Source organism: Metabacillus indicus LMG 22858, from assembly GCF_000708755.2.
GTDB classification, from domain to species: Bacteria; Bacillota; Bacilli; order Bacillales; family Bacillaceae; genus Bacillus_P; species Bacillus_P indicus.
In genome coordinates, this window is sequence record NZ_JGVU02000007.1 from 173,015 (window position 1) to 288,357 (window position 115,343).

113 protein-coding genes (1 of these 113 cut by a window edge) are annotated in these 115,343 nt (G+C 43.9%); 21 read left to right on the plus strand and 92 right to left on the minus strand.

Going from position 1 to position 115,343, the window contains the following annotated elements; genetic code table 11:
* From AZ46_RS18220 to AZ46_RS18230, 3 genes are all read left to right on the plus strand, one after another.
* On the plus strand, positions 1-1,173 hold the 3' portion of the coding sequence (locus AZ46_RS18220) for a sensor histidine kinase (RefSeq protein ID WP_029285708.1). The gene continues 573 nt to the left of window position 1, outside the view; only the last 1,173 of its 1,746 coding nucleotides appear in the window; its start codon lies off the left edge, out of view; it ends in the stop codon at positions 1,171-1,173.
* A complete protein-coding gene (locus tag AZ46_RS18225) occupies positions 1,166-1,897 on the plus strand; it encodes a LytR/AlgR family response regulator transcription factor (RefSeq protein WP_029285706.1) in 732 nt (243 codons plus the stop codon). The genes AZ46_RS18220 and AZ46_RS18225 overlap by 8 nt, the downstream gene beginning before the upstream one ends.
* 155 nt (positions 1,898-2,052) lie before the next feature.
* On the plus strand, positions 2,053-3,504 hold the full coding sequence (locus AZ46_RS18230; protein ID WP_029285705.1) for a carbon starvation CstA family protein: 1,452 nt from the start codon (positions 2,053-2,055) through the stop codon (positions 3,502-3,504).
* 54 nt (positions 3,505-3,558) lie between these two features.
* Here AZ46_RS18230 and AZ46_RS18235 read toward each other — a convergent pair whose 3' ends face one another.
* The 26 genes from AZ46_RS18235 to AZ46_RS18360 all read right to left on the minus strand — a co-directional run bounded on the left by AZ46_RS18235 (position 3,559) and on the right by AZ46_RS18360 (position 23,546).
* A complete protein-coding gene (locus AZ46_RS18235) occupies positions 3,559-4,572 on the minus strand; it encodes a toxic anion resistance protein (RefSeq protein ID WP_051865734.1) in 1,014 nt (337 codons plus the stop codon).
* Positions 4,572-5,228 carry a 5-bromo-4-chloroindolyl phosphate hydrolysis family protein gene (locus AZ46_RS18240; protein ID WP_235728247.1) on the minus strand — a complete coding sequence of 219 codons (657 nt, stop codon included), beginning with the start codon at positions 5,226-5,228 and terminating at the stop codon, positions 4,572-4,574. Before AZ46_RS18240 ends, AZ46_RS18235 begins: the two co-directional genes overlap by 1 nt.
* A gap of 321 nt (positions 5,229-5,549) precedes the next feature.
* Positions 5,550-5,963, minus strand: a complete 414-nt coding sequence (gene gvpU, locus AZ46_RS18245; protein ID WP_029285699.1) for a gas vesicle accessory protein GvpU — start codon at positions 5,961-5,963, stop codon at positions 5,550-5,552.
* A gap of 27 nt (positions 5,964-5,990) precedes the next feature.
* Positions 5,991-6,749 (minus strand): GvpT/GvpP family gas vesicle accessory protein, encoded by a 759-nt coding sequence (gvpT, locus tag AZ46_RS18250; RefSeq protein ID WP_029285697.1) that lies wholly within the window; start codon positions 6,747-6,749, stop codon positions 5,991-5,993.
* A 15-nt stretch (positions 6,750-6,764) separates the two neighbouring features.
* Entirely contained in the window at positions 6,765-7,097 is a 333-nt protein-coding gene (locus tag AZ46_RS18255) for a gas vesicle protein (protein ID WP_029285694.1), read from the minus strand.
* Between the two features lie 21 nt (positions 7,098-7,118).
* Positions 7,119-7,403, minus strand: a complete 285-nt coding sequence (locus tag AZ46_RS18260) for a gas vesicle protein K (protein WP_029285693.1) — start codon at positions 7,401-7,403, stop codon at positions 7,119-7,121.
* Positions 7,375-7,644 carry a gas vesicle protein gene (locus tag AZ46_RS18265; protein WP_029285691.1) on the minus strand — a complete coding sequence of 90 codons (270 nt, stop codon included), beginning with the start codon at positions 7,642-7,644 and terminating at the stop codon, positions 7,375-7,377. The genes AZ46_RS18260 and AZ46_RS18265 overlap by 29 nt, the downstream gene beginning before the upstream one ends.
* A gap of 21 nt (positions 7,645-7,665) precedes the next feature.
* The gene (locus tag AZ46_RS18270) at positions 7,666-8,469 is read right to left on the minus strand and encodes a GvpL/GvpF family gas vesicle protein (protein ID WP_029285689.1); all 804 of its coding nucleotides are present in this window, start codon (positions 8,467-8,469) and stop codon (positions 7,666-7,668) included.
* A gap of 3 nt (positions 8,470-8,472) precedes the next feature.
* Positions 8,473-8,736, minus strand: coding sequence for a gas vesicle protein GvpG (locus tag AZ46_RS18275; protein ID WP_029285687.1), 264 nt, complete (start codon positions 8,734-8,736; stop codon positions 8,473-8,475).
* Between the two features lies 1 nt (position 8,737).
* The gene (locus AZ46_RS18280) at positions 8,738-9,505 is read right to left on the minus strand and encodes a GvpL/GvpF family gas vesicle protein (protein WP_029285685.1); all 768 of its coding nucleotides are present in this window, start codon (positions 9,503-9,505) and stop codon (positions 8,738-8,740) included.
* A gap of 19 nt (positions 9,506-9,524) precedes the next feature.
* Entirely contained in the window at positions 9,525-10,436 is a 912-nt protein-coding gene (gvpN, locus tag AZ46_RS18285) for a gas vesicle protein GvpN (protein ID WP_029285683.1), read from the minus strand.
* 22 nt (positions 10,437-10,458) lie between these two features.
* Positions 10,459-10,722 (minus strand): gas vesicle protein GvpO, encoded by a 264-nt coding sequence (gvpO, locus tag AZ46_RS18290; RefSeq protein WP_029285681.1) that lies wholly within the window; start codon positions 10,720-10,722, stop codon positions 10,459-10,461.
* A 76-nt stretch (positions 10,723-10,798) separates the two neighbouring features.
* Positions 10,799-11,059: a gas vesicle protein GvpJ gene (gene gvpJ, locus AZ46_RS18295; protein WP_029285679.1), complete on the minus strand. Its 261-nt coding sequence runs from the start codon at positions 11,057-11,059 to the stop codon at positions 10,799-10,801.
* A gap of 3 nt (positions 11,060-11,062) precedes the next feature.
* The gene (gene gvpQ, locus AZ46_RS18300; protein WP_029285677.1) at positions 11,063-11,551 is read right to left on the minus strand and encodes a gas vesicle protein GvpQ; all 489 of its coding nucleotides are present in this window, start codon (positions 11,549-11,551) and stop codon (positions 11,063-11,065) included.
* A 25-nt stretch (positions 11,552-11,576) separates the two neighbouring features.
* Entirely contained in the window at positions 11,577-12,068 is a 492-nt protein-coding gene (gvpT, locus tag AZ46_RS18305; protein WP_235728248.1) for a GvpT/GvpP family gas vesicle accessory protein, read from the minus strand.
* Positions 12,069-12,109: 41 nt separating this feature from the next.
* Positions 12,110-12,376 carry a gas vesicle structural protein GvpA gene (gene gvpA / locus AZ46_RS18310; RefSeq protein WP_029285673.1) on the minus strand — a complete coding sequence of 89 codons (267 nt, stop codon included), beginning with the start codon at positions 12,374-12,376 and terminating at the stop codon, positions 12,110-12,112.
* Between the two features lie 436 nt (positions 12,377-12,812).
* A complete protein-coding gene (locus AZ46_RS18320; RefSeq protein ID WP_051865737.1) occupies positions 12,813-13,385 on the minus strand; it encodes a DUF5381 family protein in 573 nt (190 codons plus the stop codon).
* A gap of 24 nt (positions 13,386-13,409) precedes the next feature.
* The gene (locus tag AZ46_RS18325; RefSeq protein ID WP_029285667.1) at positions 13,410-13,958 is read right to left on the minus strand and encodes a DUF5381 family protein; all 549 of its coding nucleotides are present in this window, start codon (positions 13,956-13,958) and stop codon (positions 13,410-13,412) included.
* Positions 13,959-14,014: 56 nt separating this feature from the next.
* Positions 14,015-14,575: a DUF5381 family protein gene (locus tag AZ46_RS18330; RefSeq protein WP_029285666.1), complete on the minus strand. Its 561-nt coding sequence runs from the start codon at positions 14,573-14,575 to the stop codon at positions 14,015-14,017.
* 14 nt (positions 14,576-14,589) lie between these two features.
* Positions 14,590-15,357, minus strand: coding sequence for a hypothetical protein (locus AZ46_RS18335; RefSeq protein ID WP_051865739.1), 768 nt, complete (start codon positions 15,355-15,357; stop codon positions 14,590-14,592).
* Positions 15,358-15,378: 21 nt separating this feature from the next.
* Complete coding sequence (locus tag AZ46_RS18340) at positions 15,379-16,608, minus strand: hypothetical protein (RefSeq protein WP_029285662.1); 1,230 nt, start codon at positions 16,606-16,608, stop codon at positions 15,379-15,381.
* Between the two features lie 372 nt (positions 16,609-16,980).
* Positions 16,981-17,148 (minus strand): hypothetical protein, encoded by a 168-nt coding sequence (locus AZ46_RS22030; RefSeq protein ID WP_161781225.1) that lies wholly within the window; start codon positions 17,146-17,148, stop codon positions 16,981-16,983.
* A gap of 17 nt (positions 17,149-17,165) precedes the next feature.
* A complete protein-coding gene (locus AZ46_RS18345; protein WP_029285660.1) occupies positions 17,166-17,486 on the minus strand; it encodes a WXG100 family type VII secretion target in 321 nt (106 codons plus the stop codon).
* Positions 17,487-17,852: 366 nt separating this feature from the next.
* Positions 17,853-20,255 (minus strand): carbohydrate binding domain-containing protein, encoded by a 2,403-nt coding sequence (locus AZ46_RS18350; protein ID WP_235728249.1) that lies wholly within the window; start codon positions 20,253-20,255, stop codon positions 17,853-17,855.
* A 137-nt stretch (positions 20,256-20,392) separates the two neighbouring features.
* Entirely contained in the window at positions 20,393-21,640 is a 1,248-nt protein-coding gene (locus AZ46_RS18355) for a helix-turn-helix domain-containing protein (protein ID WP_029285656.1), read from the minus strand.
* Between the two features lie 193 nt (positions 21,641-21,833).
* On the minus strand, positions 21,834-23,546 hold the full coding sequence (locus AZ46_RS18360) for a M4 family metallopeptidase (protein ID WP_029285654.1): 1,713 nt from the start codon (positions 23,544-23,546) through the stop codon (positions 21,834-21,836).
* Between the two features lie 234 nt (positions 23,547-23,780).
* Between AZ46_RS18360 and AZ46_RS18365 the strand changes: the two genes are divergently transcribed.
* The 3 genes from AZ46_RS18365 (at position 23,781) to AZ46_RS18375 (ending at position 25,554) form a co-directional block, all read left to right on the plus strand.
* Positions 23,781-24,353, plus strand: a complete 573-nt coding sequence (locus AZ46_RS18365) for a DUF4047 domain-containing protein (protein WP_029285652.1) — start codon at positions 23,781-23,783, stop codon at positions 24,351-24,353.
* A complete protein-coding gene (gene sipW, locus AZ46_RS18370) occupies positions 24,322-24,867 on the plus strand; it encodes a signal peptidase I SipW (RefSeq protein WP_029285650.1) in 546 nt (181 codons plus the stop codon). Before AZ46_RS18365 ends, sipW begins: the two co-directional genes overlap by 32 nt.
* Positions 24,868-24,939: 72 nt before the next feature.
* Complete coding sequence (locus AZ46_RS18375; RefSeq protein WP_029285648.1) at positions 24,940-25,554, plus strand: TasA family protein; 615 nt, start codon at positions 24,940-24,942, stop codon at positions 25,552-25,554.
* 219 nt (positions 25,555-25,773) lie between these two features.
* On the opposite strand, the gene AZ46_RS18380 is transcribed toward AZ46_RS18375, so the two are convergent.
* The 5 genes from AZ46_RS18380 to AZ46_RS18400 all read right to left on the minus strand — a co-directional run bounded on the left by AZ46_RS18380 (position 25,774) and on the right by AZ46_RS18400 (position 31,206).
* Entirely contained in the window at positions 25,774-27,039 is a 1,266-nt protein-coding gene (locus AZ46_RS18380; protein WP_029285646.1) for a glutamate-5-semialdehyde dehydrogenase, read from the minus strand.
* A gap of 19 nt (positions 27,040-27,058) precedes the next feature.
* Complete coding sequence (gene proB, locus AZ46_RS18385; protein WP_029285644.1) at positions 27,059-28,180, minus strand: glutamate 5-kinase; 1,122 nt, start codon at positions 28,178-28,180, stop codon at positions 27,059-27,061.
* Positions 28,181-28,209: 29 nt separating this feature from the next.
* Positions 28,210-29,052 (minus strand): pyrroline-5-carboxylate reductase, encoded by an 843-nt coding sequence (gene proC, locus AZ46_RS18390; protein ID WP_029285642.1) that lies wholly within the window; start codon positions 29,050-29,052, stop codon positions 28,210-28,212.
* Positions 29,053-29,309: 257 nt separating this feature from the next.
* Positions 29,310-30,467: an ABC transporter permease gene (locus AZ46_RS18395; protein ID WP_029285640.1), complete on the minus strand. Its 1,158-nt coding sequence runs from the start codon at positions 30,465-30,467 to the stop codon at positions 29,310-29,312.
* Complete coding sequence (locus AZ46_RS18400) at positions 30,457-31,206, minus strand: ABC transporter ATP-binding protein (RefSeq protein WP_029285638.1); 750 nt, start codon at positions 31,204-31,206, stop codon at positions 30,457-30,459. Before AZ46_RS18400 ends, AZ46_RS18395 begins: the two co-directional genes overlap by 11 nt.
* 188 nt (positions 31,207-31,394) lie before the next feature.
* On the opposite strand from AZ46_RS18400, the gene AZ46_RS18405 reads away from it, so the two are divergent.
* Both AZ46_RS18405 and AZ46_RS18410 read left to right on the plus strand, forming a co-directional pair.
* Positions 31,395-32,093, plus strand: a complete 699-nt coding sequence (locus AZ46_RS18405) for a LytR/AlgR family response regulator transcription factor (RefSeq protein WP_029285636.1) — start codon at positions 31,395-31,397, stop codon at positions 32,091-32,093.
* Positions 32,094-32,105: 12 nt separating this feature from the next.
* Positions 32,106-33,095: a sensor histidine kinase gene (locus AZ46_RS18410; protein ID WP_051865742.1), complete on the plus strand. Its 990-nt coding sequence runs from the start codon at positions 32,106-32,108 to the stop codon at positions 33,093-33,095.
* A gap of 14 nt (positions 33,096-33,109) precedes the next feature.
* Here the strand turns inward: AZ46_RS18410 and AZ46_RS18415 are convergent, their stop codons facing one another.
* The 16 genes from AZ46_RS18415 to AZ46_RS18485 form a co-directional block, all read right to left on the minus strand.
* A complete protein-coding gene (locus tag AZ46_RS18415) occupies positions 33,110-33,949 on the minus strand; it encodes an NAD(P)H-hydrate dehydratase (protein WP_029285632.1) in 840 nt (279 codons plus the stop codon).
* Positions 33,950-33,959: 10 nt separating this feature from the next.
* Complete coding sequence (locus AZ46_RS18420) at positions 33,960-34,748, minus strand: cytochrome c oxidase assembly protein (RefSeq protein WP_029285630.1); 789 nt, start codon at positions 34,746-34,748, stop codon at positions 33,960-33,962.
* A 2-nt stretch (positions 34,749-34,750) separates the two neighbouring features.
* A complete protein-coding gene (locus AZ46_RS18425; RefSeq protein WP_029285628.1) occupies positions 34,751-35,191 on the minus strand; it encodes a DUF2243 domain-containing protein in 441 nt (146 codons plus the stop codon).
* 137 nt (positions 35,192-35,328) lie between these two features.
* Positions 35,329-36,147 carry an SDR family NAD(P)-dependent oxidoreductase gene (locus AZ46_RS18430; protein WP_029285626.1) on the minus strand — a complete coding sequence of 273 codons (819 nt, stop codon included), beginning with the start codon at positions 36,145-36,147 and terminating at the stop codon, positions 35,329-35,331.
* A gap of 192 nt (positions 36,148-36,339) precedes the next feature.
* Complete coding sequence (lepB, locus tag AZ46_RS18435; RefSeq protein ID WP_029285624.1) at positions 36,340-36,882, minus strand: signal peptidase I; 543 nt, start codon at positions 36,880-36,882, stop codon at positions 36,340-36,342.
* A 55-nt stretch (positions 36,883-36,937) separates the two neighbouring features.
* Positions 36,938-37,084 carry a hypothetical protein gene (locus AZ46_RS22220; protein ID WP_168713777.1) on the minus strand — a complete coding sequence of 49 codons (147 nt, stop codon included), beginning with the start codon at positions 37,082-37,084 and terminating at the stop codon, positions 36,938-36,940.
* A 234-nt stretch (positions 37,085-37,318) separates the two neighbouring features.
* A complete protein-coding gene (locus tag AZ46_RS18440) occupies positions 37,319-37,744 on the minus strand; it encodes a DUF1801 domain-containing protein (protein WP_029285622.1) in 426 nt (141 codons plus the stop codon).
* A 15-nt stretch (positions 37,745-37,759) separates the two neighbouring features.
* Positions 37,760-38,182 (minus strand): GNAT family N-acetyltransferase, encoded by a 423-nt coding sequence (locus tag AZ46_RS18445; RefSeq protein WP_029285620.1) that lies wholly within the window; start codon positions 38,180-38,182, stop codon positions 37,760-37,762.
* 162 nt (positions 38,183-38,344) lie between these two features.
* The gene (locus AZ46_RS18450) at positions 38,345-39,406 is read right to left on the minus strand and encodes a cyanophycinase (protein WP_029285618.1); all 1,062 of its coding nucleotides are present in this window, start codon (positions 39,404-39,406) and stop codon (positions 38,345-38,347) included.
* A gap of 234 nt (positions 39,407-39,640) precedes the next feature.
* Complete coding sequence (locus AZ46_RS18455; RefSeq protein ID WP_029285616.1) at positions 39,641-40,729, minus strand: ABC transporter permease; 1,089 nt, start codon at positions 40,727-40,729, stop codon at positions 39,641-39,643.
* Positions 40,726-41,655, minus strand: a complete 930-nt coding sequence (locus AZ46_RS18460; protein ID WP_029285614.1) for an ABC transporter ATP-binding protein — start codon at positions 41,653-41,655, stop codon at positions 40,726-40,728. The genes AZ46_RS18455 and AZ46_RS18460 overlap by 4 nt, the downstream gene beginning before the upstream one ends.
* A 142-nt stretch (positions 41,656-41,797) precedes the next feature.
* Positions 41,798-44,116 (minus strand): glycoside hydrolase family 2 TIM barrel-domain containing protein, encoded by a 2,319-nt coding sequence (locus tag AZ46_RS18465; protein ID WP_235728250.1) that lies wholly within the window; start codon positions 44,114-44,116, stop codon positions 41,798-41,800.
* Between the two features lie 76 nt (positions 44,117-44,192).
* Positions 44,193-45,836: a type 2 periplasmic-binding domain-containing protein gene (locus tag AZ46_RS18470; RefSeq protein WP_174434987.1), complete on the minus strand. Its 1,644-nt coding sequence runs from the start codon at positions 45,834-45,836 to the stop codon at positions 44,193-44,195.
* A gap of 88 nt (positions 45,837-45,924) precedes the next feature.
* Complete coding sequence (locus AZ46_RS18475) at positions 45,925-46,743, minus strand: carbohydrate ABC transporter permease (protein WP_235728252.1); 819 nt, start codon at positions 46,741-46,743, stop codon at positions 45,925-45,927.
* 114 nt (positions 46,744-46,857) lie between these two features.
* On the minus strand, positions 46,858-47,793 hold the full coding sequence (locus AZ46_RS18480; RefSeq protein WP_152554780.1) for an ABC transporter permease: 936 nt from the start codon (positions 47,791-47,793) through the stop codon (positions 46,858-46,860).
* A gap of 84 nt (positions 47,794-47,877) precedes the next feature.
* Positions 47,878-48,894 carry a LacI family DNA-binding transcriptional regulator gene (locus AZ46_RS18485; protein ID WP_029285603.1) on the minus strand — a complete coding sequence of 339 codons (1,017 nt, stop codon included), beginning with the start codon at positions 48,892-48,894 and terminating at the stop codon, positions 47,878-47,880.
* A gap of 210 nt (positions 48,895-49,104) precedes the next feature.
* Here AZ46_RS18485 and AZ46_RS18490 point away from each other — a divergent pair, with 210 nt between their 5' ends.
* Entirely contained in the window at positions 49,105-49,767 is a 663-nt protein-coding gene (locus tag AZ46_RS18490) for a YesL family protein (RefSeq protein ID WP_029285601.1), read from the plus strand.
* 75 nt (positions 49,768-49,842) lie between these two features.
* On the opposite strand, the gene AZ46_RS18495 is transcribed toward AZ46_RS18490, so the two are convergent.
* The 6 genes from AZ46_RS18495 to AZ46_RS18515 all read right to left on the minus strand — a co-directional run bounded on the left by AZ46_RS18495 (position 49,843) and on the right by AZ46_RS18515 (position 54,102).
* Positions 49,843-50,430: a DUF2441 domain-containing protein gene (locus tag AZ46_RS18495; RefSeq protein WP_029285599.1), complete on the minus strand. Its 588-nt coding sequence runs from the start codon at positions 50,428-50,430 to the stop codon at positions 49,843-49,845.
* Between the two features lie 30 nt (positions 50,431-50,460).
* Positions 50,461-50,637 carry an amino acid transporter gene (locus tag AZ46_RS22100; RefSeq protein ID WP_152554781.1) on the minus strand — a complete coding sequence of 59 codons (177 nt, stop codon included), beginning with the start codon at positions 50,635-50,637 and terminating at the stop codon, positions 50,461-50,463.
* 29 nt (positions 50,638-50,666) lie between these two features.
* Positions 50,667-51,089, minus strand: coding sequence for a GNAT family N-acetyltransferase (locus AZ46_RS18500; RefSeq protein ID WP_029285597.1), 423 nt, complete (start codon positions 51,087-51,089; stop codon positions 50,667-50,669).
* 431 nt (positions 51,090-51,520) lie between these two features.
* Positions 51,521-52,201 carry a CPBP family intramembrane glutamic endopeptidase gene (locus tag AZ46_RS18505; RefSeq protein ID WP_029285595.1) on the minus strand — a complete coding sequence of 227 codons (681 nt, stop codon included), beginning with the start codon at positions 52,199-52,201 and terminating at the stop codon, positions 51,521-51,523.
* A gap of 12 nt (positions 52,202-52,213) precedes the next feature.
* Complete coding sequence (locus tag AZ46_RS18510) at positions 52,214-52,651, minus strand: hypothetical protein (protein ID WP_029285593.1); 438 nt, start codon at positions 52,649-52,651, stop codon at positions 52,214-52,216.
* 14 nt (positions 52,652-52,665) lie between these two features.
* A complete protein-coding gene (locus AZ46_RS18515) occupies positions 52,666-54,102 on the minus strand; it encodes an alpha/beta hydrolase family protein (RefSeq protein WP_029285591.1) in 1,437 nt (478 codons plus the stop codon).
* Positions 54,103-54,153: 51 nt separating this feature from the next.
* Here AZ46_RS18515 and AZ46_RS18520 point away from each other — a divergent pair, with 51 nt between their 5' ends.
* The 5 genes from AZ46_RS18520 (at position 54,154) to AZ46_RS18540 (ending at position 57,162) form a co-directional block, all read left to right on the plus strand.
* Positions 54,154-54,477, plus strand: a complete 324-nt coding sequence (locus AZ46_RS18520; protein WP_161781226.1) for a DUF1433 domain-containing protein — start codon at positions 54,154-54,156, stop codon at positions 54,475-54,477.
* Between the two features lie 199 nt (positions 54,478-54,676).
* Positions 54,677-54,988, plus strand: coding sequence for a DUF1433 domain-containing protein (locus tag AZ46_RS18525; RefSeq protein WP_051865746.1), 312 nt, complete (start codon positions 54,677-54,679; stop codon positions 54,986-54,988).
* A 242-nt stretch (positions 54,989-55,230) separates the two neighbouring features.
* Positions 55,231-55,533 carry a DUF1433 domain-containing protein gene (locus AZ46_RS18530; RefSeq protein ID WP_235728253.1) on the plus strand — a complete coding sequence of 101 codons (303 nt, stop codon included), beginning with the start codon at positions 55,231-55,233 and terminating at the stop codon, positions 55,531-55,533.
* Positions 55,534-55,820: 287 nt separating this feature from the next.
* A complete protein-coding gene (locus tag AZ46_RS18535) occupies positions 55,821-56,135 on the plus strand; it encodes a DUF1433 domain-containing protein (RefSeq protein ID WP_081870240.1) in 315 nt (104 codons plus the stop codon).
* A gap of 145 nt (positions 56,136-56,280) precedes the next feature.
* Positions 56,281-57,162 carry an endonuclease/exonuclease/phosphatase family protein gene (locus tag AZ46_RS18540; protein ID WP_051865754.1) on the plus strand — a complete coding sequence of 294 codons (882 nt, stop codon included), beginning with the start codon at positions 56,281-56,283 and terminating at the stop codon, positions 57,160-57,162.
* Between the two features lie 57 nt (positions 57,163-57,219).
* Here the strand turns inward: AZ46_RS18540 and AZ46_RS18545 are convergent, their stop codons facing one another.
* Positions 57,220-57,822, minus strand: a complete 603-nt coding sequence (locus tag AZ46_RS18545; RefSeq protein ID WP_029285578.1) for a vWA domain-containing protein — start codon at positions 57,820-57,822, stop codon at positions 57,220-57,222.
* Between the two features lie 92 nt (positions 57,823-57,914).
* Here AZ46_RS18545 and AZ46_RS18550 point away from each other — a divergent pair, with 92 nt between their 5' ends.
* Positions 57,915-58,436: a hypothetical protein gene (locus AZ46_RS18550; RefSeq protein WP_051865755.1), complete on the plus strand. Its 522-nt coding sequence runs from the start codon at positions 57,915-57,917 to the stop codon at positions 58,434-58,436.
* Between the two features lie 144 nt (positions 58,437-58,580).
* Here the strand turns inward: AZ46_RS18550 and AZ46_RS18555 are convergent, their stop codons facing one another.
* Genes AZ46_RS18555 through AZ46_RS22225 form a run of 3 tightly spaced genes read right to left on the minus strand, consistent with a single transcriptional unit; the run spans position 58,581 to position 60,168 of the window.
* Complete coding sequence (locus tag AZ46_RS18555; RefSeq protein ID WP_029285574.1) at positions 58,581-59,237, minus strand: GAP family protein; 657 nt, start codon at positions 59,235-59,237, stop codon at positions 58,581-58,583.
* Positions 59,230-59,994 carry a MerR family transcriptional regulator gene (locus tag AZ46_RS18560; protein ID WP_029285571.1) on the minus strand — a complete coding sequence of 255 codons (765 nt, stop codon included), beginning with the start codon at positions 59,992-59,994 and terminating at the stop codon, positions 59,230-59,232. Before AZ46_RS18560 ends, AZ46_RS18555 begins: the two co-directional genes overlap by 8 nt.
* Positions 59,995-60,024: 30 nt before the next feature.
* Complete coding sequence (locus tag AZ46_RS22225) at positions 60,025-60,168, minus strand: hypothetical protein (protein ID WP_029285569.1); 144 nt, start codon at positions 60,166-60,168, stop codon at positions 60,025-60,027.
* A gap of 241 nt (positions 60,169-60,409) precedes the next feature.
* Here AZ46_RS22225 and AZ46_RS18570 point away from each other — a divergent pair, with 241 nt between their 5' ends.
* Positions 60,410-61,378 carry a M20/M25/M40 family metallo-hydrolase gene (locus AZ46_RS18570; protein ID WP_029285567.1) on the plus strand — a complete coding sequence of 323 codons (969 nt, stop codon included), beginning with the start codon at positions 60,410-60,412 and terminating at the stop codon, positions 61,376-61,378.
* A 53-nt stretch (positions 61,379-61,431) separates the two neighbouring features.
* On the opposite strand, the gene AZ46_RS18575 is transcribed toward AZ46_RS18570, so the two are convergent.
* Positions 61,432-61,884 carry an SRPBCC family protein gene (locus AZ46_RS18575; RefSeq protein WP_029285565.1) on the minus strand — a complete coding sequence of 151 codons (453 nt, stop codon included), beginning with the start codon at positions 61,882-61,884 and terminating at the stop codon, positions 61,432-61,434.
* Between the two features lie 135 nt (positions 61,885-62,019).
* On the opposite strand from AZ46_RS18575, the gene AZ46_RS18580 reads away from it, so the two are divergent.
* Entirely contained in the window at positions 62,020-62,985 is a 966-nt protein-coding gene (locus tag AZ46_RS18580) for a quinone oxidoreductase family protein (RefSeq protein ID WP_029285563.1), read from the plus strand.
* A gap of 123 nt (positions 62,986-63,108) precedes the next feature.
* Here AZ46_RS18580 and AZ46_RS18585 read toward each other — a convergent pair whose 3' ends face one another.
* The 3 genes from AZ46_RS18585 to abc-f form a co-directional block, all read right to left on the minus strand.
* The gene (locus tag AZ46_RS18585) at positions 63,109-63,816 is read right to left on the minus strand and encodes a M48 family metallopeptidase (RefSeq protein WP_029285561.1); all 708 of its coding nucleotides are present in this window, start codon (positions 63,814-63,816) and stop codon (positions 63,109-63,111) included.
* Positions 63,817-63,818: 2 nt separating this feature from the next.
* Positions 63,819-64,295 (minus strand): YehS family protein, encoded by a 477-nt coding sequence (locus AZ46_RS18590; protein ID WP_029285559.1) that lies wholly within the window; start codon positions 64,293-64,295, stop codon positions 63,819-63,821.
* Positions 64,296-64,416: 121 nt separating this feature from the next.
* Complete coding sequence (gene abc-f / locus AZ46_RS18595; RefSeq protein WP_029285557.1) at positions 64,417-66,309, minus strand: ribosomal protection-like ABC-F family protein; 1,893 nt, start codon at positions 66,307-66,309, stop codon at positions 64,417-64,419.
* Between the two features lie 742 nt (positions 66,310-67,051).
* Here abc-f and helD point away from each other — a divergent pair.
* Positions 67,052-69,385: an RNA polymerase recycling motor HelD gene (gene helD / locus AZ46_RS18600; protein ID WP_029285555.1), complete on the plus strand. Its 2,334-nt coding sequence runs from the start codon at positions 67,052-67,054 to the stop codon at positions 69,383-69,385.
* Positions 69,386-69,436: 51 nt separating this feature from the next.
* On the opposite strand, the gene AZ46_RS18605 is transcribed toward helD, so the two are convergent.
* The 23 genes from AZ46_RS18605 to AZ46_RS18715 form a co-directional block, all read right to left on the minus strand.
* On the minus strand, positions 69,437-69,832 hold the full coding sequence (locus AZ46_RS18605; RefSeq protein ID WP_029285553.1) for a VOC family protein: 396 nt from the start codon (positions 69,830-69,832) through the stop codon (positions 69,437-69,439).
* 114 nt (positions 69,833-69,946) lie between these two features.
* On the minus strand, positions 69,947-70,945 hold the full coding sequence (locus tag AZ46_RS18610) for a tRNA dihydrouridine synthase (protein WP_051865775.1): 999 nt from the start codon (positions 70,943-70,945) through the stop codon (positions 69,947-69,949).
* Positions 70,946-72,699: 1,754 nt separating this feature from the next.
* Positions 72,700-74,529, minus strand: a complete 1,830-nt coding sequence (locus AZ46_RS18615) for an ATP-dependent nuclease (RefSeq protein ID WP_051865759.1) — start codon at positions 74,527-74,529, stop codon at positions 72,700-72,702.
* A gap of 516 nt (positions 74,530-75,045) precedes the next feature.
* Positions 75,046-76,380 carry a hypothetical protein gene (locus AZ46_RS18620; RefSeq protein WP_029285547.1) on the minus strand — a complete coding sequence of 445 codons (1,335 nt, stop codon included), beginning with the start codon at positions 76,378-76,380 and terminating at the stop codon, positions 75,046-75,048.
* The gene (locus tag AZ46_RS18625) at positions 76,380-78,368 is read right to left on the minus strand and encodes an ATP-binding protein (protein ID WP_029285545.1); all 1,989 of its coding nucleotides are present in this window, start codon (positions 78,366-78,368) and stop codon (positions 76,380-76,382) included. Before AZ46_RS18625 ends, AZ46_RS18620 begins: the two co-directional genes overlap by 1 nt.
* Positions 78,369-78,384: 16 nt before the next feature.
* Positions 78,385-79,197 (minus strand): DNA adenine methylase, encoded by an 813-nt coding sequence (locus AZ46_RS18630; protein ID WP_029285543.1) that lies wholly within the window; start codon positions 79,195-79,197, stop codon positions 78,385-78,387.
* Positions 79,198-79,445: 248 nt separating this feature from the next.
* Positions 79,446-80,831: a 23S rRNA (uracil(1939)-C(5))-methyltransferase RlmD gene (gene rlmD / locus AZ46_RS18635; protein ID WP_029285541.1), complete on the minus strand. Its 1,386-nt coding sequence runs from the start codon at positions 80,829-80,831 to the stop codon at positions 79,446-79,448.
* An 82-nt stretch (positions 80,832-80,913) separates the two neighbouring features.
* Positions 80,914-81,825: a diacylglycerol kinase gene (locus tag AZ46_RS18640; RefSeq protein WP_029285539.1), complete on the minus strand. Its 912-nt coding sequence runs from the start codon at positions 81,823-81,825 to the stop codon at positions 80,914-80,916.
* A 171-nt stretch (positions 81,826-81,996) separates the two neighbouring features.
* The gene (gene gatB / locus AZ46_RS18645) at positions 81,997-83,427 is read right to left on the minus strand and encodes an Asp-tRNA(Asn)/Glu-tRNA(Gln) amidotransferase subunit GatB (RefSeq protein ID WP_029285538.1); all 1,431 of its coding nucleotides are present in this window, start codon (positions 83,425-83,427) and stop codon (positions 81,997-81,999) included.
* Positions 83,428-83,439: 12 nt separating this feature from the next.
* Positions 83,440-84,897, minus strand: coding sequence for an Asp-tRNA(Asn)/Glu-tRNA(Gln) amidotransferase subunit GatA (gatA, locus tag AZ46_RS18650; RefSeq protein ID WP_029285536.1), 1,458 nt, complete (start codon positions 84,895-84,897; stop codon positions 83,440-83,442).
* Positions 84,898-84,913: 16 nt separating this feature from the next.
* Positions 84,914-85,204 carry an Asp-tRNA(Asn)/Glu-tRNA(Gln) amidotransferase subunit GatC gene (gene gatC / locus AZ46_RS18655; RefSeq protein WP_029285534.1) on the minus strand — a complete coding sequence of 97 codons (291 nt, stop codon included), beginning with the start codon at positions 85,202-85,204 and terminating at the stop codon, positions 84,914-84,916.
* A 97-nt stretch (positions 85,205-85,301) separates the two neighbouring features.
* Positions 85,302-86,225 (minus strand): glycerophosphodiester phosphodiesterase, encoded by a 924-nt coding sequence (locus AZ46_RS18660; protein ID WP_051865761.1) that lies wholly within the window; start codon positions 86,223-86,225, stop codon positions 85,302-85,304.
* Between the two features lie 344 nt (positions 86,226-86,569).
* On the minus strand, positions 86,570-87,562 hold the full coding sequence (locus tag AZ46_RS18665) for a LacI family DNA-binding transcriptional regulator (RefSeq protein WP_029285530.1): 993 nt from the start codon (positions 87,560-87,562) through the stop codon (positions 86,570-86,572).
* Positions 87,563-87,598: 36 nt separating this feature from the next.
* A complete protein-coding gene (galT, locus tag AZ46_RS22530; RefSeq protein WP_081870242.1) occupies positions 87,599-90,139 on the minus strand; it encodes a UDP-glucose--hexose-1-phosphate uridylyltransferase in 2,541 nt (846 codons plus the stop codon).
* Positions 90,136-91,134 carry a UDP-glucose 4-epimerase GalE gene (galE, locus tag AZ46_RS18675; protein ID WP_029285526.1) on the minus strand — a complete coding sequence of 333 codons (999 nt, stop codon included), beginning with the start codon at positions 91,132-91,134 and terminating at the stop codon, positions 90,136-90,138. Before galE ends, galT begins: the two co-directional genes overlap by 4 nt.
* The gene (locus AZ46_RS18680; protein WP_029285524.1) at positions 91,131-92,312 is read right to left on the minus strand and encodes a galactokinase; all 1,182 of its coding nucleotides are present in this window, start codon (positions 92,310-92,312) and stop codon (positions 91,131-91,133) included. Before AZ46_RS18680 ends, galE begins: the two co-directional genes overlap by 4 nt.
* Complete coding sequence (locus tag AZ46_RS18685) at positions 92,309-94,261, minus strand: beta-galactosidase (RefSeq protein WP_029285522.1); 1,953 nt, start codon at positions 94,259-94,261, stop codon at positions 92,309-92,311. Before AZ46_RS18685 ends, AZ46_RS18680 begins: the two co-directional genes overlap by 4 nt.
* A gap of 3 nt (positions 94,262-94,264) precedes the next feature.
* Positions 94,265-96,490, minus strand: coding sequence for an alpha-galactosidase (locus AZ46_RS18690; protein WP_029285520.1), 2,226 nt, complete (start codon positions 96,488-96,490; stop codon positions 94,265-94,267).
* A gap of 14 nt (positions 96,491-96,504) precedes the next feature.
* A complete protein-coding gene (locus tag AZ46_RS18695; RefSeq protein ID WP_029285518.1) occupies positions 96,505-98,229 on the minus strand; it encodes a glycoside hydrolase family 35 protein in 1,725 nt (574 codons plus the stop codon).
* Between the two features lie 12 nt (positions 98,230-98,241).
* A complete protein-coding gene (locus AZ46_RS18700) occupies positions 98,242-99,033 on the minus strand; it encodes a carbohydrate ABC transporter permease (RefSeq protein WP_029285516.1) in 792 nt (263 codons plus the stop codon).
* An 89-nt stretch (positions 99,034-99,122) separates the two neighbouring features.
* Positions 99,123-99,974 (minus strand): carbohydrate ABC transporter permease, encoded by an 852-nt coding sequence (locus tag AZ46_RS18705; RefSeq protein ID WP_029285514.1) that lies wholly within the window; start codon positions 99,972-99,974, stop codon positions 99,123-99,125.
* A 70-nt stretch (positions 99,975-100,044) separates the two neighbouring features.
* Positions 100,045-101,316, minus strand: a complete 1,272-nt coding sequence (locus AZ46_RS18710; protein ID WP_029285512.1) for an ABC transporter substrate-binding protein — start codon at positions 101,314-101,316, stop codon at positions 100,045-100,047.
* Between the two features lie 274 nt (positions 101,317-101,590).
* On the minus strand, positions 101,591-101,950 hold the full coding sequence (locus tag AZ46_RS18715; protein ID WP_029285510.1) for an Hsp20/alpha crystallin family protein: 360 nt from the start codon (positions 101,948-101,950) through the stop codon (positions 101,591-101,593).
* A gap of 350 nt (positions 101,951-102,300) precedes the next feature.
* Here AZ46_RS18715 and putP point away from each other — a divergent pair, with 350 nt between their 5' ends.
* Entirely contained in the window at positions 102,301-103,782 is a 1,482-nt protein-coding gene (gene putP / locus AZ46_RS18720) for a sodium/proline symporter PutP (RefSeq protein WP_029285508.1), read from the plus strand.
* 27 nt (positions 103,783-103,809) lie between these two features.
* On the opposite strand, the gene AZ46_RS18725 is transcribed toward putP, so the two are convergent.
* The 5 genes from AZ46_RS18725 to pcrB all read right to left on the minus strand — a co-directional run bounded on the left by AZ46_RS18725 (position 103,810) and on the right by pcrB (position 110,523).
* Positions 103,810-103,995: a hypothetical protein gene (locus AZ46_RS18725; RefSeq protein ID WP_029285506.1), complete on the minus strand. Its 186-nt coding sequence runs from the start codon at positions 103,993-103,995 to the stop codon at positions 103,810-103,812.
* Positions 103,996-104,310: 315 nt separating this feature from the next.
* Positions 104,311-105,474: a CamS family sex pheromone protein gene (locus AZ46_RS18730; protein ID WP_234703394.1), complete on the minus strand. Its 1,164-nt coding sequence runs from the start codon at positions 105,472-105,474 to the stop codon at positions 104,311-104,313.
* 52 nt (positions 105,475-105,526) lie between these two features.
* Positions 105,527-107,536, minus strand: coding sequence for an NAD-dependent DNA ligase LigA (ligA, locus tag AZ46_RS18735; protein ID WP_029285502.1), 2,010 nt, complete (start codon positions 107,534-107,536; stop codon positions 105,527-105,529).
* A gap of 20 nt (positions 107,537-107,556) precedes the next feature.
* Positions 107,557-109,728: a DNA helicase PcrA gene (gene pcrA, locus AZ46_RS18740; protein WP_411335056.1), complete on the minus strand. Its 2,172-nt coding sequence runs from the start codon at positions 109,726-109,728 to the stop codon at positions 107,557-107,559.
* A 108-nt stretch (positions 109,729-109,836) separates the two neighbouring features.
* A complete protein-coding gene (gene pcrB, locus AZ46_RS18745) occupies positions 109,837-110,523 on the minus strand; it encodes a heptaprenylglyceryl phosphate synthase (protein WP_029285498.1) in 687 nt (228 codons plus the stop codon).
* Between the two features lie 167 nt (positions 110,524-110,690).
* Here pcrB and AZ46_RS18750 point away from each other — a divergent pair, with 167 nt between their 5' ends.
* Positions 110,691-111,665: a DUF3231 family protein gene (locus tag AZ46_RS18750; protein ID WP_029285496.1), complete on the plus strand. Its 975-nt coding sequence runs from the start codon at positions 110,691-110,693 to the stop codon at positions 111,663-111,665.
* Positions 111,666-111,730: 65 nt separating this feature from the next.
* On the opposite strand, the gene AZ46_RS18755 is transcribed toward AZ46_RS18750, so the two are convergent.
* Genes AZ46_RS18755 through AZ46_RS18765 form a run of 3 tightly spaced genes read right to left on the minus strand, consistent with a single transcriptional unit; the run spans position 111,731 to position 114,855 of the window.
* Positions 111,731-112,039 (minus strand): YerC/YecD family TrpR-related protein, encoded by a 309-nt coding sequence (locus AZ46_RS18755; RefSeq protein WP_029285494.1) that lies wholly within the window; start codon positions 112,037-112,039, stop codon positions 111,731-111,733.
* A gap of 23 nt (positions 112,040-112,062) precedes the next feature.
* Positions 112,063-113,088, minus strand: coding sequence for a DUF3048 domain-containing protein (locus tag AZ46_RS18760; RefSeq protein WP_235728251.1), 1,026 nt, complete (start codon positions 113,086-113,088; stop codon positions 112,063-112,065).
* 33 nt (positions 113,089-113,121) lie between these two features.
* Positions 113,122-114,855 (minus strand): adenine deaminase C-terminal domain-containing protein, encoded by a 1,734-nt coding sequence (locus AZ46_RS18765; protein WP_029285490.1) that lies wholly within the window; start codon positions 114,853-114,855, stop codon positions 113,122-113,124.
* Between the two features lie 91 nt (positions 114,856-114,946).
* On the opposite strand from AZ46_RS18765, the gene AZ46_RS18770 reads away from it, so the two are divergent.
* Positions 114,947-115,189, plus strand: a complete 243-nt coding sequence (locus AZ46_RS18770; RefSeq protein ID WP_029285488.1) for a YgaP family membrane protein — start codon at positions 114,947-114,949, stop codon at positions 115,187-115,189.
* Positions 115,190-115,343 lie beyond the last annotated feature (154 nt).

Below are 115,343 nucleotides of genomic sequence, written 5' to 3' on the forward strand. Positions count from 1 at the left end.
GGTCTTGGATCTGCGCTCTTTCTCCTGATCATTAAAAATGTCGTGAACGAAGAAGAAAAAGCAGGTGCTCTGCAGGCTCAAAAAACTCTCAGGATTGCTAACCAGACTCTATCTCACCTGAGAAGTGGCATGAATACCACATCTGCCCGCGAAGTATGTGAAATCCTGCATAGAGAAATTAAGACGAGTGCTGTCGCCATGACCAACAAAACTGAAATCCTTGCTCACACAGGGCTCGGAAATGATCATCACACAGCAAACAGTCCCATTCAGACTCAAATGACGAAGGACGTCATCCAACAAGGAAAACTCGTTGTGGCGGAAGAAAGAGCCATTCACTGCATTCATAAAGATTGTCCTCTCGGCGCTGCTGTCATTGCCCCGCTGAAACAAAGAGGAGAAACAATCGGCACCCTTAAATTTTATTTTCAGTCAAAAAAAGAAATTACCGACGTGAACATGGAACTGATATCGGGTCTGAGCAGCCTGCTCGAAAACCAGCTGGAACTGGCTGAAGCGGAGAAGGCATATCAGTTAGCCAAGGAAGCAGAAATTAAGGCTTTGCAGGCACAGATCAGTCCTCATTTTTTGTTCAATTCCCTTAACACCATTGTTTCTCTTATTCGGATTGACCCTTCTAAAGCAAGGAAGCTTCTCATCTCCCTTTCTCACTTTCTGCGGTCAAACCTTAATGCGACGACCGTAACGATGACGACGCTCGAACAGGAGCTTGAGCATATTAAGGCTTATCTTGCAATTGAAGAAACGCGGTTCGTTGATAAATTGACTGTTCTTTATGAGATAGACGAAGCAGCCCTTATGGTCAGGCTTCCTCCATTGAGCCTGCAGCCAATCGTAGAAAATGCAGTGAAACACGGCATTAAAGAGAAAGAAAAAGATTGCCTGATTAAGCTGTCTATTCAAAGGGAGCAGGATGGAACCCACGTCAGTGTGATAGACAATGGCAACGGGATAGCGTCAAATCGCTTAGGAAAGCTTGGAAAAGAAGCCTTGCATTCTGAAAGCGGAACCGGACTTGGCCTTTACAATGTAAACCGCAGGCTGTCGATGGTCTTTGGACAAGGCTCTGCCCTAAATGTAAAGAGCTCTCCCGGTGCAGGAACAGAAATTCAATTTTTCATCCCTGATTCGGAGGAAAACAAACGTGGATAAAATTAAAATCATACTTGCAGATGATGAAAGGTACAGCAGGGAGGAACTTAGGCATCTTCTCAGTGAGTACACGTGTATAGAAATTGCAGACGAGGCGGATAACGGTGAAGCTGCAGTCATGAAAGCTCTTAAACATCAGCCGCACGCCGTTTTTTTAGATGTAGAAATGCCGAAGATGAACGGAATGGAAGCAGCCAAGTCACTGATGGAACTAAAAAAGCCTCCGCTGATCATTTTCGCCACGGCCTATCCTCAATTTGCTGCCGAAGCTTTTAGATATGAAGCGATTGATTACTTGCTGAAACCATATGATGAAGAACAGCTGAAGCGGACCGTGCAGAGAATCCAAAGGCTTGTTCAGCCCGCCGGTTCAGATATCGGTTCAGCTCTTCCTGCCAAGCTTGCGATTGAAACAGAGGGTGAGATTTTTTATCTGGATCCAAAAGACATTCTGTACATATACCGTGATGAAAAAGCGACAAAAGTGGTAACAAAAAACGAAAGCTACTATACGAAGACACTGCTCAAAGACCTGGAAGCAAAGCTTGCTCCTTTCCGTTTTTTCAGAATTCATAAGAGTTATCTCGTCAACCTGGAGTATGCGGCAAAGCTTACCCCCTGGTTCAATGGCGCTTACCAGCTTGAGCTTACAGGCACAACAGAAGTCCTTGGAGTCAGCAGAAACTATGTGAAAGCATTAAGAGAACGGCTTGAAATCCATTAACAGCACCTGGCATTCCCAGGTGTTTTTCCTTTTGCAGGTCACAGCCCTGTATCTGCATCTTATCCCCGGATTCCTGCATCTTGTTTGTAAAACCTCCACGATCCCCTGTAGTGCTTTATACTTATGTAAACGCATACAAAATAAGGAGGGTTATCATGTATACTTTTTTAGCCGGGGTTGTCCTTTTAATTGTTGGTTACTTTACGTACGGAAAATTTGTTGAAAAAGTGTTCGGTGTGAATGAAGGCAGAACAACGCCTGCATACACGCATCAGGATGGTGTCGATTATCTCCCGATGAACACGAAGAAAAACTCGCTGATCCAGCTTCTCAATATTGCTGGAGTCGGCCCGATTTTTGGTCCGATCATGGGAGCCCTTTACGGACCTGTCGCATTCCTCTGGATTGTACTCGGATGTATCTTCGCAGGTGCTGTCCATGACTATTTAACAGGAATGATTTCAATCCGAAACCGCGGTGCGCATTTGCCTGAGCTTGCGGGTAAATTCCTCGGTAAATTTATGAAGCATGTCGTAAACGCATTTGCGATTCTTCTGCTGCTTTTAGTTGGAACTGTTTTCGTCACGGCTCCGGCAGGTCTTCTCTACAGCCTGATGAATGGCTGGGCTACAATTGGACTTATTTTAGGCGCCATCTTTATTTACTATATTCTTGCAACTCTTCTTCCTATTGATAAAATCATCGGAAGATTCTATCCGATTTTCGGTGCGCTTTTGCTGATCAGCGCGATTGGTGTCGGCGGCGGTCTTGTTATAACAGGCGCTCCTATTCCTGAACTGACGCTTTCAAATCTTCATCCTGACAATGTGCCGATCTTTCCGTTATTGTTCTTGACGATTTCGTGCGGAGCACTGTCCGGATTCCATGCGACTCAAACACCGATTATTTCAAGAACGACTCAAAATGAAAAACAGGGCCGTAAAATTTTCTACGGCATGATGATCGCAGAAGGTGTTATTGCTATGATCTGGGCTGCAGCAGCAATGAGCCTGTTTGATGGAGGCACTGGACTGAATGCCCTTCTTGCTGAAGGCGGACCCGGCGCTGTAGTAAGCGAAGCTTCCACTCTTATGCTTGGTGCAATCGGCGGAACACTTGCTGTTCTTGGGGTTATCATTCTTCCTATTACATCCGGAGATACTGCATTCCGAAGCGCGCGCATGATCATTGCCGACTACTTCAACATTTCACAAAAAAAGGTTGCAAGCCGCCTTTGGATTGCTCTTCCATTGTTCGTTATCTCCTTTGCCCTGACAAAAATCGATTTTACGATTCTATGGAGATACTTCTCATGGGCAAACCAATCCACAGCCGTAATTGCCCTGTGGGTTGGAGCGATGTACTTGTTCATCGCGAAGAAAAATTACTGGATTGCCATGGTGCCTGGCATTTTTATGACCATGGTAACGACAACGTATATTCTTAATGCACCTATAGGATTTGGGTTATCCATGACCGTCTCCTATATTGGAGCAGCCATTGCAACAATCGCTGTTATTGTCATCTTCTATGCAGCTGCGAAAAAAGCCAGAGAAAACAACCTTCCTCTCGAAGATGATGTTTCAGGCTGGAAACAGGTTTCATAAGAACAACAGCACTAAGCTAAAAAAACAGGAATCGGACCATCCGATTCCTGTTTTTTATGCCTGGAGTTTTTTCTGTTCTATGTCGAGTAATGCTGCTTCGGTTTCTTCCCGGGTATGTTTCCCGTCCTTGTGAATGGTAAGCGTTTCTTTGATTGCCATTTGCAGATTTTCCTGTATTTCTTTCAATGTCTGCAGATCAAACTGGTTTCTCCCAAGCGTGGAGGCCTGTTTTTGGTAAAGATCATTCGCAGAACTGGTCAATGTTTTGCCCGCATCAGCAGCATGTTTTTGCCTCAGCAGTGTAAGGGCTATAGTCACTTGGTTTTTCCACAGAGGAATGGCGGTCATAAGGGATGCCTGAATTTTTTCTGCGAGCTTCTGGTTTGTTTTTTGAATCATGCGGATTTGCGGTGCACTTTGAATGGTAAGCTCCCTGCTGACTTTCAGGTCGTAAAGTCTTTGATCCAGCTGGTCTGCAAATTGCAGCAGGTCCTCTTCCTCCTGCCGCTTCATCGGATCGCTTGAGCATTCATTTACTTTTTTCAGGGCGGGTATTGTCTCGTTGTGCAATTCGTGAAGCTTTAACTCTGCTGCTTCGATGTAAGTATTTAACGAATGAAAATACTCTCTATTTGTCTCATAAAGCCTGTCAAGCATGACGATATCCGAAAGAAGAACGTTTTTGCTGCGTTCAAGTCTGACACTGATTCGGTCAATCTGTACCCCTGCTTTATGAAATCTTGACAGCACTTCCTGCACAGACCGTTTTTTTCTGCCGAACAGCCTGCAGAAAAAAGAGGTCTCATCCTGCATGAGATCCTCCGGGTTTACATCACTAAGGCTTTTAATGAACTCATCCAGAGTGTCTCCGATCTGTCCGATATCTTTCCGCTGCACCTGATCAAGCATGGTGTTTGAAAAAGCAAGGAGCTTGGATTGAGCAGGAAGACCGTATGATACGAGCATGGCGTGGTTCTTTGGGCTGAGCTGATTGACAAGGTGAAGAACCTTCTCTTTTTCTTCAGCCTGGAGAAGGTTTTCACCCTCTTTAAAAAGGTCGCGGTTCATTACATTTTCCACTTTTCATCAAGAGATTTTTTATCCTTGTTTGCTTGAATCGAGTGCCTGGCAACATCAATCTCAAGATTCAGATCATCCAGGTCATCCTGAACCATATTGAAGAGATCCTGTTCAATCAGCCGTTTTAAATCTGACAGCGTTCTGCGGGTCTCATTCAGCGATTTCTCAAGCTCGAAATTTCTTTTTGGCTGTGATGATAAAAAGGCATACTTCTCACTGAGCTGGACGGCCGAATCTAGATGGGAAAAATAAAACTTCTCCGCCTGATAAAAACGGCGCGGTTCTCTTTTTGTCAGGGCAACTATTCTTCTCGCTACACGGACAAGATCTGCACGCTCTTTTAAAGATGGAAGATGCCTGATCGTAAGAAGCGTTTTCTGGAGGCGCGCCATCTTGGGCGCTGCTTCTTCGAGCTGCTTTTTAATGTATTTATAGTCTTTGCGGGTAAGAGTATTTTTCTTTAAAAAACGTGACTTCATCGTCACAGAAGCAATTGAATAGGCGGAAGCTCCGCCTGCAACTGAATAGGCGGCGGCCGCTATTAAAGGCTGATCAAATCCGATCAGGCTGATTGTTCCCGCTGTCCCTGCAGCAGGTAGCGCAGCCATCATCCGGACACTGAATGCCACAAACGGATTCATCATCAATCGACTCCTAACATAAAAATTCTGCCTGTTTATACGTATGTAGCACATGCGGGGTTTCAGTCCTGTGCCAGTAAACTGGAAAAAAAGGCCTTTCTTTTTACTATACAGCATCCCCGCCTATTTTTCTATTGGCCGGTGAATGTACAGGAGATAAGACTTGAGGCTTAGATGGAGTATGTTAAAAAAGGGAAGCGCTGTTTTCTGGTTTAGCAGGATTTGTTCCATTAAACTTTATCCAAGCATGCTGAAATCAGCCCGCTTGGGGAAGTAGACAGCAGAAAAAACCGGAAGACTCTCTTCCGGTTTTCAAGTGTTGTGTTATTCCGTTTTTTTAGCTGCCGGCTTTGCATCTGATATTTTCCCGAGGAAGAATCCATTTACTTCGCTCAGCTTGCCGCGCCAGATAATCTGGCCTTTTGAAGGGGTGGATTTGCTGTCACCGATGTACACTTTCGTGTTTTTCAGGTGAATGAAATGAGCTTCCCCTCTTCCGTTTTCTTCAATGGATTCACTTGCCCGGGATAACTGTTCGCTCAAATTTTGTGCGACTTCGCTGCCATCTTCAAACGTTTCACTCAGCGTGTCAAAGTACTCTTTCGCTGAGATCATCGTGCCTGAAATAACAGCGCCGTTCATATTGAGCGTAATATCAAGCGCAAAACCGTGCTTGTTTGAGGCCTGTACAAAAAATTCAAGAACACTGTCTTTGGATGAGGCTGTTGCCGTACTCATTTCCACATCTCCTCCTCTTCACACCGTTTATGATGAAGTGTCGTCGTCACTGCTTAGAGAAGTATCTTCTGACTCTTCATCTTCCTCTTCTTTTTCATCTTTCGCTTTTGAAGCTTTTGCCGTTTTTGCTTTCTTGCGTGCAGGCTTTCTCGGCTTTTTCACTTCATTTTTGCCGTCGTCCATCATTTCCTCTTCTTCTTCGTCTTCTTCGATTTCATCGTCGTCTTCAGAATCATCTTCTGATGCCGCTTTTGATTTGCCCGATTTATTCTTGCTTTGATTTTCCTCTTGTTCATCTTCTTCCTCATCATCATCTTCTGCATCATCAGAGCTTGTCTGAGTCAGCTGATTCATTTTTTCTTCAAGCTGCTGAAGACGTTCCTGAAGCGTCTGGTTTTCCTGCTTTAATGCTTCATAATCTTCAGTCGTTGATTCGGCTGATGGTGATTCATCCTGTTCTGTATCATCTGTTTGATTTTGATCCTTTTTGAAAAACTTGCCAGCAGACGTTTTTAAGCTTGAAGCGCCTTTGAATGACTTTTCCTTCGCAGCCTTACCGAAATCGGCTGCCTTGCTCTTCCAGTCGTCAGTATCAATTTGAGATAAGATCTTTTTCCCGTTTTCAGGTGTTGCCAGGTAGCCTACTGTCGCACCAAGGAGTCCTCCTGCAACCGTGCGTTTGATCGGCATGCTTCGTCTTGATGATTTTTCCTGTGTATTCTTTTCTGATTGTTTATTTTCCTTTGTGCTTTCTGCCTGCGTATTGTCTAATTTTTGTTCTGCCATTGTGAATCCCTCCGATTATTTTAGTTGGTTTGAAGTATTTAAACGATTTGAGCCAAGCTGATTTTCAAGCAGCTCTAATCGTTCATTCAATTTGCGGTTTTCTTCTTCTAGCGCTTTAGTGTTGCTGTTCTCCGCTTTGGAACTGAGATAAGGATCGTTCTCCCACCAGTCCATGCCGATTTCTTTCGCTTTATCGACAGAAGCGACGATCAGTCTGATTTTGATGGTAAGCAGTTCGACATCGGCAATTCCTACGGTAATATCACCTGCGATGACGACTCCTTTGTCTAATATCTTCTCAAGCACATCGACAATTGAGCTCGATTGCCCAGTCGTTTGGACTGCCATAGCTTGTCCCTCCAGTGGCCGTTAAAGCAAGCTGCCTAACGGGCCGAGATCTATATTCAAATCTTCGGCATCAAGGCCGAAGACCTCTTTCAGTTCTTCCATCTTTTCCTCAAGGTTCATAAGGGCTACTCCAAGATTTTCGATTTGCTCGTCCGTCAGCGTTCCACCCTCCACCCGCCTCATCGCATGACGTTCGACAATTTGCCTGAGAAGCTCAATCACCGTCATGACCAGCTGTGCCAGTCCGTGCTCGGCATTGTCAGGATCAAGCTGGATTCTACCATTTGTTTGGCTGGCCTGTTGCATCGATTAATTCCTCCCTTTGTCTGTCAAATTGTTCGCTTGTGACAGGTTTTCGGTTTCCCGCTTTTGATTGAACAAGGGTTTCAACAGATGCAATCAGAACCCTCAGATCCAGATACACCAAATCCACGCCTGCTATCGAGATGATTAAGTCTCCCTTGATAGCAACACCCTTGTCCAAAATGACATCCAATATATCAATAAGGGCAATATCTTTGTTTTCAACTGACTCTCTAAGAGACATCCGGAAAATCCCTCATTTCATTTAAAAACTGGAAAAATGATAAGCTGGCCACGGGCCGGTTGCTTCAATTCTCCATCCGGTTCCCCCGAGCTTTTCATCCGCCTGCTTCATCTCTTCAAGGAACGTTTCCACCTTCTCCGACTGAAGGAGGAAAACACTGTTCCAGGCCATGTTCTCTTTCAAGCCTGTAACATCTTTGTTCCAGTTCTTTTTAATAGCTGCATGAAGGGCAAATTGCTTCAGCTGTTCATGCAGCTGTTCACAAACTCGATTCTTCTCATTTTCCAGCTCATCCTCAATCAGCTTGTCAATCTTCTTCTTTTCAAAAAACTGCCTGCCTTTAGGCAGCACGCTGATTTCCTGCAATTTTTCTTCTACTGCAGGATGGGTTTCGCCAACCTTCTTTTTCAGCACCGGGTCATCACTGTAAATCTTTACATTCCATTCCTCATTGCCTTTAAGCGACTGCAGGGTTTCGCTGATTTTAGGCCCGCTTGCCTCAATCGTCTGCTTAAGGCTTTCTTCGCTCTTGTAAATGGTGCAGAACTTAAGTGGAATGATTGTAAAAGATTTATAAAGTGCCGTAACCGTTTCATGATGATGGAACGCTTTTTCCTGCAGCCATTCCATATCATTATCGATTTTGTCTTTTATGGCTTCTTCTGAAAACTGCTCAGAATCCAGTCTGCAAACAACTGCGGTGACATCGCCAGCTGGGATGGTATAAATGTTTTTCTCACCATCAAAGCCCTTAAAAGATGGAAACGATTGATGGTCTGCTTCGTCTGAAGGAATCAGTCCGTATAAATAAATCAAATCGTCCATCTGCTATCCCTCATTTCCCCGTTTGGTCAATTTCTCCCACTCTTCCATCTCTCTTCGTTTGGCGATTTCATACCGCATTAAAAGCTCATCTTCCTTTTCCTGATACGCTTTTTCCGGTATTTCGCCAAGCTCAAACATCATTTGAAGCTGAATGAGTTTCTGCTGGATTGTCGGGAGATCGTACAATTCTTTTTCTGCTTCTTCCTGAACCTTCTGCCCGATTTTAATCACAAGGTTAATTGGCGCTGCCACCAATTTGTGAAGCATATCAGCTCTCCTCCACTTTTAACCTGATATTAACGAAGTTATAAGCCGGCCACGGACCGCTGTAATGGAAATTCACTTTATCCTTCCATTTCTCATGTGCTTCGTTCACTTTCTCATCGAATTGCTGCTCTTTGTCGCGGTCGATGAGAAACGCCGCATTGAGGAGCATCGTTTCACCTGTCGGCTCATTCGCTTTCGCGGCTTCTGATGCTTCTTGAAGAGGTGTGAAGACTTCCGCCTTAAGTTCATTCTGAAGATCTTCAAACACCTTCTGGGCAATGCCGCCAAGCTTGATGCGCTCGTAGTAGCCTGCTGCTTCAGATTTGCCCTTCACAGAAGAAGACATTTTTCCAACCTGCGGATTTTCGTTCACTCTTTCCTCGAGCCACTCTTTACTGCCGATGACTTTTAACCCGACCTCAATCTTGCCTTTAATGGCCGGAAAGAGCTTTTCAAACTGCGGGTATAGGTTTTCAAGAAGGACCTTTACATCGTCTTCTGTTTTAAACACATTCCCGAAGCTTATTGGAATAACCGTGTCGTTTTTTTCCATAACCTTTGAAACCGTCTGCTGATGCATCATCAGATTCTGCCTGTTTGGATGAAAGATTTTCATCGGCACTTCAGCTGCTACCATCGCTGCATCTTTGTACCGGATTGTAAAGAGGTCTGTTTCTTCCCCTTCAATCTCTGCTTTCCCGTAATCTTCCTCTTCTGTTAATTGGATACCGCAAAAAAGATAAATACCCATTTCCTGTTCACTCATCATCAAACACTCCCTCTGCACACTACAGTTTGCTGCATTCATCTATAATCAGGCTGGTTGCATCTTCCTGTTTGTTATCCGAATCAAGACACCTGCTGATCGGATGGCACAGGACATCGATGCATAAGCTTTGAAAATCTGAATCTTCCCCGTCAATCGGAATGTCCTGCTCTGATGCAAGCTTTGCAATCATGATTGAAGCTCTTAAGCTTGGACCATTGTTTTTCTGATTCGAGCACGCATCCCGCAAATTCGTAACAAGAGTTGTTATTATTCTTGCTTCATCTTCATCCACATCTGTTTTCTCTGCGACAATTTTCGTTTCCCTCTCAACATCCTTGTAATCGATAAAAATCGTGATGAGACGGTCAAGAAGAGCATCCTGAGTATCATAAACACCTGCATACTCAGCCGGATTGCTTGTGAAAATGACGGCAAAATCAGGGTGGACTTTTATAAAAGGGTCGGTCAATTTAGAACCGTATAAGGGCAGTACACCTTCTTCTAAGATTGATAGAAAAATATTATTCGTAGTAGGCTTGGATCTCGTAAACTCATCATAAACCAACGTATATCCGTGTTTAACTGCTTCCAGAAGCCTTCCATCCCGCCACATCTCGCTTACACTTTCGTCCTTTTTATAAACGGACCTAACATAATTATCCACCACTTTTTTACTTGTATAGCCCGTAAAATCACCAATTAAGTCTTTGTTGTTTAATTCATGATTCCCGTGCATAAGCATGACCGGCCGTTTTCTCTTTTTGGCAAGAGCCAGGGCAAGCGAGGTTTTTCCTGCACCGGAGGGTCCCGTAAAATGAACGGAATAGCCCGATTTCAAGTAATGAAGGGACCTCTTGAGAATCTGTTTCGTCTCATCATCCTGTATGAGGGTTCTGGCATCTTTTTTCATTTTCTCTTTTAGGACCGTCATCTTCTCTTCCCTCCAAGCAGCCTCACTGTTCGGTTCCTATTGCACTTCTGTACCTGATATCAAGCCTTTTAAAAGAAACAACCTCTTTCTCTTTATCAAGCTGGCAATCATAGGTTCCAAGCATTTCATCCTTTGCGTACCGTTTCATGTACTCTTTTTCCTCTATCACTTCAACTGTCACCCGCCACCCCTCGTCCATTGCTTCAACAGAGGTAATCTTATGGGGCGGTGCGACATGCTCACTGAAGAAATCATTCACATTTTTCATAATCTCTTTTATAGACACCTAAAGTCGCCTCCGATTGTTCCGCCGTTGCTTTGAAATAAGCAGGAGCCATCAGGCTCCATGCTGACGATCATGATTAAACGCTGAATTGTGCGCCTCGCTCATTCGATTGGGACGGAAGACCTTTTTCTTCCACCTCATCACGCAGCAGGCCGACAGCTTCTGCATAGCGAAGCCAAGTGTCCACACTCGCGATGACAACGCGCGCTTCAACAGTCAGAATTTCAATTCCTACGACAGAAACTCTGACAAACGCATCAATGACAATCCCCTTGTCGAGAATCCGGTCAATAACCTCTGCCAGACTTGAACTGTCTGTACTTTTTTGAATAGCCATTCTTCATTCTCCTTTCGGCCCTGAACCCATTGTCCTGACGCCCGAAGACGATTTAATATCATTGGAACTCTTGATTTTCACCGAGCTTTTAATGTCAGTCGAGCTCTTTATTTTACGGGCGCTCTTGATATCGTTATACCCTTTAACCTTTTTCTTTTCAGATGATGATGAAGAAGACATCTTTTTCTGAAACTCATCACCGGCTTCTTTCACATTGCCGAGCTTATCTTTCACAGACAGAAGAACATCCTGAACTTTTTCCTTTGCTTCCTCCGCTTTGCCGTGAACTTTATCAGCATTTTCGTCTTTGGCTTGGCCAAGCTTTTCAGAAGCTTCATTCATTTTTCCCTGCAGTTTTTCTTCTGTAGCCTCGACAAATTTTTCTTTCGCCTTTTCCTTTACCTTTTCTTCCATCTTCTCTTTTACAGGTTCGGGACTCTTGTCGAAGATTTTCTTGCCTGCCTTAAAAAGCGCTTTTTTCATGTCATCCATGCCATCACCCTCTCAGGGCAAACTGCTATTTCTTTGCTTCTATCAGCTGATTCAGCATCTCTTCAATCCGCTGCAGCTGGTCGTTCATATTCTTGTTCTCTTCTTTCAGCTCATTATATTGAGAAGAATTCAATTCATTCTCGCCGCTTGAATCCTTTTCTGAATTTGATTCTTTGTCTCTCTTCTTCTTAGGGGCCAAAAGGCTCGTAATATTGCCTTTGTCCAAATATCCCGTTGCCGTCTGGCGCAGCGCTGCCATCGCCTGCTCGGCAATAATCTCTTGCGCTGTTCTTCTAAGCTCCTTACCTGCCGATCGTACAATCTCAGACTGGCCTAGGCTTCCGAATACTTTCTTGCTCGTTTCAGGACTTGAAAGCAGCCCAATTCCCGCTCCAACAACACCGCCGAGAATCGCCATATTAATTTGATTCTGCTGCCTGTCATCCTGCTCTTCGCTTTGATTCTGCTGTTCCGTTTCTTCCTGGTTTTCCATTTTCTCTTTTGTCTCTTTAGCCATGTTTCATCCTCATTTCTCCATAGATTTATAGTTGGTTTCTATTAAAATGTAAAAGCTGACTGGCTGCCGCGCTCATTCTTTTGGCTCTTAAGACCCTCTTCCTCCACTTCGTCCCGAAGAAGACCAACTGCTTCTGCATAGCGAAGCCATGTATCGACACTCGCGATGACAACCCTCGCTTCTACTGTTAAAATCTCGATTCCCACAAGCGACACTCTGACAAATGCATCAATGACGATCCCTTTATCAAGAATCCGGTCAATGACTTCTGCTAAACTGGAACTGTCCGTACTTTTTTGAATACTCACTGACTAACAAGCTCCTTTCATTGACGATAGAGGCGTGCCCTTATCGCTTTGTTACTTGGGATATACCTTCAAAAACGCCCCTTAAAACATGACTTGGATAATAGTAGAAATAAGATGCCTTGATTTTCCAGTATTTCCGCTTCAAATTTCGAAAACGTCTTCAAAAAAGCCTGAAACGAATGGATTTTCAGAAGATTTTAAAGAGTTATATGACAATTAAAACAGTTTTGTTACAAGATGGTGACATAGTGATCCAGGAGAAGATTTATTTCGTTTTGGACGTGAAAAAGCCCCGCATGTTGGATGCGGGGCTGGTGATTTTACAAATTTTCAGTTATGAAACTCTGTGGACACTATCTGGTTTTGGGCAACAGCTCATGATGCTATTTTTTCTTTGATACTGAAAATCTTTTAATAACTGATTGCTGCTGATTTACTAGGGGAGTTCTGTCTCCAATTGCTTTAGTGGATTACTTTCAGCTTTTCTTTCATACCCAACATCGTCATACAATTTCTTCAAGTTCACTTGTCCGTCCCACCTTGCTTTTGCCTCCACATTCATATAGGGATAAATGTTCTGATCTACCAGTATAGAAAAGTCAGTATCATCAATAAGATCGTATGTGGGAATCCGGAACGTTCTCCCTTCAATACTTTCAACGTATATACTATTTACTAACGTTAGGCCATTCCGTCTCAATTCTATGTGTTTAACAGCTGCAAACGATATGTCCCCTTTTTTCGATGTGACAGAACCTCCAGGGCCCTGAACAATCGAAAAAAGGCTTCTTCCCGGTATGAGGCCAGGAAGAAACCAGCAAAACAAATAGAGGAAAACCGGAAAGAAAATAAGTCCGCCAAATAGCCATATGAATGAGTAACCAGAGTTGAATTTAAACACTTCAATTAGTAAATAACCTGTGCCCAGCAAGCCTCCGATAATGAAAGCGGACAAGATTGAATAATAAAAACGGCTGCCTTTAATATCAATGGTATTTGATGTTTTCATTATGGGAGAACTCCTCTGTAAAGGTTATTCTGCTTTCCTTTCATACTTTGCATCTTCGAACAGCTGATCCAGATTAACATGCCGGTCCCACACTGTTTTAGCATCCTGATTCATATGCGGGTAAATATACTGGTCAACTAAAACAGCAAAGTCAGTATCATCAAGCTGATTGTATGTTCTGATTCTAGCGACTTTACCATCATATGTTTCAATAACAATATCATTAATCAAATTAAGGGGATTCCTTACAAACCTGATATTTTTTATGCTTGTAAAAGGTATGTTCTTGCTTTTACTTTTCACACTGCCATTCGGACCCTCAGTTAAACTCAGAAGAACCTTCCCCGGAACAAAGCCCGGAAGCGACCATAATGTCAGATAGAGAAAAACAGGAGACAGCAAAATGCCTCCGCCAAGGTAGAAAAATGAATACTTTGAATCAAATTTCAAACCATTTGCGATAAGGAAAACACATGCTGCGAGACCGCCGAACGTTGCCAGCAGCATCCAGACGTACATGAATTTGGAGCCTTTGATGTGGACTATGTTGTGATTTGTTGTAAGATTAAGCAAGTTGAAATCACCCTATTTTTTAAGCGACGCCTTGGAGAACATCACTAAAATGATTATCAATCTATATCATGATTTCTTCTTTCATACTCCATGCTTTTTAGAAGTTGATCGTTTGTAATTTTCCGGTCCCAGACCTTTTTTGCGTTTTCCTCCAAATGCGGGTATACATGTTCGTCAAAAATATCATAAAAGTTGACTTCGTGAAGAAGATTATATGTTATAAATTTAATTCTTTTGTTGTCAAAGGTTTCTATATGAATCTCGTTAAACAAATTTATAGGATTTCTTTTATAATCTATATTTTTGATATTGCTAAATTGCACTTCTCTTTTTTTTGAAACGATTTTACCCTTTTCTCCTGGAATAATAGTAAACAAGACTTTACCAGGAGCAAGACTTGGCAGTGCCCAAATTGCTTCGTACAAGAAAAAAGGGAAGAATAGCAACCCTCCACCTAAATAAATCAGAGCGTAATTTGATTCAAACTTTAATCCATTTTGTATTAAGACAACACATGCTATTAAACCACCAAAAATAAACAGAAACATCCATATATACATAACAAAATTTCCTTTTATTTTGATGGCATCTTTATCTGATGATGTTAGAGAAGACAACCAATACAGCTCCTTTAGAGTAAAGAATATTCATTTTTATTAATAAAATGATTTAATATATCTTGATTATAATTTTCTACTTTATAACCATCTTTCTTTGTCCTGGTTATTAACCAAGATCTCTTCATACCTGGAATTATAAAACACACGTCCAATAAATCAGGAGTGTTTTCTTGATCATATTCTAAATAGACTAAGCTATTCATTTTCCCCTCTCTTCTAGTTAAATCTTCAATGAACTCGCTACCTACAACAGATTTTATACTAGAACCGATTTCTGTTTTCTTATCGCTGACTGATTCTAACAAACTCTCAAATTCTTCTCTTTCAATTTCGAACACCTGTTTATCAGAAGCGATGTCAATAAGTTCAAAAAAGTTCTGTATATTTTCTGAAACATTTTCTAGGGAAGATTTACTAACTTGGTGCACTTGATTATCATACAAGAGTTTATGCGAATAAATATAATCACCTCTAAAATGATAAGAGATTGTTTCTTCACTCATTGTATCGGTAAATTTAGAAGCTTTAACTGTCTTATCAGCATATATAAGAATTTCTACAAATTCTTTGTATTCTTCTTTCAAAATATACCTGTTTTTTTCCTCAGTAACCATATCCTTTGCAAGTAGAGACCTAGCTGAAGATTCTAACTGCTGTCTTAATTCTGCTTCTGTCATATCAGGGAAATACATATCTTTAATTGACATACCCTGTTCATAGTAACCTTCACTGTAAAAAGCAAAAATCAGCTCTTCAACGCTTAATTTAATCGTAGTCATAAATCCTCCTTTTAAAATTTATTAACCAAAAATACTTTTAGCCCCTTTTAATAAAGAACTCGCTGTATCTTTAGCTTTTGAAAGACCTTCACCAATTTCTTTAACTTTTTCAATTGGATTATTTAAGGTCTCTTTTATTTGTTCGTTCGCTTTGTCTTTCAATTTATTAAAGCCTTCAACTGCCTGACCAGCTGCTTCAATTCCACTTTTCCCAAAATCCAAAGTAGCTTGAATTGGTGTTTCAAAAACAATGGCTGCTTTCTCAGCAAATCCTGCTGTCATTTTAGCTACTTGTTCACCAGCAAGTCCTCCAACAAAAGAACCTACTGAAGCTCCAACTACAGTACCAACCGGCCCTGCTAAGCTTCCAATGGCACCACCAACTACTGCCCCACCAATTGCTCCTCCAGAAACAAATACAGTTTTATTTACTGCATTTCCAACCGCTTTAGCATTTTCTCTTTTCAATACATCAGGCATATTTCCATACTTGGCGTAGTTTTCAGAGATTTTCAATCCCATTCCTACAGTTTCAGTAGCTCCTGTTATCACTAAAGTGCTTACTACATTTGTTTTTCCGAATTTCACGAGATCATCACCAAAATTTTTCAATACCGATGATTTAACCTGACCTCTAGATAAATCTCCCCATAAAGCTTTTGAGCTGTTGCTATAATTAACAACATCACCTGGCAAATATTTTGCATATTTTTTATGAACTAAATCAGCGAAAGGCGTGTCTTTGTATTTATTAAAAATGAAAGTAGGACTAAGCAATCCTTTTGCAAAACGCTTGTATTTAGAAGCGTCTACTACGTCAGACAACTTGCCAAGTGTACTTAAATGCCTGAAAGAATATGCTCCATCCACGTTTTTTGCAAATTGAGTTACTCCCAGCCCATAATATGCAAGCTGTCTTGAAACTAACCCTCCCATTGCAACCATTGTTCCATATTTGTTATGGATGTTGTACATTCTGCCAAGCAAGTCATCTTTTTCTGCAAATTTATTCGCAGTCATTCTTACATCTTGTTCAATTTCACTTAATCTATCAGAAAGAGCCTGGCCTGTATGCCATGGGTCTCCAACTGAATAAAAACAGTGAGCATATTCTGGAGGAGCGCTCAATATTAAACTAGCCAGCGACCTATGAAGCTGTTTTGATTCTTCATCAATATCTGTCAACTTAAAGACCAGTTCATTTGAAAGTTCATCTAGTTTATTAGGATCCACTGAAATTTTGCTGCTCATAAGAATAAAACCTCATTTCCATTTTTAAATATTGCGCTCAAATCATCTGAAAGAATTGATATCCTAAGATTGTGATTTGAATAGGCAGAATAAAAAAGTCTACGCAGCCTGGAAGTACACACCCTCCTCTTGCAGCATCATTAGGATCTTGGTTGTTTTTTTTCTTGTTTGTCAAAATACACACCTCATCGTTCAAATTAAATTCAGCAGTTGATAACCTAATACACCAAGCTGGAGAGGAATAATGAAAAAATCCAAACAGCTCGGCATACAGCCATCGTCTCCTGGAATATCCTTTTTCTTCTTTTTGCGATTGTAGTTTGGATCATGGTCATATCTGTGATCATTTCTCATATTACACCTCAGAGTTTCTCACACAATCTGCATCAACTGATAAGCAACAATGCCTATCTGCAATGGGATGATAAAGAAATCAACACAGCCGGGAACGCAGCCATCATTCATTCCCTGCTTCCCGTCAACTTCTTTCTTCTTTTTCTTCCGGTTATAGTTTGGATCGTGGTCATAACGATGGCTCATATCAAATTCCCGCTTTCTTACTGCACATCCAGCTTCTTAAGCCTCAATATGCGCTCCATTCTCTCTAATTCTTCCTGTCTTTCAATCTCTTCGCGCACGCGGTCGACGGAGTCTGCTGCTGCTTCTAGTTCGCGGCTGATGTCATACAGGTTGTCTGAGTGGCGCTGGAAGAGGATCTTGGCTTCGTCCATGGCGGAATCGAATTTGTCGCGGGCCTTGCCGCTCCATGTTGCTGCTTTTTCGTTTGTTTCCTGCATAAGCTTTGATTCCTGGTCTTTGACGGAATCAGATGCCTGCTGAAAAACTTTTGCAAGGGCTCTGACTTGTTCAGAATTCATTTTTTTCACCTCTGGCTTTTTGACATTTTCTATGTACTTTCGTCTTTTTTCATCAAGATTTACACGTTTTGAACATATAAGAAAATATTACTAGAATGCACTTCTAATTTCCATAAGTCCCCAGTAACAAATTCTGATTCTGTTTGTTCAGCTTTTCATATGGTAAAAGTCATGTTTTTACCACACATTGAAAGAATAGTGTTATTTAACAGGACTATCAGATGGTTAAACAAAAGAAAATTATCCCATTTATCTGATACCACATACCCACGTACTTTCAAACCTAATTCTGTAAAAATTTCCAATTGAAATAACCCGGAGAAGTCTCCGGGCTTTCATTTCGTTCTTTCAGTTTCATGATCAGCACTATTGTTTTACTTTAAGAATCACATCATCAATCACTATTTCATGCTCTCCAACCGGTGATATGGCTACTTTTCCCATCAGGAATTTTAAAGCAGCTGTCTCCTCTGCAGGCATGAGGAATTCATACTTATATGTCTGCATTTCTTCTGTAAGGGCAAGTTTTTCGCTGAGGAAGCGGGTATACGCGGCATTTTCAATCGTCAGCTCCATTTCTCTCGACTTGCTTGATTTTGCTTTGAAAGATACCTCGTAAGTTGCGTTCCCGGACAGCTTCATATTACCCTGCTCGAGAAGGACACTCCAAGGTTCATTTCCTTCGTTTATTACCTTGATCTTCGCTTCACCGTTTTCAACTGCTATGCCTGCATTTGCATCGTAATGGATGTAATTGGTCCACGGGGCTAAACCCGTACTGAAGTCTCCGTTCTTCAAAGGATTTTGATCCACGTTGCCGTCTTTCGTTTTTAAAAGAACGACATCATCGAGGTACACATCTTCTTTTGATCCTCCAGCGTTCAGAAGAAGCTGGGCTTCCATGTCACTTTCTTCAGTCATCGTGAAGACGATTGTTTTTTCTTCCATAGAAGGTGTCAGATCAATTGTTTGCGGCTTTGAATAACTGATGCTTCCATCCTGATTAGTCACGTTCAGTTCAATGGTTCTTGGTTTTGCAGCTCTTGCCTTAAAGGTCAGGGTATATTCATTTCCTTTTACAAGCTGAAGGCCTTTTTGGGAAAACTGGATGGCACCCGGTGTTTTTCCGCCGTTTTTAATGTCCAATCGTGCTTCTCTGGTGTCCTCTTTGACGCTTGCATTTGCTTTTGCACCTTCTGTATGAAGGTTCCAGTAAGTCAGCCTGTCTATGTTTCCCTGGTCAAACGTGCCGTTGTACACATGATTTCCATTTGAAAGTACTGGTTTTGAAGCATTTTCATCAAGCGGCTCTCCTGTTATATCCTCCACGCGCACATTTCCAATCCAAACTGGACTTGTGCCGTTTCCGCCAAGATTAAATTCCAGCCTGGACAGGATGTCTGTTTCATTGCCCATTGTAAAAGTATAGGAGTAGGATTTCAGCTCTTCCGTAAGAGCGAAAACTTCTTCATTCGAGTACTTTACCCAGCCTCTTTCAGCGCCGGCACCCGTTTTCACCATGATATTTCTGGCTGAATCAGACTTTGCATCAAAGCTCACTTTGTATGTGCCGGCCTCGGCGAGAGAAAGATTCTGAATCAGCTGCAGCGAATAGAGCTGACTTCCCGGGTTTGCGACCGTTATCTTCGCTAAATTCTGATCCACTGAAATTGCGCCATGTCCGCCAAAATCAGGGAGATGGACAAAATTCCAATAATCGTGGCTGAAAACATCGTCTCCAGAATCCACATCGGTAATAGGCTGCTCAAATGCTGCATCGTAAATATAATTGCCGTCGCTTAAAGGCTGTTTCGCATCAGCTGGAAGAACGGCAGGTTCATCAGCAGGCTCTGTCGGTGTCTTATATTTGCCGTTTTTCAAATCAAAGACGCGCACATAATCAATTTCCATTTGCTTAGGGAAGACAGTTGATGCATCCGGGTCCCCGTCAAACCATCCTCCTACGGCCAGGTTCATGATTAAGTAAAAGTTCTGGTCAAAAGGTGCAGGGTAGCTGAAATTTGCAGCGTTTCCGGTTCCTTTTGAGTACCATTTGTTCTGTGTTTGATAATGCTCACCGTCTACGTACCAGCGAAGCTCACCGGGTTCCCATTCAAGCGCATACGTATGCCAGTCTTCCGTTGTCGAGCCATCCTTAAATTCATAATCTTTGCCTGTATATTTGTTGTTCGGCCATCCTTCCCCGTAGTGAATCGTACCGGCTACAAGGTTTGGTTTGCTTCCCCATGATTCCATGATGTCGATTTCCCCGGAAGCTGCCCATGTACCATATTTATCTTCTTCAGGAAGCATCCAGAGAGCAGGCCATATTCCCTTACCCGAAGGAAGCTTTGCCTTAATTTCATAGCGTCCGTATTTATGGCTGAAGAGTCCTTTTGTTTTCACTTTGGCAGACGTATAATCGTACGTGCCGAACTGATCAGTCGTTTGCTCCTTTTTTGCTTTTAAAATGAGCTTACCGTCTTTTATGTAAGCGTTCTCTTTAGAGTCCGTATAATACTCTTTTTCATTATTTCCCCAGCCTGGCGATATTGGGTTTCCATTTCCATCCACAATCCAGTTGCCGATATCAAAGTTCCATTTGCTTCTGTCAATCTCGGTTCCGCTGAATTCATCTGACCAAACAAGTGACCACTGCTTTTTCTTCATCGCTTCTCCTTTTTTCTCTTCCGTTTCTCCTGCCTGAGCATAAATACTGCCTGAAAGCATGAGCAGGCCACACATCATGATCGCCATTCCTTTTTTCAAATTCGTTTCCCTCCTCTTAAAAATGATGAACATACACCTAGTTTAGCGTGACTTTTCTTCATTCTTCAGACTTTAAATTATGTATAAGGGCGCAAAATTTTAGAAATAAAAAAAGGAGCTGCGCGGGCTCCTCAATTTTACTGCTGCTGAATAAAGCCATCCGCAATCCGGACTGCTTTTTCATACTGTTCTGTTTCTGTGTAATGGGTATAAAGTTGTTTTCCGAATTTATCAATCATTGTTTTTTGATTGTTCGTTTGAAAAAAAGGCAGACCGCTCTCTTCAATATATAAATAATACTCCTTAAAGGCATTCTTTATCTTGTAGCAAAGGAGGGTAAAGAGAATTTTATACAGCGTGCTGTTCATTTTCTTCGCTGAGTCAAGCCCGTCTTCAGCCATTTTAAGCAAAGATTTTTGAGGAATGAGCTTGCCCTCCATACAGTTGTCTGCATAATTGTAGAGCCGGTTCAGATAAATAACCTTGTTTTTATCCGCCATTTTAAGAGCCCTTTTGTAAAATGGATGCGCAGAAGCATATTCTTTTCTTTTAAAGCATTCAAGTCCGGCATTGTGGAGCAGCATCGCTTTGATTTCATCAGCTGAAATCGCATCGCAATCCTCAATCAATTGATGATAACGCGCTATTTTAAGGTCTAATTCAGCTTTGGTCGCACTTTCTTTTTGCAATAGCATAACAGCTTCAGATTGAATCGCACGGAAAAAATTATTTGTTTCTTTAAAAAAATGCAGGGCTTTTTCAGCATGCAGGTAGGCCATCGTTTTAGATTCAACCCAGTGATACGCGACAGCCAAATGATAATGGTATTCTCTGTTCGGGTAGTCATCCGGCTGAATGCCTTTCATCGCTTCGATTGCTTTATTCCGGTTTTCACTGCTAAAATTGTTGTACTTTTCCAGATAGCACAATCCGATCACGTGCTGAAGAAGATTTCTCTCGTAGGGTGAAGACTGGGGATTTTCCTTTTGAATATTCTGAACGATTGTAAATGCTTTTTCCCCTTCTTTGTTCAAAATGTAATATCTTGCAAGCAGCAATTGATAGAAGACGCCATGATTTGAGGAGCTGATAAAGGGCAGCCGTTCGAGTTCTGTTTTGATTTTGTCCGCTTCTTTCTTTCTCAGCATGATGATGGAAGCATGCCATTGGTGGAGCTTTTTCTCTATGTTTTGGAGGTTTTCGATTTCTTTTTTAATATCAATATGTAAGCGGGCAGAAAATAAATCAATGATTTCCTCTGAATATTGGGTATGCCCCCTCTCGATTTTACTTACGTGTGTAGCAGTGCAGATATCTTTACCTAATTGTTCTTGTGTGAGTCCTGCTCTTTTTCGGTAAAATTTGATAATTTCTCCTTCCAGCATGAACATCTCTCCCTATCCCCGTCTGTAAAAAATATCTATATAAATGTAACAATTTTACGACGTTTTTCACACTTGAGGGATGAGGATTTAGACACATCTTTGAAAACTTCTGAACATGACCATCACACTAACGAATTTCCATAATTTACACAAATAAAAACCATAGACAGAAGTCCATGGTTTTTTCAAAAAATTATTCAGCTGGAACTCCAACAGAATCATATGCTGCTATGACAGCTTTTGTTTCAGCAGATGGCTGGCCATTGCGGTCTGGATAAAGATCTCTTGCTGACTGAATTGCAGCCTGGCGCATTTCTTTGAAGCCTGATGATGGAGTGAGATATTTCGTTAAAGCACGGTAGTAGATTTTTTCTGTTTTTTGGCGAGTGATGCCTGTTACAGTAATTCCATAGTGCTCGCCGCCTTCAGAGATCAGGTAGGCTGCTTTGTTATTGATGCTGCTGTTAATATGGACTCCGCCTTTATCTAAAGTGCCTAAGTAGCGGTCATTGTAATGATCAGGATAATGGCCTGAAGGCAGATAGGCTGTGCTCAGCTTTGTTTTCGTCGGATCGCTTAGTGAGCGCAGGCCACCGTCTCCAGGTATATTGGGTGTGAAGATGTCCTCACCCATCTCCCATTCAGGTGCGCTTGCGGAACCACTTGCATGCATCTCTGCCAATGCCCCGAAAATATCTGCAATAGATTCATTGATGGCTCCGGATTCATCCTGATACGTCATGTTTGCTGTTTTAGATATCACACCATGTGTCATTTCATGCCCTGCCACATCAAGTCCTCCTGCAAGCGAGCTGAACTGAACGCCGTCACCGTCTCCGTACAGCATTTGCTTTCCGTTCCAAGCAGCATTGTTCCATTTCTCCCCAATATGAACAGTGCTGACAAGCTTCATGCCATTGCCATCCAAGCTGTTGCGCTTATGCATGGTTTGATAGTAATTATTTACTTTAATCGAGTTGACATGTGCAGATACAGCGGCTGGATCTGCAAAGAAGCTGGTCTTTGTTGTGACCTCTTGGCCTGTATATCCAAAAAGAGCAGAGAGTAGTAGAAACGGAGTTTCCCCCAATCTCTTCGCGCTGAAAGTGTGAACGTCAACCACATTCCCTCCAGAAGCAATAGCCCCGTACAAGTAGCTTGTACCACTTGCCATATCCTTCACAGCAGGGAATGAATGCATCGTACCAGTAACATCCAGGCCTCTTGAATTCACCGGAGAAACAGACGGCAGATCCGCTTCATGAACAGCATTAAAACTCTCCACTACATCTCCTGTTAAAGCATCGACGAAGTAATGGAAATAACCAGGAGCAGGAATGGAAGTAGAAGCTTTGACCAAGTAAGTTAAGTAGTATTTTCCTTCTTGCTTGTAGATCGTTAATTCAGAATCAATGCCGTCATAACCCTTAACTTCCCCTATTTCCGATTCCACGCCTTCTTTTGCAATCTCCACTGCTTCCTCTTTTGATAAGACAGGCTCAGTCGGAATGATTGCACGGGCTAATTTTTGCGTAACATCTCCAAACGAAGCAAACACGTTGTTTTCTGCATCAAGGGCAACACTTTGGCCAGATCCATAGATAGGAATGCCATTGTATTGCTCAACCGTACGCACGTGATATGTATTTGTCGCCGGATCTGCCTGTTCGCTGATAATCTTGAATTGCTCGCCGGTTGTCGCTGCTGAACGAGCCCCGGAATCCGCTACTTTAGACTGAAGAAATGCTTTGACAACCGCATGTTTACTTAACCCTTCTGCTTCAAACAGAACCGTTGTTTCAGCGGCGTGTGCATTTGCTGTCGGCAGTGCGATCCCGCCCAGCACAACGGATAAAGCTAATACTGCTGGTATCACGGCTTTTTTCCCTTTGTTTTTCCTTTTCAAATCCTTCACCCCTTATTCGAATTGAGCTGCTGTAACAATTTGAATTATTGGGAATATTCTCATTTAAGTCAATTGGGTTATTTTTTTGCCTTGTTTTTGCGCTATTTCCCAAGAAATGATGAAAAACGACAAAATCCTATGTTCTTTTCCTGTAAAAATAACCCCATAACAATTTTCGGATCATTCAGTAATAATTAAGGCAGATGCAAAACGCTTGTCCTGGAGGTTTCGGAAATGAAAGGAATACTGCCCAAACTACTATCGCTGCCATGCATGTGCTGTATCGGATTTTATGCTGGCACACAGCTCATTGGCGAAACAGAAGCTGCTTTCACCAGCCAGACTGCACCAGCTCCGCTAACCATTTCGGCAGCCGTCATTTTTCCTGAGGGTGTTCAGCTAATGGAAACACAAGCCCGGCAAATCGGAGAGAAGATGATTCAATCATACAATCGCGTCCCTAAACAGTCAGAAGGCGGCACTCTCGAAGAATTACATGGAACGCTTACCGAGCTTGAAGCCATTGAAAAAGAACTGGGTGCCGGACAGGAAGAACTGGACAACCTCTATATAGAATTGCTCTCCTATCAGCAGCAGTCCGCTTCAGAAAACGGCAAACCGATTGACTACGCGGCAAAAGGGGTGAAAGCCGTCGGCAAAATTATAAAAGAAACAGAAAAGTTCATTGATTATCAGCGGATAAAAGATTTTCAAACTTCTCTTGTTAAACAGATAAAAGAGATGGAAAATCAGCCATTCGTCCAAAAGGAGGCAGCTGAAAGTGATAACGAAACTAGTGAAAAATAGTTTGAGCGGGTTATTCATCCTGATCATCTGCTCTTTGGCGTTCATCGTTCTTTCTTCCCGCTTGACCGGCGGAGAGCCCGCAGTTATGGGCAATCAATTGAAAGCTGTCTTATCAGGATCGATGGAGCCTGTGTTCCAAACAGGGTCTGTCATCTCCATTAAACTTGGAAAAGATCCTTTTACTTATAAAAAAGGCGATATTATTACCTTTCGAATGGGCGAGAAGCTGATTACACACAGAGTCATCGACGTTATGGATCAATATGGACAAGCTGCGTATCAAACAAAGGGTGATAATAATAACGGCCCTGATATGTGGACTGTGCAGCCTGGACAAATCATTGGAGAATACAGCAGATTTACAATTCCTTATGCAGGATACGCCATGAATTTTGCAAACACAAAAGCGGGATCAGCTCTTCTATTAATCGTTCCTGGCGCCCTGCTGTTACTCTCTGCCATGCGCACGATTTACACTGCTGTAAAGGAAATGGAACTGACAAAAGCCGGTTAGATCTCCTATGTATCACAATACATATGAGTTTAATAAATTTTGCTTACATAACAATTTAAAGGGGATGAAGAAATGAGTTTTGTTAAGAAGATAAGCAGCGGGGTTATGACGGCAGCACTTGGACTATCTTTAGTCAGCGGAGGAACCTTTGCGTACTTCAGTGACACAGTAGAAACGAAAAATACTTTTGCTGCAGGAACATTGGATCTTGGGGTTAACCCGAACCTTGTCGTCAACGTAAACAATATTAAACCAGGAGATGAAGTGTACCGTGAGTTCACTCTTGAAAACAACGGGACATTAGACATCCATAAAGTCCTATTAAATACTCAGTATGCTGTAGAAGACTGGAAAGGCGACAACACAGATGATCTCGCCAAACACATTAAAGTTACGATTATGTACAACACGAGCAGCGCAACAAATGCAGTCGTGGAAACAACTCTTGCCGATCTTAAAAACCAGACACCAGACTTAACTCAAATTGATTCGTTCGTCGGAAGCACAACAAAACCTGACGGCATACCTGCTGGCGGCAAAGAAAAAATCTTCGTTCTGTTTGAGTTTGTAGACAACGGACAGGATCAAAATCAATTCCAGGGCGACAAGCTTCAAGTTAACTGGAACTTCAATGCACAGCAAGGCGCAGGAACTTATTATGATGATACAGATGAGAGCAATAACTAATTAAAGGTAAAAACCTTAGAGGTAAATTCAAAGCGAAAATGAAAAAGGATACCAAATTGCATATGGTATCCTTTTTGTTATTCTAACATTTTTTAAGTTACTCAAAGCTCGCAGGTGATCATAACGGTTATATAAATGCTCAAAAACCTGGAAGAGACCGGTTAGCGGCAAGTAAAAACGCCCAATTATAAATCGGGCGTTTTTAGTGCTATTCGATATTTACCTTACTTGTCCATTTCCCGTCATCATATATTTTATCGTTGTCAGCGCCGGCAATCCCATCGGTCCGCGTGCATGGAGCTTTTGGGTGGAGATGCCGATTTCTGCGCCGAATCCAAGCGCGCTGCCATCTGTAAACCTTGTTGAAGCATTATGATAAAGGGCTGCTGCATCGACTAAGTGCATGAAGCGCTTAGCGGTTTCCGCGTTTTCTGTGATGATTGCTTCTGAATGCTTTGTTCCGTATTGATCAATGTGATCAATGGCTTCTTCCAAATTACCGACCGTTTTCACAGCAAGATCAAGGCTCAAGTATTCGTTTGCCCAGTCTTCTTCACCGGCTGGAACAACATTCGGAAGAGCATCTGCAGCCATTTTATCTCCGTGAAGAGTGATACCGTGATCCTTTATAGCTTTTGCAAGCTGGTCACTGTTTTCTTTCAGCCAGTCTTTATGAACAATAAGGGTTTCGGCTGCATTGCATACTGCAGGGCGGTCTGTTTTTGCATTGATGATAATGTTCAGCGCTTTTTCCACATCTGCCTTGCGGTCTACATAAATGTGGCAGTTTCCAACTCCTGTTTCAAGCACCGGCACAGTTGCATTTTCAACCACTGCATTGATTAAAGAAGCACCGCCCCTCGGAATCAGCACGTCGATGTGTTCTTTCATGGTAAAGAGCTGCTGGGTTGCAGCGCGGTCTGTCGACGCAATAAACTGAACGGCTTCTTTAGGGATTTTTGTTTTTTCAAGTGCACGGTGCATGACTTCTACAATCTTTCTATTAGAAGAAAGAGCGGAAGAACCGCCTTTAAGCACAATCGCGTTGCCCGATTTCAGCGCAAGCCCCGCAGCATCTGCCGTCACATTTGGACGCGCTTCGTAAATCATGCCGATGACACCAAGCGGCACACGGACTTCCTGCACGTTCAGCCCGTTTTCAAGCGTCCATTCAGATAAGACATCTCCTGTTGGATCGGGAAGGTCTGCAACCTGGCGCAGCCCCTCTGCAAAGTCCCCGATGCGCTCCTGTGTAAGCGCAAGGCGATCCATATATGCTTTGTCGTATCCTTTTTCTTTTCCTTTTGAGAGGTCTTCTTCATTTGCTTTTAAAATTTCTTCATAAGAACGCTCAAGCTCGTTTGCCGTGATTCTAAGGGCCTCGTTCTTTTCTTCCGTTGTTAACATGCTTAATGTTTTCGCTGCTTTTTTCGCTGTGATTGCCTGTTCTTCCACCGTCATCGGTTTAAGAGCTGCAATACTCATCAAAACGCCTCCTGTTTAATTAGCTCGGCACCTTCATCGAGAAATCCAGAGAGCAGACAAACGTCTCTTGATCAATCGCTGCTGCCGATTCATTGTTTTTCTTCACATCTTTAAGCTGTTCTGAAGAAAAATTGATGCGGCCAAGGCCGAATTCTTCTTCGTCTTCATCTAAAATCGTGACAACTGCCCCGCCGTTAAAGCGTCCTATCACTTCCTGAATATCAAGCGCGTCAATATTTCTCCGTTTATCTATAATCGCTGCTTTTGCATCATTCGAGATCATGACTTTGCCTTCAGGACCTGAGTGAAATGCAATCCATTGTTTCTTGCGGTCAAGGTTAAAGGCATTGGCTTTCGGTTCAAAATACGTCCCTTTCGCCTTTCCGTTTACAGCATCCATTAAAATATCTCTTGTGCTGGATTTACCAAGGAATGACTGAATGCCTGAAGCCATGGCAATCTTAAATGCGGCAATTTTGGATTTCATGCCGCCCGTACCGACCGCACTTCCCGAACCGCCGGCTGCTGCTTCAATTTCCGGTGTGATAGCATCCACTTTTTCAAGCAGATTGGCGTTTGGATTGCTGTTCGGATTATCATCATAGAGTCCGTCGATGTCGGATAAAATAATCAGCAGATCAGCTCCGATCAGAGCGGCAACTTTAGCTGAAAGGGTATCATTGTCTCCGAATTTCAGACGGTCGACTGTAATCGTGTCATTTTCATTTACGATTGGGATGATTCCGCGCTGAAGCAGAACCTCCATCGTATTCTTCATATTTCCGTAGCGTGTTTCATCTGAAAAGTCGCCTCTTGTGATTAAGAGCTGGGAAGCGACATATCCGTGAGATAAAAAGAGCTCTGAATAAGATTCCATCAGCAGGCCCTGCCCGATAGATGCAGCTGCCTGTTTTTCCGGAAGATCTGATGGGCGGTTAATGCAGCCAAGCTTTCTGTAGCCTGCTGCAACAGCGCCTGACGACACAACGACGGTTTCATAGCCAGCATCTTTCAGCTCAACAATCTGGTCTGCCAGCTTTTCAAGCTTTCTGCGGCTGACTTCGCCGTGCATGCTTGTCAGTGAACTGCTTCCAATCTTAATAACAACTCTTTTTATCTGTTTCTCTTCTTCGTTTACCATCTTATCCCTCCTGATTTTTTTAAGACGGGCTAAGACGTCACCAACGCTCCGGCCATTTCTTCGTTCAGCTCCTTCGAACGTTTTGCAGCATGATAGACTGCTTCGGAAATGGCTTTTCCTCCATTGTTTTTGCGCAATGCTTCAAGCCCTGATGCCGTCGTTCCATTTGGAGACGTTACTTTTTCTCTCAAGCTTGACGGTGCTTCATCATTTGAAAGAATCATTTTGGCTGCACCGAGAATTGTCTGGGCAACAATTTCGCGCACCATGTTTTCGTCCATGCCCTTCTCGACGCCTGCCTTCTCCATGTGCTCCATTAAATAGTAGAAATAGGCGGGTCCGCTTCCTGCAAGACCTGTGAAAATATCCATCTGGCTTTCTTCAATTAAAAATACTTTTCCCATGCAGCTCAGCAGTTCTTTTACATGCAGAACGCTGTCCATGTCTGTATGCCTGCCCGGACTTAAAGCCGTCGCAGATTCCTGGATCATGCTCGATGTATTAGGCATGACGCGAATCGTCTGCTGTCCGTCCTTCAGGTGATCTTCCATGAATTCAGTCGAAATTCCCGCTAAAACAGAGATCACAACTTGATCCGGCCTTATTTTGTCTTTCAATTCACCTAGAGCATCTGCTGCACCCTGTGGTTTCATCGCGAGAATAAATAAATCAATTTCGCCATATGGCAGTGCTTCTTTATTCAGCGTCTGAATACCATACGTTGCGTTAAGCTCCTGAAGCCTCATTTGATTGCTTCTGTTTGTCACATACAGCTGATCAGCAGGAATAATTTCTTTCTGTACTATTCCAGCGATCATCGATTCTGCCATCGATCCCGCACCTAAAAACGCTACTCTTTTTTCTCTAAGCATAATGTGCCCCCTCTGTGTTCGCTGTGTTTCCGTTCGTTTTTTCAACGGTTACTATCGTAACATGCTGAGAAGCAGATTCAAGGGATAACAAGACATTCGTGAGGATACGGCCGAGATAGTGAAAGGAAGCGCTATCATTATGCGGTTTGCCTTCAGCAAATCCGTTTAATCATGATTAATTCGGTTTTAAGCGGAAATATGGCGATATTTGCAGATGCGAAAAAACTGCCGGCAATGTGATTGCCCGCAGCTTTATCCTAATTCATCACCCATTTGTCTTTTAAAAACAGGATTCTTCCAACGATTAATGCAATGACCATAACGGCCAGGTTGCTTCCAAGGACAAGGAGAATATGATCATACTGGACGACTCCAAACAGGAGCTCCTTTAAAATTGTAAACAAATTCAGTACCGGAATCGCAAAGTGGTGGAGCTCAAATTCATTGATTCCGATGCTTGTCGTTGTTAATGCAGGGATGGTTCCAATCATTAAAACCGGAGAACTGTAGCTTTGGGATTCTTTTACTGTCTTGCCGATGATGCTTGTCAGCATCAGAACAGATGCCATAAACATCGCATAAATGACAGAGATAAGAAGAGCCATGCCGATGATGATCGGTGCATCGCTTCCGAATGAAACAGCTTTTCGAAGGTTTTCTGTTAAAAAGGCAACTTCAAGCGAGACGACACCAAGTGTAATCAGCCCTGTAATAGCTCCAAGAGAAGAAATGGCCAGCCACTTTGAGAAAAGCAGAGTCGTTCTGCTGACAGGTGTCATAAGAAGTGCTTCCATCGTTTTCTTCTCTTTTTCTCCAGCAAAAAGATCGGATGCTGCCGGACTGGCGCCAATCCCGATGGCAAGTGCTAGAATCATCGGCACTAATAAAGCCACGAGATTAATGGTCGGATCTTCCTGGGTCATTTCCTTCTGCTCAATGACAAGCGGCTGGATCAGGGACGGATCTGTACCATTCTCAGCCAGGCGCTCCCCTACAACCGTTTTTTCATAGGCAGTCAAAGCTCCCGATACAAGTGTCATCAGCGTCGATGAATTCTGGCTGAAGGAGTCCCCGATCATGGTAATGGAAGCTGTTTTTCCATCCTCAATTTTCGCAGTAAAATCACTATCAAGAATCACAGCGGCCTGCGCATCGCCCTCTTTGACAGCCTCTTCAGGATTTCCGGTTTTGACCAGCTCCACATTTTTAAGAGGGGTGAACAATTCCGCTTCAGCCTGATTTATCGTTTCTTCAACGGCAAGCGTATACGTATCTTCTTCCCCGCCTGAAACCATACGTTCATAAAACAGTGTCAGTCCCGTCATAAGAATGATTGGCAAAAGGACGGTCAGGATCAGTGTCCGGCTGTCGCGGAAACAATCCTTCATTTCTTTTAAATAACAATTAAGAAGCATATTCATCTCTCCTCACAAGCTTACTCATGAAAATGTAATTTAGATCACGGCTGCCTTCTTCTTTATAAAGTCCTTCAAGATCTCCCTGATACACAAGTTCCCCTTTATGCATCATTGCGACAGAGTCACACAGCATCGAGACTTCTTCCATAATGTGGCTTGAAAACACAATCGTTTTTCCCTCACGCTTCAGCTGGTGGACAAGCTGCCGGAATACATTGGACGAAGTGATGTCAAGGCCCGTAGTCGGTTCATCGAACAGAATAATCTGCGGATTGTGAATGATAGCTCTCGCTATGGCCACCTTTTGCCGCATGCCCTTTGAAAACCCGCCGACTTTTCTATCCAGATAGTCTCTCATACCGAACATTTTCGCCAGCTCATCAATCCTTACTTTTGTTTCATGCTTGCTCAGACCGTAGAGGCGGGCAAAATATTCAAGGTTCTCCCTCGCAGTCAGCCTGTCGTAAAGGCCTGTTTCTCCTCCAAACAGGACGCCGATTTGTTTTTTGATTGCGGCCGGTTCTCTGACCGTATCAAAACCTGATACCGTCACACTTCCTTCAGAAGGTGTGAGCAGCGTTGCGATCATCCTGAGAAGCGTCGTTTTTCCAGCGCCGTTTTCACCGAGAAGTCCGGTCACTTCGCCTTCTTTCATAGAAAAGGATACATGCTTAAGGGCAGTGACAAATGTTTTCTTATCTTTAAATGTTTTAGTTACAGCCTGAACATCAATCATTTCCTTCACCTCATATGCGTTCGATTTGATGTCTTTATCATACAAAGCTTTTAAAAGAGAATCTGCACTTATGTCGTGAATTGTCCGTTTCATGTCGTGAAAATGCCAAAAAAGCTTTTAAATGGTAAAATAAAGTGATTATTCCTCCATTATGAAATTCAGCAATCCATTGAAGAGGAGACCTATTTATGAAAGTTGGTTTAGTGGATGACCGTTTCATTGATCTCGACAAACTGAACGGCATCATCTCAGGCATTCCGGATGTAGAGATTGTCTTTTCTACCCAATCCGCCGAAGAAGCCTATGAATACATAAAAAAAGAAGTGGTGGATGTCCTGATAGCCGATATCGAAATGCCTGACCTTTCAGGCTATGAGCTTGCGGATGTCATTCACTCTCATGCACTCAATATATCTGTCATCTTTGTTACAGGAAACAGCGGCTACGCCGTTCATGCCTTTGAGCTTAATGTCCATGATTACATCATGAAGCCTTATCCGAAAGAAAGGCTCATAAAATCAGTTGAGCGGCTTATGGAAAAAACACAATCAGCGGATATTGCCGGGAGGCTTTACCTCAAGCAGAAAAACGACATTCACATCCTTCAGAAAAAGGATATTATCTTCATTGAACGTTCCGGCCGGTCGACGACCATCTACACGAAGAGCGGCGCCGTTAAAACATACCTGACACTAAATGAACTTGAAGGCGAACTTAGAGAGCGGGACTTTATCCGTTCACACCGGTCCTTTATCATCAACATTCACTACGTAAAAAACTTCTCTCTGTACGCCAAGAATTCTTATATTGTCACTTTCGAAGGATTGGACGGCCAGGCGATGATTACAAAAGAAAAAGTGGATTTTCTGCAGAAGCATTATTTTTAAGGCGGGGAAACAATGATCAATGAAAAAACATACTGGGTTCTGGCATCCTTAATTGGAGCGGTTCCTCTTTACATGGCTCTTGAGAAATTGTCCATTTCCTTTTCAGCTTATGCAACAGGGTTGATTGCAGTAGGAGCGGGACTTATTCTGAGCCGTAAAACCGTCTTTCATATGAATGGGCTGAGCGGAAAATGGCATCTGTTTTTAACGGTTCTTCAGATGGCTGTTGTTTCATTGTCATTCACCGATCTGCCGGTTCTTTTGCACGCAGTGGTCCTTTTCCTTTTTACGGGGACAGAAGCAATCAGGCTGACCGCTGCAAACAGGTTTTTTGCTCTCACTAAAGAGCTTGAACAGGCTGAAAAGCAGCAAGCGCACCTGAACGAAACCTTTAAAGCGGTGCGGAGTGAACGGCATGACTTTTTAAAACATGTAGCTGCCCTGCACTTTTTGCTGGAGCATGAAAAGCAGGAGGAGGCTAAAACCTATTTGGATGATCTTGTCGGAGAATATGAGCAGACGAACATTTCGATAAAAGGAGAGCGCGGCATTGTGGCCGGGATGCTTCATCAGCAGTACACACGCGCCAAAACAGCAGGAATAGCGCTTGTTTATGACCTTGACCTCCCTGTATCAGCCCTTCCTTTACCTGACAGGCACGTTGTAGCCCTTGCCGGAAACCTGCTCTCAAACAGCATAGATGCGGCGGAAGAATGGCAAGCAGCAAGAGGCAAACAGGCTGAAGTGTCCATGCAGCTTTATAAAAAGAGCGGGCTTTATCTTCTTACCATAAAAAACGTAACCCTGCCGCTCCCCTTAAATATCGTTGATCGGCTGTTTGAAGTTGACGGACTTACAACAAAAGGCGGAGAACATGTTGGCCTTGGGACAAAAATCGCAAAAGATATTGTCCATAAACACGCGGGATATCTCGACTTTATCCATAAAGATGAACAATTTACAGTGAAAATCAAAATACCTGCGGTTACAGGAGACATATAAAAAGAGCAGAAGGACTAATCCCTCTGCTCTTTTTCTTTCCATACTTCAGGAAGCAAATCCGTCAATTCATGCGCGAGCATTGTATGAGCCGATCTGGTCTCTGTCCACCTGTCCGCACAGGCTCCGTGAAGATAAACGGCGTTCAGGACAGCGTCCTTCCAATCTTCATGGCAGCAGAGCATGCCGAGCATCATCCCGGTAAGCGTATCGCCGGTCCCGCCTTTTGCAAGGGCGCTGTTTCCGGTCGGATTGGTCCAGGCACTGCCATCCGGAAATGCCGTTACTGTGCCATTTCCTTTCAATACGATTGCAGCTCCGAGTTTTTTTGCCCAGTGCGAGGCAAGATGAAGTCTGTTTTCCTGCAGCTCAGCCACCTCTATACCTGTCAAGCGGGCAAATTCCCCGGGATGCGGAGTTAGAATAACAGGAGATTTCCTCATTTGAAAAGTACGCTCTGACAGCGCGCCGGCGTCCAGGATAACGGGACATTCCCCCTGAAGAAGGTGCTGTACCGCCTTTTCGGTCTCCTCGTTTGGCTCAAGACCCGGGCCCGCAGCAATCGCTTTATACTCTGCTGTATTCACTTCTCCGCCCGCCGCCTTTTTGAGGCCGTTCCGCAAATACGTCGACTCAGGAAGTACCGGCACAACATAGGGAATGACCTCTTCCTCAGTCCCGATTACAAGCTTGCCGATGCCGCTGCGCATGGCTCCAAGCCCTGAAAGCAAAGCAGCTCCCGGCATATCTTTGCTTCCTGCCAGAAGAAGACCGGTTCCATATGTGCCTTTATGTCCAGAATTCGTTCTTGCCGGGAGTGTTTCTTTTACATGACCTTCTGTCCATTCCTCCATCATTTTTCTCCTCTCAGTAAGTGTTAACGCTCTTGGGTTTGAATCCCGGTTTTGAAGATCGGTACCATTTCAAGCAAAGAATACAGATAATCAGTGCATCAATCACATCCCCGCCGTAATACATCAACATGCTTCCCTGCTCTGCCTGACTGAGCGGCACTCCTTCAGGAGGGTACGCATACAAGTACTTGGACAGGATGCCATGGGCGGCAAACGCTCCGAGCAAGACGGCCGACCTGTATAAATAGCTTACTCTGTGAAAAACAGGATCTATGTAGAGCAGAGCCGCCGTAAAGAAATATCCTGCAAGGAACACATGAAAATGAACGGCTGCATGCCAAAAAGCCGACTGGTGCATCATGTGATACAAATCAGATGTATATAGCAGCCAAAGCCCTCCGACATTTAAGACCGCTGCCGTGACTGGATGCGACAGGATAAAAAAAGCCCTGCTTTTCAGAATTCCCGTTACACGCCTAGCCCGGTCAGTATCAAGGGTTCTAAGCAAAAGCTTTACAGGTGAAGCAAGGACCATTAAAAGCGGCGCAAGCATACCGAGCAGCAAGTGACTGGCCATATGAAAAACAAAATGGCCGTGCGCTTTCTCAGCAAGCGGACCAAAAACAACAGCGGCTGCACACAAATTTCCCGCAAGCCAGAATGCCGTCCGGTAAACAGGCCATTTACGGTACATTCTGTTTGAATAAATCACGGCTGCGGCGTATAAAACGGCAGCCAAACCAAATGGCGCAGCCATAATATATTGAATGCCTGCACTTAATGTGTGATGAGCATGGTGCATCTTCAGCCCGCCTGCTTTCTTTTTTCACGAAGAATAAAATACATTCCTGATAAGAGCATCAGGACAGCTGTGATATTCCAAATCCAGTCATAAATATAAACATTTTCGACATACCTTATCTGGTGCAGCCCCATAAGCTTATGCTGAATGGTGCCATCGTAAAGCTGAAAAGCCCCTGCCCCTGCGAGAACGCCTCCCGTCCATCTCATCACAATAAGTGACTGCCGCCTTCTCAAATCGGCAAACATAAATAATCCGCCGATTGTCGCAAACCAGCTGAATGCATGGAACAGCCCATCTGATACAAGCCCGATATCCGTTGTTGACTTATCATAAAAATGATGCCAGTGAAGCAGCTGATGAAAGATGGTTTCATCTATAAAAGCGACAAGCCCAAGACCGAAAAGAATGCCTGACAAAAGGTTCTTCCTGCGCGCTCCCATATGTATCTCCTCTCCATAAAGTGTCTGTTAATCAAATTTCCCTTCCGCACCTGGATGTAAACGAAGCGGGGGCAGGGCTTTGGGATGATTTTTGTATATACGACAATAAAGAAAAAACCGCCGTAATGGCGGTTCTCTCATTCAATCCTTGCTTCTCGGCTGACTCTGCATACAAGCCTCATTAATGCCCGGTGCGCGGCAGGAACCAGGAGAAAAAAGCCATCCATCGTTTTTCTGAGGGGCATTGGACAAATAACAGGCTTATTCCGGTGAACGCCGTCAATGGCAAGTTTCGCAATTTTTTCCGGTGACATCATTTTTTGTTTTTTCATCTGGGTGCTCATTTTATCTTTGTCGATATTGATGGCAGTAGCTTTAGTAAAAATGGGAGTATCCACGAAGGCGGGACAGAGGGCTGTTACTTTTACCCCGTATTCCTCCGCTTCGTAATGCAGGGATGTCGTGAGGCCGACAACTGCGTGCTTAGTGGCAGCGTAGGCGGCGGAGACAGGTGCAGGACCGAGCCCTGCTGCAGATGCTGTGTTGACAATATGTCCAAAACCCTGTTTTTTCATAAGAGGATAAGCAGCCTGAGTACCGTTCACTGCGCCCCAGACGTTGACATCCATGATTGTTTTCCAGTGGTCTATAGACATGTCGTACAGCTCGCCGTACATGGCAATGCCGGCATTATTAAACATATAGTCAAGACGGCCGAATTCCCTGAATGTTTCAGAAATGAGCTGTTCAACAGCGTTGTATTCGCTTACATTTACATGCATATATCTTGATACAATCTCTTTTTCATTAAATGCTGCTTCTGCTGTCTTTCCTTCCTTTTCATCCACATCCGCGATCATGACGAATACCTTATTTTTGATAAGCTCGCGGCATATCGCTTTGCCGATTCCTGAAGCCCCGCCTGTCACAATCGCAACCTTTTTGACCTCATCCATGCACATTCCTCCAATTGGAATATTTACCCACGAATCTATTATATAGAAAGATTTAACATATGAGACAAAATACCTGGATTGTTCCTGAAACCGTCACAAATAAATGCAAGCGTCCGATTAACTTCGGTAACAAATAATGGTTTGAAAGTGGCTGAAACACAAAAACCCCCACAACAATGGAGGTTTTTCATATTATTCAGGAATTCCGGCCTTATCAAACGGGAAAAAGCGAAGCTTCACTTCCCCAATCACTTCATCTTTTGCTATGGAGCCAATTTCACGGCTGTCCCTGCTCTGGCGGCGGTTGTCTCCCATGACAAAATAGGAATTGTCAGGCACTGTGACCTGAAAATCCTCTGTTAGCTGTTCCCCATAGCCCAGCATATTTTTATTCGCTGCCAAGTAAGGTTCCTCAAACTGCTTTCCGTTGATGTACAGAACATCCTGTTTCATTTCAATCTGATCGCCGGGCAGACCAATCACCCGTTTGATGTAATCCCGGCCTGGCTCAGGTGAATGAAAGACTATCATATCAAATCTCTCAATGCCGCTTGTTTTTGAGATAATCAGCCGGTTTTGATCCTCGAACGTCGGCTGCATTGATTTTCCTTCCACCACTACAGGAGCAAATAAAAACTCTCTGCAAATGACTGCAATGGCCAATGCAAAAAGGATGGATTTAATCCAGCTCCATATTTCTTTTCTAGTACTGCTCTTTTTTTCATGTTCTGTCATTGCGGTCCCTCCAATGATTCAGCCTGTATTGTGATAAATAACCTTCTGCAGTAGGTTATGGTTTTTTCCCTGAACTGAATATGATTGCAAAAGCGACGCCAAGAGCGATTCCTATCGAAATATTATCAATCGCGATTCCAAGTCCTGCTCCTGCAGCCATACCAAAAACCCAGCCTGCACCTGCCATCTTTTTTGTGCTCATGTCCTCATCTCCTCACTTATTCTACGAAGGAGATGGCTTTAAAGTTTCACGTTTGGCATGAGTACAGCAGAAAAGATCATTTCCTCATGTAGGTTTGTCCGAATGCTGCTGCACTTCTTATTATATGTTTCTCAGCTGAAAAAAGAAATTGACAGCATGTGCTGAAACCTTTTTTATGAGAAAAAAGCTTTAATCCTAAAGAAGAAGCGGCGCCTTAATGGCACCGCTTCTTCTTTAGGATTTTGGATATGTTTTATTCAAAAAGTTCACTGACTGGTTAATAAGCTGTCTCAGCACGTCTTCATCGACGTCAGCCAGCTTGTTTATATAAACACACGCCTTGCCCGTTGTATGTTTTCCAAAGTCCTTTAAGAGTTTTTCCCGTTCAGAATCACCTGTTGCAAAATAAAGGCTGATTTTCGCTTTGCGCGGTGAAAAGCCAACAAGCGGCGCGTCTCCTTCATGGCCTGTAGGATACTTGTAATGGTACGAGCCGAACCCAATGATGCTCGGACCCCACATTTTCGCTTCAAATCCCGTTGTTTCTGTAAAAAGGTCCAGAAGCCGGTAAGCGTCCTCCCGCTTTTTGGGAGATTCAACTCCTTCAATAAACTCCACAACGCTGTGATCCGTTTCCTTCGTTTTCAGTTCATAGGCCATCTGCTTCGCTCCTTTTTACAGGTCTTTTTTCAAGTAATGGTGCTTGAAATCGCGTCCGACACCATCAAGCGTGCCGTACACCTCATACCCGTGCTTTTTATAAAAATCAACCGCCTGGAAGCTCAATGTATCCACTTTGACAAAATCACAATCTCTCTCTGCGGCAATCTTCTCCGCTTCGGCAAGAAGCTGTGAGCCATACCCTGAGTGGCGCAGATCCTCATCAATCATCAGCGTATGTATCTCAAGCCAGTTCCAGCAAATTTCGCACAGGATACCGCCGCGAACTAAACCGCTTTCATCTTTGAGGTACACATTTACTTCCTCATACCGTCCGTTGAGATCCTCAGGAAAATGCATCGCGTTGTACTCATAAAGATTTTGATTCACAAAGTTTTTGTACGTTTGGTTGTTTTCTTTTGAAATGATAAATCCCATATGCTGTCTCCCCATTTACTTAATGTCTTAACTACTTTCGTTTTAATCATATAATTTCCTTCATTTTACCACAAAAAAGAGGGTCAGTCCCCTGTCACTTTAACGTGTTGGGGGACTGACCCTCTTTTCATTACAGCATTAAAGCAAAAGGGGGATTCCCCATTAATTTCCGTATACTTTCCCAGTTGACGAGCTGATTGTTCCGCTATTAACGTTCAGCGTGTAGGATAGCCCGCCAGAACCGGTCCAAGTTGATAAATTAAAGGTGTTTCCATCTTTGAGTTTATAAATGGAGATATTGTTGTATGTAAGCGAACTTCCGCTCACACATCGGGTTGGCGCCTGGTTTGATTTAGCCATGTAGACAGCTGCATTCACAGCTCCTGGCTGGGTTACAACTTTTGCTGTTCCGTCTTTTTCAACAAGCAGTGCCGACTGCTCATTCAGGCCGATGCCTTTGGCAGATGTACCTGTTTCTTCCCCGTCCTGAATGTTGCGCGCCATAAAGGTCAGCAGTCGTCCCATCCGGTCGCGCTGCTCGAAATGTGTGTCAGTCTGAATGTTATTATTGTGAGGGGTCTGGATCAGATAATCCGTGAAAGAAATGAGAGAACTGTAAGGGTTTTTCAGAGCAGTTAAAGAGTCCAGTGTTTGTGAACCCGCGGATATGGCATCATAGATGTGGTCTCCCTGAATCATGGCACCTGCGCTTGTGCCGCCAAACGGCACATTCTGAATACGGCTGTTCAGAGCCGTTAATGCCGGAGATCCCTCAAGAAACTCCACATAGTCTGCCTGGTTCCCGCCGGCGAAGAAAATGGCCTCTGCTTTATTAATGCGGTCAATCAGCGAAGAATCGGAGCCTGCCTGGGTTAGATTTGTTACTAAGACGGTATTGACTGAGTTCAGCGGTTTGCCGATGGATTGTGCCAGATCGTAGAGATACTGATTATAGCCGTTGGAACCTGTTGCCCTGATAATAAGGAAATCTCCCCCATTGGCCTTTTGAATCATCCATTCCATCGCTTTATCTACATCTGTGCTTCCGCCCATATAAACCTGGCCAAACGATGCGGTTGTGACTTTATCTGTGGTGCTTCCTGTCGTATACAGTGTATACGAGGACGCTGCTTCAACATCATTTACTCCTGAAAACGACACAAGACCACCGACTAAAGCTGCACATACCATTACCTTTTTTCCTGCTGCTTTTAACCTCTTCATAAAAAGCCTCCTTTTTATTTGAAAATTCAAATAAATAAATGCAAGTTGTGTGCCAACTTATCGGATGCCCGTCCTTTCAAGGGTTGCAGCTCACCACACCCACTAATTGGGCGATTTAGGCTGTTAGAAAAACCTAAAATAAACCCAAATCGACCAATAAGTTTCCATTTTCTAACAAAAGGGGTCAGCCCGCTGCACGTTAAAGCACAGCGGGACTGACCCCTTTTTTACTTTTCATTCCCACTTAAACGTAAAGCTGGCTACAATAAATGCTCCCACTGCCCAGCAAGCCAGGATCAGCATTTCTGTACCGAGTGTCGTGACTGCGGCCCCGACATTCATGACTTCTCTTAGCGCATGGCTCAGATGGGAAATCGGAAGCGCATAGACGACCGGCTGAAGAAAATCAGGCATGTTGCTGATCGGGAAAAACACGCCTCCCAGAAACAGCATCGGGAAGGATAAAAATCCGGCAATCGGAGCGGCACTTTCAGGCGTCTTTGCAATGCCGGCAATGATAAAGCCTATAGCCATAAACGCGAGAGTGCCGAGCACCACAAACGCGATCAGCGTAAGCCATGATCCGCGCACATCGACTCCGAAGATCAACTGGGCAATAATAAGCACAAGCAAAGCCTGCAGCCCGTTCAGCATCAGCCGGGCCGTAATTTGTGCAGCAATAAACGTCGAAGCTTTAAGCGTGGTTCCCTGCATTCTTCTCAGGATTCCCCGCTCTCTCCATGCTGCAATCTGTCCCGCTACCCCGTTCATATTGTTGCTCATAATCATCATCGCAACGATGCCCGGAACAAGAAAATCGATATACTGCAGATTGAGGGTTTCAATCCCTTTTGCCTCTGTCACGACAGCGGGCTTGTAGCCGACTTTTTCTTTGCTGATCTGATCGACCGCCCCATTTACGAGCTGAAGGCCGATTTGAGAAACCGCTGCATTTGTTTCATCGTAGTAAATCGGAAGTGAGGCTGGATTTTCGTCTCCAGTGTTCTCCCCGTACCCTTCAGGAATCACAATTGCAAGTTGAAGATCTCCTTTTTTCACTTTCCCGAGTGCACGGTCTTCCTTAGTTTCTTCTTGAACCTTCATTGCCTGGTTTTTCTTAAGTGCTGTCACCAAGATCTTGGATTCATCTGATTGATCCTGATCCACCACACCGACGGTCACAGACATAGTGTTTCCGCCGCCAAGAAACGAGCCAAGCATCACCATGAGAAAAATCGGAAAGAGCAGAGTCCAGAACAACACCTGCCGGTTCCGCATGAAAATGCGAAGCTGGGTTAACGTCAGCTGCCAATAAGCTTTCATGCTTCCCTCAGCCTCCTTCCCGTCATGTGAATAAAGACATCTTCAAGAGTGGCCGTGCGTATTTGCAGATCAGCAAGCTTCAGCCCCTGTTCTGCCGATGTCTCAATCAGGCTCGTCAGCGTTGCCTGCAGATCATCTGTATAAAGAATAACCGCATCGTTCTGGCTTCCAACCTGCTTAACTCCTTCAATCCGGCTGAAGTCAACCTCAGCCGCCTCTTCTTCAAAACGGAACTCCACCGCATTTTCAGAGTGGAGATTTCGGACCAGCTGAGCCGGTGTATCAAGGGCAATCAGTTTTCCCTGATCCATGATGGCAATTCTATCGCATAATACGTGTGCTTCATCCATATAGTGGGTTGTTAAAACAACAGTCACGCCACGTTCCTTCAACTTAAAAATAATATCCCACAGTGTTCTCCGCGCCTGCGGATCAAGTCCCGTCGTCGGTTCATCCAGAAAAATAATCCACGGGTCGTGCACAAGAGCAAGAGCAATCGCGAGCCGCTGCTTCTGTCCGCCAGACAGACTCTTAATTCTGCTCTTCGTTTTATCCGTCAGCAGCATATCCTCAATAAGCGGATGGATAGGGACATGCTTCTTGTAGAAACTGGCATACAGCTGCAGAATCTCCTCCACTGTCAAAAGTTCAAAAAGAGTCGTAGACTGCAGCTGGACGCCAATAACCTCTTTGACCTTCTTTAAATCCCTGACAACATCAAAGCCTCCAATATCAGCCGACCCTCCGTCAGGCTTCCGCAAGCCGACAAGCATTTCAAGTGTCGTCGTTTTTCCCGCTCCATTCGGGCCGAGCACGCCAAACACTTCGCCTTTGAAAACTTCAAACGTTATGCCGGCCACTGCCGTAAAGTCCCCATACGTCTTGATTAACCCGTTCACGCTGATCATCTGATTTTGTTCAGACATTTTTCACACTCCAAAAGGAGGCAGGTTGGTGCTGCCTCCGGTTTGATAACGATATGTATTTATTCTCTTTTTGCAGTGAATATTCCTTTAAAGGGGTCAGTCCCTCATCACAGTAAAGTGATGAGGGACTGACCCCTATTCATTATTTCCCGAACATGCCGCTCATCATTTCAATGATCTCGAGTTTTCGGCCGCCTGTATGGGTGATTTTTATTTTTGATGCTGTTTTAAGGACATCTTTTTTCAGTTTCCAAAGCGGGACATGAACAGGGAATGCTTCCTTTGTTTTGATGCCGTATGTTTGATAGGAATCTGAAATGCCGGAAGCGTTTGTAATTGAAACACTCATGCCATCTTCGCTCACTGAATCAAGGACACTAACAATCAAGTAATTGTCTTCACTTAAATCCATTACCTCTTCAATGAAGAACTCTCCTGTATCCTTTTCTATCGTCCCCTTTAATTTGCTCAGGTATTGTTTGTATGAAAATTCACCGATTCCATTCGTTTCTCCCATCAGCCTGCGGTGGTCTTCAATGAAATGGTCATAGAGCGGTTTTGTTGTCTTTCTGTCCATATGGTACATGCCCATTGTCTGATAGAATTCATTATGGTTTACATACCAGTCAAAGACCGTCCAATAGTCAATAGCCGCAACGTATCCATTTTCATTGGCAATTCCCTGCGGGGAGACAGTCGCTTTTTCAATCAGGGCAAGCTGGACGTCTTCATAAATCTCAACCTGCTTTTCAATAAAGCTCTTGTCTGCATTGCTCCAGATTCCGTATTCTGTGTTAATGATCGGTTTGTCCGGCCACCTTGCATGAGCTTTTTCGATAAAATCACGTGTACCTTCATAAGGCGTGCTGCCGTGGAAAATGCCGAAATACATCGTCCAGCCCGCTACATCCAGCGGCTCCATCGAAGCATCATCATAACCGGGCTGATCTGCTGCAGCACTCTGAGTCGTCAGCCGGCCATCATTGTAGGATGACCGCAGTTCCGCTGCGAGCCGTTCATTATAGGCTTTCCGCAGCAAAACATCCTTTGATTCATTTTGCGTGCTCCACATGATGATTGACGGGCGGTTGTAATTGGAATATATCATTTCCCGCCACATCTGATAGGAAATGCCCCGCTGCTCCTGTGCTTCATAGTGGTGTGTTTCAAACTGCCAAAGCGGAATCTCGCTCATCGCGGTAAGCCCCAGGCGGTCGAGCATAATGAAGGTGTAGATATGATTTGGGTAATGAGCGGTCCGAACCATATTTACAGACAAATCAGCAATCTGAAGGAAATCGCTTTTAATGCGTTCCCAAGATGCGGTTCTTCCATACTCCGGCCATTCCTCATGCCTGGCAACGCCTGCGAAAAAAACAGATTTGCCGTTCAGCTTAATTTGAGCCTTCTCCTTCGCCAGTGTCCGAATGCCAAACTGCGAATAAAATGCATCCAGCTGTTCCTCGCTGTTAGAAACCTGTACCTCTATAACATATAAATTTGGTTCCCTTATGCTCCACAGCTTAGGAGCAGCAATTTTCACCTGACAAGAAATGACCTTCGTTTCTCCTGCCGCCAGAAAAACAGATCTTTCTTCCATCCCGCTGAACTCCGCTGTCCCTGCACAAATGCTTTTTGCATCAGGTTCTGTTAAGAAAACGGGCGATAACATGTCAGTTTCATGTACGAGGCCTGTAAGAAAAAGATTCTGCTCGCTGTCTGTTCTATTTTCAAGCACGACTGAAACCTCGAGCTCACCTTCCGTATTCTTCGGCACTACATCTGCCCTAACGACCTGCACCGCACTTGCGGCTTCCAAATAAAGGTCGTGAATGATTCCTGTATAATTAAAAAAGTCATTGTTAACAGCAGGGACCGTATCAATGCGCATCGTCCATGGGGGATTATCAATCCTTACCGCAATCGTATTTTCTCCAGTGGTGACCAAATTTGTAGCGTCAAAAGCAAATGGTGTATACCCGCCCTCATGACAGCCTGCATATGTCCCGTTGATCCAAAAATCACCGACATATGAAACACCAAGACATTTAAGAGTAATCACTTTTTCACTCCAGGTATCATCGAGAAGAAACGTCCTTCTGTACCACACCCCGTTTTCATAGGTTTCCGCTGCGTTCACTTCTTCTTTTCCAGTCAGTCTGTTTTCAGGAAGCGGAAGACTGCGGGAATCCCAGCTGCTGTCATCAAATGTAAGCGAATGGTACCCTTCTCTCTCCGTTTGGCGGATCCACTCATCATTTCTCTCACTCATCGACAAATCATGATCTGCTTCAAAGCGCTGCTTTTTCCATTCACCAGCAAGATTCAGAATCTTTCTTTGCTGCGGCTCAAACGATGGATACGGGATATCATTTTGAAAAGGCACGGCCCTCCCGTCGATTGTTTTCAGCTGCATCGTCGCTTTTAAGCTCCCAATCACTTCATATGTATTAGATGTCACGCTGCTGCACCAGCCTCTCTTTTAATATAGTAAAAAGAAGAGAATCAAAGCGATATGCTCTGATTCTCTTTTTGTGTTATTCCGAACCAAGCTTTTTGGCGTTTTCTTTCATTTTTTCATTTCTGATTTTAACAATAGAATCGAAGTTGTTTGCCTCAAGGAACTTTTCATAGTCCGCTTTCAGCTTGTCAAATTCTTTATCGTTCTTGGACCGCAGCATATTGGCAAGCGTCGTAGCCCAGTAAGAATTGATATTTGTTAAGCTCCGTGCTTCTCCAGTCCCCTGATCAGGGTCTGTATTTTCAAGAATGAACTGAGGCTTCAGCTTTCCTTTTGCCCAGTCTGTAATCTGAGAGGTAGCTTCTACAGGTTCATTTTGTCCTTTTTCAAGCGCAAATGTATCGTGCCCGAAGAACCAGAATTCGCCGAGGCGGTACTTCTTTTTGAACTCATCCGGGTTTGAATCACGAAGCTGTACAACCTCCGGCTTCAGGACAGCTTTTCCTTCAGCATTCAGGTCATACGTTTCTCCCTCAACTCCATATGTGGTCAAATACTGTCCTTCATCGCTAAGCAAATAAGTAAACAGCTGAATCGCTTTTTGAGGATCTTTTACATTTTTCGTCACATACGTTACAGACCAGCCGGAAATACCTGTTTGACTCAGCGTCGGCTCATTTCCTTTTGTACTCTTCGGTCCATCAATGGCAATGTATTTTTGCTCAGGGTTAGAAGCAATGTTTTTCTGAAGGGCGCCTCCAAGCTGAATGGCTCCGCTAATAAACATTGTTGCATAATCCCCGCGCGCCACTTTTTCCTCAAATTTTACGTTGTCATCAGAAAAGTTATCATCACTGATGTAGCCTTCTTTGTAGGCCTTATTAAATGTACTGATCCAGCTGAGATAGTCTTCATCCAAATTCCGGTTATACCACTTTCCGTCTTCTGTTGTGATCGGGACTCCCAGGTGATTTTGCAGAAAGTGAGAAAGTGATCCTGTATCACCTGCTGCCGAGAATCCGCGGAATCCGAATGGCACTGTTTCCGGGAATTGTGATTTAATCTTTTCCATAGCGGCCAGAAATTCTTCGGGTGTAGACATACTTGGTTTCCCAATCGCTTCATAGATATCCTTTCTGACGACAAAAGCGTCCATACCGGGAATCATATTGGCTTCATAATGCTTTTCTGTATTTGAAAAACTAGGATACCCGTAAGTATTGCCGTCCTTCAGCTGATACCAGTCAAGAGTCTGCTTTTCTGCTACTTTATAAAAATATGGATCATATTTATCGGCAAGTTCATTTAGAGGCAGCGCCCACGTTGCTGCTTTTTGGGCAGTCGGCGAATTCCCTCCAAAGATCGTTATGATATCAGGCAGCTCGCCGCTTGCAAAATACGTATTCAGCTTTGTATCGTCACCCGTCAAAAATTTGATGTCCAAATTCAGGTCTTCCTTCAGTTTCTTTGTAATCGTATCGTTGCCGTATTCCTTGTTGAACCAGTCTGCATTAACATACCAAGTCAGTTCTGTACTTTCTTTTTTATCGGCCTTCCAAGCAGGTGTATTTTCGTCCACCTCATAGCGCGCTTTCTCCTTCGTTCCTGATCCTTGCTTGCTTGAAGCACTCTCAGAATTGAAGCACCCTGTCAAAAGCATCGTGAGTGCCAGCACCAGAATAATCCCCTTTGAAAACAATGATTTCAACATTCTCCCCATCTCATTTCCCCCAATAAATTAAAATAGAGTCATTTCCCCGCGCGCAGTGTTAACGCTTACAAATAAGCTCCTGCGCATGAAGGAAAGTCTACTCTTTCACCGCTCCGATCATCATTCCGGAAATAAAATACTTCTGCAGGAACGGGTACACAAGAACAATCGGCACAGTGGCAATGACAATCGTCGCAAGCTGGATGGATTCAGATGATGTCGGGATCCCAACTGAGCCCACCGTCTGCATCGTTTGTGCCTGCTGCTGAACAATAATTTCATACAGCTTCATTTGAATCGGATACAGCGCTTCATTGCTTATGTAGAGCTTGGTTGTAATATAGTCATTCCATTGATACACACCGTTGAAAAGAGCAATAGTCGCAAGCACTGGCATAGAGAGAGGGATAATAATTTTCATAAAAATCGTCCATACCCCGGCTCCGTCCATCTTCGCTGATTCTTCAAGCGAACTAGGGATCTCCCTGAAAAAATTCATGATGATAATCATATCGTAATAGCTGAAAAGTGCCGGAATAATGTACACCCAGAAACTGTCGAGCAGACCGAGTGACTTCATCAGGAGGTAGGTCGGAATCATTCCTCCTGAGAAAAACATCGTTCCGATTCCCATTGCCGTATATACATTCCGTCCCAAAAGATCCTTTTTGCTCATCGCATAGGCAACCATGGCTGTGAAAAACACATGAGTGACAACTCCGATGACCGTTTTTAAAATAGAAATCATAAAAGCATTCCAAATACTTGGATCATTGAATACCAGTTTGTAGTTTTCCAGCGAGAACTCTTCCGGCCAGATCCTGAGCCTTGAACTTCTAAGCGTGTCTGGACTGCTGAATGAAGCGACGACAATATCCCAGATCGGAAAGATGATCACAAGTGCAAACAGCGACATAAAGATAATATTCACAATGTTAAACAGCTTGTTTTCCTTCACTTTCGTGCTTCGTTTAGGACTTTTAACGGCAATTTGTATACCTTCTGTATTGGCTACCTTCATAACACCCTCCTAAAACACCGAACGATCACTAAATTTCTTAGTGAGGCGGTTTGTAATAAGCACCAGGATCAGCGAGATGATTGAAATTCCAAGACCGACAGCAGTCGCATACGAGAAATCCCCCTGGGCAAGCCCGATCTTATAAACGTACGAATTGATTACCTCTGCATGAGATGCATTCAGCGGATTCATGAGTACAAGCGTCTGGTCAAGATTGGATCCAAGAATGCCTCCAACTGCAAGAATAAACATCAGCGAGATGATAAATTTCATCAGCGGCAGCGTAATGTGCCAGATTTGCTGAAGCTTGGTGGCACCATCCATTTTCGCCGCTTCATAATAGGTAGGATCTATTCCTGCCATTGTCGCAAGGTAAATAATCGTTCCCCAGCCCACACCCTTCCATACGTCTGAAAGGACAGCAATCATCCAGTAGCTTTCTGGTTCCACAAGGAAGTTTCTAGGACTGTCCAGTACACCAATTCCGACTAAAATTGTATTGAGCATGCCGGTTGTCGACAGCCAGCTGATCAGCATTCCACCAACAACAATCCATGACAGAAAATGCGGCAGATAGGAAATGGTCTGAACCCACTTCTTAAACCATCCATCCTTTAATTCAAAAATCATGATCGCAAGGATAATCGGTGCTGTAAATCCGATCAGCAGTTTCAGAAAGCTAATCGCAAGCGTATTGACAACCGAATCCCAGAAAAACTTGTCTCCAAATGCCACTTTGAAATTCTCCCACCCCACCCAGGGTGCCGAGGCAATCGTGTCTGTAACCGAGAAGCTCTTAAAAGCGATAGTTAATCCGTAAATTGGCACATAACAGAAAATAATCATAAAAATAATGCCGGGAAGCACCATGACCTGAAGCGGCCACTGCTCCTTAAGCTTTTTCAAGAAAGGCTTTTTACTTACTTGCACTCCTTCTATTGCCATTTCCCTTCTCCCTTCGCTGTTGCATAAAAACGTTTTTATTTTAAAGTAAATATAAAAGCACTTAGTTTGTAAGCGCTTTTATAGTTAGTCATTCATAAAAACCATTTTATTTACCGAGCATGAATTTCTTACAACCAGTGTTCCTTCAAGCTTGTCCAGCCTGCCTGTATCCTTTTTCTGGATCATGGCGAGCAGCCGGTTCACTGCCAGAAGCCCCTGTCTTGCAATCGGATTGTTCACAGTCGTAATTGGGGGATTAAAAAAGCCGCTGATGTCGATGTCATCAAACCCAATAACGCTTATATCATCCGGCACTACTAACCCTTCTGATTTCAATGCTTTTATTGCTCCAATCGCGCTGAGATCATTTGCTGCAAAAAACGCATCGGGAAGCCGTTTTCCATTCCTGACGTAGGATTTCACAGCCGAATAGCTCGCTTCTTCTTCGAAGTACCCGACCAGCCGGTGATCTTCATGAAATTCAAGACCCGCTTCCATAATGGCATCCCTGAATCCGCGGAACCGTTCGATGTCGTCGTATAGATTCGAGTATCCCTGTATGTATCCAAGGCGTTTATGACCCAAATTCATTAGATAACGGGCAACAACCTGCCCGCCCTTGTAGGAATCAAATACAACACTGGACATCGCCCCGCTTACTTGCTCCCTGTCGAGAAACACAACCGGCGCCTTTGCCTGTTCGAGCTGCTCAACATTTTTGTCCGTAATATAATCGTTCAAAATAATTGCTCCGTCTACGCGTTTGCCCAGAATACTGCTGAGTGCGCTCCGGTCATTTTTCGTCACAAACACATTCAGTTCATAACCATTGCGCTCACATTCCTTGTAGACAGCATCGGTCAGAATCCCGTAGTACGGTCCCTGCATGCTTGTAATAAATAACCCAAGAACCTTCGTCGCGCTTGTTTTCAAATTCCGGCCGTTTACATTGGGAATGTAATTCAGCCTGTTGGCGACATTCAGAACATGCTCACGTGTTGCTGCATTGAGCACATCCACGCCGTTCAGAGCATTGGATACGGTTGAAATGGAAACTCCCGCTTCTCTTGCAACGTCTTTAATGGTGATTTTTGTCGTAATTGTACTCTCCTGCCTTCAATAAAAACGTTTTTATTTATGAATCTAGCATACTCCCTAAAATATCCCTGCGCAACGTTTTTTTGACAAAAGAAGATGAATTTTTTTAATAGACTGATAATTAACCTTTGAAATTCGGATTTATATTCAAAAAAGCCCATCCTTTATGCTATGATAAAAATAAAAACGTTTTCAAACATCAGGGGGAGTGCCATGAACACAGGAGGATTGGTGCAGCAGCTCTATACCGCAACCGAATGGATCACACGAATCTTTACAGCCAACATCGTCTGGCTGTTCTTCAGTCTGCCAATTGTCTACTTATCCTTCAATCTATTTGCCGTCAAAGATCCGGCCGGCTTACTAGTAAATGGGCTGACAATCGCTATTTTTACACCTTTCATCCTTTTCCCTGCGACTGCCGCCCTTTTCGGGCTCACGCGGAAATGGGTGACTGCAGACAGTCAGGTTCGGCTGCTCCGCACCTATTGGAAGCTCTACAAAGAAAACTACACCCGCAGCATGACGGGCGGACTTCTCATTACCCCAATATGGATCATCCTGATTATCGATTACTTTTATTTTGCAAAATCAGGCTCGCCGCTGTATTATCTATTTCTGGCAATCGGAGTCTTCATGTTCGTGTTCACGATGCATTTCTTTTCAAACACCGTGCACTTTCATCTGACTTTGTTCCAGTCCCTTAAAAACTCTATGCTGCTTTCAATCGGAAAGCCTGTACATACAATCGGAATTGCAGCAGGCGTCGGTGCACTTTTTTATGTCAGCACCAGCGTTTTTCCACTGCTTATTTTGCTTGGTTTAGGGAGCTTGACGGCGTGGGTGGCGTTTTATTTATTTTTGAGGGCTGTTTAATTTGCGCTTTAGTGCACGTAAAAAAACTCGTCATTTTGTATGGCGAGTTTTTTTAGTATTTGTTGCTGCAAGATTTCATTCAAATTCATCTATTATCTCAACCACTTCTATTTTCCCATTGACCAAAAGCTCCGGCAGTTTATTTTCTTCGCGGTTTTCCCAATAATCCTTTGCCTGCTTCATCTTATCTGAAAACGGAATACAGTCTTCCTTTGGCAGCAGGCTGCCGTTGCCTTCAAAGCAGCTGCCTTCTACTTTGAGTTTCACAATCTGCAAGACTCCCCGATTATAAGAGTCAAAGATTTTTTTCCATCTCAAAATATCCTCATACGTTTTCGCTGCATATAAACATGAAAGCCGTGAAGGGTATTCAGGGTAATCTCGTAATCTGACCATTTCAACGACTGCTTCTCTGACAGCTCTCATTGTTTTGTCCATATACTTCATTGTTGTTTCTGCATCATCTTTATTCAATTTCAAACCATCATCACATATTCCATTCTGAAGAATCCGGTCAACTGTTTCACCTTTGGAATTTATAATATGGGGTTCAAAAAAGAAGCGGAACAGAGAATTATGCTCATAATTGTCAAAGACAATGATCTGACCGGGACTCATTTTTTTCTTTGTGACTAGATGGTAGACGTAAAAAGGGTTGTTCATAGGTTCCTCCTGCTGACTGCTATTGAAAGATTATGTGATTAGAACGCCAATCACAATAAAAAGAAGGGAAACAGCAAAAAAGACAAGAAAAAAGTATCCGAAGTACCGGATTGGTTTGGGGAGTTTTTCCATATCAGTCTGCGCAGGCAGTCCCTCAATTGTTTTCATGTGATCCACAGCATCATTGAATGGTTTTTGATCGGACATCTTGGAAACTCCTCTATTTGGTTTAATTTTTACACCTTGCTTTTATTAAATTTTGCGAACGCTACCAAATATCCCTTATCACAAGACGAAAATCCGTTCTTTTCATAAAATGACCTAACTTCCTCTGACTCATCAGTCAGTAATACATTTTGCCTGACGTCTTTGTACTGTTCCAAGACCAGCTTCAAGAGCTCTGAGCCAACACCTCTGTTCCGGCAGGATTCAAGCACCAGTAAATCCTGAATATAAATAATGGTCAGCCCATCTCCGACCACTCTGACTAATCCAATTAACTGCCCATGCTCCCATGCAGTTATGACCTTGAGAGAAGATTTGATTGCGCTCATCAGCTTTGGCATATCTTCTGTATAGGAAGTCCAATTTGCATCCTGATACAAATGCCCGACTTGTTTCTCATCGAGTAAGTTCGTTTCTTTATAGGTAATTTTCATCTATGTGCCTCCTCTTATTTATAGTATCAAGGAGACTTCTTATCGTCGCTTAATCATATCTTCACCTTCTCTAACACAACTCATCTTCATTATATTATTCTACCATAAACTGTTAAAACCTCTTATATTCAAAAAAGTTCTCCACCCGTTCAAAGAAATTAAGCAGGTGGATGGTGGTATTAGTTACGTTAAAAAGGACTGATCACTGTGACCAGTCCTTTCGTTCCTTGTTAGGTTATGTTATCTAATATATTGCGTTTAATAACTTATTAGACAACCTGCAGATAAAGATCTGATGAAAATTAGGATGACTTTCACCTAGAATGACCAGGAGAAATATTAGGGAACATTTAGTTTGAATGGGGTCCTTATTTATCTATATGTATTATAGAAAGATAGGAAACTCTAAAAGAAATCTCCTTAAAAAGTTCTTACAAAGCCAAAAACACATTCCAAACCATATGAGCTCCTATAACCAGCCACAGAGAGCCAGTCAGCCCGTAACCAATCCCAAAAGCAAACCCTTTAACAATTCCGCCGACCGGATCAGGGTGCATGATTCCGAACAGGACAGAGGTGAAAATGAGGCCTACAAGAAAATGATACCGTTCTGTGAGATATCTCTGCAGGATTCCTCTAAATACCAGTTCCTCTGTAACCGGGACAAGTAATCCAATAACCAGAAGATGAAGCAGGATTTCAGGCACACTGTATCCAAAAAATGCGGTGCCGTCCAGTACAGATAGGAAACTTTCAAAAGGTGCCGTGCTGTCTTTAACAAGCCATTCATAGAGAACAGGAAGGCCGAGGGCTGCTGCAAATCCTGCGAGAAGCTTCCATAAAGATGTTCTTCCTTTGATTAGACTCTCTTTTCCGTAAGCCCATACAGATGGAAATATCTTAAAAAGCAGGGTTATCAGCAAAACAGCCGTCCCCATTGCAGCGGCGCCGTTAATTGTAACGATGTAATCTCTCGTATAAACAGGGCCGAGAAAAATAAACACGCCCATAATCACCGAATAGAATACAATATTCAGAGTTAAAAAAAGAGCTAAGAGCCCGCCCCTTGGCCGTTTTGATGCTGTTTCCCGCAATACAGGCTCAGTGCTCACCTTCATTCCTCCTCAATATAAGCCTTTTACATTTCTAACCACCCAGTTTGCCATCGCAATGCTTTCTTTTAACGATTGAAATTCCTCTTCCGCCTTTACAGCAGTTTCATGGTTCTCGACAGCTTTTTCATGAAGGGCCTGAATGGCTTCCCCGTCTAGCTCTGATACAAGCCTTCCCTGAATTTGAACTAAGAAGTTTTTATACGAGTCGTATGAATCAATTGCCGACAGCCCAGATTTAAGTTCACTAAGCTCGCTTTCAACCTTTGCCTCCATCTGCCTCTTCAGACTTTCCCTCTGACGGATCCGTTCAATTTCTCGGTTGATTGTTTTTTGAACACTCTCGATCTGCTCCATGATGGCATCCTGCGCATCGCCTATCTGTTCGGCGGCTTCTTTTTGGAGCTGTCTAAGCTCTGCGGTCGCATCCTCAAGCACATTTCCAAACATCCTGATTCCCTCCCTTACTGTGAGAGCCAGCTGGCTAGCAGCCGGTCTCTATCCTCAAACTGAACTGCCATGCTTTCAAACAGTGATTGTATGCTTTCGAGATCTCTCATGGTTTTCTGCAGACTTGAAAGCGCACGGTCCAGATTCGCATCCTCATAGAACATCGGAAGCCCTCCACTTTGGGACAGTGACAAGTCACGGATCGCTTCCCTCACGTCCGCCTGTGACAGGAGATGAAACTCTCCCGAAAGCTTTGCGTCAAAGTGGCTGATGACATCCTGGACAGCTTCATTATGTACCTGTTCAAACTGAACCACTTTCATCTCAAACGCCTTCATCTCTTCCACCTTCTGCCCGATCATGTCTGCCATATCCCTGACAGATGACAGATCAAGCTTGATTGATCCGCTGCCGTCTGATGAAAGGGGTGTCCCATAGACAAACTCCTCTTTATTCCGGTTATAGAGATACGGCGTATTTTGCGAAGGATCTGTATTAATGGCGTTTCCGTTTTCATCAAATTTAAAGTTTTGTTCGTTTAGGCCGTGTGTCCCGTCTTCCATAACAGCTGTATCCGTTAAATAGCCAATTGTGCCTCCCAAAAAACCCGGCAAGCCAAACTTCCATGCAAAATTGCCATTATCCGTACGAAGCTGCCGGTCAAGCATTGGATTATGCGTATAATAGGTTGTTCCACCATGACGCTCATATTCAGTAGACCACCCCGCACCTACAGCATCGTATGGATCAACGAGGTTAATAGCCGTTTTTTCAAATTCTCCGCTGTAGATTCTTTCTTTCATTTCGTCCGTATATAGATTCATAATCGACGGACCGTTAAATCCGTACGAAAAGACTCCGTTATGAATCCCGGCATATTCAGCTTCGGCTTCTCCAAGGGAATGACCAGTAGCAGATATAGTGGAATCTTTATACTCTGCCTTCACCTCTGCAACAAGCTTATTGGACTGCTCGAACGCTGTATCCTTTTTTACCAGCTCATACTGGCCGTTCATCAGCAGGGCTTCCTGACCGGGGCTTCCCGTATACTTAACCAGAGTTTCAGTTCCTTTTTCCTTCAAATACAAGGTAGGAACCTTCGGATCCGCGCCCATTACCACATGTTTCCCATCAGATGTAAGCACATCGGTCGCTACCTGGCTCGTATCCGTCCCGGCAAAGCCGACTACAACATTTTCAGGAGTTTCACTCTTGATCCACTCTCCATTTACTTTTTCTCCCTGCGAAAAAACAAATGCATCAAGACCTGTGTGCGGATCTCTTTCTACTCGTTCTACAAACCAATACTCATCCGTATGAGCGTTTACCTTAATCTTTATAGGAACTTCAAGTTCATGGGCTTTCTCCAAACGCTCATAATTGTAAGTATTTGAAGAAATGGAATAATAGGTTTGTTCGGTAAGATTTGGAATATTTATTTCCTGTTTCATATACAACACCTTCTTATTTTTGTAAAATAAATAACAGAGAGGAGAATGAATGTGAAAAACAACAAATTCATCACCTTTAGTTTGATTACTTTAATCGTGTTAGGAGCTGTTCTGATGGGCTGCAACAATAGTACAAATGAACAATCGGAAAAAGAAGCAGAATTAGAAGAGGCAAAAAAAATTACAGAGAAACATATTAAAGAGAATTATAAAGACATTGACACCGTTACTTTTACAGAAAACAAAACCAATCCAATGGGCATTTTAGTTTTAGAAGGCTACATAAATAATGATAAAGAAAAAACTTTTTCACTTGACTACGACTACGGACAAAAAGACGTAATCGGAGGACTCGTTCTTGCAGATATAAAATAGAAATGGATCAAACTTCATTACTATATAATGAAGTTTTTTCTGTTACCTAAGACTCACAAGATAGTCCTATAAGGTCTTTTTCCCAAAATCCACAAGATAAAACCACTTATTTCCATATAAATTAAATGATCGTGGTTTTTATATGGTTTATAAAAGATCAACAGTCTTTAATATCTAAATCATTTATCAGAGGTGAAAAATGGGAAAAACCTTTATCATCAGCTTTACGCTTATGTTATTGTTAGCCTCGATTTCAATGAGCTGTAACACTCAAAAAATAAATAATGATGATCCTAAAATTAAAGAAGCTGAGCTTGCTGTACAAAAACACCTCAAAAAGAACTACAAGGATGTTGAATCAATTTCTTTTACAAATCATGAGAAAAACCCTATGGGAGTTCTAATGGTCAGAGGTTATCTAAATGATGATCAATCCAAGAAATTCTCTGTACACTACGACTTTAATCAGAAAGATATTGTTGTAGGAATAGTTAATGCTGATCCTAAATAATACATGTTTTTGAAATCTTATTTAAAGACAGATTTTCTAATACCCCAATAGCTTATCTAGTTCTTTTCTAATAGTCTAAAGATGAAGAATACGTCTGTTTCTATGTTAAATTAAGGAAACATAGAATTAAACCCTGCAAATATCACTTTCTGTTTTTTAGGTTAAAGCTCCTATAGAATACCTGATTTTACTTTGTTTAATGTACTGGCTAATACTGAAAAAGGAGGTCCACACATGTGAAAATGAACAGATACGCCATCTTCTGCTTCATTTCATTATTATTAGTCGGCACAGCACTGACCGGCTGCACGTTGCGGGAGACAGACAGCAGGATAGAAGAGGCTGAAAGTAACACCATCATATACCTCAAAGAAAACTACTATGATATCAGTGAAGTCACCGTTACAAATACAGAAAAAAATCCTATGGGATTATTAGTTCTCTCAGGCTACTTAAATAATGACAAAGGGAAAGAGTTCTCCGTAAACTATGATTTTAATCAGAAAGATGTCATCAGCGGCGGAGTTGACGCTGAATTAAAATAATGTTCATGCTGATGACCAAAGGAGAATGAATATAGATGAAGAGAGTCATTTTTTTCTTAGCCGTTGTCTTATCAGTCTCTCTTATCTTTTTCAGAGGGAATACTACTGAATAAAATAAAGTAAAGAAGCAAACGACGAACGAAGTGATCCGGATACTGAAAACAAACTATGAAGACTATGAAGAAATTTTGTAAAAAGAAACATGTACGTTATGGAAAAACCGAAGAAGATCATTGTTAATACACTCAGCATATCAGATTCTCCAACTGAAATTGCGAGGTGAAAAAATGAAATCCACCATCAAAAAATTAACTGTTTTTTTACTACTCTCTTCTGTTTTAATCAGCTGCAGCACTAGAGGAAACGAATCCGAAATGAAAGAAGCACAGAGTGCTGTTAAAACGTATTTAGAAAGCAATTATCAAGATATCGAATCCGTACACTTTACAAAGACTGAAGATAATCCGCTGGGAGACCTTATGGTATTCGGTTATCTGAATGGAGATAAGGATAAATTTTTTTCTTTTCACTATGACTTTGACCGCAAAGAAGTTACGGTTGGCGGTGCAAATGCTGAGGAAAAGATGAATACCGATGATTAATGTGTCTTCATTTTTATTAAGTTTTTTAATTTCCTATTCTCTTCATTAATTCATATGCAGCCATCCTTACACAGCTCCATACATACTCCCCTCACAAACACCACAACCTAAAGGTAAGGCTTTAAAAGACGGAGGTCTACGTTTAGTGAAAAAAACAGCAATCCTGCTACTCCTTTCTCTTGCTTTCATGCTATTGCCAAGTGCAATCCCCATTTCAGCAGCGCCACCCGAAACAGCGATGAGGGTGATGACCTACAACGTCCGGTATCTGAACAGCTCCGATCCTTCTCCTCATACATGGGCAGAGAGGCTTCCTGCCATCGTGAAGCTGATTCAAAAGGAGAATCCGGATATTATCGGTACGCAGGAAGCTGTGTATCAGCAAATTCAGGACCTTGATGCATCTCTGCTTGAGTACAAATGGGTTGGGATTGGAAGGGAAGGCGGAAGCAGCGGGGAATATACAGCCATCTTCTACAGAACTGACCGTTATGAACTGCTTGAGTACAATTTCTTCTGGCTGTCGGACACTCCTGAGACGGTTGGATCTAAAAATTGGGGCAATGTCATTTCGCGGATGGCGACGTGGGCGAAATTCTCAGACCGAAAAACAAATCAGTCCTTCTACGTTGTAAATACTCATTTCGACCATGTCTCGGCAGAAGCCAGGGAAAAAAGCGCCGCATTGATTCTGGAGAAGATCAAAAACTTCGACCCCGCTCTTCCCGTTCTGCTGACCGGAGATTTCAATGCTGCACCTGGAAGTCCTCCTTATCAGATTCTGACACAGGATGGTGCATTCAAGGATTTATGGAAAACGGCAGCTGTGCGCATCAATGAAAACCTCGGCACCTTAAACCGTTTTAAAGATCCAACAGGTGAGGGTCCAAAGCGCCGCATTGACTGGATCTTGACCAAGGGGAATGTTCTTGCTGACACTGTGAAAATTGTGAATGATTATGAGAATGGACAGTTTCCAAGCGATCATTTTCCGGTTATGGCGGATTTGCGGATTGTAGGAAGATAAGACAAGGCAGAAAAAACGAATGTTTTTTCTGCCTTTTTTACTGCTAACTGCGATTTTTTATTCCCTTTCAATTGGAAGCTCTATCCTGATCTGATTCACAGATTGACAAACTACATCATACATTTCCTTCATTCCGACCTCTGATGCTTCAAAAGAATATGCATTGGCGCTTCTAATCCCAATATACTCAGCTTCTTTTGCAACATCTATGTTCGCTCCCATAAAGATGAATTCCCAGCTGTATTTTTCCTGCTGATGCTTGATGAGTTCATGGACTTTATCATATGAAAATTCTTTACTGGCATTTTCCTGTCCGTCCGTTGTAATGACAAAAATCACTTTGCAGGGACGCTGTTCTTTCGGAGTTTTTGAAAGTCTTCGGCCCACATCGGTAATTGTTTTCCCAATGGCATCTAAAAGGGCCGTCAGCCCTCTGACATAGTAGTCTTCTACAGTCAGTTTGACGGATTTTGCATCTTCGCCCTTCCAAAGCACTTCATATTCATCATCGAATAATACAGTGGTCAGCACTGTATCTCCTTCAAGCCTGCACTGATTTTCAATAAAAGAATTGAACCCTCCAATAACATCCTGTTCAAGTCCGCCCATTGATCCGCTGCGGTCCAGCAGAAAGACAATTTCATTTAACTTATGATTCATGTTCATCAGCCTCCATACATATTCATGGTATAATCTTAACAATAAATATCCATATTATGGTCGCTTTGAAAGCGACATTTGGAGGCGGTCATTTGCTTAATCAAACCTTTTTAGATGAACTGAAAGACTACATAGACAACGCACTATTTTCCTCAGATTTTTTTTGCTATTCACCGGCATCAGAAGATATTCTGGTGTATTCACCCGAGATCATTTCTCAGGATATCGAAGATTACATAGACAATAACCGCCAGCCTGTTCTAAACCAGGTACTTTTTGACCTGATTGATAAGCGGGGCCTTACTGATGCACAAGTATACAATAAGGCCGGATTAGACAGAAAACTGTTTTCAAAAATAAGAACAAACCCTGCCTATAAGCCTAAGAAACATACGCTCGTATCCATTGCATTCGCATTGAAATTAAGTGAGGATGAGTTTGACAGCTTTTTGGAAACCGCTGGTTATTCACTCTCGTACAGCGACACACAAGATCTTATCATTAAGTTCTTTCTTAAGGAAAAAAGATATGATGCCGATGAACTAAACGAAGCATTTGACAGGTTCATCCCTAAAAAGCAACAAGGTGAACGTCCGCGGGTAAACAATAATTAATAAGCTTGGTATTACTACAATCAAACACGATATTGAGCACGTAAAATCGGACATTGCTTATTTACCCCGGTAAGTTCACCTGAAATAAACTAAAAAACATCTACTTACCAGCCTCAAGGGCTTTCTAATGTTTACTTGTATGCCTCACAAGTAATCAAGACTAGTAAAGATAAGAATGATACCCACTATGCAGATTATCCAAGAAAGAGCCGATCCAGATTGAGCAGCTATCTTCAAGTGCAGCCGTTCAAGACTTTTTTGCATGCTGCGCCCAAGAAGAAAAGATAACATATACAGCAAAAGAGAAGGCATCACCATAATAAAATTGTAACCGGCTAAAACAGGAGACCATTCCGTCCACGGCAGATTAGAAGCGGTCATAATGCCGATTGCAGTAAAATAAGGGAATGCGGTGCCTGCTTCTGCGATTGAGGCAGTGAGTCCCAGGGCTGCAGCCGATCGGACACCAGCGGATACTGAATAGGACGGGACTGAATGTTTTCTTGCCGGCACATAAAAACTTGCGATGAACAGACAGACTCCAGTTAGAAAGACTGTCCAGCTAACAAAGCGAATTTGAAAAAAACCAGAGATAATGTCAGCCAGAAAACCTAACCCCAGCATCAGAAAGACTCCAACAGTAAAATAAAACCCGGCAACTGTCAGCAAAAAAACCATTAGCCGTTTGGCAAGCCCCTCTTTGTTTCCAAGTAGCATATACACGGTTATCCCCAATGTAGCAGGACTTAATGTATCCAAAAGGGCAAGACCGCCAATGGCAAGAAGCATTTCACTATTCATCGCTCTGTCTTGACGAAGAGGCATTCTCATTTCGTACATAAATTTCATGTGCCCGTGTCATAAACTCGAGCAAATCGTCTTCAATCGGATACAGCCCCATCTTCTCTGACTGCTCTTGAGATATTCTTATTTTCCAAAGCTTATCTAAAAATTCGTTCTCGCCATCAAATTCTTCTATACGCTTTTCATCCATCCTTCTTATTATCGTTTGAACTTCAGGTGTACCTGGACCATCCTTCATGCAGCGCTTCAACTGACCAATCAGATTCATCCATTCCAGCGAATCCCCTTTTGCCATATTGGGAACCTTATTCAATAATTGGATTTCTTTCTCCCTGAATACAGATTCACGGTACTTCCTTTGTATCTTTTTGTCTCTGCTTGATACGTGCATAAGCTTTTGAACCGCAATCCATTCTTCCTCTCCTTCAACAGCTATTCCATGGATGAGCTCCCGCAGGGACTGTTCAACCTTCTTCAGGTTTTCGATTTCTTCTAATATAAAAGATAACTGGCTCTTTAAGTGAACCGACCAATTCCACTCATTTGAAGCGAGCATCTCCCGAATCTCATTTAATTGAAACCCTGCCTTTTTTAAAAATTGAATCTGCTGCAGTTTTTTGATTTCAGTGTTTGAATATAATCGATGACCTCCTTCCGTTTTGGACGCAGGCCTCAACAAACCGATCTTATCGTAGTGACGCAGCGTTCTGACTGTAACACCTGTTTTCTCCGCCACTTTGTTAATGTGCATCAAGCTGTATCCCCCCGATTCGTTTTAGGTAAGCTATTCTTCTTTACGAAAATACATTTTTAATAAAAACCCTGCACCCAGGCCAATCAGCGCTCCCGGAAACGCATTGTCCAGGATCAGCCCGATTCCAGCTCCTATAATGACACATCCATAAATGACAATATCCTCCTGTTTCATAAAAAAACCTCCCCGCTTCAAGCAGCATTGTTTTAAAGGGTGCATCACCAGCTGTTTATCAGTATATAAGATGACGCAGCGTCAACTTCAAGTTCCATTTGCAGAAAAAGCCTGACACGTTACCTTGGCCAGTCTTATTACTTTTTGCCTATTGGAGCTGAGCTTAAAATAGAGGTTGAAAATCTATTAATCTATATTTATAATTATGCATGTAAATGAATTTTAATAAAAGGAGACACTCATGAAAAAACAGATTTTTACTATACTCACTATTCTATTTCTGCTAATCTCATCTGCAGGCGCAGCTTCGGCTGTCACATATTCCCCGTCATTGGTACATAAAAAAGGCGCAATGGCTTATCAGCATACGAAATACCTGTCTGAAAAAATCGGCCAGCGAGTAATGGGCACTCCAGGTGAAACGGCAGCGAAAACGTATGTCCAGAAGCAATTCAAGCGCATGGGCTACAAGCCTGCTGAACAGTCTTTCACTTTCACAAGAAAAGGAAAAGACTTCTCATCTGCAAATGTTCTGGCTTATAAGCAAGGCAAATCAAGCAAGCAAATCATCGTCGGCGCGCACTATGATTCTGTTGCAACCGGCAAAGGAGCTGACGATAATGCATCCGGCGTCGGAGTCATGCTTGAAGTGGCAGAAGTTCTTAAAAAGAAAAAAACGCCATATTCCATTGTATTCGTTGCCTTCGGCGCTGAAGAAGGCGGATTAAACGGATCAAACCATTACGCGAAACAAATGACTGCAAAAGAAATAGAGAACACAATTGGCATGATCAACCTGGACAGCCTTGCTGCAGGCGACAAAATGTACGTCCACGGAAGCGCAGGCGAAGATGGGTTCATTCGTGACCAGGCAGTAAACATCTCTAAAAAGAAAAAACTCAACATTGGCATCAACACAGGATTAAATCCTGACTACCCTGCAGGCACAACAGGAGACTGGAGCGACCATGCACCATTCGATAAACTCGGCATTCCTTTCGCATACTTTGAATCTACCAACTGGGAAATCGGTGACCTTGACGGGTATGAGCAAACGGAAGAATACGGCGGGATCTGGCATACAGAAAACGACACTCTTGCCTTCATTGAAGAAGCATTTCCAGGCAGAACGGAAGAACGTCTATCCTCTTACAGCCAGGTGCTGACTGAGCTTTTGAAGCATATAGATAACCCAAGTTTATCAAACTAATAGAACTAAAAAAGAAAGGCCAATGCCTTTCTTTTTGTTTTGCCCGTATAACATTACATCTTCTCAGCAATCCTTTTAAGCTCCACTGCACGAGCAGCAATAAACTTCCTCATATACCTTTCCATAAATAACAGATCTGCTATCTTTCCAAGAATACCAAAAGGAGATTCATAGGAAAAGGTATCCTTCATGATTGTCCCTGTGCCGCTTTCTTGGAATTCGTGCGTATGCGTGAATGAACGAAAAGCTCCCTTAACCATAACATCTGTAAATCGATAGGGCACTTCCATCTCAATAATCTTAGCTGTTAATCTCTGTCTCACTCCAAGATGAACAGCTTCCCAAGTGACTGAATCGCCGCGTTCCATCAAGCCGGTGGTAACACCGTCAACCGCTCTTTCCTGAGTTCTTCCTGTCGTTTCCATATGGACATCTACACTGCGTGCAAGGTCGAAACAAACTTCAATGGGCGCCCGGATATAAACTTTGTGCTTAATTGTTGGCATAGCAGGTACCTCTCATCTATCGGATACACCAATTGTAAGCAACGGCTGACTAGTAGACAAGAAAGGCGATCTCAATTTTACATTTTATGCTAAAATGAATTGTATTTAATAGAAGTATACGGGGAGATGCAGAGAATGAAAGCAGTGGTACAATATGAGTTTGGAGATTCCAGTGTCCTTACATATTCAAATATTGAGGTACCCGAAATAGGAAAAAACGAAGTATTAATTAAAGCAGCTTATACAAGCGTTAATTATGCAGATATTAAAAAGCGGTTAGGAAATAAAGGAAGAGGGAGTTTTCCTCTGACACTTGGATTGGATGTTGCCGGTACAATTGAAGAGGCATCCGCTGACTCATCTTTTTCCAAAGGAGATCGTGTAATAGCTTTTCCTAAAAACGGTTCGTATGCAGAGTTTGTTGCGGCAAATGAACAATTAGTTTTTAAAATTCCAGATAACCTATCATTCGAACAGGCTGCTGCAATGCCTACCGTATCTATTTTAAGCTTTATACTCTTATACGAAATTGGACAAGTACGCAAGACAGATGCCATTGTTATACACAGTGCAGCCGGCGGCGTAGGCTCTATGCTCGTACAACTTGCAAAGCTTGAGGGTGTTCAGAAGATTATCGGGACGGTTGGCAGTTTAGATAAAGAGAACTACGTAAAGAATTTGGGTGCAGATTTCGTGCACACCTACGAAACTTTTTCAGAGGAAGTGCTGGAACAGACAAATAATCTTGGTGCTAATGTTATCTTTGACTCCATTGCCGGCGAAGTCACCAGCCAAAGCTTGAAGTGTTTGGCATTATACGGCACTCTCGTGCAATTCGGCAACAGCAGCGGAAAACCTGGCAGCTTCAAAACAAGTGATGTTCACAGCAGCTGCAGAAACATTAAAGGATTCAGCCTGGGCACAACCAGAAAACACAATCCAGAAAGACTAGCGCCTGTGGCAGAAAGAGCTTTAAAATTATTTGCCTCAGGAAAAATAACCCTTCCTATCGCCGAAGTGTTTGATTTAAGTGAAGCGGCACGGGCTCATAGGTTAATTGAAAGCCGCAATTATGAAGGTAAAATATTAATCAAGATATAAGATGGTTGAGATGCTAGTTGCATAGGCATAGTTGAGGAAATGTAAGGGAAGGGAATTAGAGATAAAACGACCAGATTTTGATCTGGTCGTTTTTTTCCTTCCTAGGTTTTTTTTTTACAAACCCTAAACCGTCATCCTCCAACTAGACACAGCAAGCCACGCCTCCCGCTCTTTATAATCAGGCATAATCTTCCCGACCAATCTCCAGAACGACCGGTCGTGATTCAGGTGCACCATGTGGCACATTTCGTGCACGACCACATAGTCGATCACCTCCTGGGGCGCCATCGAAAGCTTCCAGTTGAAGGTCAGCTCCAGGTTTCCGTTGCACGTTCCCCAGTTCTTTTTGCTGTCGACAATTTTGACAGAGCGGGGCTTCATTTTGAAATGGGATTGGTGAGACTTGATGCTCTTTTCCACGATGGCTTTGCACTGCTGGTAATAGTAGCGTTTGAGTGCCTGTCTGATTCTGGCATCTTCCTGCTGCTTTACTTGAATGTGCAGGGTTTTCCCGTCAAATACTAAATGGTCCTTATCAATGGTTTCATCGTGCGTAATACTGATGGGGTACGCCTTTCCCAAATACAGAAAGGTCTCCCCGTATTCATAGGTTTTCTTCAGCGCGCCCTGCATCCTGGCCTGCATGTCTTTCAGCTTTTCCTGAATCAGTGCCCAGTTTGCCTCAAGCACCTTATGCACTTGCTCTTCGCTCGTGCCTTTCGGAGCCAGGACCTCCACGATCCCGTACTGGTCCATGCGCAGCCCGATGGAGGTGCGGTTTTTATGCGTCACCTCATACCGGATTGTTTCTCCTGCATATGTGTGGTTCATCTTTACGCGCCCCGGTATTTAACAGCCAGTCCCTTTAAAAAGTTCCGGGCAAACTTATCTCCGCACGCTTTGTAATTTTTATGGCCTTCTTTTCTGAGGAGAGCACCGAGTTCTCCTTTAGTCACCTGCAAACCTGCCCGGTCAAAAATCTCAATCATTTCCTCAGTTGTGAGCGCAAGAGCAATCTTCACTTTTTTCAAAAGATGATTGTTTACATTTGTGCTTCTGCCAAGCGTCAGTTCCGGAGTCTCTGCTCCAGGCTTCGGACCGCGTTTAAAGGTGATTAATCCATTTAAAAACGACTCGAACATCACATTGTCGCACGTGATGTTTTCTTCTTCTGAGTCAGACTTTGTCAAGATGAGCGGCAGATCCAGGGGACTTACTTCGATCCCGCCAAGCTTAAAAATCTCGACCATCTCTGCATTTTTCAAATCCAGTGCATATCGTAAGCGTATTAAAATATCGTTATTATCCATTATATGACCTCCTGTCCGTCAGTTAACAGGTAACCGGCGGGTGTTTGCATGATTGCTTTGTTCATTATAAAGGGTAGACGGACAATAATAAAGCCTGCCCCCGAAAGGACAGGCTCACGCGTTATTCTTTCATCCATTCTTCCATTGCTTCATCAAGTTCTGCCGTGGTTTTCATCTTCCGTTCGTGCAGCCCGCTCAGCTTGTCATAGTCCAGTTCATCCCCCATTAAGGAATCGAGATGAACGAGTTCCTTTTCAAGCCGCTCAACCTTCGCCAGAGTAGTTTCGGCCGCTTCCATTTGCTTCGCAGTTTCCACTCGTTTTTTCTCTTTAACAATTGTCTGCGCAGGAATCTGCTTTGACTTCTGCCGCTTGTACTCATCATAGTTTCCAAAGTAGCTTTTAAACGCAAAGTCCTCAAGCGCAACGATCCGCTGGCTGATCTTATTGATAAAATAACGGTCGTGCGAGATAAAGAAAATGGTTCCGGTGAACTCTTCAAGTGCTTCTTCAAGGGTTTCAATTGAATCAATATCCAGGTGATTCGTCGGTTCATCCAGGATCAGCAAGTTCACATCCTGATACAGCAGCATCCCAAGCTTCAGCCTGATCCGTTCTCCTCCAGACAGCTGATTCACTTTTTTGAAGACCGTATTTTTATAAAACATAAATTTAGCCAAATACTCCCGAGCCTTGCCCTCAGGTATCGAGATATTCTCCCTGAAGCATTCGAGAACGGTGTGCTGTTCGTTATTAAAAGTGATGATCTGCGGCAAATAGGCAGCCATCACATTTGCACCAGCTTCTACCACCCCTGCATCCGGCTTCACTTCTCCAAGCAGCATTTTCAAAAAAGTCGTTTTTCCGCTGCCGTTTCCTCCGATCAGACCCACACGCTCCCCGTATCGGATCATCAAGTCTGCGTTTTTCAGCAGCACCTTATCTCCGTAGCTTTTCGAAAGACCGGCCGCCTTGATCGTTTCATTCCCAGACCGTTCCGCCTGTTTGACGTTCAGTCTCATATTCCGCCTTTCAAAAACCGGCCTATCAATGCGCTCCATCTTCGCGAGCTTTTTCTGGATGCTCGCTGCCCGTTTGAAGAATTTGGTGTTGTCGGCACGCATCGCCCAGTCCCTGAGATCTTTTACGGTGGTTTCCATCGAAGTGATTTTCTTTTGCTGCTCCCGGAAATGCTCAAACTGTATCCGCATGTTTTCTTCCTTTTGGCTCACAAAAGAGGAATAGTTCCCCTTATACGTAATGGATTCCATGTCTTCAATTTCCACGATTTTGGTCACAACTTGATCCAGAAAATAACGGTCGTGGGAGACGATGAGGACGATCCCCTTATAGCTTTTCAAATAGCCCTCCAGCCATTCCAGAGCATCCATGTCCAAATGATTTGTCGGCTCATCCAGCAGAAGAATGTCAGGATCATGCACCAATAGCTTTCCAAGCATGACCGTCCTCTTCTCCCCGCCGCTCAGCAAATCAAAGTCCTGATTCAAAAAAGCATCGCTGAATTTCAGACCCGTGCACACCTTCCCAAGCTTCTCCTGAATCTCATAGCCGCCTTTGCCTTCATACAACTGGACAAGCTCGCTGTATTTCATCAGGGCCTTCTCAAGAACAGCATCCGTAAGCGTCTGCATCTGCTCCTCTAAATCGCGCATCTGTTTCTCAATCTTATGAACATCCTCAAACGCCATGTTCAGCACATCTATTACCTTCAGACCTTCAGGAAAAGACGGCATCTGTTCCAAATACGCAATGGTCGCACCACTCGGCCGGTGGATCAGCCCCTCATCATACCCCGGGCTCGACGTCTGGGGATAACCCGGATAGTAATGCATCTTCAAAATCCCGGCAATCAGCTTTAAAACCGTACTCTTGCCGCTTCCGTTGGCTCCCACAATCCCAACCTTATCTCCGGCGTACACCTCGAAACTGATATTTCTCAGCACAAGGGTCGCCTCCATATATTTCTTCACACCCTGCAGCGTCAACTCAAACACAAAATCCCCTTCTTTCATCATTGTGTGAGTTATGCCGTCTATGGACAGGGCAAAGAAGTCGGTTACTATTCTTTTTTACATGCAAAAAGGCCGCAAGAAGAGATCTCTTCCTACAGCCTAAAATCGTTCGAGATTATGATTGGGGTAAGCTTAAATAAGCAGGCGTCTGCATAAGTGCACAGAACATTCCTGTATCAGCATAACTGTTAAAAAAACAGCCGACCTTCATCATCTCAGGTTTTAGAAAAGTAAGCGATCCTCTGTATTGCCAATATTCCATAAAGAGCATAACCAAATAAACCTGTATATCAGGCAATTTTTATACTCGTTATAAAATTCGTATGAATTTTATCTGGAAATGAATTAGCAATAAGATGGCATCATATGGTTACTTTCCTCCTAAGATTTGTTTTATTGTCTCATTTTTAGGTAAATATGTAAATAATCAATTCAGAATTCAATCGTGTTCTTTGCTATCAATAAACAAAATTCCATAAAGGATTTAAGGCCATAACAAAACGGCCAGAGATTTTCTCTGCCCGCTTTGTTTAACATATATTAAAAAACAAATAGTATTTATATCTTAAAAAGTCATTGATAAATAAATACCGCCATGATATATTACTTTAGAAACACAAAACTCATTAATTAAACACCATATATTTATCCCTATCTTAATCTTACATCAAAACCCCTCTCTCAGTCAACACATTTTACAATTTTTTTTAAAGGAGTGCTTTGAATGAAAAATGACCTTCGGCAGGAGCAGGAACGACTGGATCTGGTGACCGGGACTATTACGGAGCAGATGAGCAAGCTTGCGGATGAAGCCGGCCGGCGCCGGAGTGAAGTGACCCATATTCAAAAGCACTTTTGGGATGAAGTCAAGGTCAATACTGATACGTTTGACGACTATCTTGAGACAATCATCGGCTTAAGGCAGCAGGCGCAGGCCCTGACCGTCAGCCAGAGCACACACAGGCATGCCAAAAGCAGGCTTTCTGTCCTTGAGCGCATTCAAAAATCGCCTTATTTTGGACGGATTGATTTCACCGAGGAAGGCACAGAAGAACCCGAAAAAGTCTATATTGGCATCTCAACTCTCACGGATTCAAGCGGTGAGGATTTTCTGGTTTATGATTGGCGCGCTCCAGTTTCGAGCGTTTATTATGACTATCCCCCCGGCCCTGCTGACTATACAACTCCAGGAGGCGTTATCAAAGGCAATCTGGAGACAAAGTGGCAATATATTATCCGCGAAGGCGTTGTCGAGTCGATGTTCGATACGAGCCTTACCATTGGAGACGAGATTTTAAAGGAAGTGCTCGGCAAAGGGACAGACAAACATATGCACAGCATTGTAGCGACGATTCAGCAGGAGCAAAACCGGATTATCCGGCATGTGAACGGCAAACTTCTCATTGTCCAAGGAGCTGCAGGCAGCGGTAAGACTTCGGCAGCTATGCAGAGGATCGCTTACCTCCTCTATAAGTACCGTGATCGTCTGAAGGCTGACCAAATTATTCTTTTTTCTCCTAACTCCATGTTTAACAGCTACGTATCCAACGTCCTGCCAGAGCTTGGCGAAGAGAACATGCAGCAGGTGACGTTCCAGGAATATATGTACCACAGATTGAGCGGCTCCTTTAAAGTAGAGGACCCTTATGAGCAGCTGGAATATGTGCTGACTGCAGAAGATGAACCTGCCCGCCGTACAAGAACGGCGAGTATCAAATTCAAGGCGTCAACTTCCTTTTTCGAGACGGTAAAAGCTTACAGCCAGTCTCTTGAAGAATCCGGCATGATATTTAAAGGGATAAAATTCAGAGGAAAACCTTTCGTCTCCGCCAAACGAATCGAAGAAAGATTTTACGGCACGGATACCTCTATCCGTTTTTCCAACAGAATTGAGAAGCTTCAGGAATGGCTGAATGCAAAGATTGATGAAACGGAGAAAGCCGAGCTGAACAAGCCGTGGGTTCAGGAGGAAATCGAGCTCTTAAGCAAAGATGAGTATCAGAAGGCATTTGCCTATTTAGAGAAAAGAAAGGGCTCCGAAGAAGATCTTGATGATTACGAACAAGAAATCAAGGTGCTGGGCCGGATGGTCGTCCGGAGGAAGCTGAAGCCGCTCAGAAAATGGGTGGAGGGACTCCGCTTCGTTGATTTTACCGCTTTGTACAGGCAGCTTTTTTCAGATTCGACGCACATAAGCAAATGGATGACAGGGAATCCGCCGGAAGAGTGGGCTAATATTTGCAGAATGACAATGAACATGCTTGATGAAGGAAGGCTGAATTATGAAGATGCTCCGCCGTTTTTATTTTTGAAAGAGCAGGTTCAGGGCTTTCAGACTAACACTTCGATTAAACACGTTCTTGTAGACGAGGCACAGGATTATTCTCCTTTTCAATTTGAATTTTTGAAACGGCTGTTTCCTTTGGCAAAGATGACCGTGCTCGGGGATTTTAACCAGGCCATCTTTGTTCACGCAAGCGGCCTGTCCGATTTTCACCCGCTTATGAGCTTATATGGACCCGATGAAACAGAGGCGATTCTCTTAAATCGAAGCTACAGATCCACTAAACCGATAACTGATTTTACTCGGAAACTCGTTCCTAATGGTGATCAGATTGCCTCTTTTGAGCGCGGCGGCGAAATGCCTGTTCTGACTACAGTATCAGACCGCGCAGAACTGCACCGGCGCATCACAGCCAAAGTTGCTGATTTTCAAAAGCTGGGGCACCAGTCCATTGCCATCATCTGCAAATCCGCTGCCGAAAGCAGCGAAGCTTTTAACGCGCTTGGAAACATCCCAGACATTAAACTTGTAAAAAGCGGATCGGCTGAATACGAGCAGGGCATCGTTGTGATCCCTGCCTATCTGGCCAAAGGCATTGAATTCGACGCCGTGATCATCTATGACGCATCCGCTCAAGCTTATGGAGAAGAGAGCCTGCGCAGATTGTTTTATACTGCCTGCACCCGGGCGCTTCATCTCTTGCAGATTTACAGTGAAGGTGAGCCGTGTGCGTTTTTGCAGGAGGTCCCGCGGGAGAGTTTGATTTGGAGTTAATCTCAGACAAAAAAAGGAAGGAAAGGCTGACGTTCTGCCTCTCCTTCCTTTTTATTTTGCATTCGCGTCAGGCTGGTGAATTCCGAAGATGTTGCCTTCCGTATCAAGGTAGTACCCTTGCCATGCCATTCCGGGAAGCGCATATTTCGGCAATGCGACCTTGCCGCCGCACTCAAGAATTTTCACTTCCGCTGCATCATAGTTTTCAACGCCCATCGTACAGGAGAACCCGTTTAACGGCTGGTTTTGCTCAGGCGAAGGACCCTGTCTCTGCATCAAAGCCCCGTTGACTCCCGGTTCATTCTCGTCCCCTGTCACTGCACCGAAATAAGGCAGTCCTGCATATTCGCTCCAATCCTGGAATGTCCATCCGAATACCTCTCCGTAAAACGTCTTTGCGCGCTCCATGTCGTTTACGTGAATTTCAAAGTGAACTAATCTGCCCATTTCGGCCTCCTATTTGCATATGTATTTTTACTATTTTTTCTAAACTGGCACAGAAATGTATTTCTGTTTCAGCTGCCTTAAAACCTCTTTCAAAAGTGAAAAAAGCAGGAACCTCTATAAGGTCTCCTGCTTTTCACTCAACTGTTCTGTCATTTGTTTTTCCTCAAACCGCTCAAGCATTGCTCTCACTTCATCCGTCGATTTCGTGTTCATCAATTGACTCCGCAGCTCTGCAGCTCCAGGGAATCCTTTGACATAGATTTTGAAAAAGCGGTGAAGTCCTGTGACAGAGCGCGGCACTTCTTCTGCATATTGATCCTGGAGGTCAAGCTGCAGTCTCAGCAGGTCGAGGTATTCTTTGCTGCTGTGTTCTTTCGGCTCTTTTTCAAAGGCAAACGGGTTTTTAAAGATCCCGCGGCCGATCATGATGCCGTCAATGCCATATTGTTCTGCAAGCTGAAGGCCTACTTGCCGGTCAGGGATGTCGCCGTTGATGGTCAGCATCGTGTCCGGCGCAATGCGGTCACGCAGTTTTTTGATTTCAGGGATGAGCTCCCAATGCGCATCGACCTGGCTCATTTCGTCTCGTGTGCGCAAGTGAATGGAAAGGTTCGCAATATCCTGTTTCAGGATGTGCCCAAGCCAGTCCTCCCACTCGTCTACCTTTTTAAAACCAAGTCTTGTTTTCACGCTGACAGGCAGTCCGCCTGCTTTTGCAGCCTGAATGAGTTCTGCCGCGACGTCCGGACGGAGAATAAGGCCGCTGCCTTTTCCTCTTGATGCCACGTTCGGGACCGGGCAGCCCATGTTGATATCGATCCCTTTAAAGCCCATTTCTGCCATGCCGATGCTCATTTGACGGAAATAGTCGGGATTGTCTCCCCATATATGTGCAACCATCGGGTGTTCATCTTCTGTAAACGTCAATCGGCCGCGCACACTTTTCAGACCCTCAGGATGACAGTAGCTGTCCGAGTTAGTAAACTCTGTGAAAAACACATCCGGACGGCCGGCTGCACTGACTACGTGACGGAACACAACATCTGTCACGTCCTCCATTGGGGCAAGTACGAAAAATGGCTTCGGCAGATCACGCCAAAAATTGTTGGTCATGCCAAACTCAAATCCTCTCAATGTCAAACTTCCGTAAAAATTATTCTTTTACACTTATAACATGTTTAATAACTAATAATCAAACATTGGACATTTATAATTTATGGAAAAACTATGTTATAAACTCAATGTTTAATTTAACGGAAATAGGTCCCAAACGGTATATTTTTAAAAACTTCGTCTAAGGGATTCGATCTAAAGGAAAAAAAAAGACAAAGCTGTTACAACTTATTCAAGAATATTGTGGCGCTGGTTAGATTTAAATATGAGTTTAGCCGGGAATCCTAAATCATTTTTCTTAACGAACCTACCACAGGTTTAGATCCAAAAACTAGAAATACCTGAATAGATTATAGTTATTTCGGTGCACGGCAAAACAATCTTCTTACGATCCAATATTTAGAAGAAGAAGAATCTTCACCTGAACAGATAGTCTTTTATGAAAGGAATATGGTTGTCTGTGGAACCTCGGAGTGTTGCTGAAGCAGATAAATTGTTCCTCATATTTAATAGGAGGCGAGACGAAGAGAAAGCTTTTCATTTAGACCTGTATTTTTCTGTATAAAAATGTTTTTAAAATCCCTATTGATTTAACAGAGGATATAACGACTAATTTAAATGGATTAAATGTTCTAGCAGCTGAAAAAATTTATCTTTAGACTTCCAAAAGATTCGCCCTAACCTTTGATGATGTATTATTACGCTTACAAAAGGAAAAAAATGAGGAATATTTAGAACATCTAGAAGATACATTTGAACTTACCAGCACAACCGGAGCATTGAAACTCTTAATACAGTTATTGCAACGCCTGTTATAATTTTATTAGGAATGATTTGTAATTCAAGGAACAATTCAGATTCAGGGAGTTTCTCAAGAGAATTATATAAATTATGTGCTTCCTGACATCTTAATAATAACAATTCCTACCGGATCTGCAATAGTTCGTTACGGATAAACTTATATAAAACATCAGGTACGCTCGATAGATTTATGTTAATGTTTATACCAAAATCATCCGTATTAAGCGGGTAGGTTTGCTTCTATTCCAATAATAGTTATTTTGTTAGTAGGGTTTTAGCTGAATTTAGAAGTAATGCGACATTTTCTGAACGACTTTTTGGGCTGCTACTTAATTTCTTTTCAGTCAAAGCAACAGTATACCTATTGGATTGGATGGCAGAAGCATTGATGTATCTAGTTTCTTCTCTAATATCTTGTCGATAATGCTTTTTGTCAATTCCACATTTGTAAGATGCTATGACAAAACCCACCTCTAAAATAAAATAAGCCGGTGACAATTTACGACGAGTAAAACGTCACCGGCTCTTATTACTTTTTAAATTAAAATAAGAACCACTTCAGATAAGATAAAGTTAACACACAAAATTTCATCAGGAAGAAGAGTCCATATTTTTTAAAATTTTATTATGAATCTATTAGTTTTACCCTTAGATTTAGAACTGCGTTGCATGTTCTCCACTTAGTTGAAAGCATTCCTTATGAAGAGAGGTTTCGGATGAGAAATCAGGTTCCATCTATTGAAAACGCAAAATTCATGTGAAAACAGTTTCTGGATTCTTGAAGTTAAATTTCCGTGTCGTTTGATTTTCTGCCCGAGTAAAATCAAAGGTAAAAACGAAATGGACCTCGCGTTAATGGCAGTGAGTATAGAAAATTCACTGCAAATCACTAGGGTCTTAGAATGCCTTCCTTCATAATTAGAAAAAGAGATATGATCTTGATAAAATCAAATCTATTTTATATAGTTTTTTGAATTAAGTATATTTTCAAGAAAATTTCTGACTTGAGGGTATTTTTTATCTTCTGCTAAAAGCAATTGAGAAATATTACGATTTCCTTTAATTTTAAAGAATCCAGAAAGACCGCTCTTAACTTGTTCAGATGCACTACTTGAGCTTACAAAATTAAGTACCTGTCCGGAATCAGGATTGGTATCATTTTTTTCATTTTCAACCATATGTAATATACCTCTATCTTTATGAGCTGGCTTCTCAATTTTTTTAGATATCTCTTCAACATTTATTAACTTTAAGCCTTTCTTCTTTAGTAATTCATTTACTAAAAAACAAAAAACCCGCGGGTATAGAAAATCTTCAATTTGCAAATCAGAATTAATCTTCTCTACATTTTCATCCATAGGACGTTCTCCCAAGAAATTCGGAATGAACTGAACCTCAAGGTTTAAAAACCTGTACTTTCCCTTCTTTTTTATACTTATCAGTTTTTTAAACACTTCTCTTCCTTTATTATCGTTATCCAATAAAATTACGATTGTAGGAACTTTAATTTTCTGATCTATATTTTGATAAAATGAATTATAGAAATCTAAATACTTTTCAATATTATCCGCGCCATTAGCAGAAATTATCTTAGGTATATTTAATTTAAAAAAGGATGCTAATTCTTCCAAATATTTTTTATCTGTTTCGCCTTCTACAATAAGATTATAATTTTCTAATAATTCATAATCTTCTTCCGTTATACCTAAATATTCTTTTATCTTTTTGGCTCCATCTTCTTTATCTAAATTTACTAACTTAGTCTCAAGTACATTGAAATGTTGTTTTTTTCTATCAAAATATCTTAAATTTATGTCTAGATCTAATAAGAATACATTTTTCAAGGTATACGTATCAATAAATACTTGTGAATGTGATGTTACAAATGTTTGGGCCTTATTAGTTAATTTTTGAAGATCATCATAAAGTTTTTTTTGCAGTCCTTGATGCAAGTATACATCCGGTTCATCTATCAAAAGGATAATAGATTTATTACTTATTTTTTCAATAATTCTAAAGTGCAGAAGAATATATGCTAATCTTTGTAAACCCGCCCCTTTAGCATCTATTCGTTTATTTGATTGATCATTTATATAGAATAAAACATCATCTGTTATAAGATCTCTAAATTTTGTAATATCAGATGTAAGATCAAAGCCTACTCCCCAGTCCTCTTTATATTGTTTAAAGACGGGATTTATTTCATTTGCCAGCTTATTTAATATTTCTAATAATCCCTTAATATAATTATCAAATGAGTCTTTCAATTCTTTTTTTAAGCCTCTGAATTGACTTTTCTCATATTCTAAATCATAAATCTCATCTATCATACCGTTAATAAGCTTTGGTAATGAAATATTAATAGATTCTACAAAGAAGAATTGAATTTTCTTTAAGAAAGCGACAACTTCTTTTTCCTGCATTTTATGTTTTTTATCTCTGAGACCGGCAACTTTCAGTTTTTCCCCACTTGTTTTATTAAGCCCATCATTATTAAATTCTCTCTTGATTTTTATTCTATCTTTTCCGTCTACAAGGAATTCAATTGTTATTTCAGGAAATACAGCTCCTCCTCTTGAACCGTGATATTTATGATTGGGAGAATCTTTTTCAGCCACATATTTTTCGGGGTTAAAAAATAGATCTACCGCTCTTAAAGAATTGGTTTTACCCGCATTATTTTCCCCACAAATTGTAATATAATTGTTATCCTCATCTACATTTATTATTAATTCCATTATTGATCTGTATCTCTTTATAGTAAAACTCTTAATTTTTATCATTTTTTCTCCTCTTTGCTAATCATCTAGATATGCTTCTTTAATTCCGTAATTATTCTAACAAAATACATATTATTACTAATAAAGAAAAGTTCGTATTAAATAGTGAGTCAAAACCCCATTTTTTTCAAGACACAGTAATTTTGATGCAGACTAAAAAACCCTAAAACCATCTTATGTCACTATATTGTTTTAAAAATTAGGATAGCAACAATTAAAATTTCTGCTGTTCATTATTGTATTGCGAGTCCTAGGAATTGAGAATTACTATGTAAAGTAACGGTTAAGAGAGACTTTCCACGGTTAATATTTTATTCTTTAAAAGTTGATGGGATGGTGATTATCATTATTGTCAAGGCTATTTTTTAACTGAAGCAAAAATAGTCTTCAAACTCGCTATTACATATTAAAAATGACACCGGTGAATTCCCGGAGTCATTCTTTGGCTAATTATTATTATCGGCTTGCATATAAAATGTTTAAAGTTCAGTAAGAAGTTACTTGTATATTATTTTCACTTTACGAACTAGCCTCTAAAAATCTTTGTAGTATTTTCGAAGAAGGATAACTAGACATAGACGCTATACCATTAGCTAATTCGATTGGAAAGAGAGCTCCTGTGTACCTGTGACTTATTAATTCAGGTAAAGTAGCAAGTATTCTTGGAAGACCTATTAAATCAGATTTTTGAGGATAATTATTTATGTCTTGGTATTGTCCAGTTGGTACATTAATAACAAGGTAAGAGTTTGGGTCAACTTTCACATACATCTTTTCTCCCCAGTTAGTTCTTTTACCGTAAGCATTCATTAAACCAGGAGTTCTATAAACTTCTTTTCGTATATACTCATGAGTTAAAACTGAAAAATGCATTGGCTGTTTCCTATCTTGAGGCTCTAATTCTCTAGATAGTTTTGAAAGATGATCAGTAAATACTCCTGATTTCTCCTGACCAATAATATGGATGGGTCGCTGCACTAGTTTGGCATATTCTAAAAACGATCTTAATTTAGGCACTAGTTTCGAATATTGACTACGTAAAGTTAAAGGTCCGTCTTTTATAAATAATGTGTCTGTTACTAAATTTTTATCATTATGGGCCCATAGCAGACGGATAATGGTAAACAACATTAAATGTTCCATTATTAACATATATGCCGAACTAACACTATCTGGAGCACTTTCTTCATTCATATCTAAATGAAAACCGAGCATATCTGATAAAAAAACTTCTTTTCCACAGAATTCGCAATTCTTCTGATCTTTATCAGGATATAACCCATTAATCTCTTTATCACAATGTGGACACTGGAAGTCAGGGGAAGATGTTAAATTTACTGTCCACTTTTCATAAACCAACCATTTTAAAGTCTCATAAAACATCCCTTTTTGATCAATTTTTAAAGAATCTCTTATAATATATCTAACAGCATCATAATTCGATCCCATAGCAGTTTTAATATTTTTTAAAGGCAACACTGTCGCATGTTGTACTGCACTATTAGTCATTATATCCTGTAATTGCAGAGGGTGAGGCTCGTCTTTATCAATATTTTCAAGTTTGGACTTATCAATTGAAATTAATGCAGTTTTTACAAAAGATACCTCTTTTGGTGGTTTTGTTTCTGAATTAATCGATACATAAGATCCATCAACTGCCCAATAATACTTTAAACTTGAAATTCCATCTAACTCTGCTTTTTGCCAACCTTGTTTTTCCGAATTCGAGATTTCGTAATTATTGGATTCAAATTCTTTAACAAGAGACTGAACCCACTCACTTTCAATAACGTTTATATGTCCCAGTTTTGAAGCGGTTTCAAATGGTGAAATAGAACTACTATTGTATGCCATTATTCTTCACCAACACTTACTTCGAACTTATTTGTTTGTACTGGAATTACAAATCTATGAGACATAGTTAACATTCTCATATAACCAGGGGTTTTTGCTTTTTGTATATCATCTTCAATTCCATTAAAAGCTACTTGTACTTTAGATAAAGCCCTAGTCTCGTCAGAAGATGAGAGGTGCCCTACAAAAAAGTTTTCTGTTTGCGCCAGTAGTTCTTTACTTATGGTAGAAGGAGATTGCGTTGAGTAAACCATCCCTATATGGAATTTCGCCCCCTCTTTAGCAAACCTTGAATAAATACCTGTGTGATCATTGGTATTAGGAGGAAATAAGTTATGAGCTTCTTCAAAATATAATTGTACAAAGTTATTATTTAATGCATTGTTTACAAATTTTCCCTCTTGATGTCTGAAAACCGACTGAGAAATAAGATCTGAGAAATATCGCCTAATGTTATCTGTTGCATTCCCTAAATCTAAAATAACAGTTTTCCCGTTATCTACAAAATCTAGAATCTCTTTTGTGAAGTTACTAGCATCTTTTGAATGGTATTGTAAATAACCACGTAGAATAGATGGTCCACTTCCTGACTTAGGATCAAAAAAACCTAATAACGCAAGATCATCTGCATCGAAAAGAGGCTTTTTTGAAGATGATTTAAGTTCATTATCACTGTTCTCATTTATATATGTTGTTAGTAATGATAATTCTTCCACCAATTCATCAAGGGTAGTAGGCTTATGCTTTAATTCTTCTTTTTTGTTAGTATTGTAGATTTTCATTCGAACAGCTTCTGAAAACCCTGGATCAAATCCACTTATATTACGAGTTCTTAAACCGATTTTTTTGAGGTTCGATTCATTACAAGGAAAGCCTGCTTTCTTCAGTATAGCCCAGTAAAACTGAATTTTTCTTATCATTCTAACCTTGTCATTTTCTTCTGACTTTTTCACATATTCTATTGATGGCAAAACAACACTTATAAAGCTTTTAACATAATTGGCACCTTGCTTATCTTGGTCTAGAAGCGTTGAAAGTACACTTTTACACGAATCTGGCTGTTCGTAAAAATTTAAGCGGAGGTCTTTTGATTCAGTTCCCGGTCTCTTAGTTAAAGCGTATACCACACATTCTTCTTTAAAAGCAGACCTTAGTGATCTATTCCCATCTTGCGGGTTATCATTTGCATATTCTCCATTTATATCAAAGATTATTTGACCGACATTATGTGCTTCCTTAGAAGCTTTAATGATAGACTGAGCTATTAGCTTTACAACATTAGATTTTCCTAATCTAGTTTTACCAAACATTGCTGTTCTTGTGCCTTTGAAGTCATCTACTGATATCTTAACCTCTGTTGGTTGCATTCGAGAAGTAGTAAGCTGGCATTCAGTAGCCCGTAAATAACCAAGCTCATAAGTGCTCTTGCCTTTCACAAGTCCATTTATAATTAAATTTAGTATCTCATAATTTGGTGAATACACTAAATATCGATGTGCACTTACCACATTATTGACATCTCCTGAAAAAGAAATTTTATCCGACTGTGTAGCATTTTGATAAAACATACCTAAAACATCACAATCTAATGCACCCCATTGGAGCTCACTTTGCGTCCATACATCTAACTCAGGCATGGATTTTTTGTGTAATTCAAAATATGTTTGCTGCACATGGTTGCTTAGCGGTGTAGGGGATACTCCCCCAACTCTTAATAGAGTAAAATGAATAGGAACTCCTCGAAAGTCAACTGGAACCAAAATAAGGAAAGAGCCTCTAGGAATTCCTCCAACTGCAATTTTGTATGGATCAGAAGTGATTATTTTGGCAGTATCATAGTTTAATTCAAGAACATATCCCACAAACTTCATCTGATTAATAATTCTAGCTTCTTCTAAATTTTTTTGTTGCTCTAAAAAGCTAGATAAAACCCTAAGGGGATTTCCACTAAGAGAGGAGCTTTGTATTAGATCTTCTAATTGATTCATGAATTAATTCTCCTTTTTATAAATTTGCCATAACAATTAATTCCTCAAAATTACTACGGTTAACAGCAGTTGCTGATATTGAACTATATCTTGAAGTCTCTAAAAAATTAAAATCATATGGTTTGTAAAGCTCTCTTATTGATTCATGAGAAGCGTTAGTAAGAATTATTTTAACACCTCTATCTTTTGCTCTTGCTAAACTTTTAGATAGCCTAAGTTGATCTTCCCAGGTAAATAAAATTTCATTGTATTTAATAAATCCATTTTTATTGTGTCTTACAGTGTAAGGAGGGTCTACAAATAAAAAATCATCTTTAACTGCCATTTCGATAATATCTTCAAAGTCCTTATTGAAGATTCTAGTCTTCTTGAGCGCTAAAGATTGTGCTCTAAAATTATCTGTATCTAACAAAACTCTAGTCTTAGAGCCGATTGGTACATTGAACTTCCCTTTTTTATTAACCCTATAGATTCCATTAAAGCAGGTCCTATTTAGATATATAAATTGTGCACTTCTCTCTTCCAAGGATGTATAAGTACTTGAACGAATATCATAGTAATACTCTTTACTATGTAATAGACTATGCTCACTCAGACAGTGGTATACTTTACGCCATCTAGTTTTCACTCCCCTATAAGTATCAATTAAGTCTTTATTAATATCGTTTAGTATGGCTTCATCAGGTTTAAGAGTAAAAAAAACAGCTCCACTTCCTAAAAAGGGCTCTAGATATCTATTATATTGAGTAGGCAATAGATCATAATGTTTTTCTATAAACCATCTTTTACCACCCGGCCACTTTAAAAAAGGTGTGATTATTTGATTCATATTTATAACCTTCCAACATTAAAAATTAATATTATAACTATTGTACCTTTATTTCTTCACTCCAATCTTTTCAGTCTGAGGAAATAATTAAAAATAACTATATATATTTTACCAAACACTCCGAAAAGATTGTTATTTTTTTGAAAAAATCCGAAAAACAGGAAAAACGAACCTTACTCTTATTCACTAACAAGTTGTAATTTAGGTATGTAAAAAGCCTAATTCTAAATGAATTTAGGCTTTTTTATTCAACTTGATTTAATTAATATTTCTGCCACGCACTCCACGTGCGTCGTATGCGGGAACATATCAACCGGCTGGACTTCCACTGTTGCATATCCGCCGTCCTCAAGCACCCTCAAATCACGTGCAAGGGTGGCCGGGTTGCAGCTTACATAGACAACCTTCTTCGGTTTCATATCAAGGATTGTCCGCAGCAGGGCTTCATCGCACCCTTTGCGCGGCGGGTCGACCACGATGACGTCGGCTGCATTACCTTCTTCATACCATTTCGGAATGACAACTTCAGCTTCACCTACTGCAAAGTCTGCATTTTCAATTCCGTTCAGTTCGGCATTGCGCTTTGCATCTTCAATGGCTTCAGGGACAATTTCAACGCCGAACACGTTCTTAGCTTTTTGAGCCAGGAACAGGGAGATGGTTCCGATGCCGCAGTATGCATCAATAACAGATTCCTCTCCGTTCAGATCGGCATACTCCAGCGCTTTTTCATAAAGAACTTTTGTCTGTTCAGGATTAACCTGAAAGAAAGATCGCGCTGAGATGGCAAATTTGATATCACCGATGTAATCGTAGATGTATTCTTCTCCCCATAGCACAGTTGTTTTATCGCCAAAGATGACATTTGTGCGTTTAGGGTTAACGTTTTGAACGATGGACTTGATGGCCGGGAATTGGGCCGTGGTGTCTTCAATGATGGCTTTTTTGTTCGGAAAGTCCGGCGTCCGGGTGATGAAGACGACCATCATTTCATTTGTCACGGTGCCGCGGCGGACCATGATGTGGCGCAGCCAGCCTTTGTTTTTCTGTTCATCGTAGGCGCGGATGCCATGGCGGTTTGCGATTGCCTTGACGGCTGCGACGACTTCATCGTTTTCGCTTTGCTGAATCAGACACTGTTCCATATCGATGATTTCATGGGAGCGCTGCTGATAGAAGCCGGCGATGAGGCCGCCTTCGCGTTCTCCGACTGGGACCTGTGCTTTGTTTCGGTAGTTCCACGGATCATTCATGCCGAGTGTCGGGTGGACCGTGACGTTGTCAAGATTCAGCTTGCCGATTCGCGCGAGCACTTCTTTGACCTGCTTGTGCTTAAAGTCAAGCTGACCCTGGTAGCTTAAGTGCTGCAGCTGGCAGCCGCCGCATTGTTTATAGATCGGGCACGGTGCATCGGTGCGCTGCGGGCTTTCCTCATGCAGCTCGACAAGGCGTCCGAATGCGTAGCCTTTATTTATTTTCGTGATTTTGATCTGGCCTTTTTCGTTTGGCAGGGCGTTAGGAACGAAGATTGGGTATCCTTCGATTTTTGCAACGCCTGATCCATCATGCGTCAGGTCTTCAAAGGTCACGTCGTAGTATTCATTTTTTTGTACAGGCGCAATTGCCTTTGTCATGACTTCTCTTCCTTTACTTGTACTGATTAACCCATTTTATCATAGTCCGCACATAAGAAAAACTTGGCCCTAGGCCAAGTTTCTATTCGTCCATTTGCTGGGCTTTTGCAAGCGGCACGAGGACTTCAATATGACGGTACAGGTTGACGAATTCGCCCGGCAGATCGCCGCCGTATTCGCCGTCTAAGTTCAGCTGCATTTTTTGAGCAGATGTGACCTTGACTCTGTTGGCCGTTGTGTAGATGATGTTGCTGTCGCTGATGTGCTCGCCGCGGAGCGCAAGGCTTGCGACCCGGATAAAGTCAGCAAGGTTTGCTTTTTTCAGGATCAGCAGATCGAACATGCCGTCATTCAGCTTGCTGTCAGGAGCAAGCTTCTCAAAGCCTCCGACCGAGTTTGTCAGAGAGACGAGAAACAGCATGATTTCGCCCTTGAAGAGCTTGCCGTCGTATTCAATCTCGACTTCTGCGGGACGGATGGAGGGCAGCATTTCAATGCCCTTTAAGTAATAGGCAAGCTGGCCAAGGACGGTTTTCAGCTTGCTTGGGACTTCATATGTGAGTTCGGTGAGACGTCCGCCGCCTGCGATGTTGACGAAGTAGTGGCCGTTTACGCGTCCGATGTCGATGGCTCTGGCTTCACCTGCAAGGATGGCATCAACTGCAGTCAGAATGTTGTCGCGCGGAATGCTGATGGCGCGGGCAAAGTCGTTTGTTGTGCCGACCGGAACGACTGCAAGCTGCGGGCGCTCCTCAAGTTCAGCAAGGCCGTTCACGACCTCATTGACTGTGCCGTCTCCGCCTGCTGCAACAACAAGATCAAAGCCGCGGATGCCTGCTGCGCGGGCAGCCTGAACAGCATCCCCTTCGCATGTCGTGGCGTGGCAGGATGTCTCGTAACCGGCAAGTTCAAATTTCTCCAGAACCTCTGGAAGTTGTTTTTTAAAGGCTTCTCGGCCTGATGTTGGATTATAGATTATTCTTGCTCTTTTCATTTTCCCCATCATCCTATGTCAGAATGTATTTCCATGATTTGTTGTATCTTACAAGCCAAGGATTAGTCTACACCTTTTTTGTCCGATACGCAAACCATAGAACCAGTATAGCCAAAGCACGGTAAAAACAACGGCGCCATTTCTGAAATCAGTCGCGGCGCCGTCTGTGTATTAACGTTTTTGCAGTTCTTCCTGAAGCAGTTTGTTGACCAGCTGCGGATTTGCCTGGCCTTTTGTTGCTTTCATGATTTGGCCGACAAGGAAGCCGATTGCTTTTTGCTTGCCGCTCTTGAAGTCTTCAACAGACTGAGGGTTTGCATCGATTGCTTCATTGACAGCGGTGCGGAGCGTGCCTTCGTCAGAGATTTGGACAAGTCCTTTTTCTTTGACGATTGTCTCGGCATCACCGCCGTTTTCAATCAATTCTTTAAATACTTTCTTCGCAATTTTAGAAGAGATCGTGCCGTTCTCAATCAGTTTGATCATGCCGGCAATTCCGTCCGGAGTAAGGGCGACATCCTTCAGCTCTTTGCTTTCAGCATTCAGATAGCCGCTTACCTCACCCATGAGCCAGTTGGACGCCTGCTTCGCATCGGAGCCTTTGTCCACAGTTGCTTCAAAGAAGTCTGCCATCTCTTTTGTAAGAGTCAGCACCTGAGCATCATAGGAAGGCAGGCCGAGCTCTTCTGTGTAGCGTTTTTGGCGCTGGTCCGGAAGCTCAGGGATTGTTGCACGGATGCGCTCTTTCCATTCATCATCAATGTAGAGGGACACAAGATCCGGTTCCGGGAAGTAGCGGTAGTCGTCAGAGCCTTCTTTTACGCGCATCAGGATTGTTTTGCCTGTTGCTTCGTCAAAGCGGCGGGTTTCCTGGTCGATGACGCCTCCTGCACGGAGCACTTCTTCCTGACGGATCTCTTCGTGCTCAAGGCCTTTGCGGACAAAGTTGAAGGAGTTCAGGTTTTTAAGCTCCGTTTTTGTTCCGAATTCCTCTTGTCCAACGGGACGAAGGGAGATGTTGGCGTCACAGCGGAGTGAGCCCTCTTCCATTTTGCAGTCGGAAACGCCTGTGTACTGAATGATCGCTTTCAGTTTTTCCAGATAGGCATACGCTTCTTCAGGCGTGCGGATGTCTGGCTCTGATACGATCTCGACAAGCGGCGTGCCCTGGCGGTTGTAGTCGCAAAGGGAATAGCCGTCGCCCGTATGCGTCAGCTTGCCCGCGTCCTCTTCAAGGTGAAGGCGCGTGATGCCGATTCGTTTCTTTTCACCGTTTACTTCAATGTCGATCCAGCCGTTCTCGCCGATCGGCTTGTCAAACTGGGAAATCTGATACGCCTTCGGGTTGTCCGGATAGAAATAGTTTTTGCGGTCGAATTTCGTGTCTGTCGCAACTTCGCAGTTCAGTGCCATTGCAGCTTTCATGGCGAAATCAACGGCTTGTCTGTTTAAAACCGGAAGAACGCCCGGATATCCGAGCTCAACCACGGTTGTGTTTGTATTCGGATTCGCGCCGAAGTGGTTCGGTGCGCTTGAGAAGATTTTTGATTCTGTTTTCAGCTCTACGTGGACCTCAAGTCCAATGACCGTTTCATACTTCATGGTTTTCACCCCTTACAGTTCAGGTTTTGCTTTATGATGATCCGTCGCCTGCTCGAATGCATGGGCAACGCGGTAAACAGTGCTTTCGTCAAAATGCTTTCCGATGATCTGCAGGCCAAGCGGCAGTCCGTTTGAGAATCCGCACGGGACAGAGATTCCAGGGACGCCTGCAAGGTTTACAGGGATGGTTAAAATATCATTTGCATACATCGTAAGCGGGTCATCCGTTTTTTCGCCCACTTTAAAGGCAGGTGTCGGAGTTGTCGGTCCAACGATGACATCGTATTTTTCAAAGACATCTTCAAAGTCTTTTTTAATAAGCGTACGGACCTGCTGCGCTTTTTTGTAGTAGGCATCGTAGTAGCCTGAGCTCAGCGCGAACGTTCCAAGCATGATGCGGCGCTTGACCTCATCTCCGAAGCCTTCGGAACGGGACTGCTTGTACAGCTCTATCAGGTTTTTCGCATTGTCTGAACGGTAGCCGTAGCGGACGCCGTCAAAGCGCGCAAGGTTTGCCGATGCTTCAGATGAAGACAGCAGATAGTACGTCGCAAGCGCATATTTGCTGTGTGGAAGAGAGACTTCCTCCCACGTTGCTCCCTGTCCTTCAAGGACTTTCAGGGCATCAAGAACAGACTGTTTCACTTCTTCGTTTACGCCTTCGCCGAGGTATTCTTTCGGTACAGCGATTTTCAGCCCTTTTACGTCACCTGTCAATGCTGATAAAAAGTCAGGCACTTCAACGTTCGCAGACGTGGAGTCCATTGGATCCACTCCAGAAATGGCCTGAAGCAGGAATGCGTTGTCTTCCACGCTTGTTGTGAGCGGTCCGATCTGGTCAAGAGATGAGGCAAAGGCAATCAGACCAAAACGGGAGACGCGGCCGTATGTAGGTTTTAAGCCAACGACACCTGTATAGGCTGCCGGCTGGCGGACCGAGCCGCCTGTGTCAGATCCAAGGGCGAACGGCACTTCGCGTGCAGCAACCGCCGCAGCAGAGCCGCCGCTTGATCCGCCTGGAACAGTCTCAAGGTTCCAAGGGTTTTTCGTTACTTTGTAGCCTGAGTTTTCCGTAGAGGAACCCATGGCAAACTCGTCCATATTCAGCTTTCCGATTGTGACGGCCTCTGCTTTTTGCAGGTGCTGTACAACGGTTGCGTCATAGATCGGATCAAAGTTTTCAAGGATTTTGCTCGCTGCAGTTGTGCGCAGGTTTTTCGTCACGATGTTGTCTTTTAACCCGATCGGCATTCCGAATAGAAGGCCGAATTCATCGCGTGTTCCGATGGCTTCGTCAAGTTCCTTTGCGTAGGCGCGTGCTTTTTCTTCATCTAATGCAAGGAACGCGTTCACTTTTCCGTCGACAGCTTGGATGCGTTTGTAGGATTCGTCTACAAGGTCTGAGACGGTGATTTCTTTTTTATGTAAACTTGCTTTCAGTTCTGACAGTTTCTGGTCAAATAATGGCATAGCGCTGCTTCCCTCCCTATTCTAAGATTGACGGTACGCGGATGTATCCGTCTTTATGGTCAGGAGCGTTCTTCACAACGTCCTCAACCGGCAATCCTTTTTCTGCTTTGTCCTCGCGCAGGATGTTTTTCATCTCAAGGACGTGTGTTGTCGGCTCTACGCCAGTTGTATCGAGCTCATTCAGCTGCTCGGCGAACGTGATGATCGCATCGAGCTGCGTTGTGAACATTTCCGTTTCTTCTTCTGTTATCGCTAAACGTGCAAGATTTGCAACGTGCTTCACTTCTTCTTTTGAAATGCGTGACATGGGGCTCCACCTCCGATAAATCTCGTGTAAACAATACTCTGATGATAACAAAAGTCATTGCATTAAAGCAACAAAAGGCCGTGATTATTCGGGTTTTCTACAGTTCCTGATCGAGCACCTTCTTCACAATGTTCGGATGATCTGTCATAATGCCGTCTGCACCGATCTCCACAAGCCTCCGGACACTGTCTTCGTCGTTGATTGTCCAGTACTGGACCGCGATGCCGCGCTTGTGGAGAGATTCTGTCAGGCGTTCTGTCGCAAGGTTCATACCGCTTGCCTCCATCGGGATCTGGACGGCTGTGTATTTTTCCATAGGAACGATGCGGTCTAAGTAAAGTTTGTGGGCGATGACAAAATTCCGCGTGGCTCCTTGGGCAGGACTGACAGGGACCGTCCCGTCCGTTGCTTCAATAAAGTACTCCAGTGCATCGTCGTAAAAGGAGGCGATGATTACTTTATCGCTCATGTTGTGCTTTCTGATTAGATCTGCCATTTTGTCTGCTAATGCCGGATCGTCCGTTTTGAGCTCAATCGTCATGGGATAGCCGGGGAACGCGTTGAAGATTTCATCCATGGAAGGAATTGTGATGCCTTTGTTCCGGTAAGGGTAGCTTCCGTCCGGACCGATGAAATGATAGCCTGCGTCGAGTTTCTGCAGTTCGTTTAGCATCATGTCTTTGACAGCTCCCGTACCGTTTGTGGTTCTGTCGACAGTGTCATCATGAATGACGATCACCTCCCCGTCTTTAGAAAGATGAACATCCATCTCCAGCATATCCACTCCGAGCTTTTTAGACAGCGAAAAAGCAGCCATCGTATTGCCGGGCGCCATGCCGGCACCGCCCTGGTGAGCAATGATGAGCGGCCGGTTCCCTTTTTTGAGAAACGTCTGGTTTTCCGTTTGAGTGACAGGGATGAATTGAATGATGACAAAAAAGAGCAGTGCGGTGATGAGGATGACAGCGGAAATATTGAGTGCGGTTTTCTTTTTCCTGTCGGGCTGAGGTATTGGTTGCATAGGCTGGACCTCCATTGTCGTTGTCATTTCTTTATATCATGGAGGAGCTTTGATTATGTATTAAATTTTAGTTAAATTGAGCCCTGTTTCATCGGCGGTGTGCGGTTTACCTGAGAATTTTCAGGCTTTACTTGCCTCTTTTAAAGATTTACTTGCCATCTATTAAATTTTACTTGCCGCTTAAGCGAGGTTTCTTGCCGGAGATTCTGTTTTACTTGCCGGCTAGGCACATTTACTTGAAAATTCCCAAACGCATCCAATATACTCACGCATTCCTTTGATTCACAATAAAAAAACACCGCACGCGGTGTTTTCCCTTTTAAACAAACGTTTAATTAAACGTCTTATCTGCAGCTCTGGCGCAGCTTCAGCTTCGTTGCAATCGTCACCTGTTTGGCGATTTTACGTTCAGTGATGCGTTCGACCATTAAGTCTACGGCGGTTTCGCCCATGACTTCGGTGTAGACTTTGACTGTGGTCAGTGATGGGAAGATGTACTTTGAGACACTGATGTCATTGACGCCGATGATGCTGACCTGCTCGGGCACGCGAATGCCTTTTTCGTGCAGGGCCTGGATGCTGCCGATGGCGATGCTGTCATTGGCTGCAAAGAAGGCGGTCGGCAAATTGTCGCCAAGCTTCGCGATGGCTTCTGACATCATGCGGTGGCCGTCCTGAACGGTGAAGGCGCCGATGAAAATAGCGTCCTCGCGCAGCATGTTCCGCTCTCCCATGTACTTGATGAACGTTTCCTCACGCTGATCGTCAAGCTTTTCTGTATGCTCACGGTAGGTTTCGCGGCCGCCGATATAGCCGATTTGCGTGTGGCCCTTTGCGATAAAGTGATCGAGGACGCGTTCCGTTGCCCGCTCGAAATCAACGATGACCGAATCAAAGCGTTCTGAATCCGGACTTGAATCAACGAAGACGACGTTGCGGGCCGCTTTTTTGAATTCCTCTGCCTGCTGCCTGCTGAATTTGCCTACAGCAATGATGCCCTGCAGCTGGTCCTGATTGATCTCTTCAAAGTCATCATAAAAGTAAGTCGCAAGCTGAAGGTTGTGATGCTTCGCCCGCTCCTCAATGCCAAGTCTGATTGACATGTAATAGAGGTCATTCAGCTCCTCAAGGGCTGTGTACCAGTGGACGATTGCAATCTTCGGCACGAGGCTTTTTTTTGTCTTCCGCTTTTTATAGGACAGTTCCTCGGCCACTTCAAATATGCGTTTTTTCGTTTCGTCCCCGACAGACAGCGTTTCGTCGAAATTCAGTACCCTTGAAACTGTCGCAATGGAAACACCCGCTTTTTCAGCTATATCTTTAATTGTAGCCGCCATATACCTTACCCCTTTGTTCACTCAATATCTTCTTGTTTAAACCAATCCAAATGTAAATGATGTTCTGGATCTGTACGCTTCATGTGCTGCAAGCCTGTGAGTATGCAGCCCCGGCACTAGAAGTGATTCCGGAATCCGCTGCGTTTCAACGCAGATTGCCGCATATGGCCCTTTAGCCTGTTCCGCCTTCAGCGGATGCACCGTGTCCATTTTGTTGGCCGTATAAATGACCGCTGCAGGCTCTGACGTCTGCACCGTCATCTTCCGGCCGCTTTCTTCTTCCTGAACGATGATTTGGTTAAGGTCGCGCTGTTCAAGAAGAAAAAGGTGATCATACCCGTTTCCGGCATTAATAATATGCCGATTGTCTGACTCTGCTGCTTCTCTTACCAGTTTACCAGTTTTCAGATCAAACGGGGTGTCTTTTACAGGAATCCACTTTCCTGTCGGGAGCTGATCCTCGTCCATTTCTGCGATGCCTTCTGCATTCAGCTGAAGCGCATGGCCGAGCACGTCCCGCCCGCTGTCTGCAGACAGATTGAAATACGCATGATTTGTCAGGCTTAACCACGTATCCTTGTCAGACCGTGCTTCATAGTCAATCGTAAACGTATTGTCGCAGTCAAGCGTGTAGGTCACCTGCACGTCAAGGTTGCCGGGATATCCGCCCTCTCCGTCCCTGCTGAAGTGTGTAAGGACAGCAACAGCTGCATCATCCCGCTTTTCCGTCCTGACGTTCCAGTAAACACTGTGAAAACCGTGCGGACCGCCGTGCAGCTGGTGCTCCCCCTCGTTTGCCTCAAGCTTGTAAGGACCAAGCTGCGCGTCCTGAATGCGGCCGGCAACGCGACCGATCAGAGCACCGAGGTAATACGGATTTTCGAGATACTGTTCCGCGTGGTCATATGCGAGAACAACATTTTCAAAGGTTCCGTTTTTGTCTGGTGCCATAATGGATGTGATGGTCCCGCCGAGGTTCAGGAAGCTGACTGAGTATCCCTGGCTGTTTTCAAGGGTGTATTTCTCAATGTTTTGCTGCGGATGCTTGAGAATCGTTTCGTGAAGGATGTTCATGCGTATCGTTCCTCTCTGTTTTAAACACTCTATAAAGTGGTTAAAATGCTTATTCCCTTCAATAGTTCGTTTAAAAACGCCCGCATCCTCCAGAACCCTGCTGAATTTTATGCCAACTTCTTTTTTCAGGACAGCATCGATCGTTTTCTTTTCAAAAGTTCCGTATTTGGCCTGCAGCTGATTGACCCATTGGAGGTGGTGTTCAGGAACAGAACCGCCTTCACCAAGCAGGTGAGCTTCGATCTGCTGAAGTTCGTTTTTCAGCCGCTCCGGAAGGACAGCAAGTCCCATGACTTCAATCAGGCCGATATTTTCTTTTTTGATGTGATGGAGGTCCGCATGCGGATGGAAAATGCCCATCGGGTGCTCTTCGCTCGTTCGGTTGTTGCGCAGAACAAGATCAAGCTCAAACTCGCCGCCGCGCATTCTGGCAATCGGTGTGACCGTCTGGTGCGGTTCATCTCCTGTAAAGGCCAGAATATCCGCCTCACGGTTCGAGTACGTTTTCCACGTATTCAGCACGTGCTCTGCTGCCTCAACAAGCGGGGCTTTGTCCGCAGAACGCAGACGCAGCACAGACATTGGCCATTTTACTCTTGCGAACGACACATCAGGAAAATGCGGAATTTCAAATACTGCTTCATCCGGTGCCTCCGCCATCGCAAATGAATAGCGCCCTGCCTGATAGTGGTCATGCGATAGAATCGAGCCGCCGACAATAGGAAGATCTGCGTTTGAACCTATGAAATAATGCGGGAACTGCTCAACGAACGCAAGCAGCCTCCTGAAGGCGTCCCCGTTGATTTTCATGTCCCGGTGCTCTCCTGATAAAACAATGGAATGCTCGTTGTAGTAAATATACGGAGAGTACTGGAAATACCACTTCTCGCTCTCTAGCGAAAGTTCAATAATCCGGTGATTGGCGCGTGCCGGATGGCCTATGCGCCCCGCGTACCCTTCATTTTCTGCGCAAAGGAGGCATTTCGGATAGGCTGCATCGTTTTTGGCAGCCTTCTCTCTTGCAATGTCGCGCGGGTCTTTTTCCGGTTTTGAGAGATTGATGGTGATATCAATCTCCCCGTACTCAGTTGGGGTTTTGTAATGGATGTTTTTCGCAATCCGTTTTGTCTGGATGTAATTGCTGTTCTGACTGAGTTTATAAAAGTAATCGGTCGCAATTTCAGGCGACAGGCTGTAGTATTCTTCGAATGTCTGCTGAATGTGGGATGGTTTATCTAAAAAGACATTCATCAGGCCTGCAGACAGTTTTTCTTTTTCATCAAAGGTTCCCTCAACCACCCCGCGTCTGGCTGCGTCTTCAACCAAAACGTCCAGGAGATCCGGAACTGTCAATAGAGTCTCAGGCAGACCGCATTCTTCATAGGCATCAATCCCAAGCAGTCCGATCAGCTGATTCCGTGCGTACACGCGGTCTCTGTCTGTGATGAATTTTTTCTGGATGGCTTGCTCTGTTAATTGATTGACGAATGAAGACATGTTCATCTGGAATCCTCTCCATATCCGTGTGGTTTTGTTTGATGCCAGTTCCACGCATCCTGCAAAATCGTTTTGATGTTTGTTCGCGCCGGCTCCCAGCCGAGAATGGCTTTTGCTTTACCAGATGAAGCGACGAGCGTGCTCGGGTCGCCTGCTCTGCGAGGTGCGGCGGCAGCAGGAATCGGATGGCCCGTCACTTCGCGCGCCTCCCGAATCATCTCGCTGACTGAGAAGCCGCGGCTGCTGCCGAGGTTGATAATGGTGCTCTCCCCTTGTCTGCTCAAATAGTTCAAGGCAAGAAGGTGTGCATCAATCAGGTCTTCTACGTGAACGTAATCACGGATGCATGTGCCATCAGGCGTCGGGTAATCATCTCCGTAGATCGAGATGTGCTCTCTCTGTCCGAGCGCCACCTGCAGGATAATCGGCACCAGGTGTGTTTCAGGTGTGTGATCTTCGCCGATTTCAGCATCTGCCCGCGCGCCCGCCACATTGAAATAGCGGAGAGACACATAACGGATGCCGTATGCTTGCTCGCACCAGCGCATCATTTTCTCCATCATCAGCTTGGATTCGCCGTACGGATTTGTCGGGTTTGCCGGTTCGGTTTCCGTAATCGGAACAGTCTCCGGTTCGCCGTAAACAGCTGCCGTAGACGAAAAGACAATCTCTTTTACACCGTGCTTTTGCATCACTTCAAGCAGGACCTGGAGCCCGTAAACGTTATTCCGGAAATATTTGAGCGGCTTTTCCACTGATTCGCCCACTAAGCTGCTTGCAGCAAAATGCAGCACCTGGGTGATAGTCTCTTTTTCAAAAACGCTGTTTAAAAAGGATTCGTCTCTTAAGTCCCCTTCGTAAAAGCTTGCTTCAGGGTGAACGGCTTTTCTGTGCCCGGTCTGCAGATTGTCGACCACAACCGTGTCGATCCCCCGGCCGATGAGTTGGTAGACGGCATGGGAGCCGATGTAGCCGGCCCCGCCAAGAACTAATACGCTCATATGTGAACCCCCAATTCGATTTCGCATGCTCCGTCCCCGATGTTTGCGATGTAAAAGGACGCTTCGTAGCCGATTTCAGAGAGATATGCACGGCCTACTTCTCTTAAAAAGTCTTCAGCCGCCGTTTTCTCTACAATGGCAATCGCACAGCCGCCAAAGCCTGCTCCCGTCATCCGCGCGCCAATGACGCCGTTTTGTTTCCAGGCAGCTTCCACTAATGCATCAAGCTCTTTTCCTGTTACTTCGTAATCATCGCGAAGGGAGCGGTGGGACGCGTTCATGAGCTCGCCGAACGTATACAGGTCGTTCCTTTCAAGCGCTTCGAGAGCCTGAATCGTCCGCTCATTTTCGCTCACAGCATGACGCGCGCGCTTACGGACGGTCTCACTGCTGATTGCGGATGCATAGCGTTCAAACGTTTCAGCTGATAGTTCGCCAAGTGACTGCGCAGGCACTTTTTCCTGCAGAATACGGAGTGCCTCTTCGCATTCCCCGCGGCGTTCATTGTATTTTGAACCAGCAAGCTCTCTCCGTTTGTTCGTATTCATGATGACAATTACGTGGTGATCGAGCTCAATCGGTGCATAGCGGTAGTTCAGTGTCTGGCAGTCAAGCAGCATCCCGCACGCTTTTTTCCCCATGCCGATGGCAAACTGATCCATGATGCCGCTGTTGACTCCGATATATTGATTTTCAACGACCTGCCCAAGCTTCACCATGTCAATCCGGTCGATTTTCAAATTGAACAGTTTTTCGAGCATGACGCCTGTGACCATTTCAACCGATGCGGATGAAGAAAGCCCTGCCCCGTTCGGAATGTTTCCGTAGATTAAAAGGTCCAGCCCTTCTTCGATGGCGTATCCGCGTTCCTTAAGGGCTGCTATCATGCCTTTCGGATAGTTCGCCCAATCGTCTTCGGACCTGTAAGCTAAATCGTCAAGCGGGCACTCCACAATGCCTTTGTCAGGAAAATTCACGGAGTACATGCGAATCATTCGGTCTGAACGCTTTGCCGCAAGGGCATACGTTCCATACGTGATCGCACATGGAAAGACGTGTCCGCCGTTGTAATCCGTATGTTCCCCGATCAGGTTAATGCGTCCCGGAGCGAAAAAACTGCGGTAGCTCCCGCTTCCAAATGTCGATTGGAATAATGTTTCCAGTTCAGCCGCATTCATTGTGTGTGTCCCCCTTTTGACCGTGCCAGAATTTTCGTCTCAAACGGCTGCAGCACTTCTCCTTCAAAGACCGCATCTTCATCATTGTGGTTCATGACGATGGCATGCTCTCCTCTGATGACCACTTCGACACCCGGAGCTGATTCGATATAGGAGATGCCGGACTCGTTCAAAACAGATAATGCAAGCTCACCCAGCACCTTTTCTTCTGCACCGGTTCCGACGTAATAGGCTTTTCCTTCCCCAAATTTGTTCACCGTAACAGCGGCATAGTTTTTATAAAAACGGTCGCTGTAGGTATACAGGGTTTCCGCTGCTGCCGGACGGACAAGGTCTCTCCATACGCTGCCTGACGCTTCTGTTTTACTGTCGGCTGAAACAATGGAGACGTGCTGGCCGCCGTGAAGCGACTCAGCCTCATCGATTTCAATTCCAAGCAGATCCTTCAGCTGATAAGGTGCCTTTTCACCGAACGGGATATTGTTGTCTTTGTTTTTCATGCCTGCACGGAAGGAGAAAATCACCGTTCCGCCGTTTTCAGCAAAAGCTTTCAGTCTTGCGGCAAGTTCGTCGTCAACCAGTGTGAGCACCGGGACGAGCACAACTTTATAGGATGAAAAATCATGATCGTACCGCAGGACGTCAACCGGTACATTTACATCATGGAAAGGCTGATAGAGCCTCATCAGTTCGTTTGTAAATTCAAGCTGCGAGCTCTGCTGCTGGATGCGCATTGACCAGACGTTGTCAAAGTCATAAAGAACGGCAACATCTGCCTCAATCGGCGCCTGGAATACCTCTTCATGCTTACGGACTTCTTTGAATACTTCCTGCACCTCGTAAAATTTGCGGGAACGCGTGTTGTCTGCATCAAGAATGCCGAGGCAATACTGCTCAGCCCCTCTGTTCATGCCGCGGAACCGGAAGTAAAGCATGTTGCTGCACCCGTGTGCGAATGCATGATAGGACCAAAGCTGCGCCTGGCCGGGTCTTGGCAGGTAGCCGATGATATCATGTCCCTGTGCACCCATCAGCTGCTCAACGATCCAGAAGTTTTCACGCTTGATGCCGCGGACAAATCCTAGAGTGAATGACAGAAAAGCAGGCGATACCGGTTTCGTCAGTCCTCCCCATACTGGATAGTTGTCATAGGAAACGAAATCAAGTTCTCTTGAAAACTCGTTATGGTCAAACCATTTTCCGAAAAAGCCGCCAGGAAGATTCGTCGTGACTTCCTGATGTGAGCCTTTCAGCTTTTTTACGAGATTCAGATGCATTTTCGCGAAGCTGCTGAGAGATTCGCTTCTGAATCTTGCCCAGTCAAGCATCATAGCCGGGTTATGAACCGTAATTGTCGGTTTCGGGACAGGGACTTCATCGAATGCGTTGTACGTCTGCCCCCAGAAAATCGTGCCCCAGCGTTTGTTCAGCTCCTCAGCCGTTTCATATTTTCTCTCAAGAAACCGGTGAAAGGCTTCTCTGCACCCGCCGCAGTAGCACATGTCACTGCCTTCATGGCCAAGCTCGTTATCAATCTGCCAGGAAACAATGCCGCTCTCATCCTGATAGTGTGTGACCAGTTTTTCTACGATTGCAAGAGAGTAAGTCTGATAGGTTTTTGAATTATAGCAGTACTGTCTTCTGCCCCCGAAAGATTTCGGATGGCCGTGTTCATCTTCAAGAAGAATATCAGGGTGTTTTTTGACAAGCCAGGCAGGAAACGTAGCCGTCGGAGTGCCGAACATAACGGCGATTCCCTCTTCTTTAAACCTTTTGATGACTCCGTCAAAAAAAGAGAAGTCGTACTTTCCTTCTTCAGGCTCCATCAAGTGCCAGGCGAACTCGCCGATGCGCACCATGTTTACGCCCATTTCCTTCATTTTTTCAATATCTTCGCCGAACAGGGATGGATCCCAATGCTCTGGATAGTAATCAACGCCTAAATACATGTCTCATCCCCCATTTTTCGTAAGGTAAAATACGTGTGACTGAAAATCTCCGCTGCGTTCTGCAAGCTGCTTATTGACGCCGTTGTACTGGACAGGAAGCGGCATTCCTCTTTGCATCAGCTCATCTCCGCCGTATTCAGCGCCGTTCACCCTGTACGTGCTGTCTGCTTCGAGCCCCGCAAGCTTCAGCGTCCTGATTTTTTTCGGAGTTGCTTCCGCAAGCACCTGATACCAGCCGACAAGCGCTTCAGAACGGTCTTTGGACACAATCATCCAGGCGGTTTCGTTTGATTCAAACGGGCTGATCAGCCGGTGGAAATCGCCGTTTCTGACCAGTGTGCGGTGTGACTTGTATGTCTCGATTTGTTTTTTTACTTCTTCCTTCTCTTCCTCTGTCATTTTGTTCGGATCAAGCTCATAGCCGAACGTGCCGAAGTAGGCGGCATCCCCGCGCATTTTCAGCGAGGTTTTGCGCAGCGTCTGATGGTTCGGCACGTCTGATACGTGGGAGCCGATGCTGTAGATCGGATATACAAAAGATGAGCCGTACTGGATCTTAAGGCGCTCAACGGCATCCGTGTCATCACTTGCCCATGCCTGCGGTGCATAGTAGAGCATCCCGGCATCAAACCGGCCCCCGCCTCCTGCACAAGATTCAAACAGGACGTCCGGGTACTTCTCTGTCAATCTTTCATATAACTCATAGACTCCGAGGATATAGCGGTGGAAAAATTCTCCCTGACGGTCCTGTCCAAGCGCTGCGGAGTAAGCCTCCGTGATGTTTCTGTTCATATCCCATTTGATGTAGCTGAGCTTTGCCGACTCGATGATGGAGGACATCCGCTCATACAGATAATCAACGACTTCGCCGCGCGTATAATCGAGCACCCACTGATTCCGGCCGTATGTGACCGGCCGCTCAGGATCATGAATCACCCATTCAGGATGCCTGCTGAAAAGATCGCTCTCCTCAGAAATCATCTCCGGCTCAAACCAAAGACCGAATTTCAGCCCTTCGCTGCGTACCGCATCAGCCAGGGCATCGATGCCTTCAGGCAGTTTCTTCAAATCGACGAACCAGTCGCCGAGAGAAGTTGTATCATCATTGCGTTTTCCAAACCAGCCGTCGTCAAGGACAAACAGCTCAACACCGAGCTCTTTAGCCTGCTTTGCAATCGCTGTAATCTTATCAGCGTTAAAATCGAAATACGTAGCTTCCCAGTTGTTGATCAGAACAGGACGATCCCGTTTCTGCCAGACGGGCGCGATAAGGTGATCCCTGAACAGGTCGTGCGTGGACTGGGTGAGCCCGTTCAACCCTTCATCAGAATACGTCAGAACGGCTTCAGGTGTATGAAACACCTCGCCCGGGACCAGATGCCAGCTGAACTGAAACGGATGAATTCCCATCTGGATGCGTGCTGCATCGTAGTGATCCACTTCCGCCTGCGCTAAAAAGTTTCCGCTGTATACGAACTGGAAGCTGTACGCTTCTCCGGAAGTTTCTGTTGTATTTGCACGTTTAAACGCCATATACGGATTGTGGTGATGCGAGCTTGCGCCTCTAATGCTTGAGATGGACTGGATACCCGTCTGAAGCTTTCGTTCTTTTAAATGGCGTTCTCTTGACCATGTTCCGGCAAGATGGACCATCGTAAAATCACTGTCTGAAAGATCAAGGGAGAGACTCATCATTCGCTCAATATCGACCGGCTGCTCCCCTTCGTTTTCAAGACTCGCGTGACGGGCAATAGATGCAGAGTGTTCGAAAATCGTATAATAAAGCTTCAATGTCAGCTTTCTCAGTTTATCTGTGAGCGAGATGATCAATGTACTTGCATCACCTGCATTCGCAAACGTTGCAGGAAGACCCGGAATCCGCTCTTTTCCTTCCTTTATTTCAAAAGATGTAAATTCAAACTTGCTGACAGAACTTCCGCCTGGATGCCTCAGGGAGATGGCAGGCTCTCTGAAATCGCTCGTGCCGTACACCGGATATTCCTGGCATACTGTCTCAAGGGAAAAAGCCGGATCATCCTTATAAGGATGACAGCTCGCAGCTGTCGGAATGTGATAGGCGGCAAAATGGGAAAAGTCAGGCTGGTGATTCAGCCGTTTTCCATAATACAGCTGGCCAAGCTCCCCGTTTTTCATCACATGAAAGATATAGCTGACCGTTTTGTTTGCAAGGTGGAATTGGTTGCGTTCTTCATTCATGAATATAGGCATCGCAGTATGCTCCTTTAGCCGAGTTTTGGTTCGTCCGTAAACGTAATCGAGCAAGTTTCATTTCCCTCAAGCTCCATCACGAGAATGTCATTCTTTCCTTCTTTCAAAAGCGGGCCCGGAACGTACAGGCGCTGCTGCGGACCTTCTGTCACCCAGTAGCGTCCGAGGTTAAACCCGTTTACCCAGACGTTTCCTTTTGTCCATCCTTCAAGATCAATAAAGGTATCTGCCGGCGCGTCTGCCGTCAGTTCCCCTTTGTAGAAGCGCGGATAGCGTTCGTCTTTTCCTTCTATAAAAGCAAAATCCGCATCATCCATCTCAATCGGATAAACCTCCCAGTGGAACCAGTACTGATTTCCGATCCAGAGATTTTCCGTGATGCCTTTTTTGTCCTTCAAATGCTTGCCGTAATTGACGCGGCCCATGTTTTCCACGAATACCTCAAGGATGTTTTCCTCATTCGGAAAGGAGAGGGTAATCGTTTTTTCCGGATCATTGCGGTATATGGTGCGTTCAAGCTTTCCGTTGATATAGATAAACGCTCTGTCACGTATCGGCGTAGTGTCCATTTCAAGGTCGCCTTGTTTTGTTATCACTGTTTTATAAAGAATATAGCCGTAATTCTGGTCGAGCTCCTCCATCGGTTTCGGAGCGATAACGTTTTCCGGCTTTAGTGTGCGGATATAATCAAACACGCTCATCTTGGCGTCCAGATTCACTTTGCCATAACTTTTCTTAACAGAAGGAGCCGGATTTTCCTCAGGTACTTCTCTGTTGTATTTGGAAAGAACGTTTTTCACCGCGAAGTACTTCTCACCAGGGTCTCCCCATTCGGTTAAAAGAGCATCGTAGTCATAGCTTGTAATGGTCGGTGAGTAGAACTCGTAATGATTTGCGCCGTTCATGAAGCCAAAATTTGTTCCCCCGTGGAACATGTAGAAATTCACGGACGCACCCTGTGAAATCATTTTTTCATACTCTGCGGCAACATCAGCCGCTTCCCGCGTGTGATGTTCACCGCCCCAATGGTCGAACCAGCCGATCCAAAATTCTGCGCACATTTCCGGTGAGTTTGGTCGAAACGTTTCGAGTGCAGCAAAGGCTTCCCCCGAGCGGGAGCCGAAATTCAAGGTTGTCACAGCATCCTGCATGGATCCGTGCTGAATGAATTCGGGTCCGTCCGAGGTGAAGAGCAGAACATCAATGCCTGCGTTTTTAAAAAGCTCTGCTGATGCATTCAGATACTCCAGGTCATTTCCATAGGCGCCGTACTCATTTTCAACCTGTACGGCAATGACCGGACCGCCGTTTGACGATAGATGCGGGACCATTTTCGGCAGCAGAACGTCAAAGTATGATGTCAGATGATCAAAGAACACAGGATCTGAGCTTCGGAGCACCATGCCGGGCTCTTTCAGGAGCCAGCCGGGAAAGCCTCCGAATTCCCATTCTGCACAGATGTAAGGTGCCGGTCTGAGAATGACATACAGCCCAAGCTCTTCTGCTTTTTTGATAAAGCCTTCAAGATCAGCCATGCCTTCAAAGCAGTACTGGCCTTTTTTCGGTTCATGCACATTCCATGGTATATACGTTTCGACTGTATTCAGACCGAGCTGCTTCAGTTTCAGCAGCCGGTCCTCCCAGTACTCTGGAACAACGCGGAAATAGTGAATGCTCCCCGATAAAATCTGAAACGGTTCTCCGTTTAAATAAAATTGCTTCCCCTTTGTTGTCAGCATCCTGTTTTCCTCCTATTTCACGGCGCTTCCAAGCATCCCTGAGATAAATTGCTTCTGCAGCACTAAGAAGAAAACGATAATCGGAACGGTTGCAATGGATACGCCCATCATTACCTGGCCGTAGTCAATATAAGAAAGACCCATTAGTGTCGAGAGTGCGACCGGGAACGTGTACATGCCTGCATCATTCAATACAACAAGCGGCCACATGAAGTTGTTCCACTGTGTCATGAACAGGAAGATGGACGCGGCTGCAAGTGCCGGACGCATCGATGGTGCAACGACTTTAAAGAAAATCTTGAGTTCTCCTGCTCCGTCAAGGCGCGCTGCTTCGATCAGCTCTGTCGGGAACGCAAGGAAGTTCTGTCTTAATAGGAAAATCGCAAACGGATAGCAAAGCTGCGGCGCGATGACCGCGAAATATGTGTTCAAAAGATTCAGCTCAGACATCATCCGGAAAAGCGGAATCAGCGTTGCCTGATACGGAATCATCATCGATAAAAGAAACGCGGTGAAAATAAAGTTTCTGCCTTTAAATTCGAATTTTGCCAGTGCATAAGCAGCTAGCGAACAAACAGCAAGTGCCGCCACTACATACAAGAGAGACACAAACAGCGAATTGAACATGACCTGCGGAATGTTGATTGATGCATTCAGGTTCTGGAAGTTCGTCATCAGCTGATCGCCCGGCGTCAATGTCGGCGGGTTTGTGAACATTTTGCCTGATTCATTTGTCGCCCCGATAAACATCCAGTAGAACGGGAAAATCGAGATGATCATAAACAGGATTAAAATGGCGTACATGCCGATTTTCTGCGGCAGCGAACGACTGCGCTTTTTCTTTGTCCCTGTTACGAACGTTGATTGAATCTGGTTGGTTGTTTCAGCATTCATCATCGATCACCTGCCACTTTAAATTGAATAAATGTGAGAATACCCACTAGAATTACTACCACATAAGCTACTGCTGATGCGTAGCCGAACTGGAAGAACTCAAATCCATTCTGGTAAATATACAGACCGAGAGTCATCGTTGAATCGGCCGGTCCGCCTTTTGTTAAGTTGAACGGTTCATCAAATAGCTGCAGCGTACCGATCGTGGATAGGGTTGCAGCGAAAAGAATAACCGGCTTAAGCTGCGGGATTGTAATATAGAAAAACTGTCTGATTTTCCCCGCGCCGTCGAGTGAAGCTGCTTCATACATATCATTTGGAATGTTTTGAAGAGCAGCAAGGAAAATGACCATGTTGTATCCTGTCCATCTCCATGTCATCGCAAGGATGATGGAAGCTTTTGCCCAAAAACTGTCTGACAGCCATGGAATCGCTTCCAGACCGAAGAAACCAACGACTGTATTAATGATGCCTTCCTCCTGAAGCATGATGGAGAAAAGGATTGAATATGCAACAAGAGATGTTACCGCCGGAAGGAAAAACGATACTCTGAAAAATCCTTTCAGGCGAAGGAGCCCGCTGTTCAGCACACTGGATAAAATCAGTGCAAGAAGCAGCATGATCGGCACCTGCACGATGAAGATAATGAATGTGTTCATCAGGGCTTTTCTGAAAATCGTGTCATTAAAAAGCGTAATGTAGTTATCAAGGCCGGTAAAAATATATTCCCCTGCTTCAAACGTCTGAAAGCTCAGCAACAGTGAAGCAAAGATCGGATAAACGGTAAAAACGAGAAAGAGTATAACTGCAGGGGCAATAAACATATAAGGAAATAACCGTGTTTGACTCATGCGAGATCCCACCTTAAATTACGAAAGGGCTGAATTTAGATTCGGCCCTTTCTTTTTCATTTTCAATGTCTTATTTGACTCTGTTCTTCAGTCTGTCTTCTGCCGCTTTGTAGGCATCCTCAATGGATACTTTTCCGCTGACAGCTTCTGACTGTGCTTTAATGGACTCATCCATTGCAACAGAGTAGTTGCCTGTATAGTTAACAGACGGAATGCTGTCCATTTGCTGTGTGAATGTCTGCCAGATCGGCTGATTTGTAAAGAACTCCTGCTTTTCAGTGAAAACCGGCTCATCATAGATTGTGTTCAAAGTCGGGAACAGTCCGCCCTTCATTGCTTCAAGCTGTGTTTCTTCATCTGTTGAAAAGAACTCAAGGAAGTCATAGGCTTCTTGTTTCATATTTGTGTTCTCCATGATGACGTAGTTGCTTCCGCCAAGGTTGGAAGCGCGGTTGCCGCCTTCTTCAAATGCCGGAAGCGGAATCACGCCCCACTTGCCTGATGTATCTTTTCCTTGTCCGGTAATCGAACCTGAAAGCCATGCGCCTGATGGAGCAGTTGCTACCTCACCGCTGACCATTGCACTGATCCATGCATCCCATCCAACCGTATTTTTAACTAATCCTTCATCTTTAAGCTGTTTGATGACCTTTGCAGCATTCATAGACTGTTCAGATGTCAGAACAAGCTCGCCTTTATCGTCAAAGTACAGTGAACCCTGCTGATTCATCATCATGCGGTAAAGACCGTCGTCACCGTTCAGATCAAGACCAAGCATTGCTTTGCCTGTCTTCTCTTTAATGGTTTTACCTGCTTCAATGAACTGATCCCATGTCTCAATGTCCTCCGCTTTCACGCCTGCTTCTTCAAACATATCCGTTCTGTAGAAGACACCTGTCGGGCCGCCGTCAAACGGGAAGCCGACGACTTTGTCATTTACAGTCAGAAGATCGGTTTTGCTTGTCGGGAACTTATCTTTTTGCTCCTCGAAACCGTATTTTTTCAGATCAAGAAATGCTTTCGGATACGCTTCTGCATACCCTTGAATACGGTCGTCCTCTACTAGAACGATGTCAGGAAGACCCTGACCGCCTGCTTGCAGGCCTGTTGTTAATTTTTGATACACATCTTCGCGCCCAAGTTCTACAATCTCAAGCTCGAAGTCCGGGTTTTCTTTTTTATAGCGCTCAGCCGCTGCTTCAAGAACAGGGACGTTGATGTTCCATGCCCATGCTGTTAATTTGTTGTCATCTTTGCTTGTCTTTTCGGAATTGCCTCCAGAACAAGCTGACAGCATGCCGATAATCAGAACCATACAAATCAAACTTATTGCCTTTTTCATGCTTTACCCCCTAATTCATCTTTTTTGACCGCAAAATGAAATCGTTTACAAAACTCATTTTAGATGAATTGACTGAACATTTCAAGTAAAATTTAACTAAAAGTTTTAGTTATTTTACCTTTTATTTTACTTAAATAATTCTAAAAACAAAAAAATGACAGAGAAAATAGCTTCTCTGCCTTGTTCTAATAGGTTTTTACAAATTCAAGCAAGTAAAAATTGAATTATACTAAAAGTTTTTTTACTGAGGTAAAAAAACTAATCGATTTTTACTTCAGTAGATGGTTTTTTTGGGAATGACGACTTTCAGCACACCATTCCGGTAATTGGCCTTTAGATTTTTAACTAAGGCAGACGGAGGAATTTGAAGGGATTCCTTTGCATCCTTTTCCCCTTTTACTGTAATGACCAGATGCCCGTCCTCGATCGTCAGCTTGATGTTTTCCCTCTCTGTTCCCGGAAGCTCGGCTGTTACTAGAAACGCCCCATCCTTTTCTTCCATTGAAAGCGGAAAACCCTTTGTTGAAAATGATTGCTTGAAGTATTCGTCTATATTTCCAAGCAGCGACCGTTTTGGCCGCGCCTCAAAAAATTCATTGATCATGCGCATTGGATCTTTTCGGTTATTCTCCATTTTCATCCCTCTCATACGCTCAGTATTGTCTATATATCATATGTAGGAAGAGAGCAAATTGCCTATGATGAAAAGTGTGATTTGTTTAGTGCCGGAATGCACATAATATCTGTGTATGAAACGAAAAGTGACTGTGTTTGATTTTTCTGAATAGTTTTACTTTAATAAAATGAGGAAAGCGCTTACCTACACAAGCTGTGTACGTCTGAAGGGTTTAAACCCGCGCCGTATCTGTTTCAAATCCTTGAAACGCGGGAAATAGTTTGTTAGGTTAAGTAACCGTAGGGCTGAACGGTTAGAAATATTTGGTTCTTTTATTACACAATCACTAAAGTCAAAGGAGAGATTTGGTGGAAACAGGTACTTTAATATCACTTGGAATTTACTTCGTCGGCATGCTGCTCATCGGATTGTATGCCTACAAGAAGTCTACGGACGATGTGTCTGGTTACATGCTCGGAGGACGCGGACTGGGTCCTGCAGTAACGGCATTATCAGCCGGAGCTTCTGACATGAGCGGATGGATGCTGATGGGTCTTCCAGGTGCTATGTATACAACTGGATTATCAAGTATGTGGATAGCAGTGGGACTGACTGTCGGGGCTTATGCCAACTACCTTCTGGTCGCTCCGCGTCTTAGAACCTATACAGAGGTTGCAGACGACTCCATTACCATCCCGGATTATTTTGAAAATCGCTTTAAAGACAAAACGCGCATTCTTCGCTTCGTTTCAGCGATTGTCATCCTTATTTTCTTCACGCTTTACACTTCAGCAGGATTAGTATCCGGAGGACTTCTATTTGAATCATCATTCGGACTGGATTACACAACAGGCATGCTTATTACAGCAGGTGTCGTTGTAGCCTATACACTATTCGGAGGATTTCTTGCCGTCAGTCTGACAGACTTTGTTCAGGGCGTTATCATGTTCCTTGCCCTCATTCTTGTTCCGATTGTGGCCTTTACAAATCTGGGAGGTGTCGGACCGACATTTGATGTCATCAGAGACATCGACCCTAAATACCTTGATGTGTTCAGAGGCACGACTGTTCTAGGATTACTCGGATTCCTTGCATGGGGACTTGGCTACTTCGGCCAGCCGCATATCATTGTCCGCTTTATGGCTATTTCATCGATTAAAGAATTAAAGCCTGCCCGCAGAATCGGAATGGGCTGGATGATTATCTCAGTATTTGGTGCGATGCTGACGGGTCTTGTCGGTATTGCCTATGTCAATCAGACAGCAACAACGCTTGCTGATCCTGAGACGATTTTTATTAAATTCGCGCAAGTATTGTTCCATCCGTTAATTACAGGATTCCTGCTTGCAGCCATTCTTGCAGCGATTATGAGTACAATCTCATCTCAGCTGCTTGTTACATCAAGTGCACTGACAGAGGACTTTTACCGCACCTTCTTCAGACGAAGTGCCGGTGACAAAGAACTTGTCCTGATTGGACGACTTTCCGTTCTGCTCGTTGCCATCATCGGTGTGCTTCTGTCACTCACACCAAGTGACACAATTCTTTCACTCGTCGGATATGCATGGGCCGGATTCGGTTCTGCATTTGGACCAGCCGTTCTCCTGAGCTTGTACTGGAAACGCATGACCAAGTGGGGCGCACTGGCCGGAATGATCGTCGGTGCCGTAACCGTATTGATCTGGGTAAACGTACCAGTATTGAAAGAAACAGTATACGAAATGATTCCTGGATTCTTCCTGAGCTTAATTGCCGTCTATCTCGTCAGCTTGTTCACAAGCAGACCGTCAAAACGCGTACAAAACGTGTTTACGGAAATGGAAGAAACGCTGGAAGAAGAAACGAAATAATGCTTTGCATGCAGAAACCGCCTGTGATCAGGCGGTTTCTTTTTGTTTTCTTTTAAAGTAGTAGTGGATGATGCAGGCAGTGATAAATCCAATGAGTAAGACGGCATCCTTTAGAAGACCGGGGATTGGGATTATGAATGTCAGCATGCTGAAGAGAAAAAGAATGCCGGTTAAAACTAGAAACGCCATTGTTCGTTTTTCCTTATGCTGCATAGGATCACCTCTTAATTAAACGTTTGTTTAAGTCTATTATAACCGGCTGTTGCTCAGCCTGGAAGAGTTTGGATTGTTAAAGACGGAGTTTGGACTGTTGACCGTTCAGTTTGGATTGTTAGTCATTAATTCCGTCCTTTTCGCCAGCCCAGAATGTCCTGCCCGGTGCATTCTACGTGGAAAAAGCATGATAAGGCTAATTCTAATGGTTTTCAAAACAGATTTCATTGGCTTTGCGATAAAAAATTGAGTTTGAATTCATTAAGCTGTAGATACAAAAAAACCATCCCGGCTGACTGGATGGTTTCCTCTTGCTTATTGATAGATATGAACAGTCGGTTTTTCCTGGCCCGGTTTGCGGACGATCAGGGCTTCCTGGCCGCTTGTGGAGCTGATGTTAACTTCGACCGAAACGTAGTCCGGGAAGTAGTCCACGACTTTGCCGGTAGCAAACTGTGTAAATGCAATCACTTCTGATTTCCCGTAAAACTGCATCGGAATATCGATTTTCAGTTCCTGCATCTCTTCGCCTTTGTAGAAGGCTTTGCCGATAACACCTGTGTAGTTCGGGAAGAAGTCGTCAATGTCCTGTTTGAAGCGTTCGAACAAGTTGGCATCTTCGCGGTAGTTTTCCGTTCCTTCTGGCGACGGGAAGAAGACGTATTCTTCATCTACGCTGTCCCACTTGCCGATTGAACTGCTTCCTCCGTCAACGACAGTGCTTGCAATGAAGCTGCCTGGCACGATAGAGGATTTTGGCGCCTGTTTGTAAAGGGCAATGACTACTGGTACTTTTTCAAGCCCTTTTTGGCTTCTGACGCGCTTGATGACCTCTGCGGCCATTTTTTTGCCTTCTGCCTCTAATTGGCTGTCAGGAATCTTATATTCCCGCTGAGGCTCTCCTACGGCTTCACGGTAGTAATGGACTGAGTTCATCGCAAGTCCGATGACAACTCCGCCAAGCTCGACCGTATTTTCGCCTTTTCGGACCAAGTAGTTATGCTCAAGCATATGAGCCAAATAAATCGGGCTTTTTTCGTTCTGCTGGATATAATCGCCTTCTGATGATTTCGGCGGATTAAGTCCTTCGTTTTTGAAACTTTTATCTGATTTCTTCTCTTCAAGATCTTTTCCTTCAAGCTTTCTTCCAAGCCATGAACGGATTGTCTTCTCGTCGAGATATTGCCCTTCCTGATACAGATGGTTATCAGGCGGGAATTCTTCCTGAGCCATTCTCATCAGGCCCGTTTCAAACTCGTCAATATCAAGACGGGTATTGATGTTTTCTGCGACAAGGCCTCTTGCTTTGCCCTCTTTAAAAGGCAAAATCATTTTATAGTAGGAGTCTGAAATGTTGTACTTCGGAATGATCGCTTTTTCTGTTGAATCATCTTCCGTTTCCTGTACAAGCTCCTCCTCTTCACCAAAGCTCGGTGCGCAGGCTGACAAAAACAGGCAGCCTGCAAGCAGTATTACCATACCTTTTTTCAAGTTGGAACACACCTCTTTTAGTTTCTCCTCAAAAAGAAATCTATTTTTTCAGCTCTTCAATCAAGCGTTCTTCATCCCAAATCTCAATGCCCAGCTCCTGAGCTTTTGCAAGCTTGCTTCCTGCATCTTCCCCGGCAATGACCAAATCCGTTTTCTTGCTTACGCTTCCCGCTGCTTTTCCGCCGAGCGCTTCGATTTTTTCCTTTGCTTCATTGCGGGACATTTGCTCAAGCTTCCCTGTCAGCACGACGGTTTTTCCGGCAAAAAATGAGTCGGATTCTTCAGGTCTCACAAGCTTCGGACCGAGATAGGACATATTCACACCGCAGGCTTTCAGCTCTGAGATAAGTTCATTCATCTCTTCCTGCTCAAAATAAGTAACAACAGCGTCCGCCATTTTATCTCCAATTTCATCAACTGCAATAATCTCATCCCGAGAAGCAGATTGCAATCGTTCCATCGTCTCAAAATGCTGCGCAAGCGTCTTTGCCGCCTTCGAACCGATAAAACGGATGCCAAGCCCGAACAGAAGTCTCTCAAGGGAATTCTGCTTGGAGTTTTCAATCGCCTGCAGAAGGTTGTCAGCTGATTTTTCGCCCATCCGTTCAAGCTTCAGAAGCTCATCCCGCTGAAGGCGGTACAGATCGGCTACATCCTCAATCAGGTTTTCCGAAAAAAGCTGGGCAATGACACGTTCTCCTAGACCATCGATGTTCATTGCGTTACGGGAGACGAAGTGAATAAGACCTTCGCGGATTTGAGCCGGACATTTTGGATTGATGCACCTGAGGGCAACCTCCCCTTCAATCCGCACAAGCTCACTTTCGCATTCAGGGCAATGGGTCGGCATCGCGAACTCTTTTTCGTCGCCTGTTCTGTGTTCAGGCAGGACGTTTACTACCTCCGGAATAATATCCCCCGCTTTTTTTACAATGACATAGTCGCCAAGGCGAATGTCTTTTTCGCGGATCAGGTCTTCATTGTGCAGGGATGCACGTTTGACTGTCGTGCCGGCAACACGGACCGGCTCAAGGATCGCAGTCGGCGTCACAACGCCCGTTCGTCCGACATTGAGCTCAATTTCAAGGAGCTTTGTCATGACTTCCTCTGCAGGAAACTTGTACGCAATCGCCCAGCGAGGACTCTTTGCCGTAAATCCCAATGCTTTCTGCTGTTCAATGGAATCGACTTTTACAACGATTCCGTCAATCTCATACGGAAGACTTGTCCGCTTTTCCTGATGGGCTGCAATCAGCTCGATGACTTCATCGATTGATTCGCATCTCCTGCGTTCGGTATTGGTTTTGAATCCAAGTTCCTCGAGTGCATCAAGACCCGCGCTTTGGGTTTTGGCACCTGTCTCTTCCCCGAGGTCTGCAATACTATAGACGAAAATATTCAGATTTCGTTTCGCCGCAATTTTCGGATCGAGCTGGCGGAGAGAGCCTGCCGCGGCATTTCGCGGGTTGGCAAACGGCTCTTCCTCAAGCTGTATTTTCACTTCATTTAATTTTTCAAACGAGGACTTCGGCATATAGGCTTCGCCGCGAACCTCGATGGAGAGGTTTTTCTTAAGCTTCAGCGGAATGGACCGGATGGTTTTCAGGTTTTCAGTAATATCTTCGCCTGTTGTACCGTCACCCCGGGTCGCGCCGCGCACAAATGCTCCGTTTTCATAAGTAAGGGAAACAGCCAGTCCGTCAATTTTAAGCTCAACCATATACTGAACATCATCACCGACAGCCTGCCTCACACGGCGGTCAAAATCCCGGAGATCCTGCTCGCCAAATGCATTTCCGAGGCTGAGCATGGGTGTTTGGTGCTGAACCTTTTTAAAACCTTCAAGAATTTCGCCGCCAACCCGCTGAGTCGGGGAATCCGGAGTCTTGAGTTCAGGGAAATGTTCTTCAATGTCAATCAGCTCATGCAGCAGCTGATCGTATTCAGAATCCGGAACAGTCGGTTTATCCAGCACGTGATATTCATAGTTGTACTTGTTTAATAAGTCATGCAGGGTTTCTGCACGCTGTTTGGCTGTATTCATATCCATCCCTTGGTCCATTCCTTTCACTACTGTACTTTTTTAATCGGAGCAAATTTAGCAAGCAGCCGTTTGATGCCGACAGGGCTTGGGAATGCAATATCAAGCTCCTTGCCCTCTCCCTCGCCTTTAACGCTGACAACGGTGCCGATGCCCCATTTTTTATGTTCTGCCTTGCTGCCGACGCTCCAGGCAATTTCATCTCCGCCTGTAGAGGCTGCAATCGGTCTTGTAACGGCAGGTCTCCGTTCAGGCCGTGCTTTTGCGCCGAATGGCGAAGAGCTCTTCTTCACTTCATTCAGATTTTCAATCAGAGCGGATGGAATTTCAGATATGAATCTTGATTCAGGGTTCATGCTCGTCCGCCCGAAGAGAGTTCTCATTTTCGCATTTGTGATAAACAGCTCTTTTTCTGCACGGGTAATGCCGACATAGGCAAGGCGGCGCTCCTCTTCCATTTCCTCTTCTTCCATAAGAGAGCGGCTGTGTGGGAAGACGCCTTCTTCAACGCCCATCAAAAAGACTACCGGGAACTCAAGGCCCTTTGCAGAATGAAGCGTCATTAACACGACCGCTTCTTTAGAGGCTTCCTCATCATCGTCTAATTTATCAATATCCGCCACTAAAGCAAGATCAGTCAGGAATGCAACAAGACTCTTATCCTCGCTGTTCTTTTCAAAGTTCTGGGTAACAGACAGGAACTCGTCGATATTCTCGAGGCGGCTTTGCGCTTCGATCGTTTTCTCCGTTTTCAGCATGTCGCGGTAGCCTGTTTTCTCAATCACTTCTTCTGCTAGCTCCGTGACAGACAGATAATCCTGCATGTTGGCCATGTTCCGGATCAGTTCGCGGAAATCTACCATCGCACTGACTACACGTGCACTGACACCGGCAAACTCAATCTGTTCAATCGCCCCGAAGAGGGACAGATCATTATCTGCCGCATACTGGGCAATCCGGTCAACAGAAGTCGCTCCAACACCGCGTTTTGGCACGTTTATGACGCGTGCCAGACTGATGTCATCATCAGGGTTTGCAATCAGTCTCATATAAGCGAGGATATCCTTAATCTCTTTTCTGTCATAGAACTTGATGCCGCCGACAATCGTATAATTGATGTTCGACTTCAGCAGAATTTCCTCGATGACACGGGACTGGGCGTTCGTTCTGTAAAGAATCGCAAAATCTGAAAGCTTTCTGCCCTGTGTGGAGACGAGCTGATTGATTTTGCCCGCCACAAACTGCCCTTCGGCCGACTCGCTGTCCGCGCGGTAGTAGCTGATTTTCTGCCCTTCATCATTTTCAGTCCAGAGATTTTTCGCCTTGCGGTTCATATTATTTTTTATGACGCCGTTTGCCGCTTCAAGAATGCGCTGTGTCGAGCGGTAGTTCTGCTCAAGCAGAATCACACTGGCAGACGGATAATCTTTTTCAAAAGAGAGGATATTCGCAATATCAGCTCCGCGCCAGCGGTAAATCGACTGATCCGAGTCTCCGACTACGCACAGATTCTGAAAACGCGATGCAAGCATTTTCACGAGCAGATACTGCGCTCTGTTCGTATCCTGGTACTCATCCACGTGAATGTACTGGAATTTGCGCTGGTAGAATTCAAGCACTTCAGGCACACGCTGAAACAGCTGAATCGTCGTCATGATCAAGTCATCAAAATCAAGAGACTGGTTTTTGAGCAGTTTTTTCTGATAGTCCTTATATACGTCGCTTGCAACCTGCTCGTACATGCCGCCCGCTGTTTTTTCGAATTCCTCGGGAGTGATCAGTTCGTTCTTCGCATTGCTGATGCTTCCCAGCATGCTGCGGGGATCAAATTTCTTCGGATCAATATTCCGGTCTTTCAAGATCTGCTTAATAACGGACAGCTGATCTGTCGTATCCAGAATCGAGAAATTTCTGCTGATGCCGATCCGGTCGATGTCACGTCTTAAAATTCTTACACACATCGAGTGGAATGTAGAAATCCAGATATCATCTGCTCCTGGTCCAAGCAGCTTTCCGATACGCTCCTTCATTTCCCTTGCCGCTTTATTTGTAAATGTAATGGCAAGGATATTCCACGGAGCGACGCCCTTTTCAACCATCAGGTACGCGATTCTTCTTGTGAGAACGCTTGTCTTTCCGCTCCCCGCGCCTGCCATGATCAAGAGCGGTCCATCCGTTGCCTTGACCGCTTCCTTTTGCATGTCATTCAAGCCATTTAATAATTGATCTGTTAAAAATTGCACGTTCCGGACACCACCTTATATCAAACGTATGTTCTTATTTTATCTCATCACCTGAGTGTTATGCAATTATGGTTTTACCGCTTTTACCGTTTTCAATGCGGCTTCCAGGTTCTCGTAAATAATGTTGCCGACAACAACGGCATCGGCATGCTCGGCCATTTCGGCTGCCTGTTCAGGCGTCTGAATGCCGCCTCCGTAAAACAGTTTTGTCTCAGAAAGCACTTTGCCTGCCGCCTCCACAACATTCACATCGCCATAAGTTCCGCTGTACTCCAGATAGAAAATCGGCATGTGAAACATGTTTTCAGCCAGTCTTGCGTATGAGACCACGTCATCAGCAGTCAATTCAGTCCTTGCATCTGTGAGCCTGGCTGCTTTGCAGTCCCCGTTCAGAATGCAGTAGCCTTCCACGAGGAGTTCATCCCAGTTCATAAGATCTCCATATTCTTTTACCGCCTCATGATGCAGCCCCATTACCCATTTTGCATCCCTGCTGTTCATCACAGACGGGATGAAATACAAATCAAAACCGGGCATGATCGACTCAATCTCTGATACCTCAAGCACACACGGCACAAGGTATCTTCTGATTCGGGACATTAAGTTTAACACATTATCCATCGTTACATTGTCGCTTCCCCCGACAATGATGGCATCTGTTCCTGACTCACATATTTTCTCGAGTGCAGCGTCGCTTATTTCTTTATCAGGATCGAGTTTGAATACATGCTTCCACTCGCTCACATCATACATAGCCGTTCCTCCTAACAATCAGGTTCCATTCAAACATTATATCAAATTAATGCCCTGCAAAAAACGCACACATGCTATGAAGGTTTTGACAATCTGATTACGTTTTGGCGCAACTGTTCATAATTCTGCTTTTCAATGAAGAAACTAGCTCTATGGAGGGATGGACCTTGAATAATAAATATCCGCTCAGTTCGTCTGAAATCGGGACACTGTGGCTTACATATCAGGAAAAAACAATGATTTTACGCGTATTGGAATACTTCATGGAAAAATCAGATGACCAGCAGGCGAAAAATATTATGGGCGGTCTTTGGCAGGAACTCAATCACTTCGTCACAAAAATGGAAGGCATTGTTGAGCAGGAGGGCGTTGCGATTCCTAAGGGGTTTACTGAGAATGATGTGAATCTGCAGGCTCCAAAGCTTTATGACAACGGATTTGACATCATGTTTCTCCGTATTTTAAAAGAAGTCAGCATGGGGATGTACACACTCAATATGAATATGGCCTACCGCGATGATGTAATGTCTATTTATGAAGGACTCACGTCAACGACGCAAAAAGTGTATAAGCTTTCCACACATTATCTTTTGGAGAAAGGGATTTTAACCCTTCCTCCCTTGGTGGAAAAGCCAAAAACGGCCGAGTTTATTAAAGATGAATCGTATCTTGACGGCTTTCCGTTTTTTAAAGACAGCCGCGCACTGAACGACATTGAAATCGGAAATCTTCATCACTGCATCGAAACGAACAATATCGGCATGCTGCTGGTGACAGGATTTGCGCAGTGCTCAGCAACTCCTGAGATTAAGGACTACTTTTTAAAAGGAAAAAAGCTTGCGAAAAAACAAATAGAAACCTTTGAAAAACTGCTTTTGGATAGCAATGTGCAGTTCTCAGCAGGAGCAGGCGGCACCGTGACCTCCTCTGCCGCTGCACCGTTTTCGGAAAAACTGATGATGTTCTGCGTATACTTGCTGAACGGCTTTGGCCTCGTCGGCAGCAGCTTCGGGACGATCTTCAGCCTGCGCAGCGACTTATCGCTGAAAACCGCTTTGATTGGAAAAGATATTTTCTTTTATGCAACTGAAGGAATTAAGCTGATGATTGAAAATGGGTGGTTTGAGGAACCGCCTGAGTAAAATTTGAGCGGAGCTGCAAAAATGCCAAAATAAAAAGGCTGAAGAATTCTTCAGCCTTTTTGCTATTAAGATTCTTTCGGCTCCTGTGCGCCGATGCGCTCAAGAGCCATCGTATAGGCATCGTTGCCGTAGTTCAGGCAGCGTTTTACACGCGAGATCGTCGCTGTGCTTGCGCCTGTCTCTGTTTCGATTTTATGATAAGTAAAGCCTTCGCGCAGCATGCGCGCCACTTCCAGGCGTTGGGCAAGTGACTGAATTTCGTTTACTGTGCAGAGATCATCGAAAAATCGATAGCATTCATCCAGATTTTTAAGTGAGAGGACAGATTCAAATAATTGGTCAAGTTCTTTTCCCCGTAATTTTTCGATTTGCATGTTGATTCTCCTTTTTAAAAGATTTAGTGGAGGGTCACTTGATTGAGATGGGGCACGATGCTGATCCATGTTTTCCCCGGAACAAGCTTTACCTGCTCTCCGTTCAAATACGGCAGGATCCGTCCGTCCGCATTGCGCCATTCTACCTCGCGGCTGACACCATGCTGAAGGAGGATTGCTTTGCCGCCATCAGTAAGGTTAATGGACCTTCTTCCTTGTTTATCCATAATTTCGTGAGTCATTTCAGCAATAAGTACATTACTGGGTGCTACAGCTTCATCTGACTCGAGATCTTTAGTCTGTTCGGTACTATATCTGAAATAGGTCTGTGATTGTTTGTCATAAATAAACTGCGACTGAAAAGTGTCAGATTTATCGTAGCGGATGACGGCTTCAGCTGCGGATTCCCCCTGAAGTTTATTACCTTCCGCCGCTTTCATAAACGGCAGCGGGTCCGGCTTCTGCGATAAATCCGCTTTATTCAGCTCTGCACCTTTTTTTATATGTTCGGATGAGATATAAGAATTGTGCGGGGCTTTCCTGAAATCCGCCCTTTGAAAAAGCGTGCCGTCGTAAAACATACCGTTTAAGAAGTCATGGTTTCCGTCTTCAAGCCGTTCGCGCGCCTGAGGGCTCCAGCCGTGGCTTATGAAAAAAGCATTGTAGCCGTCTGCAAGATCAACATAATATTCTCTTGCACTACGGACGGGACCGATCATCTCCGGAAGCTCGCTTTGATAGATGGCTAAAAACCTTGTGATGCTGCCTTCTGCAAGCACTTCATAGACAATGTCCGCTTTGTGGAGTCCTGACTGCGGCCGGGCTGCAGGGTGATTATTGATCATCACGGCAAAAGCACGGTTTCCCAGGTTCTCTGATAAAAGGCCCGTCAGAGGATAGAAGCTTATTTCTTCAGCAGGAGCTGATGGTTCCTGCTTTATCACGCTTGGTTTTGGCACGCTGCTCTCTTCTTTGACGCATGCTGTGCACAATGCAAGCAGCATAACTGCCGCCAACAGCCGCTGTAAGTTCTTCTTGATGGTTTTCACGTGAGTTTGACTCCTTTTGCTTCCTTTTATATTTTAACGCATTATCGGCGGAAAGAGTATTATTTTTTTGAGCACATCATAGATCCCCGCTGGCGTTATTCTGATATAAGGCAAATGAGTCGATAAGAGGAAAAACAGAGAGTAAACAGGGTCCCCGAACAGATAGCCTCTTTCCGCCAAAAGACTTCTGAATGTCTCCTCCTGATTTACCACTTCCTGAAACGGCTGCAAAGATGCTCCGCCGCCAATTCCAAGCGGAATCTCGTGCAGAACTTCTCCTTTTTCTGCTAAAACGATACCCCCGCCAAGCTCCTTCATCCTCTGAAAAGCAGTGATCATATCGTGCTTGCTTTTTCCGATTAGAATAATGTCACCTGTTGTTGAGTACGAGCTTGCAAGTCCGCCGAGACTTGAGGCAAAACCTTTCAGCATGGTGTTGATTCTCCATTTTCCTCTTTTATCAATGAGAGCGAGAAAGCATTCATCGTGACTGTCACTGAGCTCATCAAAGGAATGATCAACGGTGATCCTGTATGGTTCGATGATCACGTCATTTTTCATCTTCAGGCCCATAGCCATGGAAAATTGCAGATCATTAAGGGAGAGTGACCAATTCAGCTGCAGAGGTTCAAGTCCTGTCTGTTTCCAGTAAAAAGAAGGAAACTCAGCTGCGACTCCAGCTTTTTTAAGCCACTTTCCTTTAGCGAGCACACTGACAGGAAGCGGCTGGTCAATCGCTGAAAGGATATTCAGATTGGCCATTCTTCCAGGTGCCACCGCCCCCGTCACTTCTTCCATCCGGTAATAGCGGGCCGCATTGAAGCTTGCCATATGGTAGGCATCGACTGCAGGAATACCGCTTTCCATCGCCATTTTTATCAGACTGTCTATCATGCCGTCCTTATAAAAATGCGGCGTTGATCCGTCTGTTGTAAAAAAGAAGTGATCATACGAAGTGATTTCTTTCTCCCGGATGCCTTTTAGCAGCTCTGGCAGATCCGGCCTAATGGATGAATGGCGCAGGGCTACCGTATAGCCTAGAGAAAGCCTTTCGACTACATCCCCGCCTGTCATCGCCTCGTGGTCGCAATCTGCACCGAAAAGCTTCATTTTGGTAAGCGTACCGGCAGAAGCACCCGGAAAATGCCCCTCTATCCGCTTCCCCTTGCCTTTTATCTCCTTCATCCACGACAGCATGAGATCATCATCCTGCAATAGCTTTGGCCAGCCGGTTAATTCACCGCCTTGAATAACATATTCAGAATCCATCCATTTTTTCATAAAATCCAGAGATAAAATACCTGTTTCATCCGGTACTTCCGTTTGCAGGTCAAACCGTGCCCACCAGTAATACTGAACTTGGCTGCGATTGATTTCCTCCAAAAAAGAAAACGCTTTCTTTTTGTCGGACTGAAAAAGCAGAAATAAATTATCACAGATCATGCTTGTTGTACCGAACTGCGACACATACTCTCCGAAAGAAAGGGGATTATAAAGTTGAAACGGGTGGGCGTGCGGCTCAATATAGCCGGGTACAATAAACTGCCCTTCACAATCCGCTGTTTCTTTTGCGGAGGCCGGGAGATTTTCTCCTATATAAACAATCCGGTCATCTTTAATCCAAATATGGGCCTTTACCCATCTCTTTAAATAAGAGTTCAGATAGGTACCATTTTTCAGCAAAAGATCCGGAGGCTCTTGTCCGGATGCTGCGTCAATATGGCCTCTGATCTCCCGGATTTTCCACGGAGCATTTGGCTTTGGCATGACAGCACCTCCCTGAAGGTCTTTTCAATATGGTAACATATTCAATTTATTAACGCACTAAAGAATTTCTCGAAAAAGGAGTCTGATCTATATGAAACCAAACATCGGCATCGTAAACGGTCTTGTCCGCATCACAATTGGACTTTTCCTGCTCTCATGGGCATCGGCCAAATATTCAAAGAAGCCATGGAAAGAATCTGCCCTGCTTGTCATGCTGCTCGGCGCCATGAAAGTCGGAGAAGGAATCCTTCGTTTCTGCCCGCTTACATTTATGTATCAGGAGTATAAAAAAGAGGATTTGGAGTTTGAGGATAAGACTTATAATCCATCTTAAAAGCAAAAGCGCAAGCGCCTTGTTCTGACAGAGGATCTAGGCGCTGGAGCTGGACGAGGATAACCTTGTTATATTATCTACAGCCTTTTATTCCTTATAATTTCGTCAACAAGAACAAATAACCCCCAAATCATCATTTGGGGGTTTGCTTAAA

Excerpts from the sequence above, each read along its gene's own strand:
- AZ46_RS18695 (WP_029285518.1), bottom strand. The coding sequence starts at position 98,229 with ATGCTGACAACAAAGGGGAAGCAATTTTATTTAAACGGAGAACCGTTT.
- AZ46_RS18685 (WP_029285522.1), bottom strand. The coding sequence starts at position 94,261 with ATGTATTTAGGCGTTGATTACTATCCAGAGCATTGGGATCCATCCCTG.
- AZ46_RS18585 (WP_029285561.1), bottom strand. The coding sequence starts at position 63,816 with ATGAACCACACATATGCAGGAGAAACAATCCGGTATGAGGTGACGCAT.
- AZ46_RS18625 (WP_029285545.1), bottom strand. The coding sequence starts at position 78,368 with ATGAATCAATTAGAAGATCTAATACAAAGCTCCTCTCTTAGTGGAAAT.
- AZ46_RS18545 (WP_029285578.1), bottom strand. The coding sequence starts at position 57,822 with ATGAATCATAAGTTAAATGAAATTGTCTTTCTGCTGGACCGCAGCGGA.
- AZ46_RS18770 (WP_029285488.1), top strand. The coding sequence starts at position 114,947 with ATGAAACCAAACATCGGCATCGTAAACGGTCTTGTCCGCATCACAATT.
- AZ46_RS18355 (WP_029285656.1), bottom strand. The coding sequence starts at position 21,640 with ATGCTGGAAGGAGAAATTATCAAATTTTACCGAAAAAGAGCAGGACTC.
- gvpJ (WP_029285679.1), bottom strand. The coding sequence starts at position 11,059 with ATGGCTATTCAAAAAAGTACAGACAGTTCAAGTCTGGCAGAGGTTATT.
- AZ46_RS18615 (WP_051865759.1), bottom strand. The coding sequence starts at position 74,529 with ATGATAAAAATTAAGAGTTTTACTATAAAGAGATACAGATCAATAATG.
- AZ46_RS18450 (WP_029285618.1), bottom strand. The coding sequence starts at position 39,406 with ATGAAGAGGTTAAAAGCAGCAGGAAAAAAGGTAATGGTATGTGCAGCT.
- AZ46_RS18420 (WP_029285630.1), bottom strand. The coding sequence starts at position 34,748 with ATGCACCATGCTCATCACACATTAAGTGCAGGCATTCAATATATTATG.
- AZ46_RS18270 (WP_029285689.1), bottom strand. The coding sequence starts at position 8,469 with ATGGACGATTTGATTTATTTATACGGACTGATTCCTTCAGACGAAGCA.
- AZ46_RS18665 (WP_029285530.1), bottom strand. The coding sequence starts at position 87,562 with ATGGCGGCTACAATTAAAGATATAGCTGAAAAAGCGGGTGTTTCCATT.
- AZ46_RS18475 (WP_235728252.1), bottom strand. The coding sequence starts at position 46,743 with ATGTCGCTGTTTGCACTTGTGATCATCTTTCCGATCTGGGATATTGTC.
- AZ46_RS18630 (WP_029285543.1), bottom strand. The coding sequence starts at position 79,197 with ATGAATCAAATAATCACACCTTTTTTAAAGTGGCCGGGTGGTAAAAGA.
- AZ46_RS18365 (WP_029285652.1), top strand. The coding sequence starts at position 23,781 with ATGAAAGGAATACTGCCCAAACTACTATCGCTGCCATGCATGTGCTGT.
- AZ46_RS18680 (WP_029285524.1), bottom strand. The coding sequence starts at position 92,312 with ATGAATGCGGCTGAACTGGAAACATTATTCCAATCGACATTTGGAAGC.
- gvpU (WP_029285699.1), bottom strand. The coding sequence starts at position 5,963 with ATGAGTACGGCAACAGCCTCATCCAAAGACAGTGTTCTTGAATTTTTT.
- galT (WP_081870242.1), bottom strand. The coding sequence starts at position 90,139 with ATGAACATGTCTTCATTCGTCAATCAATTAACAGAGCAAGCCATCCAG.
- AZ46_RS18605 (WP_029285553.1), bottom strand. The coding sequence starts at position 69,832 with ATGGGCAGATTAGTTCACTTTGAAATTCACGTAAACGACATGGAGCGC.
- AZ46_RS18470 (WP_174434987.1), bottom strand. The coding sequence starts at position 45,836 with ATGGGGAGAATGTTGAAATCATTGTTTTCAAAGGGGATTATTCTGGTG.
- AZ46_RS18235 (WP_051865734.1), bottom strand. The coding sequence starts at position 4,572 with ATGAACCGCGACCTTTTTAAAGAGGGTGAAAACCTTCTCCAGGCTGAA.
- AZ46_RS18690 (WP_029285520.1), bottom strand. The coding sequence starts at position 96,490 with ATGCCTATATTCATGAATGAAGAACGCAACCAATTCCACCTTGCAAAC.
- AZ46_RS18515 (WP_029285591.1), bottom strand. The coding sequence starts at position 54,102 with ATGAAACAGGAAATAAATATTCCAAATCTTACCGAACAAACCTATTAT.
- AZ46_RS18460 (WP_029285614.1), bottom strand. The coding sequence starts at position 41,655 with ATGTCTGAACAAAATCAGATGATCAGCGTGAACGGGTTAATCAAGACG.
- gvpQ (WP_029285677.1), bottom strand. The coding sequence starts at position 11,551 with ATGGATGACATGAAAAAAGCGCTTTTTAAGGCAGGCAAGAAAATCTTC.
- proB (WP_029285644.1), bottom strand. The coding sequence starts at position 28,180 with ATGGTAAACGAAGAAGAGAAACAGATAAAAAGAGTTGTTATTAAGATT.
- AZ46_RS18425 (WP_029285628.1), bottom strand. The coding sequence starts at position 35,191 with ATGGGAGCGCGCAGGAAGAACCTTTTGTCAGGCATTCTTTTCGGTCTT.
- AZ46_RS18335 (WP_051865739.1), bottom strand. The coding sequence starts at position 15,357 with ATGACTACGATTAAATTAAGCGTTGAAGAGCTGATTTTTGCTTTTTAC.
- AZ46_RS18575 (WP_029285565.1), bottom strand. The coding sequence starts at position 61,884 with ATGCCAACAATTAAGCACAAAGTTTATATCCGGGCGCCCATTGAAGTT.
- AZ46_RS18495 (WP_029285599.1), bottom strand. The coding sequence starts at position 50,430 with ATGAACAACCCTTTTTACGTCTACCATCTAGTCACAAAGAAAAAAATG.
- AZ46_RS18480 (WP_152554780.1), bottom strand. The coding sequence starts at position 47,793 with ATGGCAATAGAAGGAGTGCAAGTAAGTAAAAAGCCTTTCTTGAAAAAG.
- AZ46_RS18400 (WP_029285638.1), bottom strand. The coding sequence starts at position 31,206 with ATGATTGATGTTCAGGCTGTAACTAAAACATTTAAAGATAAGAAAACA.
- AZ46_RS18440 (WP_029285622.1), bottom strand. The coding sequence starts at position 37,744 with ATGGCCTATGAACTGAAAACGAAGGAAACGGATCACAGCGTTGTGGAG.
- AZ46_RS18620 (WP_029285547.1), bottom strand. The coding sequence starts at position 76,380 with ATGGCATACAATAGTAGTTCTATTTCACCATTTGAAACCGCTTCAAAA.
- AZ46_RS18640 (WP_029285539.1), bottom strand. The coding sequence starts at position 81,825 with ATGAAAAGAGCAAGAATAATCTATAATCCAACATCAGGCCGAGAAGCC.
- pcrA (WP_411335056.1), bottom strand. The coding sequence starts at position 109,728 with ATGCAAAAGGAAGCGGTCAAGGCAACGGATGGACCGCTCTTGATCATG.
- AZ46_RS18430 (WP_029285626.1), bottom strand. The coding sequence starts at position 36,147 with ATGGATGAGGTCAAAAAGGTTGCGATTGTGACAGGCGGGGCTTCAGGA.
- AZ46_RS18345 (WP_029285660.1), bottom strand. The coding sequence starts at position 17,486 with ATGAATTCTGAACAAGTCAGAGCCCTTGCAAAAGTTTTTCAGCAGGCA.
- AZ46_RS18710 (WP_029285512.1), bottom strand. The coding sequence starts at position 101,316 with ATGAAAAAGGCAATAAGTTTGATTTGTATGGTTCTGATTATCGGCATG.
- ligA (WP_029285502.1), bottom strand. The coding sequence starts at position 107,536 with ATGGATATGAATACAGCCAAACAGCGTGCAGAAACCCTGCATGACTTA.
- gatA (WP_029285536.1), bottom strand. The coding sequence starts at position 84,897 with ATGCCATTATTTGACCAGAAACTGTCAGAACTGAAAGCAAGTTTACAT.
- AZ46_RS18660 (WP_051865761.1), bottom strand. The coding sequence starts at position 86,225 with ATGCAACCAATACCTCAGCCCGACAGGAAAAAGAAAACCGCACTCAAT.
- AZ46_RS18765 (WP_029285490.1), bottom strand. The coding sequence starts at position 114,855 with ATGCCAAAGCCAAATGCTCCGTGGAAAATCCGGGAGATCAGAGGCCAT.
- helD (WP_029285555.1), top strand. The coding sequence starts at position 67,052 with ATGAAAAATGACCTTCGGCAGGAGCAGGAACGACTGGATCTGGTGACC.
- AZ46_RS18320 (WP_051865737.1), bottom strand. The coding sequence starts at position 13,385 with ATGAAAACATCAAATACCATTGATATTAAAGGCAGCCGTTTTTATTAT.
- AZ46_RS18590 (WP_029285559.1), bottom strand. The coding sequence starts at position 64,295 with ATGGATAATAACGATATTTTAATACGCTTACGATATGCACTGGATTTG.
- gatC (WP_029285534.1), bottom strand. The coding sequence starts at position 85,204 with ATGTCACGCATTTCAAAAGAAGAAGTGAAGCACGTTGCAAATCTTGCA.
- AZ46_RS18445 (WP_029285620.1), bottom strand. The coding sequence starts at position 38,182 with ATGGGATTTATCATTTCAAAAGAAAACAACCAAACGTACAAAAACTTT.
- AZ46_RS18510 (WP_029285593.1), bottom strand. The coding sequence starts at position 52,651 with ATGTTTGGAAATGTGCTTGAGGATGCGACCGCAGAGCTTAGACAGCTC.
- AZ46_RS18275 (WP_029285687.1), bottom strand. The coding sequence starts at position 8,736 with ATGCTTCACAAATTGGTGGCAGCGCCAATTAACCTTGTGATTAAAATC.
- AZ46_RS18530 (WP_235728253.1), top strand. The coding sequence starts at position 55,231 with ATGAACAGATACGCCATCTTCTGCTTCATTTCATTATTATTAGTCGGC.
- AZ46_RS18715 (WP_029285510.1), bottom strand. The coding sequence starts at position 101,950 with ATGGAGAATAACCGAAAAGATCCAATGCGCATGATCAATGAATTTTTT.
- AZ46_RS18415 (WP_029285632.1), bottom strand. The coding sequence starts at position 33,949 with ATGATGGAGGAATGGACAGAAGGTCATGTAAAAGAAACACTCCCGGCA.
- gvpT (WP_029285697.1), bottom strand. The coding sequence starts at position 6,749 with ATGGCAGAACAAAAATTAGACAATACGCAGGCAGAAAGCACAAAGGAA.
- AZ46_RS22100 (WP_152554781.1), bottom strand. The coding sequence starts at position 50,637 with ATGTCCGATCAAAAACCATTCAATGATGCTGTGGATCACATGAAAACA.
- AZ46_RS18535 (WP_081870240.1), top strand. The coding sequence starts at position 55,821 with ATGAAATCCACCATCAAAAAATTAACTGTTTTTTTACTACTCTCTTCT.
- AZ46_RS18455 (WP_029285616.1), bottom strand. The coding sequence starts at position 40,729 with ATGAAAGCTTATTGGCAGCTGACGTTAACCCAGCTTCGCATTTTCATG.
- AZ46_RS18725 (WP_029285506.1), bottom strand. The coding sequence starts at position 103,995 with ATGCAGCATAAGGAAAAACGAACAATGGCGTTTCTAGTTTTAACCGGC.
- gvpN (WP_029285683.1), bottom strand. The coding sequence starts at position 10,436 with ATGACGGTCCTAAAAGAGAAAATGAAAAAAGATGCCAGAACCCTCATA.
- AZ46_RS18610 (WP_051865775.1), bottom strand. The coding sequence starts at position 70,945 with ATGACCAACAATTTTTGGCGTGATCTGCCGAAGCCATTTTTCGTACTT.
- AZ46_RS18410 (WP_051865742.1), top strand. The coding sequence starts at position 32,106 with ATGATCAATGAAAAAACATACTGGGTTCTGGCATCCTTAATTGGAGCG.
- AZ46_RS18570 (WP_029285567.1), top strand. The coding sequence starts at position 60,410 with ATGAAAAAACAGATTTTTACTATACTCACTATTCTATTTCTGCTAATC.
- proC (WP_029285642.1), bottom strand. The coding sequence starts at position 29,052 with ATGCTTAGAGAAAAAAGAGTAGCGTTTTTAGGTGCGGGATCGATGGCA.
- AZ46_RS18405 (WP_029285636.1), top strand. The coding sequence starts at position 31,395 with ATGAAAGTTGGTTTAGTGGATGACCGTTTCATTGATCTCGACAAACTG.
- AZ46_RS18230 (WP_029285705.1), top strand. The coding sequence starts at position 2,053 with ATGTATACTTTTTTAGCCGGGGTTGTCCTTTTAATTGTTGGTTACTTT.
- AZ46_RS22030 (WP_161781225.1), bottom strand. The coding sequence starts at position 17,148 with ATGAGCCATCGTTATGACCACGATCCAAACTATAACCGGAAGAAAAAG.
- AZ46_RS18580 (WP_029285563.1), top strand. The coding sequence starts at position 62,020 with ATGAAAGCAGTGGTACAATATGAGTTTGGAGATTCCAGTGTCCTTACA.
- gvpT (WP_235728248.1), bottom strand. The coding sequence starts at position 12,068 with ATGGCTAAAGAGACAAAAGAGAAAATGGAAAACCAGGAAGAAACGGAA.
- AZ46_RS22220 (WP_168713777.1), bottom strand. The coding sequence starts at position 37,084 with ATGAGCACAAAAAAGATGGCAGGTGCAGGCTGGGTTTTTGGTATGGCT.
- AZ46_RS18525 (WP_051865746.1), top strand. The coding sequence starts at position 54,677 with ATGGGAAAAACCTTTATCATCAGCTTTACGCTTATGTTATTGTTAGCC.
- AZ46_RS18340 (WP_029285662.1), bottom strand. The coding sequence starts at position 16,608 with ATGAGCAGCAAAATTTCAGTGGATCCTAATAAACTAGATGAACTTTCA.
- AZ46_RS18280 (WP_029285685.1), bottom strand. The coding sequence starts at position 9,505 with ATGATGAGTGAACAGGAAATGGGTATTTATCTTTTTTGCGGTATCCAA.
- AZ46_RS18395 (WP_029285640.1), bottom strand. The coding sequence starts at position 30,467 with ATGCTTCTTAATTGTTATTTAAAAGAAATGAAGGATTGTTTCCGCGAC.
- rlmD (WP_029285541.1), bottom strand. The coding sequence starts at position 80,831 with ATGACAAAGGCAATTGCGCCTGTACAAAAAAATGAATACTACGACGTG.
- AZ46_RS18555 (WP_029285574.1), bottom strand. The coding sequence starts at position 59,237 with ATGAATAGTGAAATGCTTCTTGCCATTGGCGGTCTTGCCCTTTTGGAT.
- AZ46_RS18255 (WP_029285694.1), bottom strand. The coding sequence starts at position 7,097 with ATGGCAGTCCAAACGACTGGGCAATCGAGCTCAATTGTCGATGTGCTT.
- AZ46_RS18730 (WP_234703394.1), bottom strand. The coding sequence starts at position 105,474 with ATGGTAATACTGCTTGCAGGCTGCCTGTTTTTGTCAGCCTGCGCACCG.
- AZ46_RS18380 (WP_029285646.1), bottom strand. The coding sequence starts at position 27,039 with ATGAGTATTGCAGCTCTTAAACCGATGACGGTGGAAGAACAGGCAATC.
- AZ46_RS18490 (WP_029285601.1), top strand. The coding sequence starts at position 49,105 with ATGAACACAGGAGGATTGGTGCAGCAGCTCTATACCGCAACCGAATGG.
- AZ46_RS18700 (WP_029285516.1), bottom strand. The coding sequence starts at position 99,033 with ATGTACGCCATTTTAATCCTGTTTATGATCATCTCGATTTTCCCGTTC.
- pcrB (WP_029285498.1), bottom strand. The coding sequence starts at position 110,523 with ATGTATGATGTGAGCGAGTGGAAGCATGTATTCAAACTCGATCCTGAT.
- AZ46_RS18265 (WP_029285691.1), bottom strand. The coding sequence starts at position 7,644 with ATGTCTCTTAGAGAGTCAGTTGAAAACAAAGATATTGCCCTTATTGAT.
- AZ46_RS18240 (WP_235728247.1), bottom strand. The coding sequence starts at position 5,228 with ATGATGAATCCGTTTGTGGCATTCAGTGTCCGGATGATGGCTGCGCTA.
- galE (WP_029285526.1), bottom strand. The coding sequence starts at position 91,134 with ATGAGCGTATTAGTTCTTGGCGGGGCCGGCTACATCGGCTCCCATGCC.
- AZ46_RS18375 (WP_029285648.1), top strand. The coding sequence starts at position 24,940 with ATGAGTTTTGTTAAGAAGATAAGCAGCGGGGTTATGACGGCAGCACTT.
- AZ46_RS18755 (WP_029285494.1), bottom strand. The coding sequence starts at position 112,039 with ATGCAAATCGAAAAATTACGGGGAAAAGAACTTGACCAATTATTTGAA.
- lepB (WP_029285624.1), bottom strand. The coding sequence starts at position 36,882 with ATGACAGAACATGAAAAAAAGAGCAGTACTAGAAAAGAAATATGGAGC.
- AZ46_RS18500 (WP_029285597.1), bottom strand. The coding sequence starts at position 51,089 with ATGAAAATTACCTATAAAGAAACGAACTTACTCGATGAGAAACAAGTC.
- AZ46_RS18260 (WP_029285693.1), bottom strand. The coding sequence starts at position 7,403 with ATGCAACAGGCCAGCCAAACAAATGGTAGAATCCAGCTTGATCCTGAC.
- gatB (WP_029285538.1), bottom strand. The coding sequence starts at position 83,427 with ATGAAGTATGAAACGGTCATTGGACTTGAGGTCCACGTAGAGCTGAAA.
- AZ46_RS18705 (WP_029285514.1), bottom strand. The coding sequence starts at position 99,974 with ATGAGTCAAACACGGTTATTTCCTTATATGTTTATTGCCCCTGCAGTT.
- AZ46_RS22225 (WP_029285569.1), bottom strand. The coding sequence starts at position 60,168 with ATGAAACAGGAGGATATTGTCATTTATGGATGTGTCATTATAGGAGCT.